Source organism: Paenibacillus sedimenti (genome assembly GCF_014534655.1).
Lineage (GTDB): Bacteria > Bacillota > Bacilli > Paenibacillales > NBRC-103111 > Paenibacillus_E > Paenibacillus_E sedimenti.
The window spans coordinates 865,072-980,414 of record NZ_JACVVD010000001.1 but is presented as its reverse complement, the minus strand read 5'-3'; the positions used below and the strand labels follow the sequence as shown (position 1 = coordinate 980,414).

Here is a 115,343-nt window from a genome sequence, read left to right as displayed (position 1 = left end):
AGTTGATCGCAAAAGATCTCACTCTATTTGGTTTTTTGGACTAATGGTGCTAATTATCTCTTCCTTTACGGACGATCTTGGTGCGGAAATTGGTATTTGGATATATCCTATTAAGCTAGTTCCCTACTCTCTTATTGCGTTCCCTTTTGATTTTTCTGTAATTCCGGTTGCGCAGATGTTGATATTTCAATACTTTACAACATGGAAAACTTTCTCCATTGCTTTATTTCTTCAGGCTCTTATTTTTTCATATATTGGCGAACCATTTTCAGTTTGGGCCGGAGCTGTTTCTTATTATGGCTGGACCTACTCCTATTCCTTCCTTTTTTATATTTTCACTGGTACTTTAACTAGAGCATTCGTTAATTTCTGGACCCCAAAACAATGATTTAATCATTTCCTTGAAACCTATCAAACATTTCGACGAATGCCACTGCAACCTTGGCCACTTGCACCGCTACTCCTTGCGGTCATTAAGCTCGTAGATGATTGGCAAAAATCGATCGTCTTTATATCCGTATGGATTATCGAAGCCGTTTAGGACCAAAGTGGTGATAGAATTGGCAAACTCAGATGATTTGGGAGCGTTTCGTTTTGATAACGTCCTTTCCAGTTTCCGTCTAAGAAATGTTTCAACCACAGATTCTGTGATACTAGTTTTGTTTTCACGAATTAACTTTCAAGGATCAATTCGCATATTTCGTGGAGCCCAAAACGTATCGGATTTAGGTAATTTCGATAATCTAACTTCTTTTTCATTTGAAGTAACCTGCCATGAATTTCAGTATTTTGCCGACTTTGATAGATTAACAGTTGAAGTAACGGTGATACTGGGTGGAGTTTCTCAAAATGAGGAGATGCCATTACCGCACATCCGTTTCCAAGTTATGCGCCATAGTCATGCGACGTATTTATTCGGACTTAATCTTCACCCAAAAAAGGTCGCGAAGCGCTTAGGACATGCTGATTCTCGCATGATGGGTCGTTACAGCCATGTTCGATCAACAGTTAATCGGCAGACAGCAGACGAGTTCGGACAAGCTTTTTATCGCAAGCAAACCGTGGGAGAAATCACGGGACGAATTTGGGATGGAGTTTGGGATGTAAATACCGATTGTTTGAGGATTTTAGGGGAAGAACTGATTTATTGGGCTTTTTTCCTCTTCTGTCCTCAAAAAAAATTTAGGAAGGAATATACATCCTATTCAATGCAGATTATAAGTTATGTATCAAATTAAAGGAGATGAATCAATGCCTAATAACAAAATTGAAAAAGAAACGGATGGAAATCCATTAACGATCTACGAAGATCTTTCCGTTCATGAGCGTCGTGGTTATAAAAGAGATGAATCTCAAAAAAGCGAAAACGATGAAAAATTAGAAACTGGAGGTTAATAATGGACAACGAAACAAGGGAAGGTATCGAAAATCTTGAAAGAACAGTTGAAGCGGCAGATTTATTACCTGCTCCTGAAGGGGCTAGAGGGTATGTTGATATAATTGGAGATGAAAAGCTTACTTCATTCGGAAATCAACCTTCAAAATCAGAAGAATAATCATGAATAACCACCTACGGAGGGTGGTTATTATTTTTTTTATACATAACGCTATCCTTAAAATCGAGCTAAAGATAATGCATTGTCATCTCACTTCTGACAAGAAATCTGGCATTAATACCTGTTTGTCCAATTCCCTTGGATATATAGTACGTACCATATTGATTTTTATGGAGACCTTTATATATCCCCATCCTAGGCAATTTGCCAGCGTCCTTAATTCTAAAGAAAAATGGAATATTAAATTGTTTACCATGTAGATGCCCAGCCATTAAGTAGTCATAGTGTTTATTCATATGTAAGACTATGTTAGGATCATGAGTAATAACGACTTTAGTTCTACTTGGATCAACCGTTTTAAATGATGCTTCAATGTTGCTCATGCCTGAATCAAAATCGTCAATTCCAATTAGCTCAAATGGATCTAAATAAACCGATTCATTTCTTAAGACATGTAAACCATACCTTCTAAGCATTTTGATTAAATCCATTACATTTTTTTGCTGATAATCATGATTGCCGAGAACACAATATATGGGAACGTTACATATAGTCAAAGCTCTTAGATACTTTTCTAATTTGTTAAGACTTTTACGGATTTTGGTAAAATCACCCGTAAGAAAGATATAATCGGGCTTTTCGTTATGAATAATCGTTGTAATTCTCGAAGGACTTATTCTTAACCGTTCTACATGCAAATCACTGATCTGTAGGATTTTCAAGCTTAGATTCAAAGGATGTTTGACCCGCTCAATTTTTAACCATTGTGTAGGTAAGATAAAACTTATATAAAATATGAGTATTAGAATCAAGATGGATAAATAAACCACTCCCACCATTCCCCTCTTAGAAGATCTATTTTATTGAAATAATATTTATTCGAGATTATTCCGGATTATCCCTTCAAAAACTGCCAACGAGCCAAAAAATAAAAACTCACTCCTCAGAAGGAATGAGCAAGTGAGATTTTTGATTTTCTTCAAGTTTATTACATATTCCGACACTATATAAATTCGAGTCTACGAAATGGAAGCCTGATTTTAAAACATTTTCTTCTACGGAGTAAATTCGCAAATGAAGCTTATGGCACTGAATGCAATAGTAGTTATTATTCATAATCGACCTCCCTTTATCGAGATTATCGACAAATGAGTATGAGATCGTTAGTATGATTTAGATTATTTAATCATTTTAATCAAAACTTAATGTTAACTTTACTTTGTAAACTTCGTGTCGATTACACTCACGAAATCTGAATAATTCAAGTAATAATGTTCCAACATAAGGCTTGAAATTCAAAAAAGGAGTGAACGTTTTGAAAGAGTCAAATTATCATGAGCCAACAATAGCCCCAGGTATGAACACGCACGATCCACTAGAAGATAAGGCAACCGAAGAGGATGTTGAGAAAGGCGACTCTACTTCAGTAACGCGTCTTTACTTGGATCGGACACCTGAAGATTAGGGTTATCCCTTTCAATATCTCACATCATCTCAGAGGAGGGAAACCTTTTCTTTTTTTTATAAGATCGCAACTCCTCCTCCATGTTCTACTGATAATGAAGATTTGAACTTTTTGTTAACACGAAATTTCGACTGCAAACTCCATATTGAATGTTTTAATATAATACAAAACGTATCATTCTTTCATATGGAGGCTAACTAATACTTATGCTTGAAGTCATTCCCCATCCAAATTGTGTCAATAAACTTTCTGGACTTTTGGGATTAGAGCCAACAAAGCTGGTTAAGCTTTGCAATTTTATTGAATCCAGAGGCTATTGTTTCAGAAAATCCTATGACGGAAATTATGATTTTAATGATACCGATGTTGCTGTCATTCTCTCTCTTTACTGAACTGCTCTATATTTTTTGAGCAAATTCTACAATTTTGTTTGTTTTCAGACAGAATTCCCCATCATTTCTTGATAAACTGAATGTATCATTGAAAAGGTGGGGATTTGGTGATCCAAGTGATTTGGTTGCTCATTATAGTTCTATTCTTGATCGGCGCTTCCATTCATGACGGACATAATGATCAACACGATAATTAATTCCTCTACTTTTAATGGAATACCTACTGAACTTAGTGTCCCTGTTGAAGCAAACTAAGCAACATTTCTAGGCGAGCTCTTACTTTATGAGCTTGCCTTTTTAGTGTTCATAATTTAGTGAAATTAAGCAAAAACTTGACTATAGAGTCCGATCCGCGGGCCCACCCATCCACTGCTGTGTTGATACCTTACAGGAGGAAGCCTACTTATGCATCGATTTCGAGCACGCAGCTTGCTCAAAAAGCTGATCTACTTAGTTATGCTGCCCGCGCTGCTTACCACTGGCTTATTATCAGACAGCACAATGGCGAATAGCTCCTCACAAGATGATGCTGTGAGTACTTTCCCTTTGCGACTTGTTGTCAAAGCGACCAGCCAATCTGTATATCAGACAGAAGTCATGTTTACCGACAAAAAAATGATAAGGGAACTCGAAGATGGAACCCCCGGTCGTCCATTTGAAGAGCCATTGTTCCCCGACACCACTCTTTCATATGAAAAGAACGGGCACATCCATAGCTTTGGGGTAACTACCAAGGGCGAGATTGTTGATCTTTCCAGGAAAATCTTCCTGAAGGTTCCAACACGTTTGCAGGAAAAATTGGCCTTACAGGTGCAGACTCTTCGATCTAAGCACTATGGGGAAATACTCCCTTGGGAACAGGCTGATGAAATCCTGCCCAAATATAGCAAGTTCACCATCACCGATATGGAGAGCGGTCTTAGCTTTGAGGGGCAGCGCCGCGCTGGCTCCAATCACGCGGATGTTCAGCCGCTGACCAAGACCGACTCTGCGACACTAAAAACGATCTATGGCGGCGCTTGGAGTTGGGACCGCAGAGCGGTCCTTGTGAAGCTGAATGGCCGCACCCTGGCCGGCTCCATGCACGGCATGCCGCATGGCGGTGACGGTATTCCCGGAAATGGCTTCAAAGGTCATTTCTGTATCCATTTCCTCGGGAGCGTAACGCATCGCTCCCGCTCCAGCGATCCGGCGCACCAGGTTATGGTGCACCGGGCTGCCGGCTTGCTGAACGAATATGTCAGCAAGCTCTCGCCCTGGGCGTTGATCGACGTATGGATCACCGCGGCGAATCAAGGTGACTTGCAGCTGCTGCAGGTCACGACGGGGCAAGATCACGCTGTGCATATGAGAACTATGCGCAGACTGTCCAACTTCCCGGAGCTGGACTCGTCCCAGCTCTTACAGCTAGACGTCGCGGTCGACGTTTCGGCTACGCCGGAAGGCTCGAACGCGACGCGAAAAAGGCGAGTCCTCTTTCACCTTGAAAGAGTCTCGCCTGAAGCGCGCTGGTATATCCGCAGCGCAGATATTCAATGATAAATGCCCCTCTCTCTTCATTGATTTTCATTCCTCTGGTTGGCTGGAAGCCTTACGCAGTTCATTAGCCAAACGGTGAAATTCAGCTCGAGCAGCGGGATAAGCAGTAGCGTTATACCCAGCTGCAAGAAACGGGATGATAAGGTTGGCATCCTTTGCAGATAGCGAGTTAGTCACTGGGCTCGCACCTATCTGCCACCAGCCTTCATTCCCGTAAGATTCGTCATAGTCCACGCTGATGCCATGAGCCGTCATATCATTCTGGTATTGATATAGATTCAAAAAGGCCGACTTACTGCCTCTGCTCCAAGCGTAAGTCTGCCAAAATCGAGAACAAGCCCCTGCCGCGCGCACCGCTTCGATTACCTTATAAGAACCGTATACACCGGTGTAAAAGCCGGGGGTCGCTTCACTCGCAGCACGGATGTATGCAATGACTGTCGGTAATTGCCCGTCAACAGCGTCAAAATCTACTGCGAAGTAGATGCAGCTGCCTACCGGTTGACCGACTGCAGCGGCTACTTGTAAAGCTGTGGCTCCGTCCGCCAGGCCAGCACTGCGTCCGCCTAGTGCGCGGCTCGCCGTCGTTTCATAAACCGATACGATTTGCAGACCAGCTGTCGAGATGATATTCGCTTCTGATTTCGTTAGTGCTTTATATCCGCTTGGTACGAGATATCTGGCCACGAACTCATAACCATCCTTGAAGAAAGCTGCTGCAGTTTGCGCCGTTAACGGCGTTGAGCAATCAAAACCTTTTGTCATCTCAATCACCCTTCCCTTCTGCTAATTTCTTACGGTTTGTTTTCCGACTTATCGGAAACTGCTAAAACTCTTATATGGTAAAATATGCTGGTATAGGGAACAACGCAACTGACGCCTATTTTGATCATGTAAGGATAAGCAACCCGTTTCAAGCATCTACTAAAAAAGTACACGCAAAATAAAAAAACCCTTGCATCTGCAAGAGTTTCATCGTATGGGCCCAGAGGGACTCGAACCCCCGACCAATCGGTTATGAGCCGACCGCTCTAACCAACTGAGCTATAGGCCCAAATACAAGTGATTTGGTTGCGGGGGCAGGATTTGAACCTGCGGCCTTCGGGTTATGAGCCCGACGAGCTACCGAGCTGCTCCACCCCGCGTCATTGGTTGCCGATTACAGCGACAAAATTAAATATACACCAACCGCGAGCGTAAAGTCAAGCATTATTTTTTTGGTACTGTTGGAAAAATCATGTGCTGAAACGGACGCCGAAGCGACCTTTTTTGGACTTATATACTTCGACTTCTTGCGGGCATTCATAACCGTAAATCCACCAATCTTCTTCCATTCGCTTTGCCAAACAACCAGCTTGGAATTTGGAATCGTAAAGTTTGGCCCAATAAATCCAATGCATGTTATTCACTCCGTTTATTTATGATCGATATCCCTATCATAACCAAAAAGGAGCCTGCTTATGAGGCACTTTAATTTCCGGCTGTTTTAGAAAAAGCAGGAAAGCGGTATAATAAGAGAACGAAAACTCTGTTTACGCTTACGAGCCAAGTTTTTCTAACGAAAAACTCTAAGGAGGAATACAAATGAACTGCGGAATCGCCATATTTCCATCCAAGCAAGTTCAAGACGCTGCCAATAGCTATAGAAAACGGTATGATCCTCACTATAATTTCATTCAACCCCATCTCACCATTAGGGAAAAAGAAGAGTGGGATGAGATGCGGCTTGGATCCGCGGTCGACCGGCTGGAGGTAGTAACGAGAGGGATCGCCCCTTTCGAGATTGAATTTAATCGATTTTCTTCCTTTTATCCGGTTAACAATGTGATTTATTTGGCTCTTTCGGATACAACAAATATGGAAAACTTACACAATGCCATATGCAAGGATGAATTAGCGGAAACAGGTAAAACATATTCGTATAACCCCCATCTGACGATCGGCCAGCAGATAGGCGACGATGAGCTGCATGATGTTTTATCGAGTCTAAAAAAAAACCCTGTTGATTTCAGGTCGCGCGTAGATCGGGTTCATCTATTGTATCAAACGGAAAATGGAGCATGGACCGTGTATCAAACATTCCTGCTTCGGGGATGAAAGAAAAGCCGCAAGAAAAGCTCATTGGGAGCATTTCCTTGCGGCTATTATTTATTATTGCTTGAAAGTCGTCAGTAACCGTTTCACGACTTCTCCATTTTCGCCGGCGAAGGCCTCAAACACTTTGACTGTCAGCGGGAAATCCAGCTGCGCCGAGTCCGCGTTCAATGAGATAGTGTTTGTTCCGCTGTACAAGCGGTTAACTCCCGATAATGCTTCAGTAGATCTTCCTACTGGATTGCCAACATTATCAAATAGCTCGATGAGCAATTTATTGTTATACGCATCGACCGTTACTTGCTTATCCTGTGAAATATCCAGTTCCAGCTTCAGTTTGTAATTATATGTCATGTTTCCTTGGAAGATGGCCGATATTGTCCAATCTTTGATCTTCACATCATAAGGGTAAACTTTAAGCATATTGCTGGTAAAATCGTTCTTCTGTACAGGTACTTTCGCCGTTGCAAGCAGCGATTTATAGGAAGTTTCCCCACTTGCCTGTTTGCTGTATAGGTTCATCTTCAGCCCTTCGGCTGTCTCGGAGGAAGGCAGCGCATAAGCGTAGCTAACCACATAGGAAGCCTTAGGAACAACGCTGATTGCAGTTTGCGCCTGTCTGCTGCCTGCGTAGGCATAACCGTCTTTGCTGACCAGTTCGGTTTGGATCGCAGGAATCGGAATCGGTCTGTCGCTGTTGTTGGTTAGCTTGAATTTAGCAACGGCTGTATTGAAGCCGTCATCTTCGTTCTCGGTAATGTGGAGTTCCTCCAATGAAACATCCACATTCGATGGTACAAATTTATTGGTCGAATCCAGCTTAACCGGCGTACCCAGCTTGTAATCTGGAGCAGGAATCACGCCTTGTGTCACAGCGCCGTTAGGCAGCAAAATATTTACTCGCCCTACCCGATACTTATCTTCACCTTCACCTGTAGCGAATTTCTCTGGCGTAACAACATTCAGACTGGAGAATTCTGTGTCCAGATCGCTTGGAATGACAACATGCACATATTTCTTTTCACCCGGTTCCAGCGTCACAGCAGCTTCCGCACGATCGCCAGAGTATACTTTGCTCTCCGTCTTCCCGTCGATGCCGAAACTAGGCACAGTTTGACGTTCGGTTGTCGGATTCACCGCTTGGATTTGTACGACGGTTGATACGCCCTTTGCCGTTATTTCCTTATGAATGTCTACTGGTACAAATAGCACAGGTGAATGCAGAGAAGGCAATGTGAAGGCTTCGCCCCACTTCAAAATAGCCGTTTGCTTCGTAATGGTGCTATCGCTTCCGTTCCAAACCATGCCGGCATCCGCTGCAACTGTCAGCAATGTCGTTTCTTTCTTTGGGTATACTTCCAAATCAACATCTACAAAGCTGATATCCGTCAGAGCAACATCATCACTCCGGTCAACTGTAGATAAATAACTTAGCTCTTGTTGGCTTTTCGGTTGGACGGATTTAGGATTTTTCGAACTTGGTTGGAGTGTGTATTCCACACCATCGGCCATTCGCACACGCAGTTCATAGTCAGGTACTCGGGTAACCTTGCTTCCTATATTTTTTAGTCGGACGACGACGCCAAGCTTCGTTGTGTCCGAATCATGCTCGTTGAGAATACTTTTAATTTCTACATCAATATTGTCCTTGAGATTATAGCTGACGATGGCGTTCGCAGCCGCAACCGCGGAGCTCACCGCACTTGACGATTCCGCGGCCCAAGCCGGATAACATGCTGATGTAAGAAGCGCTGCGGATAATGCGATGGTGGCCAGGGATTTTTTCATTGTCTTATTCACTGTTTATCCTCCTAAAATATGGAACTTTGTGTAATTGCCAGTTTAGTTCGCGACTTTCACTTTATCTTGATCTTTCAGCTGATGCTGACCGGAAACGACGAGTGTTTCGCCTTCTTTGACGCCTGAAATAATTTCCTGATTCGTCTCATTGAGGCGGCCCAGTTCAACTTTACGCTTTTGAACTGTGTCTCCATTTAAAATGTATACGAAAGAATCTCCGCCTTCACGAACGATGCTAAGGCTTGGTACGACAGGAACCACTTGCTCGTCTTCTTTGGTCAACTCGACCTGCGCCTTGGAGCCCGGCTTTAATTTGCCGTCTGGATTCGGAACTTCCAGCTCCAAATCGTAAGCCTTCGATTGCCCATTAATAACATCGGATAAGAATATGACTTTCGCGTTGGCTTTATCCGTTACCCCTGGTATGTAAAAAGTAAGTTCCGTTTTACCTCTAACTAAGTTGGCTGCTGTCTCCGTCAGTTGCGATTTAATTTTAACCGGATTGGTTTGTTGGACTTCTCCAACTCGGCCACCAGGCGTAATAGTCTGACCTACTTCAACATCAAGGTCTGTCAAAATACCGGAAGCAGGAGCTTTGACTTCCAAATTGCTGAGCGATCTTTCAATGCTGCGGCTGTTAACTTGAGCGGATTCATAAGCCGTTTCTGCTTGAGAGAGTGAGTTTGTCTCTTGCAGTGCTTTAAGTTTTCTACGTGCGCTGTCCAGATCCTTTTTCATGTTATTCAACGACGTTTCAGCTTGGTCCAGCTGAGTTTTAGTAACGAGGCCTTGATCATAATCATTGCGCGCCTTATTATAAACTTTCTCCAAATCGCTTACTGCTGTCTCTAACTTGGATACGCCATCCTTCGCATCTGCAATCCCATTAGCCACGGTTTGCTTAGCAGAAGCAAGCCCTTCCTGTGTACCCTTCAAATTCACAGCATTCAAATCTTTCTGTATAAGCGTATCCGTTGGATCTAAGCGGAAAAGCACCTCACCCTTCTCTACTTTCTCTCCTCGCTTCTTCAAAATTTCAATCACTTCACCATTTGCTTTTGCCACTACATCCAATTGGATCGAAGAAACGACATCTCCGACTTGCTCGATCGGTTCGCCAATTTTCTGCTTCTCGATTTTGGCCGTTTTCACCGTTTTATCTTGGCTAGCAGCAGCCGGCGCACTTGTCGGGCTCGCAGCGGGTGCTGCGGAGCAACCAACGGCGATCGCCGCGCTTAGCGCGACGATACCGATTAATTTGGCACTACGTTTAATGGTAAACAACTGACGTTTCATTTTCGATTTCCCCTTTTCCCCTGTTCAGCTTAGAGTTTTCATAGACTACGTGAATTTACCCTCATTGGGCAGTTGTCACTGCTTGCTCTACCTGATTAGCATCCGATTTGCCTTTTCTTTTGAACCAACGGCCTTTTCTCTTCCTAAATAAAATCTCATAAATAATCGGCACAATTACAAGCGTTAACAGTGTCGATGTCGTCAGACCGCCAATAACAACTACGGCCAAACCTTTTGAAATAATCGTTCCCTCGGATAATCCTAAGGCGAGTGGCATAAGCGCGAGAATCGTAGCCCCAGCAGTCATGATGATAGGTCTTATTCGCGTTATTCCCGCTTCAATAAGTGCGTCACGAATCGAATAATCTTGTTCTCTAAGCTGTTGTACACGGTCAACAAGTACGATTGCGTTGGTTACGACGATACCGATTAGCATCAAGAATCCGATCAATGAGGTAACATTCACTGATTCGCCTGTAATTAGTAATCCGATAAGTCCTCCGATTGCAGCTAGAGGCAGAGAAAACAGAATTGCGAGTGGTGCTCTGGCGTTTCCGAATGCGATCACCATCACCATATAGACGATAAAAATGGAAGCAATGATAGCCATGAACATTTCCATAAAGCTTTTTTGGATATCATCGGATACCCCTTTCACTTCGCGGGTAACACCTGACGGCAGCTCCAGCTTAGCAAGTTCATCAGTAACTTTTTTGCTGACGCCTCCTTTATCCTCACTTTCGATCTTTGCTCTAACGCTAATGATTTGCTCTTGATTTTCACGACTGATGCTATTTGGCGAATCAATTTGTCTTACTTTGGCTACCTCGTTTAACTGTACGGTTTGCCCAGTAGGAGTCTGGATCAGGAATGCAGCCATTTTATCCACTGAATTTTTATAAATCGGATTCAGCATCACTTTTGTCTCATAAGTTACGTTATTGAATTTCAGATCACCAAGCTTTTCTTCTGCAATCCAGCTATTGACCGTTTGCAAAATTTGCGCGGTAGAGAGACCAAAGCTTCTCGCTTTGTTTTGATCGACAGTGATTTCGACCTCGGTTTTGGAATCACTCAAGCTGTCTTTAATATCGTTAAGCTCAGGGAACTCTTTCATTTTTTCTTTAATCATCTCTGCTGCAACTTTGAGGTAAAGCTGATCGTCTCCTTTAAGTGAATATGAAAGATCTCCGCCAGTCGATGTTGGCGGCCCCCCTGTAAACAATTGCACATTGACATCTGAGCCTTTTGGCAAAAGTTTCAACATTTCTTCTTTATACGTCTTAGCAGCTGCGTCAGCATCTGTTCCTTGACTAAACTCAAAGAACATCATTGTTCTATAGGCGAATCTGTCGCTGCTTTGGTTATAGCCGACAAGCGATTCGATATACTTGAATGAAGTTTCACCGGTCTTATCTTTAAAAGATTTCAAATGCGCTTCAATTTCTTTCGACTTCTCATTCATCATGTCGATGGATGTTTCCCTCGGCATTTTGATTTCAATAGCCCCTTGTTTAACAGTTTCGCTGGCAGGCATAAAGGAGACCGCTAAATTAGGTACTGTACCGACGATCGATAAGACGAATATGCCCCCTGCAATCAGCAATGTTTTGATACGGTTATTCAGCGACCATATGATTGCTTTTCTATAACGCTGTCCCATTGGACCTACATGATTTTCATCATGGGCCGTAACCTTCTTGTTTTTAAGTACCATAAGTTTTGCAAGCATCGGTATGACGGTTAAAGCAACGATTAATGAAGACATTAAAGCGACAACAAGTGTAATTGCAAATGGACGGAACACTTCACCGACCACCCCGCTGACGAACCCTATCGGTCCAAAGACACCAACTGTTGTAATTGTCGAAGAAGTAATCGCATTAGAAACCTGTTGGGTCGCTAACCCGATTACGGATTCATTTCGTTCCTGCGCTTTTTGCAATTGACTGTAAATGTTCTCGATAACGACGATACTGTCGTCCACGACCCGACCGACTGCGATCGCCATGCCTCCAAGTGTCATGATGTTCAGGGAAATACCCAATGGGCCCATCACTAATAACGTGACAAGGATGGATAATGGAATAGAAACGAGAACAATGATCGTCATTCGAATATTACGCAGGAAAAGCAAGATCATTAATGAGGCGAGTACAGCGCCCAAACCGCCTTCTTGCACCATGCCGTGAATCGATTTTTTGATATCGTCCGCCGAATTGTAAATCTTATGGAATTTCACGCCAGGCAGCGTTTGCTCCCATTCTTGAATAAGTAAATTGGCACTATCCGCAAATTCGACGGCATTAGCTGCTTTGGTTTTATAGAGCAGTACACCAATAGCCGGTTTATCATCTAGTCTTGCAATAAACTTGGACTCGCTGATCGCTTCAACTTTGGCTAGCTGCTTGAGCAAGAGCGTATCGCCGGTTTTCGTCGTAACTTTCAAGTTATCCAAATTATAGATCGTATCGAATTCGCCTTTAACCCGAACCATCTGTGAGTTACCATTAAAATCAACCGTACCGGCAGGACTGGAAACAAGTGATGCTTTGATGAGATTCGCAACTTCCGAAGGCGTTAAACCATAGTTGTTAATGGCTAGCGCATCCAACTTTATGGTAAGTACAGCATCCTGGTTGCCGACGGAGTCAACGTGGTCAATCCCTTTTAATCCGTTAAAACCAGGAAGGATCGTATCCTTGTAATGTTTATCCAGTTCGGTTTGATTGATTCCTTTTTCACCGTATACAGCCAAGTAATACACAGGTTCTGAAGCAAACCCTGCTGTTAATACTTTAGGCTTTTCCGCGCCCTGGGGAAGCTTGACATTTGAGATTAAACTTTCAACGTCTTTCTTAACATCCTCAGGCTTCTTGCTTTGCTCCAGTTCCAGTACAATTTGAGAGTAATTATCTTGTGAGCTGGATGTTAAATTTTTCAAACCATCCAGACCGGCTACCGCCTTTTCCAGAGGCTTCGTAATTTCATCAAGCACATCCTTAGGCGGTGCCACGTATGTAGTGCTTACAATAACAACCGGAAACGTAATATCCGGCATGCTTTCTACCTTGAGTGTTGTAGTAGAAAAGGTTCCTCCTACTACCAATAGCAGCATGATAATGAAAACCGCTGCAATGTTTTTCATCGAAAAACTTGTTAACTTGTTCATTCCCACTTCTCCCCTATCACCAGCTTGTTTCCAATTATTCCCGTTCGTACTCATTCATCATAAACGACATTTCTTAACAGAACATAAACAGGTGTTGAAATTTTTATGTATTTTTCTCTTTTTCCCAGCAGTTCCTCTCTTTCCCTGTCCCCACACTCCTCACATTAATTTCCAAAGCTTGCATCATGGATTTATTATATATGCGACAACAGGCAAAAACAGGTGAATTAAGTCATATCTCTAGTCATATATTCAGTCATGCCTAATCCCTGATAGCTATGACTTCATGTGACTTGCAATCCCCCAAAATACATGCCAAGAAGCGAAGGCACAAGGCCTCCGCTTAGGTATGAATCGTATGAATTAGTCCGTTGTGATAAACCAGTCCGCTTTTTGCGAAGCGAGCAGCTTTCTTTGCCCTTGAAACTCGTCATAGACGCTGAGTGTATATTGTTTAAGGAATTTCGTTTTGAAAATGAGCCCCGGATCGGAGATCGAAATTTTGAAATTCTCCCGCTTCCCGAGACGAATCTTTGTATCTTCATCCGCAGTCGAATCCCCATTGATCACATCAAAGTCTTTGAAATCAAACTTCTTCTCGAAACGTTTTTCACCGCCACCGTCTTCAAAGACGAGCAGCAGGTTATGACCCTCCGTGTTTATTTCTGTCAGTTTTTCCTTCGTTAATTCATAATCGAATTTCAAAGTGAAATTGCTGCCATCGATTGAAGTTCCGATCTTATTGATATTGATCGTATAGGGGAACAACCCGATATTCGCCAGCGTCGTTTTGACATCTTTTTTCTCATCAGGCAGCCAGTAAGCTACAGGGTTCACATATGAGTCCGCTACCGCTTTGTCGCCTTCGGATAGCTTGCCATCCGTAACCGCATCGCCGAGCAGTAAGCTCATATTGGCCGTTGAGTATCCTTTCGGGACCGAAGCCCAGACGTTTAACAGTGCTTTACCGCTAGGGCTCACTTTATTTTTCACTTCGGCGACTGTCGCCGGAAATACAGTTCCATCCGACGAACGGAAATTGGCCACCAATTTGCTCATATTCGTGAACCGTTTCTCCAGATTTGTCGCTTCGACCATTGCTGAGTACATGATGTTCGTTTTATCCTCATAGGTAGATACATTTCGTATTACATATTTGGTTTTACGCCCTACATCAGTCGAAGTGTATGATTGCCCCATGCTGATATATGGAATCGCCTGGACCTCAGCTTGTGTAGAGAACTCAAGCACATCCGTAATACTCCCGCTGCCTGTATCGGTTCCTGTCCCAGTCGCAGGTGTTCCGCCCTCTTTCTCTTGCAGGACAAGCTTGATGTTAGAGAATTCGTAAGTATACGGAACCTTTCCTGCAAGCTGCAGGTTCACGTTGGCTCCGGCACCCAACCCAATCACTTTAGCAGTCTGAATCAGCTTCGCATCGATTTTCACAGCATCATCAAGCAGGAAGTACCCCGTTAAATTGGGAATCGGCAACGATTGGTCGCCTTTATTGCTTAAGGTCAAATCAGCAGTCAAGATGTCCTGATCATCCCATGGCAATCGGTGCAGCGCATTCAGCTGTGCAGTATATACACCCGATTTATTTGTAAATGAGTATTCTTTGCCTACCGATCCGCCATCACCCTGGGATACAGCCGGCAGTTGGAAAGCGGCAACGGATACGTTCAATTTAAGGTCCGCGATCGTTTCAGCTACCGTCAGCTGCCAATTATCAGCCGTCACAGCGACTGGAATGGAACCCGAAAGTTGAATCTCCTTGCTTTCCTTCGGGTTAATCTTCAAGTCTTTAATCCCTTTAGCCTCTAAAGGATACAGCAGCCCTTCCGAAGTACGAATGGAGAATAAGTACGAAGGAATGGTTACCGTGTGACTTCCAGCGTTCTCGAGTGTCAAATACACGGTTGGTACGTGGTATTTCTCATTTTTGTTGCTGACATATTTCTTAATTGAAGCTTTCACGTCCGTTCCGCCAATGGAAACTACCGCAGCCCCATCCGCTGGCGTTACATCCGTATAGGAATCCGGCACAGCCACTTCACCAAGCAATCGCTCAAAATTCGATTGACTGAAGTCCCATTTAATAAATTGAACAACGAGATCCTGCAAATTCGTATTGGCATTGACTGTCGCATAGAAAATCAGGTCTGTGCTGGAACCGGGAGCCACTCGATTCTTGTCTTTATACGCAGGCAGCAAACGCGCCGAGAATTGATTGCCCGACTTGCTCTTCAGCCTCACCCAATAATCTATAAACTGGAGTTCGCTGCTTCCTTCATTATGTATGGTGACGGTGAATGTCGCCAGTTTGCCGTTCTGATCAGGCAGCACATGAATCTGCTTCAGCTCAAAATAGCTGCTTCCCGTTATGGAGACCTTGCCTACAGATGAAGTAACCGCTGCCGCAGTGCCGTCCGCCCAAACGGGAGTGACCGCTCCTAGCGCAAGCGTTGCAGACAAAGCGATTGTAGCCAGACGTTTGTATCGAAACTTGGTGTTCATGTCTTTGATGACCTCCTAAGAGTTTTTCGTGCATGGGCTTAGATAAGCTTGCTTCCCAAATGGAAGCAAGCTTACAAGCTTACAATTTTAACCCGCCACACCCATCGTTGCTGGCTGTGGAACCGGCTGGTTCGGATTTTCTTTCATCTGCTTCAGCATGGCGTCCCCTTGCGTTTGCCACTCTTTCAACGCTTCGCGGGCCGTCTTCTTGCCTTTCAGCACGTTGTCGAATTGCTGGCGGCCGATATCTTGAACTTGATAAATGTAAGGTTTTTCTTGGAAGATCTTATTGTTGTTATTTTCCATCGGAGCCGGCGTCACATTATAGAAAGCTTCCATGTGGAAATCTTGACCGTCTTTCGGCTTCAAGTATTTGGAGCGCGCTACCAGATTATAACTACTGTGAGATTTTAATTTGGCCCAATCGTCGCCGTTAATAAATTGAATGAATTTCCAGGCGTCCGGCGAGTTTTGCGCTTTGGCGTTAATACCCATAATGCCGTTCATGTAGATAGCGCCGCCCACACCCTTGGCTTCCGGATGGGAAGGCATGGTCACGACATCCCATTCGATCGGCGTATAACCTTTAAAGCTTGCCGCATTTTTGTTTGCGTTCGTAAGCTGTTGAACTTGCCCATAATGGATAATACTCATGGCCAGACGTCCTGACATGAAATCGTCGTAAGCAAACGGGTTTTGCTGATCAAATTGTCGATTCATCGGCTTCTGAGGATCGAAGAGATCCGGGAATACGTTTTCTTTTTGCATTTGTGCCATTTTCGCCCAGACTTTTTCCCATTGATCGGTATCAACCGTCATTTTCTCGCCGGCATCATCAAACATTTTCAATTGCAGCGGAGCTGTGTATGTCTGCATGCCGTAGAACAAATCGCCTTGAGCTTGTGTGGAGAAAGAGAATCCGCTGACTTTGTTCTCGCCTTCTCCTTTCGCTACGCGCTTTGCCAGATCGAACACCTCATCCCAGGTCATCCCGTCTTTCGGGAAATCAGCGCCGGCATCCGTGAACATTTTCTTATTATAAATGAGTGCGGATGAGCTGAAAGAAGGTGCCAACGCGTAAAGTTTGCCGCCACCGGCGTTTTTGATGCCGTCAATGACAGCCGGAACGATACCTGCCGTATCGAATTTATCCTTTGTAATCAGAGGATCCAGCTGCGTCAGCAAATTGTTTTCGATCAAATCCGGAAGTTGTTCATACCCCATCATGACCAAATCCGGCGGATTGTCGCCTTGCATAACTTCCTTGAGCTTCTCTAGCGGATCCGGCATTTTCTCGCCTGGTTGCATGCCGCCATATCGGTATTTCTCATCCATGGTCGAAATAATTTCAATCTTGATATTCGGATTGGCAAATTCAAAAATCTCCGTGAACTGCTGGCGGAAGTATTCATCGTCACCACCGTAGCCTGTAGTCGCGATTTTAAGCACGCGCTCCTTTTGATCATCCGCTTTTTCGCCTTTGCTGCACGCTACAGCGAGCGGAGCGACCATAGCCAAAGTTAAGGATACAGCAAGAATTTTACGATTCAAGGTTTTCATTTCATTTTTCCTCCAACAATTTGTGTATTTGGTTCGATATCTTCCTTTTTGTCCAAGGAATTCGGGGCTTTGATCATAATCTTCTCGCCATCGAACTCCATGGTCGCTTTACCGTTAATTTGCAGAGCGGCCAAGTATTCTTTGGGTACCTGCAAGCGCCCGGCGCGATCCAGCACCACATATTCTTCGTGGGCCTGCGCTGTCAGTCCCGAACCAGAGGAACCGTCTCGAGAATGGATGGACGGATTACGGGCAATGAACTCCGAGCTGGTCATCCCGTCCCGGATGGCAACCACCCGCCCCACCTTGCCAGCCATGGACAAATCGTGCGTAACAATCACAATCGTTACGCCGAGCTCCTTGTTCAACCGCTGGAAAATGGAAAGAATCATATCCGCCGTCTTCGTATCGACGGATCCGGTCGGCTCATCCGCCAGCAGCAAACGCGGGCGATTCGCCAGTGATATGGCGATCGCGACCCGCTGCTGTTCACCCCCCGACAACTCCTGCAGCTTGTTATTCATCCGGTGGCCAAGCCCGACCCATTCGAGCAGTTGTTTGGCATAGGCGCGGTCATACTTGCCGCTTAGCATCATCGGCATTTCCACATTTTCCAGTGCGGTCAGGTACGAGACCAGATTCCGCGCGTTATTTTGCCAAATAAAACCTACCGTATTGCGCTTATATTCTACAAGCTGTTTGTCGGTGATCTTGAGCAAATCCCAATCGCCGACCTTCACTTGACCTGCAGACGGACGATCCAACCCCCCTAAAATATTGAGCAGTGTAGATTTGCCGCTTCCGCTGTTGCCGATAATCGCCATGAGCTCACCAGGCTCAATATGAATGTTGAGCCCTTGCAGAGCGACAACCTCGATGTCGTCGGTTTTGTATATTTTGACCAAGCCTTCACATGTAATCATGAATTATTTCTCCTCTCCGAGCTTCACGGCCTGATGAACGCGCAGCCTGCGAATGTGCAGGAACAACAGCATGGCGCCGGTCAGCATCATGAAAGCAACGACGAAGTAAAGCTGATACGTGTCCTTGGAATCAAAGACAACGCGAAACGGCGGCACTTGCGTTTTCACATTCTCTGACGTTTGCAGGAACGGAAGAAAGAAATAGCTCGTGAGTTTACCGATTCCGATGCCCAGAGCAATGGATAATCCCGCTGTAAAGCCCTGCTCGAGAAGCAGCATACCTGTCAATTGCTTGCGGGAAAGCCCCATCGCGCGGAGAACACCGAATTGCACAACCCTGCTGGAAAGATTAAAGAACCAATACAACATATATCCAATTAATGACACGATCACAGAAACCAGAAAACCTAGACTGAGAATTCCAAACACTCCGCCACGAGCGGGGTGCTTCTTCTGCGTAATCAGTTCATTGCGCACATCTTTGACCGATGCGATTTCAATGCCTTTGGCTTGCAAAGAAGTCACCATCGGCGTAACCCTGGCGTCCGGCTTCATCTTGAGCCAAACTTCATAAGGCGCAATAGGCGCCTGATCATACAAATATTCCAGATTCGTTATGAAAAATGGCGTCTGATCCGGATATTGACTCGGCCAGTAAGGCAGAATGCCGACAATGACGAATTCCACAGGCTGCTGCTGAATTGAAATGGAAAGCAAATCGCCTTCTTTCAGCGCATATTTGCTTGCATAATTCGAAGGAATAATGACAGCTTGCTCATAAGTGCCCAGCAAGTTCAAATACTGGTTCGGATGCGCCGGGAACAAGTCATTTCGGAACCAAGCGACTTTGGCGAAATCGACGTTATCGATGCCCATGACCAAACCATTGCCAGTCGACTTGCCTGAAACGACGACGTTTCCTTTCGTCTGCAGCACTCTGGCTGCTGCCTCAACGCCCTCCAGTTCGCGGAATAACTGGAACGGAGGTTCTACGTAGCGAATCTTAGACGGCGTCTCTTCTCCCGGTTTAGGACCACCGCCACCGCCACCGCCACCAGCGCCACCTTGACCGCCTCCTGCACCGGATCCTCCGTTACCGCCAGAACCGCCACCCTGGCCTTGGCCGCCTTGGCCCGAACCATTGCCTCCGCCGCCATTCCCCTGACCCGCATTCGGGTCCTTGGGCAGATCGTCGGAGAAGCCTTCCCACACCGTCTGCAGCACGACGTCGGTGCCGTATTGATAAAGCGTCCGCTCCGTTGAATTCAGATCGATCGTACGGGCGGCCGAGGAGTTGTAAACGCCAAGGCCGAGCGTGAGCACAAGCAGCAGCATGAGCGGATAGTACGCTTTGGCGGATCGGGATAGCTGCGCAAGCGTCAAGTAAAGCGGCACGGGCAGAAATCTGCGCCCCAGCCAGCCAAACAGACGCAGCAGCCACGGAAAGATCCGCAGGAAGAACAGCCCCAGCGCGAAGATCGAGAGCGCCGGCACGAAGAACAGCAGCGGATGCACCTGCAATTGATCCGTTGTCAGCCCGGTTTGCACAGACAGCAATTGCCTTTGGTCAAACAAGTAGTATCCGTACCCTACAACTCCAAGCAGGACAATGTCCAGGAACCACCGCTGCCACAAGGGAGATCGGTCGGACCGTGCTAGCTGCTGCTTGTAATTGACGATCGAAGATCTGGCAAAGATCACCGCTGGGATCACGCTAGCCATAATCGCGATGACAATTGCGAGTCCTCCGTACAGCATCGCTTCCGTCGTGAAACCGACAGGAATGGATTTGCGATCTACAAAGGTTAAGAAGCCGCTGGAGGAACCAATGCTTTTGGCCATAAACCATCCGATGAACGGACCTACGAGCAGTGCAATGATACCGAGCGCCAATCCTTCCAGAAAGTATATGCCTATTATCTGCTTCGTGCTTCCGCCTCGGCTTCGAAGAACGGCAATCACGCTTCGCTGACGATCGAGCGATTGTTTGGCGTTCATCACAATATAGTAGAACACCATCGCGATCATCGGCGCTGCAAGCGTGAATAGCAAAATCTGCATCTGCACGCTTTGCGCTTTGAATTCATTCAGAATCGGTTGGAAAGATACGTCCACTTTCGTATTTTTCAACTTCTGAAACAAGTTGATATCCAATCGTTCCAAACGATTCCCGAGGGCAGACAGCTGACTCGTCTGAATGTTACGAAGATCGAAAGCATAATACCAGTTCGCGAGTTGAAGCGGAATTTTTTTCTCGGTTAACAACGACTTCATGAATACATCATCGCTGACAATTAATGAATTCACCAGGCCTTCAAGACCTTGGAACCAATAAGGATCGTTCTCATTCTTCGGTTTGAATGAACCGGCGATCTTCACCTTGAGCAATTGACTCCCACTGGCACCGGACACCGAATAATTGAACACATCGCCAACATGCAGATCATTCCGATACATCGCTTCTTCCAATACAACGGCTTCGATAACCCCGTTATCAAGCTTATCGGAAGCCATCTGCCCGATCGACCATTCTACTTGCTCGTTCAGAGCGCTTAAAGAGGTCAACGTCATCTGCCGGCGTTTGCTCGGATCCACTTTCGTTGGATCTGCGGGAGTTAACTGGGCTCCTCTAATGGTATAACTTCTTGCATAAGCGTCTGTGGGGAAGCCGATATCTTTCGGAATCTGATCCTGGATATAGACATTGACGTCGTTCAGCTCTGTTAACCCTGCACGATCGGAACCTACTGCTTGATAACGAATGAGCAGTGAGCCCGCAGGCAATCCGCTGCTTTTCTCCTCCAACGATTTGGCGACGACCCGCTTCAGCGATCCGTCCGCGTACATCGGTATGCTTGTCGTGAAAGCAACCGCCATCACGAGTCCAAGAAGTGTGCTGAGCGTCAGCCAACGGGTATTCCACATTTTGCGAAACAAAAACCGCAGCATTGGCATGGACATTATCGACCCACTACTTTCTGTCCCGCTGTAAGGCCTTTGACAATCTCCACATCCGTCGAAGTCTGCTGGCCGATTTCCACGTCCACTTCCTTCTTGTTGCCTTGATTATCAATGACCTGCACATAGTTACGGCCTGAATAGGAGCGAAGTGCCGCAAGCGGAATGACGGTCGCATTTTCTTTTCTTTGCGTAATGATGGTGACGCTTAGCGGAGTTCCCCGGTTCAAGCCTTGCGGAAACTCATCCAATTGTACAACGAGGTAGTTATCAATGGAGTCCTGCTGCCCCCCCGAACCGTCTCCCGGAAAGAAGCCGCCGCCGCCTCCATTGTTGTTGTTTGTTTGCGGATTCGGCAGCTGCTTGACTTTCCCCTTATGCTGACCGGCGGAATTAATATCGACCTGGACTTCCATGCCGATCGCTACTTTTTTCGCATCGTCTGCCGTAATGCTTGCTGCCACAGTCAATTGGGTTAAATCGGCAATCGTTGCTACGGACTCATTGGATTTCACAGTGTCGCCTTTCTTCGCGGTCACGCTAACAATCGTTCCGCTGAACGGGGCGAGCAGCTTCGCTTTGCTCACTTGCGTATCCAGCTTGCTGAGCTCTTCCCGTTTAAGTTCAAAATCTATCTTCGCCTGCTCGACTTGCTCCGGCGTCATCTCATCGGCTTTACGCAGCGTTTCGATCATCGCCAGCTCATCTTTGCGGGTTTGCAGCCGTTTACGCTTAAGATCGCTCTCCAAGTCGGAGACGTCGAGCTCGGCAATCGGTTGGCCCTTTTCGACAGCATCGCCGTTTTTTACAAGAATCGCACTAATGCGCTTGCTGTTCATGTCTTCGGAGAAAAACAGCTTTTCCTCCTGCAAAGCCATTAAACGCCCGCTTCCTCGAACCTTCGTTTCCAGGGTATCGGTTTTCACCACATATTCCGGTTTTTTGGAAAGCTTGGGCGGGTTGATGGTCGGAAGTGCTTCCTCTTCCTGCTCCTTAGGCAGCAGCGAACAACCGGAAGCAAAAATAAGACTGGAACATAAAATAAGTGCAGCTAATGGTTTCAACGTCCGGTTACGAGACGAATCTTCCGTCCACCATTTCGTAAACATGATCGGCAACCTCCAAAATCGTAGGGTCATGAGTAGTCATACATATCGTTACTTGCTCACTTGTAATGATGTCGCGAAAAACTGACATAATCTGCGCACCCATTTGCGAGTCTAATTCTGCTGTCGGCTCATCCGCCAAAATCAGTGAAGGTCTGTGAGCAATCGCCTTGGCAATGGCAACCCGCTGCTGCTCACCTCCGGATAGTTCGAAAGGTCGATGGTGCATCCTCTTACCCAGGCCGACAAGCTCAAGACAGTGTGTCACGCGCGATTTCCATTGGGAACGAGGCGTACCTGCCATGCGCAGGGCGAGCTCGACATTTTCCCATGCGGAGAGCAGCGGCATTAAAGCGAAAGATTGGAATATAAAACCAATTTCCTTACGCCGGATATGCGTACGTTCATCATCGCTGCAGCGATGAAAGGGATGCCCTTGAAACATGATCTCCCCCTCATTCGGCTGATCCAAGCCGCCAATCAAGTTCAGCAGCGTAGTTTTCCCCGAACCCGAGCGGCCTTTCAACATGACTAATTGCATGGGCAGCAGCTCCATTTCAATGCCTTTGAGCACATCCAGCCTCTGACTGCCGACATGAAAGGACCGCTGTACGCCTGTAACGGTTAGAAGCGGACCATCAGTTACCATTTGCCGGGAGGGAGGAAGATCAAATTGCGGCTCATCCTCGATTGATTTTGCTTCTATCGCGCTCTTATTTTTCTTGCGAAGCCAGCCTGCCACGTAGTAACCTCCCTTTCATTTCCAATCTGTATGATAAAATAGACGGAGCAACCTGCAAAAAGGTTCCAACCAGCTGAAAATTTGCTGAAAACGACCGATTGGGGTCATGCCCATTCTTTTATACCATTATATGGTTAATCTATCAATCCCTCTCACTTCCTAATTTTGTCTATCTAAAAATCGTAGGATGTTGAGAAGCAACCCTCCATCTTACGCTTTCAATCATAAAGAACAAACCTTTAGAACCTTGAAAAAATATCTTAAGAAACCTAAAGAATTGATGTTTCCTTTAATGGGAGCACAAAAAAAGCCTTGAAGAATCAAGGCCTTGCGGATTTATGTTTACTTCGCATTGGGAGACTTATTTCAAATGCGGTTTCCCTTGCGTCGCTCCTCACCTTGATCAAGCCGTCATGCAGCTCGATGATGCTTTTGACGATGGCGAGCCCAAGCCCGGAACCGCCCGTTTCTTCTGAACGTGATTTCTCTACGCGATAGAAACGTTCGAATAGATAAGGCAAATCTTCCTTAGGGATGGGTGCTCTGTAATTAATCACCTGCAATACAGCGTTCCCCGATTCTTGCCGGATGACGACATCCACAGTTCTGCCGCGTTTGCCATACTTGATCGCATTTGAAATAAGGTTTTCCAAAGCTCGCATCAACATGCTTCCGTCAGCCCATACCATCATTTTCTGTTCCCCGCAAGCAACGTTGATTTCCATCTCAGCTTCACGCAGCTGGGGAGCGAAGTCGGCGCTAAGCTGACCTGCCAGCTCAACAAGATCAATATCAGAGCGGTTTAACGCGATCGGCCCCATGCTTAATTTCGTCATCTCAAATAAGTCATTCACCATCCGTTCTAATTTTCGCGATTTCGTATAGGCAACATTCGTGTAATATCTCAGCTCGACTTCATCCTTGTAACGGTCCTCCTCAATCAGTCTCAAATAACCGATGATAGATGTAAGCGGGGTTCGGAGGTCATGGGACACGTTCGTAATAAGCTCATTCCTAGTCTGAACGGCATGACGCTCCTCTTCGATCGACTTCTTCCATTGTTCCGCCATGCGGTTGATGTTCCCTGTTAATTCACCTAACTCATCTTCGGACCACACTGGAATTTCCCTTTCGAAATTTTCCTTAGACAGCCGTTTGACCCCTTCGATGATTTGCATTAATTGGCTAATGATCCCGCGACTGAGCAACCATAAGTAGAAAATGAACAACGTCGGCACCGCCAAGCTAGGAACTACCGGAAAACCAATATTCGCATTCAGCCTCTGCACAAGATACGAATAATAATAAAACCGTTGATCATAAAATACAGATACCAGTGATCTCATCAATTGCTGAAGAAAGAAGGCAGTAAGGATTGTCAATAAAATACTCAAGCAGCAAATAAACACAAGTTTCCAACGTATCCCTCTAAATGGCTTACGCATCGATTTTATATCCCACCCCCCACACGGTTTGAATCAGCTTATATCCGAGTTCTTTCTCCAGCTTATCAAGCAAATATAAGATATCAAATTCTCTGCCGGTAAGTACGATTTCCTTCGAATTCGCCGTTACTCTATGGTTTTGCTTATGAATCTCAATGGATTGGATTCTCAATACGGGATCCGTCTCCGCTTTAAACTCACTATTATATTGAAAAGAGCGCCGCAGAAGCGACTTCACCCTTGCGACCAATTCAAGCGGATTGAACGGTTTGATCATATAATCGTCTGCACCCGTCATGAGCCCAAGCACCTTATCCATATCCTGCGTTTTGGCACTCAGCATCAGGATCGGAACAGCCGATTTCTCCCTCACTTTTCTGCAAACCTCCAGCCCGTCCATTCCTGGCATCATAATGTCGAGTATGATCAGGTTCGGCGGAATCTGATCCATCTGCTCCAATGCTTCATTTCCGTCATGGGCTTGTCTCAGCTCAAATCCTTCATTATGCAAATAAATAGAAATGAGTTGGGCAATTTCTTTATCATCGTCTACAATCAAAATCTTTTTCATCGTCTCCCCCTAGCCACAAATTTTCATCATTTAGCAAAACCATAAGTAAAAAGCTTCTTCGTTTCTATGAATCTCGACTCCGAATCCCGCGCTCCCATGACGACTGATATCAGCCTTTTGCCATCACGTAAAGCCGTTCCGGTAAAACAGTATCCGGCCTCATCGGTAAACCCGGTCTTAAGTCCATCATTCCCGGAATAGGCGAATAAATTTCCAGGCAACATTAAATTGGTGGTTTGCAAGGTAATGCTTTTTCTGGAAAAATTGACCTTCGACATTTGACTGATATCGAGAATATCAGGGTGCTTGCCAATCAGGTAAGCGGCTAATTTCGCGATATCTCTAGCTGTCATGACAGTATCCCCTCCAGAGGCTGCCGACTTTATTCCTTGCAAATCTTCCGAAGAGAGTCCGGTAGCATTGGCAAATTTCGTTTTCGATGAGAGTCCGACTGTCTGAGCAGTACGATTCATCCTTGCAACGAATTTACTTTCCGTCCCGCTTACATGCTCTGCCAAAGCCACGGCCGCATCATTAGCGGAATGAACGACCATAGCTTCGAATAATTCCCGAATCGAGAGCTTTTCTTTTGCCTTCAATCCAACTTGGGCACCCGTTACATTTGCAGCATAAGAACTGATGGATACGGGATCATTCCATTTCGTTTTACCGTCGCGGATATCTTCCAGTATGATTAGCTCTGTCATCATTTTGGACATGCTGGCCGGCGGCAGCGCGTGGTCGGCGTTGTATTTATAATAGACGTCACCGGTTTGCGCATCCATTAGAAATGCTGCTTTCGCATCTACCTTAGGATTGTCTGCAAAGCTTTCATGATTGGTCAATCTCATCAACAAGAATCCAGCTATGACCATAAATAGGAAAAGCCACCCTAATTTTTTCATTCTTATCCCTCCATAAGTTTAAGCGGTATGGCCTAGTTATGAAGGTAACATGAGAAGTTGAATTATTTTTATAAAATTTCTTAAGAATTCTTAAAGGGATTCTCTGTCGTTACTCCAAAGCCGGGCAAATAATTAACCACTGGCAGGATTTTTCCTTCCTTTAGGGAACTTTAAAAGATAGAACCATTTATTGCTATTCAGAAGGAGATTCGACAGATGATCGAAACATTAAAATCGTATTATAAGCAGCAACGGGACAAACACATAGAGGAATTGATGCAATTTGTGCGGATTCCAAGCATTAGCGCCGTTGCGGAACACCAGCCGGATATCATCCGCTGCGCTGAATGGACGGCAGCTTCGCTAAAACAAGCCGGTCTTGAAAACATCGAAATTATGCCGACTGACGGACATCCTGTGGTCTATGCAGATTGGCTTCATGCGCCAGGTCAACCAACAGTTCTTGTGTATGGGCATTATGATGTACAGCCTGCAGAGCCGCTGGAACTCTGGTCTACACCTCCTTTTGAACCCGTAATTCGCGACGAAAAATTGTTCGGGCGAGGCAGCACCGATGATAAAGGCCAACTGCTGCTTTACGTCAAAGTAGTGGAAGCTTTCTTGCATACGAACGGGAGCTTGCCGGTCAATATCAAATTTTGCATCGAGGGCGAAGAAGAGATTGCCAGCAAGAATTTGCCGCCATTCGTCGAAAAACACAAGGACAAACTGAAAGCTGATGTAATTACGCTCTCGGATACTCAAATGCAGGGCCCCGGAAAACCTGCGCTCATGTATGGACTTCGCGGTCTGGCAGGGTTCGAAATTACCGTAGAAGGTGCGAATAGCGATCTGCACTCAGGTCTATTTGGCGGTGCTGTGCAGAACCCGATTCATGCGCTCTCCAAACTGCTTAGCTCATTCCATGATGACGACGGCCGTGTAGCGGTTAAAGGCTTCTATGACCGGGTCATCGAGCTATCGGAAAAAGAGCGCGAATCGTTTAAACAAGTCGAACCGGATTCGAACAAGATACGCAGCGATCTCCAAGTGGATACCTTGTATGGAGAAAAAGGATTCTCGTTCTACGAGCAAACGACTTCCAGACCTACCATAGAGATCACATCCGTAAGCGGCGGATTCCAAGGAGAAGGTATTAAGCCAATTATCCCGAGTCGGGCAATTGCCAAAGTGGCCTGCCGCCTCGTCGCCGCACAAATCCCGGATGAAATCATGGACACCATCGAAACGCACATTCATGCACATACGCCGCCGGGCGTAAAAATCAGTATAGATCGGCAGCTGCGCGGCAATCCGTTCCTTACACCGATCGACGAACCCGTTATGATAGCTGCCTCCGAAGCTTATGAAGAAAGTTATGGCACTTGGCCTGTCTATACGCGCAGCGGCGGTTCCATCCCGATTGTCGAAGTCTTGGGACGTTTAGTGGACGCCCCGGTTGTCCTGCTCGGCTTCGGTTTACCGGGCGAAAACCTGCATGCGCCTAATGAGCATTTCCACTTGGAAAACTGGGATAAAGGTTTAGAGACAATCAGTCGTTTTTGGTTGAAACTAGCTTCTAAAAGCGAGCAATGATTACCTGAGTATATGGGAGAGGGACGAGCAAACAATGAGCACACCGGATTTAACCATTCGCGATGCACAACTAGAGGATCTGTACGAGATCGTGCGCATCTATAATTCAACCGTGGCCGGACGGATGGTAACTGCAGACACCGAACCCGTAACCGTAGAGAGCCGCGAATATTGGTTCCATGAACATTCCGCGGACTTTCGCCCTTTATGGATCCTGGAAAGCCGCAGCGGCGTTTGCGGGTGGCTCAGCTTTCAGTCATTTTACGGCAGGCCTGCGTACAACGCCACCGCTGAAGTAAGCATCTACATCGATGAGGCCCACCGCGGGAAAGGCATCGGGCGTTACCTGCTGCAGCAAGCGATCGACGCTTGCCCTCGCCTGCGAATAAAAACGCTGCTCGGATTCATTTTCGGCCACAACGAGCCTAGTTTGAAGCTGTTTCGAAGCTTTGGTTTTGAGAATTGGGCGCACCTGCCAGGCATCGCCGAGTTAGACGGAATCGAGCGCGATCTGATCATTTTGGGCAAACGCGTAGGGTAAATATCTAGTCACACTTGTTAGCGCTGTAAACTGGCTTGTCTGTCGGTAACAACGATTGAAATGAAATAACGCTTATCCTTCTAGTCAGCGATCACTTGTATGGCTGACTAGAAGGATAAGCTTTTTTTCTTTCATCTATGGTCTTCTACAATAGCCTCAGCTTCGATCTCAACCAGCAGCAAAGGATCTATTAGCGCCTTCACCTCGACCATGGTTGCCGCGGGCTGCACTTCGCGGAAAAACTCGCCATGCGCCTTACCGATCTCCATCCATTTTGAAATATCCGTCACGAACATGCGCGTCCGAACCACATCCGACATTTGCGCGCCAAGCTCTTGCAGCGCTTTTTCAATGGTTTGCAGAATATAGCGGGTTTGTTCGTAAGGATTGTCAACGCCTACAACTGCTCCATCCTTCATTGCCGTTGTCCCTGCCACTTCAATCCGGTTCCCGACACGTATAGCGCGACAATACCCAACGAGCGGCTCCCAAGGCGAGCCCGTAAAGACTTTAGTTCTTTGCATCTTTGCTGTCCCCCTTAAAAAACATCATCATCATCCAAGATGGTTACAAATAAGCCGCCAACTTTTCCTGCAATCCTTCCGTTATGGGCAGAAGCGGAAGTCGAAGTGTATCCGATGCAATGACGCCTTGCTTCTCAAGCAGCCATTTCAGCGGCGCAGGATTCGGCTCTTGAAAGAGCAATCGAATTAGCGGAAGCAATTCGTCGAACTGCTCTTTGCTCTCTTCTCGCTGACCTGCCGCAAAGCTGCGGTAGAACTCAACAAAACGCTCCGTTTCCACATTGGCTGAAGCACTCATCACACCCTTTGCTCCTGCGTATAAGGCTGCATAGAGCAGTGAATCTTCCCCGCAAAGCACCGGCTTCGAGCCAAGACGAGTTAGCTCTGACACTAGTTGTACATTGGGTGTACTGTCTTTCATCCCGATAACGCCGTCAATGTCAAGAATCGTACGCAGGGTGTTCAGTTCTAACGTAACGCCGGTACGATGGGGAACTTCATACAATATGACTGGAACACCGGCACTCGCAACTTGTCTGAAGTGCTCAATGATCCCTTGCTGACTCGGTCTGTTATAGTAAGGAACAACAACCAGCACGGCATCTGCGCCTAATTTTCCGGCAGCCTCCGTTTTTCTCACAGTTGAACGCGTATCATTCGTGCCTGTACCTATGATTAACGGCACTTCAGTATGAGAAGCTTGCCTTGCCGCTTGAACGGTCGCAAACAAAATGTCCAGCTCTTCTGAAGTTATCGTCGGTGACTCCCCAGTCGTCCCGTTGATGACCAAACCATCCACTTCATCTTGAAACAAATTGTACGCCTGATTATAAAAAGAAGCCGCGTCCACCTCATATTCCTCATCAAAAGGAGTAATGATCGGCACGTAAACGCCCTGAAGGTCTTTCTCTCTTAACATCTCAACCATCTCCCTGCTTGCCAAAATTTGTCCTTACTCTCACTTTAGCATGGTAGAACATATCACAGTTAGCTATAATAAATGATAAGAGTCATCAAAAATTTTGATAATGCGAGGGAACTTGATGGATCTTACGTATTTTCGAACGTTTCGGGAGGTCGCCCGGCGAAAAAGCTTTACACGCGCAGCGGAAGAATTGGGCTATGCCCAGTCCAGCGTGACGATGCAAATTCAAAAGCTTGAACGCGAATACGGGGTCCCTCTTTTCGAAAGATTTGGCCGTCAGCTTCGGCTAACGCCGCCAGGTGAAAGCTTGCTGAGACTGGTTGTACAAATGCTTGAACTTTATGATCAATCCAGAGAAAGGATCGCCCACCAGGTCAGCGGAACGCTTACGATCGGAACGATTGATTCACTAGCCGCATATTATTTGCCGCCCTACTTGCAGCAGATCAGGCAGCTATTCCCTAACCTCAACATCCAGCTTCTCCCTGACAACGAATCATCCTTATTAACGAAGGTAAAAGAAGGCGATTACGACATCGGCCTATTGCTTGACCGTTATCCTGCAAATCCATTCCTTCATTGTATCCAAATCCGTGATGAACCGCTTGTTTTCATTGGTCCCACTGACCACCCTCTGGTGCATGCAGCGAATGTACAGCTGAGCGACTTTCAGCATACGGAATTTATCGTTACAGAAGGCAGCTGCATTTATCGGAATATGTTTGAGAAATTGCTCAAAGACAACGCCATCCCCTTCCGAATCGGCTTCGAGCTAGGGAATTTGGAAACGATCAAACATTGCGTCATGACAGGTCTTGGCATCGCACTTCTTCCACGTATCGCCGTCGAAACGGAGATAGGACTAGGCAAGCTCGCTATTATTCCTTTCAATCACCCCGCGCTGCGCTTTGACTTGCAACTGCTGCTGCATCCCAAAAAGTGGATATCACAGCCGTTACAGGCGTTCATGGGAATGCTGACAAATCAAGAGAGTTAAGCAATCAGGCAAAAAAAAGAAGAAGCTCTCCTTTGCAAAAAGGCGGAGCTTCTTCTTACTTGTTATATACGGAATTCACACGCCGAATTCGGAAGGATTCGCTCTCCAAGAGCGGAGCAGTTCGAGATCCTCTTCCTTGATTTTGCCTTTTTTCAAAGCAACTTCAAGTAACTTCGAGTAGTTGGAAAGTGTATGCAGAGGCATGTCCGCCGCTTCGAAAGCTTGCGTAGCCTTATCAAGCTGATAGGAGAAAATCGCAAGTACGCCAAGAGCGTCAGCGCCTGCTTCTTTCACGGCCAAAGCTGCTTTCAGCGAGCTGCCTCCTGTAGAAATCAGATCTTCGATGACGATAACCTTTTGTCCTGGCTTGACGGAACCTTCGATCAAGTTCTCTTTACCGTGACCTTTGGCTTTATCGCGGACATAGATCATGGGAAGTCCCAACTTTTGTGCAACCCAAGCCGCATGAGGAATGCCTGCAGTAGCCGTTCCCGCTACGACTTCCGTTTCCGGAAACTTCTCTTTGATCAAAGCTGCGAAACCTTCGGCAATAGCCTCGCGAATCACAGGGTGAGACATCGTCAGACGGTTATCGCAATAAATCGGCGATTTCAGGCCGGATGTCCACGTAAAAGGTTGATGCGGACGAAGCGATACCGCTTCAATATCCAGTAAAGATGCAGCAATGTGCTGCGCGATCGTTTCGAGCTGACTCATGATAAGTGACACCTTTCCTTTCTCTTTCCATATCCATGCGCATAAAAAGGGGGAAGGCCCAATTTAGAAGGAGGATTTCCCTCTAATTGTACATGGAAGCCTTCACCCATGAAGTCTTATATGATCGAATCGATAATCGACTCGATGGCTGCTCTTGGATCAGCCGCCCCCGTAATCGGACGGCCGATCACGACGTAGTCCGTGCCCTGCGCGAACGCTTCGGCCGGCGTCATGACGCGCGACTGATCGCCCACGTCGGCTCCCGCAGGGCGAATGCCCGGCGTAACGGTGACGAAGCCGTCACCGCACGCCGCTTTGATCTGCGTCACCTCAAGCGGTGACGCGACGACACCATCGAGCCCTGCGGCATGCGCCAGTTGGGCGTAGCGAATGACGGCCTGCTCGACCGAGCCGGTCAGGCCGATCTCGTCGTTCAGCACCTGCTGGCTGGTGCTGGTCAGCTGCGTGACGCCGATCACGATCGGGCGTCCGGCACCTGGGGCGAGCGCCTTGTCGACGCCCTCCAATGCCGCTTCCATCATCTGCTTGCCTCCGGCAGCATGGATGTTGAACAGATCCACCCCAAGGCGCGTCACGCTCTCCGAGCCGCCCTTGACCGTGTTCGGGATGTCATGCATTTTGACATCCAGGAAAACCTTGTAGCCGCGCTCCTTGAGGCTGGCTACAAAGCCGGGCCCTGCAGCATAGAACAGCTGCATGCCCACTTTCATATAGCAGGGAATGCCTTCGAGCTGCTTCAGCAGCTCTTCGGCTCCCCCTGCATTCGCATAATCCAGGGCGACCATAATGCGCCCTGCCACTTCCGTCCGTGTTAGCGTACTCACGTTCGTCACCATCCCTTACGCGTAAACCGGCATCGCGCGGGAGGAGAAGTTGATCGATTCGAGCATGTTTACGAGCGCTCTCACCGTATCAAGGGATGTCATACAAACAACGCCGTTCTCTACCGCTTCACGGCGAATTCGGAAACCGTCGCGCTCAGGCGTTTTGCCTTTCGTCAGCGTATTTACGACGAATTGCGCTTCACCGCCGCGAATGAGATCCAGAATGTTCGGAGAACCTTCGCTCAGCTTGTGTACATTCGTTACAGGCAGGCCGGCTTCTTCCAGCGCCTTTGCTGTACCGCCGGTTGCGATGATTTTGTAGCCGAGACGATAGAAGCCTTTCATAATCTCGATCGCTTCGTCTTTATCTTTGTCAGCCACCGTGATTACGACGGATCCCGCAGCAGGGATTTTCATGCCTGCGCCGATCAAGCCTTTGTACAGTGCTTTCGCAAAATTCGTATCTCGGCCCATAACTTCACCTGTCGATTTCATTTCAGGCCCGAGCGTCGTGTCTACACGGCGAAGCTTTGCAAAGGAGAATACAGGAACTTTAACCGATACATATTTGTCTTCAGGCCACAGACCGTTTTGATAGCCCATATCCACCAATTTTTGTCCCATGATTACTCGTGTTGCCACATTCGCCATCGGGATATTCGTCACTTTACTCAAGAATGGCACCGTTCTGGAGGATCGCGGGTTAACCTCGATCACATACACTTGATCGTTATGAATAACGAACTGGATGTTAACTAGGCCGACTACTTTCAGTTCAAGACCGATTTTCGTCGTAATCTCAATAATTTGTTGTTTGATCTCATCGGAGATCGTTTGCGGCGGGTAGACGGCAATCGAGTCACCGGAGTGAACCCCTGCGCGTTCCACGTGTTCCATGATACCTGGGATAAGAACCGTTTCTTTGTCGCAGATCGCGTCAACTTCAACCTCTTTACCGAGCATATAGCGGTCGATGAGTACCGGATGCTCAGGGTTGATTTTCACCGCGTATTCCATATAGCTCAGCAATTCTTCATCGGAGTAGACGATTTCCATTGCGCGTCCGCCAAGGACGTACGAAGGACGAACGATAACCGGATAGCCAAACTGTGCTGCAGTAGCCACAGCCTGATCCACGGACGTTACCGTGCCGCCCGGCGGTTGAGCAATCGCTAATTTGCGAAGCAGCGCTTCAAATTTCTTGCGGTCTTCCGCAGTATCGATGCTCTCGAGGTCGGAACCGAGAATGCGTACGCCGGCTTTGGACAGCGGAGCTGCCAAGTTAATTGCCGTTTGGCCACCGAATTGTACGATAACGCCGATTGGATTCTCCCGCTCGATGACGTTCATTACATCTTCGAAGAACAAAGGCTCGAAGTACAAACGGTCAGATGTATTGAAGTCCGTGGAAACCGTCTCTGGGTTATTGTTGATAATAACCGCTTCGTACCCGGCAGCTTGGATCGCCCATACTGCATGCACCGTGGAGTAGTCGAACTCGATCCCTTGACCGATGCGGATCGGACCGGAGCCCAGAACGACAACTTTCTCCTTGTTCGTCTCCGTCACTTCGTCTTCTTGCTCATATGTCGAGTAGTAGTAAGGCGTCGTAGCTTCAAACTCTGCTGCGCATGTATCTACCATTTTGTATACAGGTTTGATGTTTTGATTCAGGCGCAGTGTACGAACATCTACTTCTTTGGTGTAAGTAGCGCTGCCTGCAAGTGTGCGAATTTCAGCGATCGCACGGTCCGTGAAGCCTTTGCGCTTCGTTTCGAGCAGCAGTTCAGGCGTCAAATCGCTTGCAGCGATTTCTTTTTCGAATTTAATCAAGCCGTCAAGCTTGTTCAGGAACCACCAGTCAATCTTCGTGAGACTTTGAAGTTGGTCCACGGTATAGCCTCTGCGGTAAGCTTCTGCTAGTAAGAACAGGCGCTCGTCGTCCGGCTTTTGCAGACGGAATTCGAGTGTTTCTTGATCGAGCAGATCCGTTTCTTTCAAGAAAAGGCGGTGTACACCGATTTCCAGAGAGCGAATTGCTTTGTGAATCGACTCTTCGAATGTACGGCCGATCGCCATCACTTCGCCGGTTGCTTTCATTTGTGTGCCCAGCTTGCGGTTTGCCGCCGTAAATTTATCGAACGGCCAACGCGGAATTTTGGATACGATATAATCCAGTGTCGGCTCGAAGCAAGCGTACGTTTGTCCCGTAACCGGGTTGATCAGTTCATCAAGCGTGTAGCCAATCGCGATTTTCGCAGCCATTTTGGCAATCGGATAGCCCGTTGCTTTGGAAGCGAGCGCTGAAGAGCGGCTGACTCGCGGGTTTACTTCGATAACATAGTATTGAAAGCTGTGCGGATCCAGCGCGAACTGTACGTTACAGCCGCCCTCGATGTTCAGCGCACGGATAATTTTCAGCGATGCGGAACGCAGCATTTGATACTCGCGGTCAGACAGCGTTTGGCTTGGCGCCACAACGATACTGTCCCCGGTATGCACGCCTACAGGGTCGAAGTTTTCCATGTTACAAACGACGATACAGTTATCGTTCGCGTCGCGCATAACCTCGTACTCCACTTCTTTCATGCCCGCGATGCTACGCTCAACCAAACATTGCCCGATCGGGCTGTAACGAAGACCGGAAGCTACTATTTCCGTCAGCTCTTCCAGCGTGTTACAAATACCGCCGCCTGTTCCACCCAGGGTGTAAGCAGGACGTACGATAATCGGGAAGCCGATTTCAGTGGCGAATTCTACTGCTTGCGCTACTGTAGTCACGATCACGCTATCCGGTACCGGCTGCTCTAATTCTCTCATCAAGTCGCGGAACAAGTCGCGGTCTTCCGCTTTTTCAATCGCCGTCAGCTGCGTACCGAGCAGCTTGACGTTCTCGCTCTCAAGTACCCCGGCGCGCGCCAGCTCAACAGCCATATTCAGACCCGTCTGACCGCCGAGTGTAGGCAGCAAGCCGTCAGGACGCTCTTGGCGAATGATTTGCGTAACGAAGTCGAGCGTAATCGGCTCGATATATACTTTGTCGGCCATGTTCGTATCGGTCATGATCGTAGCCGGGTTGCTGTTGATTAGAATAACTTCCATGCCTTCTTCTTTTAAAGCTTGGCAAGCTTGCGTTCCTGCATAGTCAAACTCCGCCGCCTGACCGATAACGATCGGGCCGGAACCAATTACGAGAATCTTTTTGAGTGTATTATTTTTTGGCATACTGCAGTTCCTCCTTCACAGATGTCGACGCCGACGTTGCTTTCCACTGAGCAAGCATTTGTGCTTGGCGCGGCTGCTGCGGGTTGTCAAGCTTATGCTTTCGAATCATCGCAATGAAATCATCGAACAAGTAGCTGGAGTCAAAAGGACCCGGTGCCGCCTCCGGATGGTATTGAACCGAGAAAGCAGGAACGTTCTTATGCTTCAAGCCTTCGATGGTGCGATCGTTATTGTTAATGTGCGTCACTTCCAGGTCGGTTCCGGCAATGGAATCTTCCTTTACCGTGTAGCCATGGTTTTGCGAAGTGATGTAGCAGCGTCCGGAAATCAGGTCTTTCACCGGATGGTTGCCGCCGCGGTGTCCGAATTTCAGTTTCTCCGTATCCGCCCCGCAAGCGAGTGCGAACAGTTGATGCCCCAGGCAAATACCGAAGATCGGGAATTCGCCGAGCAGTTCTTGAATCGTTTTCACAGCGTGAGGCACGTCTTTCGGGTCCCCAGGGCCGTTGGACAGCAGAATACCGTCCGGAGCCAGTCTGCGGATTTGTTCGGCAGTCGCATCTTGAGGCACGACAACGACGTCACAGTCGCGTTTGCTCAAGTCGCGGATAATGCCGCTTTTCGCGCCGAAGTCAACCAGCACGACACGCTCTTTGTGTCCCGGTGCGCCGAATACGCTTTTCGTAGATACGCGAGCTACTTGGTCGGTCATCAGCTTGGAAGCTCCGAGCATTTCTGTCAGCTCTGCGATTGATTTATTTGAAGTCGTGAGCAGACCCTTCATGACGCCATGGTGACGAATTTTACGAGTCAACATGCGGGTATCGATGCCGCTGATGCCGATGATGCCGTATTCTTTAAGCAAGCTGCCGAGCGTGTATTGCGCTCTCCAGTTGCTTGGGATTTCTTCATGCTCCCGAACCACAAACCCGTGAATGAACGGGCGTACGGATTCAAAATCGTCACGAATCACGCCGTAGTTCCCGATCAGCGGATACGTCATTGTCACGATTTGCCCGCAATATGAAGGATCGGATAGCACCTCCTGATAACCCGTAATCCCCGTATTGAATACAACCTCGCCGACGGAGTCACCCTCACTGCCGAACGATTTCCCTGTAAAAAGAGTGCCGTCTTCCAGCAACAATCTTGCCTGCATGTTCTTTCAGCTCCTTCGCTATTGTCAAACGGTTCGCATTCGAACCGAGATGTCATACACCTGTCATGCATAAAAAATTATCATTCTGTATAAATATACACGAATTTTCATTCGCCGTATAGAGGTTATAGCTGTATCATGACCAAACAACTTTGCCGGATGCGATCGTCACGACCGGCCAGCCTTGCAGCTTCCAACCGATAAACGGTGTATTTTTGCTGCGCGATACGATCTCTTCTTTCAATACTTCATGCCCATTCTCCAGGTCGACGATTGTGATGTCAGCTATGCTGCCGACATTCAATGTTCCGTATGGAAGGCCGAATACGTCTGCCGGTTTGGCTGTCATGCGATCGATCAGGAAGCCGAGTGTCCACTTGCCGGTGAGTACGAATTTTGTATACAACAGAGGGAATGCCGTTTCAAATCCGAGGATGCCGAATGGCGCCAGCTGCATGCCCCGCTCTTTCTCCTCCTCGCTATGCGGTGCGTGGTCGGTAACGATCATGTCGATCGTTCCGTCCTCCAGACCTTCAATGACTGCCTGCACGTCGCGCGGCGAGCGCAAAGGCGGGTTCATTTTCCAGTTCGCGTCCAGCCCTGGAATATCTTCGTCGGAGAGCACGAGGTGATGCGGACATACCTCAGCAGTTACTTTAATTCCGAACTGCTTTGCATGCCGGATCAAGCGAACCGATTGCTCCGTGCTTACGTGGCACACGTGGTAGTGAACGCCAGTCGCTTCCGCCAGCAGCACGTCGCGGCCAACATGAATCGCTTCGGACTCGTTCGGAATCCCCTTCAGTCCGTGCTTCTTGGCGAACGCGCCTTCGCTTACCGGCGCGCCCTCAACGAGCGTGTTATCCTCGCAGTGCGCGATGATCGGCATGCCGAGCGATGCGGCTAACGCCATCGCATCTTTCATCATTTGGGCGCTTTGCACGCCGACGCCGTCATCCGTGTAGCCGATGACGCCAGCTTCCTTCAGCGCGGCAAAATCCGTCAACTCGCGGCCCAGCTCGTTCTTCGTGATGCAGCCGTACGGAATAACGCGAACGACACCCTCTGTCGCGGCTTTATCCTTTATGTAGTTCACGGTATCGACCGTGTCGATAACCGGTCTCGTGTTCGGCATGCATGCGATTGTAGTGAAGCCGCCTCTCGCTGCGGAACGCGTTCCTGTAGCGATATTCTCTTTATGCTCAAAGCCAGGTTCGCGCAGATGAACGTGCATGTCGATGAAGCCCGGCGCAACCAGTTTGCGAGCGACGTCAATCACTTCATGCCCGTCCGTGTTCGGTGCAGCGCCAGCGCCGGCTTCCACGACTTGCGCAATCTTGTCATTTTCGATGAAGATATGCTTTTTCGCTTGTACATTGTTTGCATCCACCGTTAGTCCGTTCAAAATCCAAATACCCATGATAACGTTGTGCCTCCCTATATTGATTTGGCGTCTATTTATGATAAAGCTCTCTCGATGACCGCCATGCGGATCGGTACCCCATGAGCGATTTGCGTGAATATTTTTGACTTCTCGTGTTCAACCAATTCGTCATCCAGCTCTACGTTGCGATTCACCGGAGCCGGGTGCATAATGATCGCGTGCGGCGCCATTCGGCTTGCCCGCTCCACGGTTAACCCGTACTGCTCGCGGTATTCCTCGGCTGAACGGATGATGCCTTTATCATGACGCTCGAGCTGCACGCGCAGCATCATAACTACATCAGCCTTCAGCGCTTCGTCGATGGAGACGTAAGGAGCAAACTCAGCCAGCTCAGGAGCTTGCATGTTAGCAGGTGCGCAGAATTGCACTTTCGCGCCCAGAGCCAGCAGCCCCCATAGATTCGAGCGAGCTACGCGGCTGTGCAGGATGTCTCCGACGATAGAGACGGATAGTCCTCTGATTTCACCGAACTGCTTGCGCATCGTGTAGAAATCGAGAAGCGCCTGGGTGGGATGCTCATTGTTGCCGTCTCCGGCGTTAATCAGCGGCACTTTGATTTTCTCAGCAAGCTCAGCCAATACACCAACTGGCTTCAAGCGGATCACTCCGGCGTCAATGCCCATCGACTCGAGCGTTCTCACTGTATCGTAGATCGACTCTCCTTTTTGCACGCTGGACTCCGCTGCTGAGAAATTGAGCACATCGGCTCCCAGCCGTTTTTGCGCCAGTTCAAAGGAGAATCGGGTTCTTGTACTATTTTCAAAAAAAAGGTTGGAAACGAATTTGCCTTGCAGGTGGTTCGTCACCTTCACCGGATATTGTTCCCAATAAGCGGCGCGATCCAGAATGCTTGTGATTTCCCCCCCGCTAAGTCCTTTCAATCCCAGAAAATGTTTGGTTGTTTGTACGTCCACCATGCTCACTCCAGTTTCCCCCTCTGTTGAAGTATGATCACTTGGTCTTTGTCGTCAATCTCGGTTAGCAGCACTTCAATGCTCTCACTCTTGGAGGTAGGTACGTTCTTGCCCACATAGTCGGGGCGGATCGGCAGTTCGCGATGCCCTCTGTCCACCAGCACCGCGAGTTGAATCATCTGCGGTCTGCCCAGATCGATCAAAGCGTCCATTGCTGCTCTTACGGTGCGCCCGGTAAAGAGCACGTCATCGAAAAGGATCACCTTACGGTCTTGAATTTGCAGCTTACCGCCTTCCTGCACGTCCTCCACCGATTTGACCTTAACCCGGTCGTCGCGATAAGAGGTGATGTCGATCTCGCCCACGGGAACTGGCACGCCTTCGATTTCAAGTATCCGCTCAGCAACCCGCTTGGCTAAATAAATGCCCCGGGTCCGAATCCCGATCAAGGTGCAGTTCTCTACGCCTTTATTCTTTTCCAGTATCTCATGCGCAATCCGCGTCAACGCTCTGCGAATGCCCATTTCATCCATAATGCTGTGTTCAGCTGTCTCGGTCATCATTTCATCACTCCTAAGAGTTTTCTGTAGGAAACTTGCATGTGCAAACAGCATCTACATGAAATTGCGGTATAAAAAAACTCCCTGCCATGTATTGGCAAGGAGTTGTGCGTGCACAAAGATACAGAGCGGGTCATTAGGATGCGCACATCCTTATGCTTGTTCATATACCGAATACTCGATCCGGCATATCCCGTCTTTTCTTAACGACTACCTTGCCAGCCTCTCTGGACTGTTTTTAAAGGTACATATTCGATTAAAAGAATTATCCCATTTTCGACACGATAAGTCAATATGTTATTCAGCCTTCCGTTGACTTCACGTTTTTATCGTCAAACAAGCACACTTGCTTATAGTCACCAATGCGGGAAAGAATATCAAGCAGTTGGGAGCGCATCTCCATAGACAAAGGCTCCATCATCTTCTCCGTAACTTGTCTGGACGCTTCACGCGCTTTTTCTAATAACGCCGGAGCCGTCTCCGTTAACTGTAAAAGCGTCGCGCGTCGATCTGTCGGATCCGGAAGGCGCACAAGCAGACCTTCTTTCTCAAGAGCATCGACAAACTGCGTTACGGTAATCGCTCTGATACCCATTTTTTGAGCCAAATCATTCATTCGAATAGGTCCGAACTCAGACACAGCCCCCAACACACGCAGTCTGGGTCCTGTTAAATAAGAAGGTATGCCTAATGCCGATGAGCCCGCTTCGAACTCATGGCGTATATGATGAGCCGTTCGGATGATGGCATGAACAACCTCAGAAGCTGTAGGACCAGCCTCACCAGGAGGCTTGTGCGATTCCATAGATCAGTTCCTCCTTGACGTTTGAAAATGGATTAAGTAAACTGAAGGTAATAACTAAGGTTACTTACTATAAGCATACTTTATAATTATGTTACCCTAATTTTCTTCTTTTTGCAAAGCGTCTTTACAAAGATCCCAAAGCTGAGAGACTTTGAGCTACACTCAAAGATCCCTGTAACACCCCACAAAGTGACGCTAAGCTCTGAAGTTTATTCCGATTACTTTGCGGGGACCCCAAATGAATATTAGGAGGTAATCATGTTTAAACTGTTCCGGTTTTTAAAACCGTACAAAGTCGGAGTCTCTGCGGTTATTATTTTCATGCTGCTGCAATCGCTTGCTCAACTGTACCTGCCTACTCTGCTCGCTGACATTGTCGATATCGGTGTTGTGAAAGGGGACGTTCCTTACATCCTCAAATTCGGAGCTTACATGCTAATCGTTGCCTTGAGCGCAGGGGTATGTGTCGTGATTGCCAGCTACTTGCTGGCGCGGGCTGCGACTGGCTTCGGCCGGGATTTGCGCAGATCGGTATTCGCTCATGTGGAAAGCTTCTCCTTGGGCGAGTTCGATAAACTGGGCACTTCCTCACTCATCACGAGGACGACGAATGACATCGCGCAGGTTCAACAAGTTATCGTTATGATGCGTATGTTCATCGGAGCTCCAACCATGCTTGTCGGCGGGGTTATTATGGCGGTCTATAAAGACTTCAATCTTGCACTCGTTTTGATCGCGATTATTCCCATTCTCGCAATTTCCATCATTGCTATTATGCGAAAAGGGATACCGCTGTTTAAAGCTCTTCAAGTTAAAATCGACCAAATCAACCTGGTGCTTAGGGAAAATTTGACCGGCATCCGGGTAATCCGGGCTTTCAACCGGTCGGAACATGAGCAGCATAAATTCGAAAAAGCGAATCGTGATTATACGCAAACGGCGATCAAAGTCAATAATATCATGGCAACCATGATGCCTCTAATGATGCTGGTGTTTAATCTCGGCGTCGTCGTGATCCTCTGGTACGGAGGTATCCGGATCGATAACAACCAAATGCAAATCGGCGATTTGATGGCTTTTATTCAATACGCCATGCAAATCATGTTCTCCATGTTTATGATGACGATGATATTCGTCATGATTCCTCGGGCCTCTGCCTCCGCTGTACGTATTAATGAAGTTTTGAATATGGAATCGATCGTTCGCAATCCGGAAAGTGCGAAAACCTTGCCCCGTGGTCGCGGTGCAGTCGAATTTCATCAAGTTTCCTTCAGTTACCCAGGTGCCGAGCAGCCTGCCATTCGGGATATTTCATTCCGCGCGGAACCGGGTGAAGTGACCGCGATCATCGGCGGAACCGGATCAGGTAAAACAACGCTGATTAATCTGCTGCTCCGCTTCTATGATGTAGATAGCGGCCGGATTGAGGTTGGCGGTGAACCTCTGAAGTCGCTGGATCTCGACAGTTTGCGGGAGGCGATCGGTTATGTGCCGCAAAAAGCCGTTCTTTTCTCCGGCACCTTCGCTGACAATATCCGCTATGGTCGTGAAGAAGCCAACGAGACTGAGATTTTGCATGCCGCCCAAATCGCGCAAGCTGCAGAATTCATCCAAGAGATGAAGGATAGCTTTCAGTCCGTGCTGGCGCAGGGCGGAACGAATTTATCGGGCGGACAAAAGCAGCGCCTCTCCATTGCCCGTGCGTTGGCCCGCAAACCAAGCATCTATGTGTTCGACGACAGCTTCTCTGCGCTTGATTTCAAAACGGATGCGAAATTGCGGGCTGCGCTAAAAGCCGAAACCAAGGACGCAACGATGATTATTGTTGCACAGCGCGTCAGCACCATTATGGACGCTGATCGGATTCTCGTGTTGGAAGACGGGCGGATCGCCGGTATGGGTACTCATGCTGAGCTGATGAAAAGCTGCAAAGTTTACCAAGAAATCGTCGCTTCCCAGCTGTCAGAGGAGGAAATCGCATGAGTGAAAAATCCAAAGATACGCGGCCTGCCGCTGGCGTGGGACCTGCACAATTTGGTCGCGGCGGTATGGGCGCAATGGGGATGCCTGTGCAAAAAGCCAAAAACTTCAAAGGCACATTAAAACGACTGCTTCGTTACATGATGCCTTTCCGAATCTCTTTGACGCTGGTATTTGTAACGGCAGTTCTAAGCACCGTGTTCAGTATCGTAGCTCCGAAGCTCATGGGGGACGCAACGACGATTCTATTTGAAGGATCCGTCGCAAAGCTGAAAGAAGTTGCCGGCGCTAGGATCGATTTCGATGCGATATTCCAAATCGCGATCATCCTGGCGGCGCTTTATATATTCAGCTCCGTTTTGATGTATATTCAGCAATGGATCATGGTGGGCGTCACGCAAAAGATCGTTTATAATCTGCGCGAGCAGATCAGTGATAAGCTTACGCGCGTCCCGCTTTCCTTCTTCGATTCACGCAGTCACGGCGATACCATGAGCCGGGCAACGAACGATGTGGAGACGATCAGCTCGACGATGCAGCAAAGCTTAACCCAGCTCATCACATCTCTAGTTACTGTGCTGGGCATCGTAATCATGATGCTGACGATCAGCCCGCTGCTCACGCTGGCGACCATTATTACACTGCCGCTCAGCATTCTGGGGACGAAGATGATTGCGTCACGCTCGCAAAAGTATTTTAAAGGACAACAACAAACGCTTGGAGCGCTTAATGGCCACGTTGAAGAAATGTATACCGGGCATACGATCGTTAAAGCATTCGGGCAAGAAAAGAAGTCAGTCGAACGTTTTAATGAGATTAACGACAAGCTGTACCAATCAGGCTGGAAAGCTCAATTCATCTCGGGATTGATCTTCCCGCTCATGTCGTTTATCGGCAACATCGGCTATGTTCTGGTCAGTGTTATCGGGGGTATTATGGTGACCGGGGGCTCCATCAAAATCGGAGATATTCAAGCGTTCATTCAATACTCCGGACAGTTCGGAATGCCGATTACCCAGGTGGCGAATATCGCCAACGTCATCCAATCGACTATCGCGGCTGCGGAACGCATTTTCGAACTGCTGGATGAACCGGAAGAAGTACAAGATTTGACAATTGCGAAGCCAAACAAACATGTCAAAGGTCATGTTAAATTTGATCATGTCGCGTTCTCTTACAAAGAAGAAGCTCCACTGATTCAAAACATGAATATCGATGTTCAGCCCGGTCAAACGGTTGCCATTGTTGGACCTACCGGCGCCGGCAAAACGACTATCGTAAATCTTCTTATGCGGTTCTATGAACTAAAAGGCGGAACCATTTCCATTGACGGTGTAGATACGCGTAACATGGTACGCAGCGATCTTCGTGCGCTGTTCGGCATGGTGCTCCAAGACACCTGGCTCTTCAACGGCACGATTCGCGATAATATCGCTTACGGTCGTGATGGCGCTACGGAAGCCGAGATCGTCAGCGCTGCCAAAGCGGCCTATGCCGACTACTTCATTCGAACGCTTCCTGATGGCTACGATACCATTCTCAATGAGGAGGCTTCGAACCTGTCCCACGGGCAAAAGCAGCTTTTAACGATTGCGCGCGCGATCTTGGCCGATCCTGCCATCCTCATCCTCGATGAAGCGACTAGCAGCGTAGATACGCGAACCGAAGTTTCGATCCAGCGCGCCATGAGCAATTTGATGGAAGGCCGAACAAGTTTCGTCATCGCTCACCGGCTTTCGACAATACGAGATGCAGACCTGATCCTTGTGATGAATCATGGTTCCGTCATTGAACAAGGCACTCATGAGCAGCTTCTTGAGCAAAATGGTTTCTACGCAGATCTGTACAACAGTCAATTCGCGACAGCATCCATTACGCAAGAGGCAGGTTGACAAGCAAGCGAGCGGTTCAACTCCAGAGTGAGTTGGACTGTTCTTTTTTTCATACGATAGTCTGCCTTAATCTACATCCGGAGACCTAAAAGCCCTTCTTTTCGACCAAAAAAGTCAACTTCCCTCTTAAACGGATTGGCTGAAATGCCGCCTTTCTGATAATATAGGAGAGTCAATCTAAATCAAGCGGATGCTTACGATGCAAGTTTTGCGCCGCAAAACTCAAAGGAGATGGAACCATGAGTGAAATGAATACGCTAGAAATTATCCAGTTTATCAAAGAAAGCAAAAAAAAGACTCCCGTTAAAGTATATGTAAAAGGAAATCTCGAATCGATCGACTTCGGCGAAGGAAGCCAATCCTTCATTTCCGGCGGCAGCGGCGTTGTTTTCGGCGAATGGAGCGTTATTCAGCCAATTCTCGAAGCTAACAAATCACTTGTTCAAGATTTCGTTGTCGAAGCAGACCGTCGCAATTCCGCGATCCCTATGCTCGACCTGAAGCCAATTAATGCCCGCATTGAGCCAGGCGCGGTTATTCGCGATAAAGTACATATCGGAGATAACGCAGTCATTATGATGGGCGCACTCATCAACATCGGCGCATCGGTTGGCGACGGAACGATGATCGATATGAACGCCGTTCTTGGCGGACGCGCACAAGTAGGCAAAATGTGTCATATCGGCGCAGGCGCAGTTGTTGCAGGCGTTATCGAACCGCCATCCGCACAACCTTGCGTGATTGAGGATGATGTGCTCGTTGGCGCTAACGCTGTTATTTTGGAAGGCGTACGCATCGGTAAAGGCTCTGTAGTTGCTGCAGGCGCCATCGTAACGCAAGACGTTGAAGAATATACCGTCGTTGCAGGAGCCCCTGCTCGCGTTATTAAAAAAGTGGACGATAAAACAAAGTCCAAAACGGAAATTTTACAAGATCTTCGTACCCTGTAAGATGTTTGGGAGGGATTCGACATGGCTAGCCCATTCGTAGAGCTGCGCCGCCAGCTTCACCAAATACCTGAGCCCGGCTTTCAGGAATTCAAGACACAGCAGCTGCTCTTGGATACGTTAGCCCGGCTGCCTCAGGACAGAATGATAATCCGCACTTGGCGGACAGGCATTCTGGTGTATATTGCCGGCACGAACCCCAAGAAGCGGTACGGCTACCGCGCAGATATGGACGGGCTCCCCATCACGGAAGAGACGACTCTTCCGTTCCCTTCCCAGCACCCTGGTTATATGCACGCTTGCGGGCATGACCTGCATATGTCGATCGGGATGGGTGTTATAGCTCACTTCGCTAACGAACCTATGCAGGATGACCTGGTTGTGTTTTTTCAACCGGCTGAAGAAGGGCCTGGCGGCGCGTTGCCAATGCTTGCGGCTGAAGAGCTGCAGGATTGGAAGCCTGATCAGATCGTGGCGCTGCACATCGCTCCGGAGTACCCTGTTGGCACCATTGCCACCAAGCCGGAGATTTTGTTTGCGAATACGTCCGAGCTGTTCATTGACCTTCTCGGTAAAGGCGGCCATGCGGCTTACCCGCATCAGGCGAATGATATGATCGTTGCTGGTGCGCAAATGGTCGGTCAGCTGCATACGATCGTCTCCCGCAATGTGAATCCGCTCGATTCGGCCGTTATAACGATCGGCAAGATGGAAGCCGGGACGAAGCAGAACATCATCGCGGAAAAAGCACGCTTGGAAGGTACGATCCGTACCCTGTCCGCCGATTCTATGGCAAAGATCAAAAAACGTATCGAAGCCGTAGCTTCCGGAATCGAAAGCTCCTACGATTGCAAAGTAACTATTGATTACGGTTCAAATTATCGCCAAGTCTATAATGATCCTGCATTGACTGAGGAATTCATGGACTGGCTCCGCGGTAATGACAACATTCATCTCATTGAATGTACGGAAGCAATGACCGGTGAAGATTTCGGCTACTTTTTGGAACAAATCCCCGGCTTTATGTTCTGGTTGGGTGTAGATACCCCACACGGGCTGCACCATGCCAAAATCGAGCCGGACGAGCGGGCGATTGATATCGCCATCGAGACCATCACCGCTTATCTGCGTCATCATTCGAGCAGGTAGAGCAAAAAACCTCCAATCCCGCTATTTTAGTGGATTAGGAGGTTTTTTTGCATGCTCTGATGTATCGATTAAGACAACTTATTGATAAACCGCTCGACACGGTCCAGTGATTGTTCAAGCACTTCCTGCGAGTAAGCGTAGGATATGCGAATATAGCCTTCCCCGTAAGAAGTGAACGCATCGCCGGGAACTACGGCTACATGCTCCTCTTGCAGCAGCCGCATGGCAAACTCTTGCGATTTCAGCCCGAAGCGGGCGATCGAGGGGAACAGATAAAACGCTCCGTTCGGCTTTTCCAGCTCGAAGCCCATAGACATCAGCCGGTCGTATACATAATCTCTGCGAGCTTCATATGCATTTCGCATAGGCAGTGCGTCATCTACTCCGTTCGTCAATGCTTCTAAGGCAGCATACTGGCTTACGGAGCTAGCACAAGTCACGTTATACTGATGAACTTTCACCATATGCTCCGTTAAGAATGCAGGTGCAAGCGTGAATCCAATGCGCCAGCCTGTCATTGCATGGGATTTGGAAAGACCGTTTATCACAATTGTTTTCTCGCGCAGTTTCCCTGTGGTAGCGATGGAGCGATGGTTCTCTCCATATACAAGCTCACTATAGATCTCGTCGGATAATATAAACAGGTCCCGATCTTCAAGCAGCTGAGCTAAATCCGACAATTCCCGTTCCGCCAACACTTGCCCTGTCGGGTTGGATGGGTAACATAGAATGACACAGCGGGTGTTAGCGGTTATATGAGGTTCTAATAAATCAGCTGTTAATTTAAGCCCATTCGCTCTCGTGTCAACATAAACCGGAACCCCTCCGGCCAATCGAATTAGCGGCTCATAGCCCGGGTAAATCGGTGCAGGAATGATCACCTCGGCGCCTGGTGTCAAGATGGTACGCAGCGTAATGTCTACCGCTTCGCTTGCGCCAACCGTTACAATAATTTCATCTGCTGCGCGGTAGTGCTGTCCATATTTATTCCGGACGAAGCCGGATGCCGCTTCACGCAGCTCTAACAAGCCAGGATTCGGCGTATAGACCGTTTTATTTTGCTCTAATGCCCGTTGACCCGCTTCAATAATATGCCGCGGCGTCGGAAAGTCGGGCTGGCCAATGGTTAAGGTCAAAGCACCTGGAATGGTGCTGACGAGGTTGGATATTTTGCGTATGCCTGAGATTTGAATATCTTTTACTTGTGGATTAATGAGATGCTCCATCTGTTTCATTCCTCTCCCCTAGAGGTTTCCTTTTGGAAAACTTGCTTCGTAAGCATCGGCTGGATGAATGCTACGATGTCCTCAAAATATGGAGAAGATGCTCCATATCAGCAGGAAGCGGCGCTTCAAATTGCATGGTTTCCCCTGTTCTCGGATGTACAAAGCCGAGTGCCGCGGCATGCAGGGCTTGACCGTTTGTTTCCATCGTGATGCCTTTGCTTCTTCCGTACATGGGATCGCCGACAAGCGGGTGGCCAATAAATTTCATATGGACCCTAATTTGATGCGTCCTGCCGGTTTCAAGCTTCAACTCAACCAATGTGCAATCGGCGAATCGCTCAAGAACAACAAAATGGGTAACTGCATGTTTGCTGTTGCGGTCGGTTACCGTATACATTTTCCGATCATGTGTATCTCTGCCGATTGGCGCATCTATCGTTCCATGCTCATGCTGAATCGTGCCATGAACGATAGCTACATATTTGCGATGTACCGTATGTGCTTTCAGCTGATCGGCCAGACTCGCGTGGGCTTTATCATTCTTTGCAGCCATGATTAAGCCGGATGTGTCTTTATCAATCCGGTGTACGATGCCTGGACGAAGCTCGCCGTTAATGCCGGATAAATCTTTGCAATGATACATCAGTGCATTGACCAAAGTACCCGAGTAATGGCCGGGAGCCGGGTGTACCACCAGTCCCCTTGGCTTGTTGACCACGATGACATCCGAATCCTCGAATACAACGTTCAAAGGAATGTCCTCTGCAATTAGCTCGACATCCGTAGGTTCCGGAATATGCAAAGCAATGAAGTCATTTTCAGACAGCTTGTAATTCGGCTTAATCGGTTTTTCGTTAACTTTAACGTGCCCCTCTTTTACCCATTGCTGCACTTGTGTCCGGGATACATCTTCTTCCAATGCTTCTGTGATGAATTTATCGATACGTTCACCGGCGTATTGCCGTTCAACCGTCCATTCAACAGCTTCGCTTGATGCTGATTCAGGAGAGGTCTGGTTTATGTTCATGAGCAGCTCCTTTTTTCTCTTTTCTCCATACAAGCAGTGACTCCAAGAAAATCAGGATAACCCCGATAACGATGGCCGAATCAGCTAAATTGAAAATCGGATAAATATAATAAATCGCTTTACCGAACAAGCTGAAATCGAACGTAAATTGCAAGAAATCAACAACTTCCCCGAACAGTGCCCGATCCAAAAAATTGCCAAGCGCTCCGCCTAAAAGCAGGCTTAGCGCGAAAGACAGCAATACTTTACCTTCACGAATCGTGCGGCGGATGTACCATATAATACCAACAACCACGATAAGCGTGATAATAATGAAAAACCATCTTTGATTCTGTAAAATGCCGAACGCCGCTCCGCGGTTGCGATGTGATGTAATGACGAAAAAATCACCGATAACGGAACGTTCCTCGCCAATGGGAATACGTTTCACAATCATCCACTTCGTTGCTTGATCGAGCAAAAATACAATTAAAGCATATAAGTAATACTTCACTTAAGTTCCTCCTAAGTCATCCTTATATTCAAGGAATTACCTCACTAAAAAAAGCTTCCACTCGGCACTATAACGGTATGGATTATTCCGCAAGAAGGGAGCTGTGCCGCCATGAACCATCTGACCGAGCAGCAAATAAGAGAATTAAACCTGCAGTTATTGGAGGAAAAGCTGGATCTCGAACGGCGCGTTGACGCCAATGATAATTTTGGCTTGTCCAACTCATTTGTAGACACTACCGGCGAACTTTCGATGTATGATAATCATCCTGGCGATATTGCTACAGAAATTTACGAGCGAGAAAAAGACATTTCTTTAAATGAGCATGCTGAATTTCATCTTCGCCAAGTCAATGAAGCGTTGACTTTTATGGAAAAGGGTGAATATGGTGTTTGCGTGTTTTGCAAAAGTCCGATACCTTTTGAACGTCTGCAAGCCATTCCTACCACTCTTTATTGTTTGGAGCATGTTCCCGATCCAAATGAGTCTGAACGAAGACCTAAAGAAGAATCGTTTCTCCACCCGCCATTTGGCCGAACCAGCATGGACGAGCATGATAACGAAACCGAGTTCGACGGTGAAGACGCCTGGCAAATTGTTGAAAGCTGGGGAACATCGAACAGTCCCGCATTTGCAGAAGATCCGAATGTCGGAGACTACAATGAGATGTACATTGAAGCAGACGAACATGAAGGCTTCGTCGAATCATTTGAAAGCTTCGTTGCAACCGACATGTATGGCGATCACGTGACGATTGTACGAAGCAAAGCATACCGTGATTACTTGCACAATGGCGAGGGTGATCCCCTGCTGGTGCCTGAAGATTCGTATGACCTCGAAGACGACTAATTTGCGGGGGCCCCGTTATGGACAAACGAGCTTCGCTCAGATGACGATAGCTCGTTTGTACTAATTAAACTACTCGTGATAGTGAGCCGTTACGACATCATTGCATCGGACGCATAGCGTTGGATGCTCTTTACTGTGCCCAACCTCTGGCGTCACTATCCAGCAGCGCTCGCACTTCTCGCCTTCGGCTACAGCAACTATAATCGCTGTCTCTTTCGACTGATAAGCCCCTTCCGGTACTGCCGTTCCCGGTCCATGCACTTGAACCGCCGAAACGATGAACAATTGATCCAATTGTTCAAATTGACTGAGTAAGTTATAAACCTGCTCATTGGGATAAAGGTGAACAGCAGCTCCTAGAGAGTTTCCGATGACCTTCTCTTTCCGCGCTTCTTCTAAAGCTTTCAGCACTTCATCTCTGACATCCAGGAAGCTATCCCATTTATTTTCCAGTTCCTCATCGTAAAGTTTCGTTTGTACTTCAGGCAATTCAGCAATCTGTACGCTGCTCAGCTCAACTCCCGGAATGTACTTCCACACTTCGTCAGCAGTGAATGCAAGAATTGGAGAAATTAATTTAGTGATTGCCGTAAGAGCTTCGTACAATACCGTTTGTGAAGCTTTACGCGCGGCATCGTCAGGCGCTCCAGCGTATAAACGATCCTTAATAACATCCAGATAGAACGAGCTCATTTCCACTGCACAGAAATGGTGAATCGTTTGGTAAACCACATGGAACTCATAATTTGCGTAAGCTTTGACAACTTTGTCAATCATGCGGTTCAGGCGGATCAACGCATAACGGTCAAGTTCTGACAAGCTCTCAGCAGCTACGCGGTCCGTCGCAGGATTGAAATGGCTCAGGTTTCCGAGCAGGAAGCGTAATGTGTTGCGGATTTTGCGATATACTTCAGTTGTTTGATTCAGAATGTTATCCGAAATCCGGTGATCGGATTGATAATCGACTGAAGACACCCATAGACGAAGGATATCTGCTCCGAGCTTGCCTGCAACTTGCGTTGGATCAATCGTATTACCGATCGATTTGGACATCTTGCGTCCCTCTCCATCCAACGTAAATCCGTGGCTTAGGATGCCTTTATACGGCGATTGGCCTCTCACTGCGACACCTGTAATTAAAGAAGAGTTAAACCACCCGCGATATTGGTCTGAGCCTTCCAAATACAGATCAGCCGGCCATTGCAACTCCGGACGGGATTCGAGAACAGCGACATGGCTTGAACCGGAATCGAACCATACGTCCATGATGTCCGTTTCTTTGCGAAAGTCTCCATGACCACATTTTGAGCACGTCGTACCATGCGGCAGAAGCTCCTTCTCATCCTTGATAAACCAAGCGTTCGAACCTTCTTTGGCGAAAAGCTGAGCTACATGCTCAATCGTTTGCTCATTAACTAGCGGCTCATTACAACTGCGGCAGTAGAAAATCGGAATCGGCACGCCCCAAGCGCGTTGTCTTGAGATACACCAGTCCCCACGTTCGGCGATCATATTATGCAATCGAACTTCGCCCCAATTCGGCGTCCAGTCGACTTTCTTGATCTCTTCGAGCATTTCGCTTCTGAATTTATCGATGGAAGCAAACCATTGCTCTGTAGCACGATAAATAACGGGTTTCTTTGTACGCCAGTCATGTGCGTACTGATGCTGGATTTCTCCAACTTTGAGCAGTAGTCCGGATTCCTGCAGCTTCTCGATCACGAGCTTGCCGCCTTTTTCGTAGAACATGCCTTCGAACCCTGGGGCTTCCGCTGTAAAATGACCTTGATCATCTACAGGACAAAGTACGCCGATGTTGTAGCGCTGACCGATCGCGAAGTCGTCTTCCCCGTGGCCCGGAGCCGTATGCACGCAGCCAGTACCCGCTTCGAGCGTTACATGCTCGCCGACCATTATGAGCGATTCCCGATCGTAAAAAGGATGCTGGCAAGTTACATATTCCAGCTCGCTGCCTTTGATTGTTGAAAGGATTTCTACGTCCGTCCAGCCGATTTCTTTAGCCGCTGTTTCTAACAAGCCTTGCGCCAGCACATATTTCTTACCTGCTACCTGCACAACAGCATAATCGAATTCAGGGTGCAAAGAGATCCCTAAGTTCGCAGGTAAAGTCCAAGGCGTTGTCGTCCAGATAACGATTGCAGCATCCTGCGGCAGCTTGCCTTTGCCGTCTTTGACAGGGAATGCCACATAGATGGAAGACGATGTCTTCTCTTTGTACTCGATTTCCGCTTCGGCTAGCGCGCTTTCGGAAGACGGAGACCAATAAACAGGCTTCAACCCTTTGTAAATGTATCCTTTTTGCACCATTTGACCAAAAACCCGAATTTGCTGAGCTTCATATTCAGGCTGCAGCGTGATGTAAGGGTTCTTCCAGTCGCCGCGGATACCCAGTCGTTGGAACTGACTCTTCTGTTTTTCCACCCATTGCAGTGCGTATTCTTCGCAATATTTGCGGAATTCATGGACAGACATTTTCTTGCGGTCCACTTTGCCGCCGTTGGTGATGGCTTGCTCAATTGGCAATCCGTGCGTGTCCCAGCCTGGCACATAAGGTGCATCATAGCCTTGCAGCGTTTTGAAACGCACAATAATGTCCTTCAATACCTTATTCAGCGCATGTCCGATATGAATGTCGCCATTCGCGTACGGAGGGCCGTCATGCAAAATGAACTTCTCGCGTCCTTTACGGCTCTCCTGTACTTTAGCGTAGATATCCTCATCATCCCAGCGTTCTTGAATTTTCGGTTCCGCTTGCGGCAAGTTGCCTCTCATCGGGAACTCCGTTTGCAATAAATTCAATGTTTTTCCATAATCCATACTCAACCACTCCATTCCTGCCATACTAAAATGCGTTAAAACCATAAAATAAGTGTTAAAAAAGTTCGCTTTCAGAACCGAGAAGGTTGGACGACATCTGGAGAAGGAGGAACGGAGCGAGATGTGAGTACCGGACTTCCCAGGTTCGTTCAAGATTCGATGTCGAGCAGCATTCCTGAATAGCTTCGTTATCAAAGTGGACTTTTTTAACAACCTATAAAACAAAAAAACCTCTCATCCCAAAAGGGACGAGAAGCTCATCTCGCGGTACCACCCTCGTTAAAAAGCCTAAAATGCAAGCCTTCAGGCATGCAGTTCTCATAAGCTCTTTCACTCGATCATGGATAACGGCATGACCCGATTCTCTCTACTTGATTCAAGAGACGCTCCTGGGGGATATTCGGCACGCTGCAGAGATTAGGCTCACACCAAAACCCTAATTCGCTGACACTGCGGTAACGTCCTACTCGTTCCAGTCATCGCTTTGCATTCAATACATTTAACAGGAGTATAACGAATTCATCAGGCAGAGTCAATATAGACGAACCCCCAATAGTGAAGAGATCATTAGAAGCTATTTCCTAAATGTCGCCTAGAGGCGCTGTACTTACTCTGCTTGTTGGTGGTCCATCTGCATGCTCTGCCAGCCTTCTGTGTTCAACAGCTCAAGCTGTGCTTCCAGCAAAGTCCGGAAACGCGTACGATAAATGGACGCCTGTTTCTTCAACTCTTCAATCTCAAGCGCCACTTTGCGGGAGCGTGCTAACGATTCGTTAATGATGCGGTCTGCGTTCTTCTCCGCTTCTTTCAAGATAAGCTGCGCTTCTTTCTTGGCGTTGTTTCTCACTTCATCCGCGGCCTCTTGAGCAACGATTATCGTTTTGCTGAGCGACTCCTCGATATTCGAAAAATGATCCAACCGTTCTTGCAGGGTTACCGTTTGATTCTGCAGGTCTTTATTTTCTCGAATCAGCGCTTCGTAATCTTTGATAACCTGATCCAAAAATTCATTCACTTGATCCTCGTCATAACCGCGGAAAGAGCGGGAAAATTCCTTGTTATGTATGTCAAGCGGTGTTAATGGCATTCGTGCCCCTCCTTAGAGTTTTCGTAGAAAACTTACTTCGTAAGCAATCCTTTACATGATCAGTTCGACAGAAACCAATAAATTCCTGCATTGTTCGTGAATAAATTCTCCACCATCATGCGTATTTGCCGATCTTCACACGTATTCGCCCTTTTTTGGTAACACCTTCCACCTCAATCACCTTGAAACGTCCGAATCCTTGCAATGACACTATATCGCCTTCTTTGAGCGGCTTGCTCGGGTCTTCTTCCAGTTTCCAATTAACGCGGCAGCGCCCGGCTTGAATCGGAATCAGCACTTTGGTCCGACTTAGCCGGAATACATCGCTTACAATACCATCCATTCGCATGGAAGCCACAGATAAGTTAAGCTCGTCCAACTGCACATTCGCAAGCTCCAGCTTATCCAACGGGAGCAGCTCAGTTTGAACATGTACCCTGTGTACTTGCGATAAATTCAAATGCAAATAATCGGCAGCATCCTTAGCTACGAGACAGTGACAGCCACCCTCTATAACATGAATATCGCCAACCTTGTCCCGCTTCATGCCGAGACCAAGAATGGCGCCCATGTAATCTCCATGTTCTAAGGTCAAGAACTTCCCGTCACCCGAAGAAACCGACAATACGGCGATGCCCATATCCTCATTGTCTAAAGCGCGGTAATCCGGTGCAATAATCGCCCTCTTGCGTTCAGCAGCCGGATAGCCGCCATCTATGCGGCAATGTACATCCGGATTACGGTTCACCAGCGTAGTCAAGATAAAGGCCTGTCTCGGATCCAAAAAGTCAGTCCGCTTCACAGCATGCTGCGAAGCGGCTCGTTCGACCCATTCCAATGCTTTATCGACAAAATGGTATTCATCCGGATGAAAATGACCATAAATTTCTTTTTGCAAGGCTAAAACACTCCAACTACAAACTTAATCACAGCCAGAATCCCCAATACAACAAAGCGAAGTGCAATGAGGGCTACGATTGGCGAGAGATCAATAAATCCAATGGTCGGAATAATTTTACGGAATGGACGTAAATACGGTTCAACCACCTTCCCGAGAAGCTCGCCGATGAAGCTATCACGCGCGTTGGGAAACCATGAGAGGATCAAATACCCGATAATCATGAAATAATAAATTTCCATCAAAATGCCAAGATAATACTCAACGTATGCCACGTATAAATCCACCTTTATGTCAGGATATGCGCCTATTCCTCGCCCATCATTTCGGAGATGTGACCATGAATATCAACCGAATCCGGCGTGCATAGAAAGATATTCGGTCCCAGCTTGGAGATAGACCCATTTAAAGCATATACCGTTCCGCTTAAGAAATCCACTATGCGGACGGCTTGGTCGCCACGCACTCGCTGCAGGTTCACCACGACCGCTCTTCGGGAGCGAAGATGATCGGCGATATCCTGTGTTTCTTCGTAAGTACGGGGTTCACTCAGCACAACGCGAGCATTTTTCTGCGAATGAATGCTGACGACGTTTGCTTTATTTTTACTACGTAAGTCATAAGGATTGGTTTCAGGTTCTTCAGTGGCTTCAACAATTCGTTCACGCTCTACAATCTCTTCTTCTTCCTGAAGACCAAGAAAATTCATAAATTTGTTCATGACACCCACTGCATTTCCCTCCTTGTCATATCGATTACACTAAAGCTCTTTACCTACTAGGATGGTTCCTAATCGTACCCACGTAGCCCCTTCTTCAATGGCCACTTCAAAATCCCCGGACATCCCCATCGATAGCTCGGTGATCTCGTAGGGGAAGATTTTCTGTTCATTCAGGCGGTCTCGAAGCTCTCTAAGGCCTCGGAATACAGGTCTGGTCGCCTCAGCCTCCATTTCATAGGGAGCCATGGTCATCATACCTGCAATATGTATGTTTTTCATTTTGCTAACTTCCAAGGCAAATTCGAGGAGATTTCCCGGTGCCAACCCGTATTTGGATTCCTCACCGGATACGTTGACTTGCAGCAGGCATTTCACTTGAATGCCTAGAGCTGCAGCCTGCTTGTCCAGTTCTTTGGCGAGCGACATGCGGTCAAGAGAATGGATGTAGGCGAACTTGCCAATAACATCCTTCACTTTGTTCGTTTGCAGATGCCCGATGAAATGCCAGGTTCCCCGTTCATGAAGTGCTTCCCATTTGGGCTTCACATCCTGCCAGCGGTTCTCACCGATGTGGAGAAGACCCTCGTCCAAGACGGAACTCGTTGTTTCCAGCGAGACATATTTCGTAACAGCGATTACTTTAACTTCTTCTTCCGGACGCCCGGACCGCTGGCATGCAGCTGCGATTCGGGTATGAACATCATGTATTCGTTCACGTAAACTCAATTTGATAGGCACCTCTATTCAACACATTGCCGGGAAATGGGGTACTTCAAGTGATTCCAATCCAAGCAACCATTCTACCTGTAGTTCCGCCTTCTTTCCGATGTGAAAAGAATCTGTTAGTGCTACAGCTCGTACATAACTGAGTTACTTCGATATGTAACGACAAAATTCCTGCTTGCTCGATTAAAATTCGGTTTAATACTTGTAAATTCAGCAAATACTTCCCGTTCTCTTTTGACTGAATGATTTGCTGAGTGAGATTGGCAGGAGCGCCAATGTCTGAAAGAACCTCTCGCACACGGGCAGCAACCGTATCATCTACCTCATAACAGCAAGCGCCGATCGACGGACCGATGGCTGCACGAATGTGTTCCGGCCGGCTACCAAAAGTATGTGTCATTGAGGATATTGTAGCCATGGAAATTTTTAGTACAGTACCCTTCCAACCGGCATGCGCAAGTCCAACAACCTGCTTTACAGGGTCATAAAAATAGAGTGGCACACAATCAGCAAATTGGGCGCATAGAATTATGCCTTTCTCATTCGTAATGAAACCGTCTTTAGCTTGGATAGCCTCTTCACGCGTCAGCCTGCCCAAGCCTTTCTCTTGTTTACTCACGACGATGACATCATTCCCATGCACTTGTTCCGCATAAGTGAATGATTCGAATGGCTGACCGATAGCTTCAGCCAGCAGCATCCGGTTCTTAACCACATGTTCTGGAATATCATTTACGTGCAGCCCGCAATTCAAAGACGTATAGGGCGGCCCGCTCACGCCGCCGTGGCGTGAGGTAAAGCCAGCTGTCATTCCAGGATACTGATTCATCCATCTTTCTATTGTAAAAAGGACTGGCTGATCATCCTTCTTTTGTTCCACGAACGGCTCCACGCATGTCTCTCCCTTGAATATCAATCTACACCATTACTTTATCATAAAATGGAAAGACACACGATAGTCGCTCAGCTTGCTGACCGCAGCTGGCTTTAGCACGTGTGCCCCGAATTAATTTCGGAATTGCCGGTTGTATTCATACACCTGCTCATTTTCTTCGGTTTGACGGTAAGGCCTTGCATCTTCAAGTTTGACGAGCACGACATCCGCACCTATTTTTACAATATGTTTCCACGGAATAATGACATCTGTTCCAGAGCCAAACAATCCGAAAAACCGGCTTTGGTTAGGAACCACAATCGATTCAATACGGCCTTGGCGCAAATCCAGCTCCAGATCGCTGATCTGGCCAAGCTTCTTGCCATCCACGATATTAATGACATCCTTTGTCTGGAAATCGGATATTTTCATGAAGCTATTCACCACCACGAATCTTCAAAGGATTTTGACCTGCTTTGTACTAGTATATGTAGGACGTGGGTAAAATGTCCTGCCAAACCAAAAAAAGACCTTCACGGCTCGCCTGCAGCCGATCCAGTCTTTATGTAAATGCTTTAGGTTTTCACATGTTTCTGCATTTGGGATATGGCCGATTTCTCCAGCCTGGACACTTGCGCTTGGGAAATGCCGATTTCGTCGGCAACTTCCATCTGAGTCTTGCCTTCAAAGAAACGCATGGATAGAATCATCTTCTCCCTCGCATTCAGCTTTCGCATCGCCTCACGCAGCGCAATACCCTCGATCCAGGACATATCCTTGTTGCGCTCATCACTGATCTGATCCATCACATAGATCGGATCACCGCCATCATGATAGATCGGCTCGAATAACGAAACCGGATCTTGGATCGCATCCAGTGCGAAGACGACATCTTCTTTGGGAACATTCAGCGCCTCCGATATCTCATAAATGGTCGGTTCGCGCGAATTTTGGTTCGTCAAACTATCTCTGACCTGCAGCGCTTTGTAAGCAATATCCCTTAAGGAACGAGACACCCGAATCGGGTTATTATCGCGTAAGTAGCGGCGAATCTCACCGATAATCATCGGTACTGCATAAGTGGAAAATTTGACATTTTGGCTTAAATCAAAGTTATCAATGGCTTTCATTAAGCCAATGCAGCCAACCTGGAAGAGATCGTCCACGTATTCTCCCCGGTTATTGAACCGCTGAATCACGCTGAGAACCAGCCTGAGGTTCCCGTTCACTAATTTCTCTCTTGCAGCTCGCTCCTGTTTAGTCTGCAGCTCAGCGAATAGCTCGCGCATCTCAGCATTGGTCAGAACAGGCAGTTTGGCGGTATCAACACCACATATCTCGACTTTATTTCGGGTCACCGTGATTACCTCCCAAGGAGAAACATTACTGTTAATTATCCCCGTGAGTGATTGATTTATTCGTGCCATAACCGGTCTGTCCCTACTTGACAAAAAGGGGCTGACCTGCTCCCTCCCGTGACTGCTGAACAATTTCGTCATTGGCACCGGAAAAAAATTTTTTGCATCGAAAAAGAGAGGTCTCCCTCTCTTCTCACACCATTTTATTAAACTCCTTACGGAGCCTTTTGATAATGCGCTTTTCTAATCTGGATATGTACGACTGAGAAATACCGAGCAAATCCGCTACATCCTTTTGTGTCTTCTCTTCGCCATCCTGCAATCCGAAGCGCAGTTCCATAATAATGCGTTCACGCTCAGTCAACTTGTCGAGCGCTTTATGCAGCAGCTTCCGATCTACCTGCTCCTCGATGTTGCGGTAGATTGTGTCATTTTCCGTCCCGAGAACGTCTGACAGAAGGAGTTCGTTGCCATCCCAATCAATATTGAGCGGCTCATCGAAGGAGACCTCGGTGCGAATCTTGCTGTTACGGCGCAAATACATGAGTATTTCATTTTCAATACAACGCGAAGCGTAGGTTGCGAGCTTGATTTTCTTTTCAGGATCAAATGTATTCACTGCTTTTATTAATCCAATCGCACCTATGGAAACCAAATCCTCGATATTGATGCCGGTATTCTCAAATTTTCTGGCTATATACACAACCAATCGCAGGTTGCGTTCGATCAGCATTGCGCGAATCGCCGCATCACCGGACGGTAATTTTTCCAATAAATATTCTTCTTCTTCCCTTGTTAATGGCGGCGGAAGCGCCTCACTGCCACCTATGTAATAGATTTCTTCGCCTTTGAGCCCTAAGAACATTAATATGCGATAATAAGTAAGTTGCAACAGCAGTTTCCACTTCAAGAGCATGTTAGTTTCCTCCTAAGAGTTTTCCGTAGGAAAACTTGCATCGTAAGCATTCGCCGAGCTTTCCGTTGGAAAGCTTGCGTCGTAAGCATAAGCTGAGCTTTTCGTTAGAAAAGCTTGCATCGTTAGCATTGTCTGTAAACCATGAGGATCTGTCATACAAGCATTATCCGGCTGCAACGAGTGCGGGATGGATGATCGCTTGATAAGTGCCGTCGCTGCAAAGCTTCCCGCCATCGAGTCCGACAAGTACTTTAGATATTTCGATTTGCTTGTTGTTATGGGTTATCACCACCTTATCCGGTTTGATCGCGAGCATGAACTGCGTATTTCGATTTACACCCCGGTAAGGCACGAGACGCAAGCGATCCTGCCAAACAAACTCTTCTGTACCTAACCCGCTAATAATCTGGTCCACATCCGCAGAACGAATTCTTTGCAACCATTCCCCGGGTAGTACGTCACCCCATTCCGACACTTCCATGACCATGACAGGTGTTCTCGTGAGAGGATCATAGAGTTGGTTACCAGTATCGATAAGCCCTTTACAAGTAGCCTTGAATTCTTCCACGTGAATCGTCACTTCTGCCAAAAAGGTCGTTAGCTCTTCTCGCTGTTTAGTGCTCAAGAATACCGTTCGAAACCACCAAATAAGCGGAAAAAGCAGAACAAGTACAAAAATAAGTCCAACCTGCAATTGGAACACAGGTGCTCCTGATTGCGTGAAGACGATGCCCTTCATAACCTCCGATGACGACGACCAAACATAATGAATGCCGAACATACCTCCGGCAACAGCAAAGTTAACGAGAAGAAACGCACCCAGGTTTCGCAAAAAATTTTGTAGGCTGCCGAAACGAAAAGCTGTCATAATCATCCCAATACAAAATATACATTTCACAGAAAATGTAAATAAAAAAGAAGGAACGGGTAAAAACATCATGACCACATAAGTTGCGCCTAAAAAAGCCGAACCGGCAATTCTCCACCATTTGAACGATAGTTTCCGCGTTTTTGCCGTCACGATCAGCATGACTGCATCCATCAGGAAGTTCAACAGGAAAATGAGATCTGCATAAACAACCACAAATTCCTCACCTCCCAAAAACCGATGCCAATAAAAATACCAGAGCGGAATAAAGCTAGTTTTCTGGCGAAAACTCTAAGGTTCTAGACCAGTATAAAATAATCATATTTCAAAGTCTGTCTAAACTTGCTAGTTATTTGCAACTTTTTTTGTCAGTTGACGCGGCACTTGAAAAATATGTGAAGCCTGGTGAGAAGCAAAAAACCGAAGCCTCTACGTGTGTAGGGCTTCGGTCTCTTCATAAACAAAGTGTATTTATTTGTCGTTATTCCGACCACGGTTGCGCAGGAACGTCGGAATGTCTAGTTGGTCATTCGAAGGTTGGCTGCCGAAAGGTCGTAAGTTGTTCAAACGATTGTCAGAACCTGTTTCTTGCTGACTCGATACGGGACGTTTCACCTGTTGCTGCGTTGGTGCCGCCTTATGTTCGAAGCCGGTTGCAATGACAGTAACAAGAATCTCATCTTTCAGTCTATCATCAATAACCGCACCGAAAATCATATTAACCTCAATATCAGATGCAGAAGCAACAATGTCTGCCGCTTCATTGACTTCGTACAAGCTCAAATTCATACCGCCTGTGATGTTCATCAGTACACCACGAGCTCCTTCAATCGATGTCTCAAGGAGCGGGCTCGAGATCGCCTTCTTAGCCGCTTCCGCAGCGCGATTCTCTCCTGTAGCAACACCGATTCCCATGAGGGCCGAACCGCGTTCAGTCATGATCGTCTTAACGTCTGCAAAGTCCAAGTTAATCAAGCCTGGAACCGCAATCAAGTCGGAAATCCCTTGAACGCCTTGACGGAGGACGTTATCCGCTTCACGGAACGCTTCCAGCATCGGCGTTTTCTTATCGACGATTTCTAAGAGACGATCATTCGGAATAATGATCAATGTGTCGACTTTTTCTTTCAAAGCCGCGATACCTTGCTCTGCTTGCAATGAACGCTTACGTCCTTCAAACGTGAATGGACGGGTAACGACGCCAACCGTCAGCGCCCCGACTTCTTTGGCGATCTCTGCAATAACCGGAGCAGCACCAGTACCTGTGCCGCCTCCCATACCTGCAGTAACAAAAACCATGTCAGCGCCGCGAAGCGTGTTGAGAATAAGCTCTCTCGACTCTTCTGCAGCTTTCTTTCCTACATCAGGATTCGCCCCGGCACCCAGACCGCGTGTCAGCTTGTCCCCAATTTGCAGCTTGTGCTCCGATTTTGCAAGGTGTAAAGCTTGTGCATCCGTATTTACCGTAATAAACTCAACGCCTTTTACACCGTTCTCGATCATACGGTTCACCGCGTTACTGCCGCCGCCGCCTACACCGATGACTTTTATTTGAGCCAATTGGTCCATATCCAGATCAAATTCAAACATGCGAGCCATATCCCCCTAACTGTAATTCACTTGCCACTATTTTTACATCATTACGTTATAAACCGGATCGGATGAAATCGGTTTATATGAATTCACTAAAGAAGTTTTTCACCCGTTCCATAAAGCCGGGCTTACTGCTGTCGGAGGATTTCTTACTTGTCGTCTTGACTACGTTTTTCTTCGTGAAGCCGGAGTTGCGATTTTTCATGTATTTGGATACGAATTGAATAATGCCAACACCGCTAGTGTAGGAAGGGTCCCGCACGCCGATAAAATCAGGAACGGCAATGCGAACAGACGTTGCGAGTTCAGCTTGTGCAACAGGAAGCATACCCGGCATACATACGGTTCCGCCGGTAAGTACATAACCACCGGTCAAATCGCCATAGCCAAGACGATGCACTTCCGCACGAATCAACTGGAAGATTTCTTGAACGCGAGGTTCGATGATATTCGCGAGGTCAACCTGAGAGAATTCTTTTTCAACGTTGCTGCCGATTCTTGTTACTTTGAACACTTGATCCGGTGCCGAATCATCAATCGAAGCACACCCGTATTTCAACTTGATTTTTTCCGCAATCTCGAGCTGTGTCCGTAAACCAATCGCGATATCATTACTGATATATTCGCCGCCGATTGGAATTGTAGAGGTTGCCACCAGGTTGCCTTGCTCGAATACAGCAATGGTCGTGGCACCGGCTCCGACATCTACCAGTACCGTGCCGATATACTTCTCATCCTTGGATAAAGCCAGTTGTCCGGATGCTAAAGACATTAGAATAAGTCCTGCAACCTTCAGTTCGGATTTTTCCACAACCCGGATTAAATTATGTATCGCTGTCTTGGCCCCGGTAATGATGGTCGCTTCCACTTCCAAGCGAACTCCGATCATCCCCCGAGGGTCGTTAATGCCTTCTTGTCCATCAACTAAATATTGCTTGGGTACAACTCCAATGATTTCACGCTCGGGAGGTAGTGCGATAACTCTAGCTGCCTGAATGACCCGATCAATATCCTCTTCTCCGATTTCTCGATCCTCATTGGAAACCGCAACGACACCGTGACTGGATTGAAGCGCGATATGATTGCCGGTAATCCCAACATAAACCTCGGAAATTTGTACGCCAACCATACGTTCGGCATGATCCACAGCACTGCGAATGGAATTCACAGTTTGATCAATGTCGACAATGGCGCCTTTGCGAATACCCTCTGACTCGGCAGATCCTACACCTATTATATTAATGGTTCCGTTAACGACTTCCCCAATAATAGCACGAACCTTGGATGTACCGATGTCCAAACTAACAATGATGTCATTGTTGCTCAAGCCCCTGGCACCTCCTGTAACTTGGTAAAAAAGTGAGTTGATCACAGATTCTTCTGTACTTATTCAACACAACTGCCATATTCCCTCTTTTTTCTACATTTTTTTTGCAACCTTGTAAAGTTCATGTTGAGAAGCTCGTTACCGCGATAAAAACCGCATTCCTATTCTAGCAATAAATTCCAATAGAGCAACCATTTTTAGTAGACTCATATTTAACCATAAAACTAATTTTAACATTATTTCAAGCGATTGAGTAGCCCATCAAACGTTTTTTTATCAGGAAGGAGGCGCTGTTTCCTTAGGCGTTGGTTTGGGGGTTGGTTTAGCCGTTTGCTTGTTACCCGCCTTACCATTTTCCTTATTCGGACTGGGTGACGGACTTGGACTGCTTGAAGACTTCTGATTGGTTAGACTGTTTGTTTCGCTCTTATGTTCATCGATAGGTTCAAAAGGCGCATGATTGTCCACTTCGAGCATTTTGATGATCCCATTGGTAATATGATCTTCTTGCAAGCTTGCTATATAAGCCGGCAAGTTTTCAATTTTATCCGGTAAATAGGCAATCGTCGTATAAACTTCGAATTGTGACCTTGTGTAGAGTTTGATTTTATCCGGATAGGAATCCGAAGGGTCCGGTTTAATCTCTGAAATGTCAGCCAGACTACTCGCCGGAATCTCCCCTAACACCTTGCACAACGCAGCTTTATAAGGATCATTGTCGGACCAGCCGGATAAAATCGGCATATCCAGCGGGAAACTCCCTGATGACAGCTTCACAACCGCTCCATCTGACAATACAGCCTCTTTCGTGCCATCTGCACCCATCTGAAAGGCGACTTTAGGATACTCTTGTACAGCGATATGAATGATGCCTGGAAAATGCTTCGTTACATTCGCCGACTTGACAATCGGTAAAGTTGCTACGCGCTTTTCGATTGCTTGTGAGCTTACCGCAAAAAAACGATCTCCTGCCACAATCTGTGCAGCTTGTCCGATTGCATCTGAAGCGAGCAGTTCGTTGCCTTCAATTTGGATAGCGCTAATGCGACTGAGCGATGACTGGAAAAAGAGAATGACCAGCACCGTGATAAAAAAAACAAATAAAAAACCTAGCAGCTTCCGATTGGTACGCGCACGCGGCTTGGGATTCGGCAGGGCGGGTACTTTGCGGTCTTCGGACAAGATGGGCACCACCTAAGAGTTTGTGAATGATTGCAAAGCGAGTAGCGCTTTGAATGAACAAACTTGCTTCGTAAGCATAAGCTAATTTTTCGGGAGAAAAATTGACTTCGTAAGCATTAGCTGAGTTTGTGAATGATTGCAAAGCGGGTAGCGCTTTGCATGAATAAATTTGCATCGATCAAAATAACATGTGCTGAATACATGCATTTCCTACATGTAGATTAAATATTTCGAGTTCAATGTAGCATTTACCTGCAAAAAACGCAGGTAAATTAACTCATACACGTTAAATTTGGCTAAAATGCATCATTTAGCTGATCATTTTGCATACAATTGTGGATATACTTCGATTATTGGCTTATTTAACTGTACATTTTACAGTTTGTTGTCAGCAATTGAATCTATCGAAAGAACTATTATTTACAAGCACTAAATAAACGAACGAAAACCGTGCATCCCCTCCTGTAAGCAGGAAGGGATCCGCGGAAGTCAAAAGTACGTTTACTCGCTTGGAACGGGCGATTGGCGATGTACAGAGGCCCCCAATCTTGAAAGCATATGCTCGATTCTATCATAGCCTCTATCAATATGATGAATCTGCTCAACGATCGTCGTGCCGTGCGCAGCCAAACCGGCGATAACGAGTGCGGCTCCGGCTCGTAAATCAGTCGCCTCTACGGTCGCTCCGTATAGTCTGGGAACGCCGCGTATAAAGGCTGAACTCATATCAACACGGATGTCTGCGCCCATACGGGACAGTTCATCTACGTGCTTGAATCTACCTTCGAATATCGTTTCTTTCATCACACTAAGCCCATCCGCCAGGGAGAGCAGGACCATGACCTGTGATTGAAGATCCGTGGGAAACGCCGGATGCGGCGAGGTTATGATGCGTTCGACTGCCTTCGGCCTTGTCGGGCTGTTCACCTGTATTATATCACCGCTCGCTGCGATTTGAACACCCGCACGCTTGAGGACGTGGATCACTGAGGTAAGGTGGGCAGGGTTCACCTGTTCCAAAGTAACATTTCCTCTTGTTGCTGCTGCAGCTACGAGAAAGGTTCCCGCAACAATGCGGTCCGGTATAATGCGATACGTACAAGGAGACAGCGTTTTGACTCCACGAATCGTGATCGTATCCGTGCCTGCCCCGATAATATCGGCGCCCATCGCATTCAGGAAATGCTGCAGATCCTGGATTTCAGGCTCGCGGGCTGCGTTGTAAATCGTTGTAATGCCTTCTGCTTTCACAGCAGCCATCATAATATTTTCCGTTGCTCCTACGCTTGGAAAGTCGAGAACGATCTCGCATCCCTGAAGCGATTCGGCGGTGCATACAATTTTGTTGGCGGATTCTTCAATGTGGGCTCCAAGAGCCTGTAGTCCTTTTAGGTGAAGATCGATTTTACGTTCGCCGATGGCGCAGCCGCCCGGTTGGTACACGGTCACACTGCCGAATCTGGCTAGTAGCGGTCCCATAAGAAAGATGGATGAACGCATCTGCCCCATCAATTCTTCAGGGATATGAGAGGAATGAGCTGTGGATGTTATGACGGATACACTGTCCCCTTGCTGTTCTGCCCGGCATCCGAGTGCGCGAAGTATCCGCAGCATTGTGTCGATATCGAGCAGATTAGGAACGTTGTTTAAGGTGTGTGTGCCGCTAGCCAAGATGCAGGCTGCTAAGATTGGTAATGCGGCGTTTTTCGCGCCGTGTATCTGGATGGCTCCCGAGAGAGGTCTTCCACCTTCGATAACGAGCTTCTCCAAAATTCCACCTCCGATTTACCTCTCACCCATCACCAAAACCTCAGGCACGAGTGCAACCCCGTACTGATCCAGCACGATTTGCTGCACCTCTTGGATTAGAGTGAGAACGTCCACGGCTGTAGCATTCCCGGTGTTGACAATGAAATTGGCGTGCAGCGGAGAGATTTCCGCTCCACCGACACGTTTGCCTTTCAGGCCGGCTTCTTCGATAAGCTTCGCTGCAAATCCGCCTACGGGGTTGCGAAATACACTGCCCGCGCAAGCTAATTGAAGCGGCTGTGTGCGGAGACGCCGATCGCGGTAAGCAGCCATGGCTCCGGCGATTTCTTTGCGGTCTCCAACCTGCAATTCAAAGACAGCTTCCGTTACAATGCCGGGCAGCGTATGCAAGATCGAATGCCGGTACGCATATTGCAAATCCTCCGCCTGCATAGTGACCAATTCCCCTGTGTCCAGGATGACTTCAGCCTGCTTGAGTATGCGTGACACATCGGACCCGTGAGCCCCTGCATTCATGTAGACGGCGCCCCCCACAGAACCGGGAATTCCAGAAGCAAACTCGAGTCCGGTTAATCCTTCTTTGGCTGCCAATACGGACAATTTAATGAACGAATAGGAACCGCCTGCGTACACGGTAGCGCCATCGAAGCGAAGCGTTTCTAGAGCGTTACCAAGCTTTATAACGACGCCTCTTATTCCTTTATCACTCACGAGCAGGTTCGATCCTCGACCGATAATCGTCCAGGGAACGCCTCGTTCATGAAGCATTTTAATGACGGCCACGACTTGATCTTTGCTGTTCGGAATGACCAGCACATCGGCAGGACCGCCGATTTTCCAAGTCGTATAAGGAGCCAGTCGCTCATTCGTTCGGATGTCGCCGATATGTGCTGCGTGTAAGTCGGATATTAACTGCTGCATGGGAAAACCTCCTTCACAGAACTTCGGGTGGAATGCACGGGCGTTAAGCCAAGCAAGCAGCTCTGTCATTCCATCTATACGAGCCGTGCCGAAATCGGCCGGTTTCCGGTATTTGGCATCGTATAAAACCTTAGGTGTCTGTCACGGTTATAGTGTAGTTTATGTAAAATCGGAAAGAGTGTGACAATTGCCCATCCGCTTTCGCGAAATCAGGTCGATAAGCTATGCGTTTCGATCAATTTGACGATCGAATCCACTGCATTCGTTTCACTCCGGGTTGCCATCGCTGTTTTATAAGCCTCACGATTCGCGTACATGGCTTCAACTCGCTCAGCAAGGGACTCCGAGGTCAGCTCTTCCTCAGGGAGTACATCGGCATAGCCGGCCTTTTGGAACGATTTTGCATTTAATATCTGGTCCCCCCTGCTCGCTTGCAGCGATAGAGGTATGAGCAGCATCGGCTTTTCCAAAATGAGAAATTCGTAGATGGAAGTAGCCCCCGCCCGGGAAATGACCAAATCCGACATCGCCATCATATCAGGCAGTTCGTCAGAAATGAATTCGAATTGTTTGTATCCTCTTTTACCGGAGAGTTCTTGAGAGATATTGCCTTTTCCGCAAATATGCACGATTTGGAACTGATCAAGCAACCGGTCCAGATTGTCCCTGACGGCATGATTGATGGCTTGAGAACCAAGACTGCCTCCCATGATCAATATCACAGGTTTTTGAGAGTGAAAATCGCAGAGTTGGTATCCCTTTGTCACCTTTCCGTTCAAAATACCCTCGCGGATCGGCAATCCGGTTAGAATCGCTTTTTGATCCTGTACATGCTGCATCGATTCCGGGAACGTCACACATACTTTGGTCGCAAATGGAATCGAGATTTTATTGGCAAGCCCCGGCGTCATATCGGACTCATGAATAATAACCGGAATCTTATTCAGCCGGCTGCCGAGAACGACCGGGACGGAAACGAACCCGCCTTTCGAAAAAACGATGGCGGGCTTCAAACGACGCAGCAATCTATAAGACTCGTAAACGCCTTTGATGACTTTGAATGGATCTTTGAAATTTTTCAGGTCAAAATATCTGCGTAATTTTCCGGAGGAAATCGGATAAAAAGGAACGCCCTCGCGTTCGATAATGTCTTTCTCTATGCCCGTAGCCGAGCCGATATAGCGGATTTCCCAGCCTAACTGACGGAGCTTGCTCATCAGTGCTATATTAGGCGTAACGTGTCCGGCGGATCCGCCTCCGGTAAACACGATAGTTTTCATGCTCTGTCACCTCGAATAACGGGATATATTGAGCAGGATGCCGATCGATGTGAGCATAAGCGTCAGTGACGATCCTCCTGCACTAATGAGCGGCAATGTAATGCCCGTTACCGGAAACATCCCGATAACTACGCCTATGTTGATGATAACCTGCACAGCAATCATTCCGATAATGCCGACAGCAATAAGGCTGGCAAACGTGTCTGGTGCCGTAATGGCCGCCCTCATGCCTCTCCAGACCAGTATGGTGAATAACAAAAGCACGAGCGTGCCGCCAATGAATCCAAGTTCCTCGGCGATAATGGAGAAAATAAAGTCGGTTTGCGGCTCCGGCAAGTAGCTGTACTTTTGCCGGCTCATGCCCAGCCCCAGTCCAACCAACCCTCCGGGTCCAATTGCATATAGCGACTGAATGGACTGATAGCCCGCTCCAAGCGGGTCCTGCCACGGATCCAAGAAGGCGGTAATCCGCTGCAACCGGTAAGGGGCAGCAATGACAAGCCCTACGAATCCCGCAATCCCAATCATACCTAGATACGAGAGGTGCAGCAACCTTGCACCGGAAGTATAAATAATGAGCAGCGAGGCCCCTACGAGAACAACGCCCGTACCAAGGTCCGGCTGCAGCATAATCAGTCCGAAAGCCAAGCCCATAATGCCGAGAGGCGGCATAAGCCCCTTTGTAAACAGCGTAATCTTCGCTTGCTGCTCGGACAACATTTTGGATAGAAAAAGAATCATGCCGATCTTCATAAACTCGGAAGGTTGAATACCGAATGCTCCGATCCCGAGCCAGCTTCTCGCACCGCCACGCACGACCCCAATGCCCGGAATCAATACGATTACGAGCATTCCGAAACAGACGAGGAGCGCGATGCGCGCATACTTTTTCCACACCAGATAATCCACATTCATTGTAAAAAACATAGCGATAACGCCTAAAACCGCAAAAAGCAGCTGACGTTTCAAGTAATATAACGAATCGCCAAAATCATGAAAAGCAAGAACCGCACTGGCACTATACACCATAATAACGCCGATTGTCAAAAGCAACAGAGTAGGAATAATGATCCAAATGTCCGGAGCGGACCGCGTTTTACCCATAACAGACACCTCTTAGCCGTGTGTTGTGGGCTTATCCGCAAAAGTGGATAGGCCCTACTTAGAGTGTATGCACGGACTCTTTGAACATGCGTCCCCTGTCTTCATAGGAAGGGAACATATCCCAACTCGCGCAAGCCGGCGATAGGAGAACGATATCTCCAGGCTCGCTCATGCGATAGGCTAGTTCAACAGCTTGAGATACCGCGTCCGCTGCATCCTTAGCAGTATCGACGGTTTCAACAAGGCTAATCCCTGCCATCGCAGCAATGCGATTGATTTTTTCCTTCGTTTGTCCCAGGGTGACAACCCCTTTGATCCGCTCACGGAATGTAGGCAGCAGTTCCATATAGTCTGAGCCGCGATCCAAACCGCCGGCAATGAGCACAATGCTTTGCTCGAACGCTTCAATCGACTTGATCGAAGCAGCCGGATTCGTCGCTTTTGAATTGTTATAGAACGTAACGCCATCAAGCTCTCTGACAAACTCCAGACGGTGCTCAACGCCTTGAAAGCTTCTAAGAACGCTCGCGATCGTTTCGAGCTTTACACCGGTTGTAATGGCTGCAGCAGCGGCAGCAAGCGCATTTTCAATGTTGAAACTGCCTGGTATGCCCATTTGCTTCGCAGGGAGAATAACATGAACGCTGCCTTGCCCATCCGCATAAACAAGCGTGTCCGTCGTTCTGTCCAAATAAACGCCATGCTGTAAAGCCTCATTCATGGAAAAAGGCAGCACTTTGGCGCGCACACTTGGCATGATCGACCGGCACACCGTATCGTCCCAGTTCAAAATGGCGGTATCTGCTTCCGTTTGATTCGCGAATAATTTCGCCTTGGAGGCAATATAATCATCCATCGTGCCGTGATAGTCCAGATGGGTTTCATATAGATTCAGCAAGCACGCGATACGCGGACGGAATGAAGTCGTTCCTTTCAGCTGAAAGCTGCTCAGTTCAACGACCATCCAATGATCCTCCGTCACTTCAGGAGCAGCTTCGGTCAAAGCACGGCCTATATTGCCCGCTACAACCGGTTGCAAGCCGCCTGCCTCAAGCATTTTACCAATCAAAGTTGTGGTCGTTGTTTTTCCATTCGAACCTGTAATCCCGATAATCGGCGCTTGACAGAATTGATAAGCAACCTCGACTTCCGTAACGACCTCGATGCCCAGCTCTAGTGCTTTGCGAATCGGTTCCACTGTGTAAGGGATACCGGGATTTTTCACTACAAGCGCTACACCTGCATGCACGATAGACTCCGGATGATAGCCGCAAACAACAGAAATACCCAGAGCCTCGAGTTCGTCGGCTTCAGGGCATGCATGTCGCTCTTTTTTGTCATTGACCGTGACTATGGCGCCTTTTTGATGAAAAAGCTTTGCCGCAGCGACTCCGCTGCGAGCCAAGCCCAAGATAACCACTTCAAGTCCACGATATTCACGCGGATGATTCATTCTCTATAACACCTCATTCATGTATAATCCGAGCACGGCAAGCACAAGACCTGTGGCCCAGAACGTGATGACGACACGCCACTCCGACCAGCCAACCAATTCGAAATGGTGATGGATCGGGCTCATTTTAAATACGCGTTTGCCCCTTGTCTTAAATGATACGACCTGGATGACAACCGATAGAATCTCCACCAAAAACACGCCGCCTACAATCGCAAGCAGCAGCTCTGCTTTGGTCAGTATTGCAACGGCTACAAGTCCGCCCCCGATGCCGAGCGAGCCTGTGTCGCCCATAAATACTTTGGCCGGATGGGCATTAAATACGAGAAAACCGAGCACGGCCCCGACCATGGCCGCTGAGAAGATCGCCGCTTCCGGCTGTGTATTGTTCATCGCAATCACGGTATATGCACCAAAAGCGATCGCGCTTGTTCCTGCAAGCAGGCCATCTAAGCCGTCTGTGAAATTCACCGCGTTCGAAGCGCCAAGCATAAGTATCGCCATGAGCGGGAAATACAACCAGCCTGGATTAAAATGTAATTCGACAAATGGGATGTATAAGTCCGTGCTGTGCCCTTCCTTAATGAGCAGGAAACAGACGACAGCGGAAATCAGAAGCTGACCGAACAGCTTTTGCTTGGCTGTCAGACCTAATGAACGTTTAAAGATGATTTTAATATAATCGTCCAGAAAGCCTACCAGTCCGTATCCGAGTGATGCTATCAACAAGATTAGGAGATCTGTAGTTTTATCGGCAAAACGAAGCGTCGCAAGCGCCAGCGCCAACAAAATGATCGTCCCGCCCATCGTGGGCGTCCCCTGCTTCTTCAAATGCCCTTGCGGACCGTCGGTACGGATTTGCTGACCGAATTTCATCCGCCGCAAAATCGGGATGAAGAGCGGCCCCATAATGAGAGCCAGCACAAAAGCCACGCCCATCGTTAATAATACTGCGTTTTCCACTGTGGTTCCTCCTGCTCGTTTTCCGGGTAGAAAACGATTTGCTATTCATGATTATGAGTTAGACCGTCTTAAAGCTGGTCTCAGAATCCAGCAACTAGCCGAGCAAGGCCTGCACGACCTGCTCCAGCCGCATGCCGCGCGAGCCCTTTACGAGTACGAGATCTTCAGCTTGTGCCAGCTCTCGGAGCTCGGCGGCAAGCTGCTCTTTGTCATCGTAGGCGCGCACATACGCCTGCTGGAACGACTTTGCCGCTTCATCGGCAATGAAGCTGCCGAGGCGGCCGAACGTGAAGACGTAGTCGACACGTTCAGGCGAGAGCATCGCGCCGATGTCGCGATGGAACTGCTCTTCGTGCTCGCCGAGCTCCAGCATGTCGCCGAGCACGACGAACTTGCGACCGAAGCCGCGCAGCTGCTCGGTCAAAGCTATGGCAGCCCGCATCGAGGCCGGGCTGGCGTTGTACGCATCGTTAAGCACGGTCAGCCCGGAGGCTGCCGTCAGCTTTTCGATGCGCATGCTCGTCATCTGCAGCGAGCGCAGCCCCGCTGCAATGTTCTGCGGCGATACGCCGAAGGCTTCGCCGATGGCGATGGCCGAGAGCGCATTGATGACGTTATGCGTGCCAAGCAAAGGAATATACAATTCCGGATAGTCCGGAGCATTGATGTCGAAGTAAGCCCCTTCCGCATCCATTCGAATGACGGTCGGGTACAGATCATTGCTTTTGCCGCTGCCGAAGCGTATGCGACGCAGCCCGTCCGGCAGGCTTCGCTCCGTGAGCGCCTGCTCGATCAGCGGCTCGTCGCCGTTATAGACGAACAGCCCGCCGCTCGGCATGCCGTTCAAGATCTCCGCCTTGGCTCGAGCGATCTCCTCGCGTGAGCCAAGCTGGAGCATGTGCGCTTCACCGATCATCGTGATGATCGCCGCGTCCGGCTCTGCCAGCCCGGATAAGAGCTCGATCTCGCCGCGTCCGCTCATCCCCATTTCAACGACTGCGTATTGTGTCGTCTCTTCCAGCTGTAAAAGCGTCAGGGGTAATCCGATATGATTATTCAGGTTTCCCTTTGTTTTATGAACTTCATATGTGCTGCCTAGCACAGCAGCAACCAGATCCTTCGTTGTCGTCTTGCCGTTGCTGCCGGTGATGCCGACGATTCGCACAGACAGCTGCTTGCGATAAGCTTTGGCCAACTGCTGCAGCGCTGTGAGTGTATCCTTCACTCGAATGATCGGCATGCCTTCGGGCGGGTTCGGACGGTCATCCTGCCATAAGGCGGCAGCTGCGCCTTTATCATACGCTTCTGCGGCATATGCGTGTCCATCATAATGTTCGCCGATTAGTGGCACGAACAGGCTCCCTGGCCGTATCGTGCGCGTATCGGTTGAAACGCCCGTTATTTGAATGTCAGCAGCTGAAGAGGACGCAGCCACGAGATCAGCCTCGCCGCCCAGCATGTCTATCATTTGCCCCAGTGTACGATTAATCATCTTTTTCTTCCCCTTATCGCAGTCTTAGCCACCAAACGATCATCAAAATCATGCTTAACCCCCATGATATCCTGATACGTTTCGTGGCCTTTTCCCGCTATCAATACTACATCGCCCGGGCCTGCCTCTTCAATAGCCTTTTGAATCGCAAGCTTGCGATCCGCAATCAACTCGAACCGCTCATGCGGAAAGCCGGCTTCTTCTATGCCTGGAACAATATCTTGCAAAATAGCATCAGGCTGCTCGGTACGCGGATTGTCGGAAGTAACAAACAGATAATCGCTATATTTCGCAGTTACTTTTCCCATGAGAGGACGCTTCTTCCGGTCCCGGTCCCCCCCACAGCCAAATACCGTGTAAACCTTGCCCTCAGCAAAATCACGAATCGTCGATAGTGCGTTCTCCAGACCATCAGGCGTATGGGCATAATCAACCAAGACCAGAAAATCCTGACCCTCGTTAACAACCTCCATACGCCCATCAACGACAGCTACACTTTCTAAACTATTCCGAATCTGTTCCAGTGCAACACCTTCCGCCAAAGTTGAGGCAATTGCCCCAAGCGTATTATACACATTAAACTTACCAACTAATTTCATGCGGAATTGAGCTTCCCCCGCAAAGGAAACGAGGTTAAATTCCGTACCTTGAGCGGTAATTCGAATATCCTTAGCCCTTACGTCGCATTCGTTATCTATCCCGTAGGTAATGACCTGCGCTGCGGTCATCTTGCCAAATACATCAGTCGCAGGGTCGTCTGCGTTCAATATGGCATACTGTCGCTCCTGGGGATTCTGTGAGAATCCATTACCCAGTCTAGAGAAAAGAAGACCTTTTGCCGCTTGATAAGCGTCCATCGTCTTATGATAATCCAAATGATCCTGCGACAAATTCGTAAAAATGCCCGAACGAAAGTGAATCCCTTTTACACGGCCCAGTTCCAGCGCATGACTGGATACCTCCATAATGCAGTAGTCGGTACCCACTTCGTTCATTTTCCTGAAGCTTCGCTGCAGATCAAGCGCTTCTTGCGTTGTGCGCTCCATCTCCGTGTACGTATCGCCGATTTTCATTTGAATCGTGCCCATGAGTCCGGTTGTGAATCCTTGGTCGCGCAAAATTTTCTCAATTAAATAAGTAGAAGTCGTTTTACCATTTGTGCCTGTAATGCCGATGATCTTCATTTGCTTACTCGGATAACCATAGAAGTGTGCGGAAAGCGCCGCCATCGCATATCTGGCATCTTTCACGAGGAGCTGAGGCACCGGCAAATCCAGCACACGTTCGACTACAAGGGCAGAAGCCCCCAAATCAACAGCTTTCGGGGCAAAATCATGACCATCCACAGTCAATCCGGGAATGCACAAAAACAAATCTCCAGGCTTCACCTTCCGGGAATCGGCCTCAATCCCTGTAATTTTCGTATCCGGTTCACCGTGTATATGTGTAATGAGCAGAGCAGAAGCAAGCTCTTTCAAATTCATGGGCACCCTACCCTCTCTTTAGCGTTCACGATCATATCTATTATGGACAATTTTATGCATATGGAAAAGCAAAACATGTCTTATCGGCAAATCTTTTTTTTGATCTTTTATTGCGGCGGTTCGCTGTTGGATAAAAAGATCCGGATCGTCGAACCTTGATCTACTCTCGTTCCGGCTTTTGGCGCCTGGCTAATGACATATTTACCATTGCCGGACTTCGCCAATCTAAAATTCATGTTCAGATCTTCTAATATATCATCTACCGAAGCTCCAACCAAGTTGGGCACCTCGACGACCGGTGTTTCGCCATAACGGTATTCTTTGTCCAGCTGCTGTTTGTTCGGTTCCACTTTCATATACCGCAAAGCGTCAGCCATAATATTCTTCACGAGCGGAGCTGCGATAAGCCCTCCAAATTGTAAGCCTTGCGGGTCATCTACAGCTGCGTATACGACAACTTTCGGATTATCAGCAGGAGCAAACCCGATAAAAGAAACAATGTGTTCATCGGGAGAGTAACGTCCATTTATAACTTTCTGCGCTGTTCCCGTTTTACCTCCAACGCGGTACCCATCAATGAACGCATTGCGTCCCGTTCCTTTGGCCACAACACTTTCCAGTGCTTCACGCACTTGTTTGGACGTATTCTCGGAAATCACATTACGTACGAGCTCCGGTTCAACAACGTCAACGATCTCCCCGGACTCCGGATTCGTGAACGACTTCGCCACGTGAGGCTTAAAAAGCTTGCCGCCGTTAATCGCAGCAGAAACGGCCGTAATTTGCTGAATTGGCGTAACGGATACCCCTTGACCGAATGCTGTTGTTGCTAGCTCAACCGGCCCGACCTGGGAAGGCTTGAACATAATGCCGTTCTCTTCTCCGCCAAGGTCGATGCCCGTCTTCTTCCCAAATCCGAATCTTGTAATGTAATCAAAGAGCTTCTCTTTACCAAGCCGCTGCCCCATAACGACGAAGCCGGGGTTGCAGGAATTTTCTACGACTTGCATCATTGTCTCGCTGCCGTGTCCGCCCCGTTTCCAGCATCGGAGCCTGGCTCCGCCCACTTCAATGTAACCAGGATCAAAAAATTGTTCATTCTTTAAATCTACCTTTTTCTCCTCTAATGCAGATGCCAATGTGATGATTTTAAATGTAGAACCTGGTTCATACGTTTTCCATATAGGCAAATTGCGGTTATATGTTTCTTGTGAATAGTTATTATAATTACCTGGCTCATAGGTCGGTCTGCTGCCCATTGCCAGTATTTCCCCGTTATTGGGGTCCATCATAATCGCGAGCACGTTTTGGGCTTGAGTCTCAAGCATGCTTTGATCCAAATTCCTCTCAAGCACTGATTGCAAATGGCTGTCGATGGTAAGTTGCAGGTTCAACCCGTCCTTCGGCTGCACATATTCATCTGTTGTGCCTTTCAACTGTCTGCCCGCCGCATCGGCCATGTAGGAAATGCTGCCCGGCACGCCGTTTAAGAACTTGTTGTATTTGGCTTCCACGCCCGTCAAGCCTTCGTTATAAGCATTCGTAAAGCCTAGCACATGCGCAGCAAGCGTTCCAAACGGATAGAATCGTTTATTATCCTCTGCAACAACGATTCCAGGGAGCTTTAGATTGCGTATTTCCTGGGCCTTCTCTACCGTAATTTTACGTCCGGTCGGTTTGATATAGTTGATTCTTGATTTTTTAGTCATTTGCTTAAAAATCTCATCTTCGTTTCCCTGCAGCACTTCAGCTAGCTTTGCAGCCGTTGCACGGGCATCTTGAAGCTGAACTGGAATGGCCATCACAGAAGGCGTGCTGACGTTATAAGTGAGCGCTACGCCGTTGCGGTCTTGAATCTCTCCCCGCTTGGGCGCAAATGGTATATCTCGACGCCAGCTATTTTCCGCTTTATCCGCCAAATCCTGGCCAATCCACAATTGGACATAAGCAAGACGCAGGATGAGCGCAGTAAAGATGATAGTTCCAATAATAAGCGCAGTAAATAATCTGCGACGAACGGTAACGTTGGATGCACGCATGAACGTTCGCTCCCCCTTCCAAACCAGTCAAGATCGTTCATATCATGACTATTCGGGACAACCAGGGGTTAGAACAAGCTCTTATCCTATGGGGACTTTTTGGCAGCCGTGCGCCCGGACGCTTCCTTGCCATTAGGTGTTGGCGCCGCCGATGGCGTTGCTGCCGTTTTCTCGCTCAGCGGTCGCAGCTGCAAAACAACCGTTCGACTCCCGGCATCACCAGAAGCGCTTTGATCGGCAACATACCCTTCACCTGAAGTTTGACAGTTTACTTTGAAAAAGGAACAAGCTTCCATCGCATCTCGCAGCGATCTGCCTTGTAAATTCGGAAGCGAGAGCTCATCAACAGACTGTAACGCTACATAGATTCGTTGCGTAGCTAAGATTTCAGTACCCGCTTTAGGAAACTGATCAACGACTTTCGTCCCTTTTCCATGCACTTCCAGTTTTAATCCGGTTTCTTTAGCTATTTCCTTCGCGATGTCTGCCGTATTATCAGCAAAGTTAGGCATCTTGAGCTTGTTCGCTTCCGGTGTAGTTACTTTCGGTTGTTTCGTTGAAGCAACACCCATATACTTCAATGATTCCGTGACGATGTCTTTGAATGCAGGGGCCAACACTTGCCCGCCCAAATGATAGTTGCCGCCGAGATCTGGCTGATCTGCGATTAACGTCACCAGGATGCGCGGATTCTCAACAGGCGCGTACCCGATAAAAGAAATCACCCAAGTATCGGTTGCATATGTTTTCTCGCCAGGAAGGACGAGGTTGGCAGTCCCTGTTTTACCGGCAACGCGATAACCGTCAATATAAGCCAGTTTACCTGTACCGATTTCCTGATCGGATACAACCTGTTCCAAGTAATTGCTAACTTGATTGGCCGTCTGTTCACTCACAACTTGACGTACCATTTGAGGAGCGAAAGTTTGAATGGTTTGCCCTGTTTTCGGATCGACGATATCTTTGACGATATGCGGCCACATCAGCTTCCCGCCGTTCGCCATCGCGGCATATGCAGCTGTTTGCTGAATGGCCGTTACGACGACCTTTCCTTGACCGTAAGTCGCCGTTGCAAATTCGGACGGATATTTCATATCAATGAGGCCCGATACTTCCCCAGGCATATCGATATTCGTCTTTTGATCGAAACCAAACTGACGTATGTAATTCTCCAGCTTAGAAGGACCCAGTTTTTCGTAACCAAGTTTCACGAACGCAACGTTACTGGACCGTTTGAGTCCATCCAGGAACGATATTTTGCCCCATCCTACCCGATTGTGGTCATGGAGTTCTCTATCCTGCACGCGGATCATACCGGATTGATAGGTTTCGCTTGGATTGAAGACCCCTTCTTGTAACGCACCGGCCAAGGTGACGAGTTTGAACGTTGAACCCGGCTCATAACGAGAAGCGACTGCGTTATTCTTGAAATCACTTTGATCCTTGATCATCCAATATTTATTGGGGTTAAACGTGGGCACGTTAGCCATTCCGAGAATCTCCATCGTATGCGGATCGACAGCAATTGCCGTCAAGCTCTTCGGATGCCACTTTTCGTTAACTTTCGCCAATGCGCTTTCGATATAGAATTGAATGTTTTTGTCGATAGTGAGCCTAACATTCTTCCCATCTTCGGCGGGCTTGAAGTTGATTTTGGAGTCCGGAAGCTCGACACCCTTGCCATCCGTCTCATAGTTCATCATACCCGGAACGCCCTTCAGCACGTCGTCTAGTTTGATCTCTAAGCCTAGCGATGGAACCCCTTCTTTATTGGTGTATCCGAGTATGTGTGACGCCAACGTTTCCCCTGGGTAGTACCGCTTCTTGTCCTCCAGAATATTGACGCCAATGTCCGTTTTTTCTTTCAGCTTCAGCTTCGTCCGCATACTCTTAATGAACTCCGTGACTTCGTCCGCTTTATCCTTCTCGATTTTCCAACCTTCATTGCGAATTTCTACATTCGCAGCAAAGTCGGAATCGTCCGCTTTTCTTTTCGTCGCGCGCTCACGAATTTTGTTGACTAAAGCTGGCTTCGCTTCATCCGAATCTTTTAAAATCTCCGCCAGCCCTTGTGCAACATCCTCTGAAATATGATAGCCATCTATCATTTTGGGGTTTAACGTTACCGTATAGGAGGTAGCGTCAACAGCCATCACTTTATCGTTTCTATCAAGTATCGAGCCACGGACAGGCGCAAGCACCTTATCGGTCTCCCAGACCTTCTCTGCTTTGTCTAGCAACCACGAGGCTTCTACAACTTGAATCCAATAGACTTTAGTAATGAGGACAATAAAAAGAAGGGTGAATACCCCTCCGATTAACAACGATCGAGCTTTAATTTTTTTAGTCATAGGGAACACCTGCCTGTTTATGGATTATAGGCTACTTTCGTGTTCTTGTCGACATTAGCAGCCGTTTTCCCTTTATTTGGAGGCGTCTGGTTTACTTGCTTCTCATCCTGCGGCTTCAACCCGAGACGTTTAGCTTCTTGACCTAGCCGCTCTGGACTTTGCAATTTCTCTACTTCTTGCTTGAGTGCGCTGTTCTCAGCCTGAATAACGCGAATTTCTTTTTGCATTTGTAAGATCTGCGTGTTCATCTGATAGATTGCCGCGTATCGCCATATGATAACGCCAGCAACGATTACGCAAAGCACAACAGTAAACAAATACAGCATTTTCTCTTGAACGGGCAATGATTTATTTCGATAAACAACCTTCGTTGTTTCTTTTATTTTCACCTTAGGCAGTTGCTTTTGAGAACGCTTTTGGTCAAGAGCCAAACTTCCTTGGATATAAGCGGGCATTTTTCATTCCTCCTTAGAGTTTTGCTTTAGCAAAACTTGCATCGTAACGCTTGCTTTCAAAGTTTTTCCGCGATTCGCAATTTGGCAGATCTTGCCCTCTGATTGACTTCCAGTTCTTGTTCTCCTGGGATAATCGGCTTACGCGTGACTAATTTCAGCGTACCTTCTCGTTTACATACGCATATTGGAAAGTCGGAAGGACACGTGCATTTCTCCACGTTGTTCACCATAATTTGCTTGCAAATTCGATCCTCTAGCGAGTGAAACGTGATAACGGCAACTCTTCCTTGTGGAGCAAGGCAGCGGATTGATTGCTCAAGCGCTTCTTCAAAAGCTCCTAACTCGTCATTCACGGCGATTCGCAAAGCCTGGAAACTACGCTTCGCCGGATGTCCGCCGGTTCTTCTTGCTGCAGCCGGAATGCCTTCCTTGATAAGCTCGACCAACTCACCTGTCGTTTCAATGGTTTTCTTGCTTCTCGCTTCTGCAATGACCGCTGCAATCCGGCGCGAAAACTTTTCTTCGCCATATTCATACAAAATTCGCGCAATTCGGTCAGGAGACCACTCATTGACGATCGTTTTGGCGGTTAATTCCGTCGTACGATCCATCCTCATGTCGAGCTCTGCATCATGATTGTAGCTAAACCCGCGTTCCGCTTCATCGAGCTGCGGAGAGGAAACCCCAAGGTCGAACAAAATGCCGTCTACTTGCGGTTTGCCGTCGCGAAGCGCTCTAGGCTCGTTCCGCAGTACATGTTCCAATTCGCGAAAATTGCTTTTCACAATTTTCACACGATCCAGGTATGGTGCAAGCACCTTTTGTGCATTCGCCAGTGCCGCATCATCCTGATCCAACGCGATGAGCAATCCCTCCGGTCCCAATTTGGAAGCGATCAGTGAGCTATGACCAGCTCCTCCCATGGTGCAATCGACGTAAACGCCATCCGGCTTTATATGTAAACCTTCAACAGATTCTTCCTTCAGTACAGTCACATGATGAAACACTTGGTGTCCTCCTAAAAAAGGTGAGACTTTGATCTCCGATCAAAGATCCCTATAACTCCCCATACTTTGCGGGGGCCCTTAATGTGTAACTACAGGTCAAAATTAAAGTCAACGAGCTTCTCTGCTATTTCATTGAATGATTGTTCGGATTCATTGGAATAGCTTTCCCAAATTTGCTTACTCCAAATCTCAACGCGGTTGGAAACTCCGATAACGACACAATCTTTTTCAAGCTTGGCGTGGTCAACCAGGTTACCGGGAATGTTCGCTCTCCCTTGCTTATCCAGATCGCATTCCGTAGCTCCGGAGAAAAAGAACCGGGTGAAGGCCCGCGCATCGGACTTCATCAGCGGCAGCGCTTTAAGCTTCTGCTCAAGTATCGTCCATTCCGATCTCGGATAAACGAACAAGCATTGGTCCAAGCCTCGAGTGATAACAAACGAGTCGCCAAGAGCTTCACGAAATTTGGCCGGAATAATCATTCGGCCCTTCTCGTCAATGCTATGTTGGTATTCCCCCATGAACATAGCATGGCGCCCCCTTTTCCTCCACTTTGTACCACTTTCCACCACTTTTTAATGTTTATTCGCCAAAAATGCAGCAAATCCTGCTACGAAGGCAGGATTTGCGAAATTATTTTTCAATTTTAGGTTTAATGTCCGTCTTTTGTCCCTTGACCCTCATCTTCAAGAGTGTTGAAAGTAGCATTTTGCGATTTGAGCTGATTTCTCATCTCTACGAGTTGTTTGTTTCTTTTCCTTCTATACATCCAGATCGGCAATCCGATAATGGCGGCAATGAAGATGACAGGCAGAGCAGCGGCCAAGAACACAAGAATACCTTGCAGAACCACAGCAAGTACATGTAAGCTGGAATTCCATGCTCTTTGAATACGTTCCTGCAGTGTTAGCTTATTCGGATCGGATAAAAGCGGCTTGTTGCCGGTTTGCTGATACATACGCAATTCAATGGTCGAGTACGCCACATTCTGATCCAGGTACCTCATCCGGCCTTTAATTTGTTCAATCTCACCCTGCACCTTAGATAATTCGTTTGAAAATGCGAGTAAATCGTCTGTTTTCGAAGCTTTTTCCATAAAACTAAGCAATCGTGTTTCTACCATTTGTTTGGCCTTCAAACGGGACTCCAGATCTACGTATTCCTCGGTTACATCCTGCCCTTGGACGTTACGCTGCAGCGAGGGGCTGATTTTCTCCAACCCGTCCAGCAAGGAGACAAACCCGTTTGCCGCCACTTTAATAGTGAACGTTCCACCCCTCTCCCCAGTGTTCGCATTCTCGGAGAATTGCAAAATGTAAGCTCCGCTCAGCGCCACCAGATCGCGCAACTGCGTCTGGGCTTTACTATAATCTTCAACCGGCATCACCAGGTTAGCGCGATAAATCAGCTTACGGTTAAAACCCGCCGCTTCATCGCTTCCTGTTGCCGGAATCACCGTTATCGGCGGTGTCTTAGCGGAAGCCTGAGCAGCAGCCGGTTGATTGACCGAGCCACTGGTTGTATTCGATCGTTCGGCTGGGGCAGCAGCATCAGAGCTGCTTTTTTGATCAGCTACAGCCATCGGTTTTTCTTGCAGATTGCCGCTCGATTGACTCGCCGCCTTGGCTTGGTCGGCCGTTCCGGCGGGTGAGTCGGACTTGGAGGCGCTGCAACCAGCGAACATCCAAGTTAACAGGATAACCAGGCTAACCATCAGCATCATCGATCGCCATGGCTTATTTCCTCGAATGCCTACCTTGATGAGTCCCTCTTGTTGTCTATCCGCTGCGCTGCTTCCTTCCTTTCGGTTGAACTTAAGCATGTTCCCTTTTCTTTGTTTGCCCCCCATTGCGCCATCTCCTCATTACCAGATATAGGTTATACACCCTATTAACGGTTGCGCGAGAAAGAAGGTTGCAGCGCCGCATCAGAAATTTTGATATCACGGCTTTACTCGATTAGGAATAAAAAAAAGCTTAAAGGAACCATATCGCTCCTTCAAGCCTTTTCCATAAATATTAATGCTCAGCCCAGCTGTCCAAATAAGCTTTTTGCTCATCCGTTAAAGAATCGATGCTGGTTCCAAGCGACTCCAGCTTGAATCTTGCCACTTTTTCATCCAGCTCGTAAGGCACATTAACGACCATTTTACCGATGCTTTGGTACTGTTCGTTGACATATTTCAGCGACATCGCTTGCAGCGCAAACGTCATATCCATGATCTCTGCCGGATGTCCGTCTCCCGCAGCAAGGTTCACGAGACGCCCTTCGGCTATGATGAAGAATTTGCGGCCATCAGCCAGTCGGTATTCCTCAATATTGCGGCGAACCGTACGTTTGGATACCGACATCGCCTCTAGTTCAGGCTTATTAACCTCAACGTCAAAGTGACCTGCATTGGAAAGAATGGCACCGTCTTTCATCACTTTGTAATGCTCGCTGCGGATTACGTCACGGTTACCCGTTACCGTCACGAAGAAATCGCCCAATTTAGCCGCTTCAATCATTGGCATGACCTTAAAGCCATCCATGTAAGCTTCGACAGCTTTAATCGCATCAATTTCAGTAACGATGACATTAGCGCCTAATCCTTTGGCACGCATCGCCACACCTTTGCCGCACCAGCCATACCCGACAACAACGACGGTTTTACCGGCCACTACAAGGTTCGTCGTACGGTTAATGCCATCCCAAACGGATTGTCCCGTTCCATAACGGTTATCAAACAAATATTTGCAGAAAGCGTCGTTCACGGCTACCATCGGGAATTGAAGCTGGCCTTCTTTCTCCATTGCCTTCAAACGCAAGATCCCCGTTGTCGTCTCTTCAGCTCCGCCTCTAATGTTTACGAGCAAATCTTTACGCTCGGAGTGTAAAATAGTTACCAAATCGCCGCCATCATCAATAATCAAATCAGGCTTCGATTCAAGTGATTTAATGAGCAGTTCCTTGTACTCTTGAGGACTAGGATTGTATTTGGCAAATACGGTAATACCATCCTCAACAAGGGCCGCGCACACGTCATCTTGCGTGGAAAGCGGGTTGCTTCCCGTAATTGTGACTTCTGCGCCGCCGGCTTTAACAACCTTAGCAAGGTAAGCGGTTTTTGCTTCCAAATGCAAGGAAATCGTCACTTTCAACCCTTTGAAAGGCTGCTCTTTTTCAAATTGCTCGCGGATACGGTTTAATACCGGCATATGCGCCTGTACCCAATCAATTTTCAAATGGCCGTCCGGGGCCAAGTTCATATCGGTCACAATACTTTTATCCATTGTGTTCATTTCATTTCCCTCCTATAAATAATAAACGCGATGCATGCCGTCTACCGGAATAGGCGTTGTAACCAACGCAGTCAGCCAATCATTCCCATATCGGTTCATATAAGCACACCCATTATACACTCTTTCTTGCGGCTTGGCTAACGGCACTACGGTAAGCCGAATGCGTTCAAGCTGTCTAAGCGCAGAATCAAACTGAGTCCTGTAGGCATCGGAAGCTTTATGCTCAAGAAACTCGATTTGTTCCACGATTTTTGCCAAGTTCGTCTCCCCGAGCTTTTTCAGACCAGGGTTAATTGTCGCCAGCGATTCAACGAGCGGTTCATAACTGGCGCAGAATTCCGCTTTTACAGCGTCGAATCGTTCACCAAGCTTCAAGGTGTCCTGTGCGTCCAACCACTCCTGCTTCTTCTGATCAAAACGTTCAAGCACATCCTCCAGGCTTAACCCATATTTGTTCATATGCTTATGTACAGTACCCTCAATCAGCGTGAATTCCATGCGCGGTGCAATAATGGGCATTTTCATCCCAAAATGTTCGAACGCTTTTCCTGTCTGCGCCCAGTAAGCAATCTCACCTGGACCTAGTACCGCGGCCAGTACCGGGAACAAAAACTCCTGCATCAAAGGTCGCGTCATCACGTTGTTGCTTAACATTTCCGGCGAGGTTACCGCAAGGTCATGCAATTGCGCCCGCGTATACGTATAGTCTTTCTTTTTATCGGTAAAATGATCACCTTCACGATGCAGCAGCAACCGCTGTCCTCCTGCAAATACAAACAGATTTGCACTATCCTCGGAAATATCAGCTTGCGCCATATAACCTGCAGCTTCGACTTGGTCGCGTCCCCGCACAAGTGCAGCGTTAAGGATCTCATTGTGCAAAACAAGCTGTTCAAACATGGAAGACTCCAGCTGCCTGAGCGCAAGTTCATCCGAGTCGATCAACACGAGACCATGCTCACCAAATAAAGCTGCCATCCACCTGGCGAATGAGTCGGACAACGTGCTTGCCCCTTCCGTTGTTTGCTGGAGCTTAGCGATCAGTGAAGCTTTGAACTCTGTATCCATCAGCGATTGATCCAGATTGTTAAGCGCTTCTTTCCATGCTTCCGGACTTAGCGGAAGCTTGCTGACTGAAGTACGCTGCCCGGTTGGATGGTCGACTTTTAATTTCTCAACCTGCTGCGTGCCCGATAAAGCGTAAATGTGATTCACTTCGTCAAAATCATGATCCTCGCCTGCGATCCAGAAGACTGGTATGACCGGCTGACGCAATCTCTCGCTCCACTGGCGCGCGAGTTGAATAATGGTAATCGCTTTGTAGAGAACAAGCAATGGACCTCCAAAAAGCCCTGCCTGCTGCCCCCCAACAATCGTCAAAGCGTTCTTGTTGTTAAGAGAATTGATATTCTCCAATGCAGCAGAGAAGTTGCCAATACTTTCGTTATATGCGGTTAAAACTTGAACTAATCGATCGCGATCCGCTCGCGGAGCTTTTGCCTCTTCAGTTAACCAAGCTGCACGCTCCTCCCAATCTTTGGTGTTGCGATAATGATAAGGGAACAAATCCTTGGCCAGGTCATTATCCATGATGTAATCTTCGGCAAGAATCTGACTTTTCTTCCAATGAAAAGTTTCCATTTGCATAAGCGACGCTGTCTCCTCTTTATCCCAAATAAAAAGACGTTCTTCATTTTGATTGTACACGTATGACCGGCAATCGTCAAAACTGTATTTATTTCAATTACATTTCAAGTCCTAATCACGACGAAAAGCCGCCCCTTTCGGGACGGCTCTAGATGGTTTAATACAAATGACATGCTACGAAGTGGCCAGGCTCTACTTCCTTGGTTGCCGGCATCGAAGCTGCACATTCCGGCATTGCTTTCGGGCAACGCGTGCGGAACGGACATCCGCTTGGCGGATTCAATGGGCTTGGTACATCTCCCTGAAGAATGATGCGCTCGCGTGTACGCTCCACTTCCGGATCCGGAATCGGGATCGCGGAGAGCAGGGATTGCGTATACGGATGCAGCGGTTTTGCATATAGATCGTCGGATGTAGTGACCTCTACGAGGTTACCCAAGTACATAACGCCGATACGATCAGAAATATGCTTCACCATTGCTAGGTCATGCGCGATGAACAAGTAAGTCAAGCCGCGCTCTTTTTGCAGGCGTTTGAACAAGTTCACGACTTGCGCTTGTACGGATACGTCCAGTGCGGAAATCGGCTCATCCGCAATAATAAATTGCGGCTCGATCGCAAGTGCGCGGGCAATCCCGATACGCTGACGTTGACCGCCTGAAAACTCATGCGGGAAACGGTTAGCGTGCTCATCATTCAAGCCGACAGCGCGAAGCAATTCCATAACTTTTTCTTTACGCTGTGCGCCTTTATAAAGACCGTGAATGTCGATGCCTTCAGCAATAATATTTCCAACTGTCATACGCGGGTTCAAGGATGCGTAAGGATCTTGGAATACCATCTGCATATTGCGGTTAAAATCTTTCAACTTCTTGCCTTTCATTTGGTGAACATTCTCACCGTTGAAAAGCACTTCGCCAGCCGTTGCGTCATAAAGCTTGATGATCGTTCTTCCTGCTGTCGATTTACCGCAACCGGACTCTCCAACGAGACCGAAAGTCTCGCCGCGGTTAATCTCTATTGAAAAATTGTCAACGGCTTTCAATATTTTGCCGCCGCCAAGATTAAAATGCTTCTTCATGTTGCGAATTTCCAAAATGGATTGATTAGGCATGTTGATTACCTCCTACTCCTACAGGACGTTCAACGTTTGGAGCATCAGGGTGCAGCAGCCAGCAAGCGGCGCTGTGCGTTTCAGATAACTTCGTATGCTCAGGATCCTCTTCCAGGCAATGGTTCATCGCATATGGACATCTCGCTGCGAACGCACATCCCTTAGGAGGTGCAAACAGATCCGGCGGAGTTCCTGGAATCGGAATCAGTTCTTCATCACTGTTCGTATCAAGGCGCGGAACCGAGCGAAGCAATCCCCAGGTATATGGGTGCTCCGGTTTATAGAAAATTTCATCAACAGTTCCTTGCTCGACGATTTTCCCCGCATACATAACTACTACACGTTGAGCCATATCAGCCACAACACCAAGGTCATGGGTAATTAAGATAATGGATGAGTCCGTTTTTTCCGAGATAGTTCTCATCAAATCAATGATTTGAGCTTGAATCGTTACGTCGAGAGCGGTTGTTGGCTCATCGGCAATAAGAAGCTTCGGCGAACAAGCAAGCGCGATCGCAATCATCACACGCTGTCGCATACCGCCGGAAAGCTCATGCGGATATTGATGAATACGACCCTCAGGGTTGTTAATGCCAACAAGTTTCAGAATCTCAATTGCGCGCTCTGTTGCAGCCTTTTTAGTTAAGCCCTCGTGCTTAACCAAACCTTCAGTGATTTGGTCGCCGATTTTCATCGTTGGATTGAGCGATGTCATCGGATCTTGGAAAATCATACCCATTTCGGAGCCGCGGATTTTCTCCATCTCTTTATTAGACAGTTTCGTAATATCTGTTTTGCCGTCAAACAGGATCGAACCGCTTTTTATATAGCTAGGCGGAGTAGGAATTAAACGCATGAGCGTTTGCGCGGTAACGGATTTCCCGCAACCGGATTCTCCTACAATCGCCAATACTTCACCTTTTTTCAAAGAAAAAGATACGCCGCGAACAGCTTGAACTTCCCCCGCATACGTACGGAAAGAAACTTTCAGATCTTTTACTTCCAGCAAATTATTGTTGGTGCTCATCTATCATTCACCCCTTCTTACTTGCGCATTTTAGGATCAAGCGCATCGCGAAGCCCATCGCCTAACAAGTTAAAGCTTAATAGAATTAAGCTGAAAACGATAGTAGGAAATATAAGGCGATGCGGATATAAACGGATATAGTTCGCGCCGTCGGACAGCAAGTTACCCAGCGATGCTAGCGGCGGTTTAATACCAAGACCGATGAAGCTCAAGAACGCTTCAGTAAAAATCGCTGTTGGCACTACAAACGTGATTTGTACGATGATAATGCCGAGCGCGTTAGGAATCAAGCTGCGCATAATAATTCTTATTGGAGAAGCGCCCAAAGTACGCGATGCAAGTACAAACTCTTGTTCTTTTAAGGTAAGCATTTGACCGCGAACCAACCGCGCCATTGGAACCCAACCCGTTATGGCCATAGCCAATATAATTGTCGGAATACCTGGTCCGATAACCATAATGAGAAGAATAGCGATTAACAGATAAGGAATAGAATAAACAATCTCGATAGCACGCTGCATAACTTCATCGACACGACCACCGTAATAAGCGGAGATTCCGCCATAAATGACACCGATGACTAAATCAATGAAAGCAGCAACAATCCCGATAAACAACGAAATTCTTGTTCCCCACCAAACCCGCGTCCATAGGTCGCGTCCGAAGTCATCGGTCCCAAACCAGTGTGCGCCTGAAGGAGTTTGGTTTTTAATTTTCAAGTTTTGCGTCTGATAATCGTAGCTAGAAACAAAAGGTACAACAATCGATAATACCATCAAAGTAACTAGTATAATTAAGCCAGCCATAGCCAGTCTATTTTTCTTAAGTCGTCTCCATGCGTCCTGCCAATAGTTGAGCGAAGGTCTTACGATTCTTTCGCTACTCAAAGATGTGCTTGAAACGGGAGCAAACTTGTTGTTGTTCTCGGTTGTTTGCGATGTAGTTTGCATCATTTACTTCCCGCCTTTCCCAAGACGAATTCTAGGGTCAATAAAGCCGTACAGTACGTCTGTAATGAAGATTACTAGTATAAGAATGCTTGAATAGAAGATAGTCAAACCTGAGATCATCGTATAATCATTCGAATAAACGGAAGATACAAAGTGCTTGCCCAAACCTGGTACAGAGAAGATTTGTTCAACAACGAGCGTACCCGTGATGACGTTTACAAATATTGGTCCAATGATTGTAATAACCGGCAATATGGCATTACGGATCGTATGCTTAACAACTACAGTGAGATTGGTAAGACCTTTTGCCTTAGCTGTCTTAATATAATCCTGATTTAAAACGTCCAACATGGAAGTCCGCATCAAGCGTGCCAGGATCGCAATCGTACCAAATGAAAGTGCAATCGCCGGTAAGATCTTGTAACTTGGTCCCTTCCACAAACCTGCAGGCAGAATTCCCCATTTAACGCCAACGTAGTAGGACAGTAACGGTCCAAGTACGAAGGATGGAACTGAAACCCCTAATACCGCAATGAACATAGCTGTATAATCGCCGAATTTATTATGTTTTAACGCGGCTGTTATACCTAAAAACAAACCTACAATTATTGCAATTGCGATCGCAATCAACCCAAGTTCAAGGGAAGAAGGAAATGCTTGTTTAATAATATCCGTTACTGTACGAGCAGGGAATTGAAAGGAAGCTCCTAGATTACCATGAAGGATATTATTCAAGAATGTAAGATACTGCTCCCATAACGGCTTATCCAGTCCGTATTGCTTCAATAACATCGCTTTCGTTTCTTTCGGAATCCGTTCAGAGCCTTCTCCCAGCGGATCCCCAGGCAAGTTTTTCATCAAAACGAATGTAAACGTTGAAATAAGCCATAACGTAATAAGCGCATATAAGAAACGGCGAAGAATGAACTTAACCATAGTGCTCCTCCTTATATTAGTTTTATGATCCAAGAAATTTAAAAGAGGCCGCTCCCACGAGGTGCGAACGGCCTCTTCTCATGATGCAATCGTACTTTTCCGACTATTACTTAACGGAAGTCCACTTCAGTTCCCATTCCTTACCGAAGGAAGGAAGCAGCAATCCTTCAATGTTAGGCTTTTTCACGTAAGCACGTGTACGGAAGTAGAGTGGCGTAATACCTTGATCGTCCATCAAGATTTTCTCAGCTTCGATCATAGCTTTCGCACGCTTGGAAGCATCAGTTTCCGTTTGAGCTTGTTTAACTAAAGCATCGTATTGCGGGTTGCTGTAGTCGCCTTCGTCAAACTCGCCGCCGGTTACCCACATATCAATAAATGTCATTGGATCGTTGTAGTCAGCGCCCCAGAGGGAAAGTACCATTTCGAAATCTTTCTTGGAGGAAAGTTCGATACGCAGAGCATGCGGAAGCGGATTAGCTACCGCTTCGAATCCAAGGTTTTGTTTCCATTGAGCCAAGATGAATTCAAGCGACTTTTTAGCTGTCTCTGTATCGTCAGCATTGATTTTCAGCTTAGGAAGAGCTGTCACGCCTAGCTCTTTCAAACCTTCATCGAACAGTTGTTTAGCTTTAGCCGCATCAAACTTAGGTTGTGTCTCGCCTGCAGATTTACGGAAGTCGCCGCCAGCGCCATCTGCAGTACCAGCAGGTACAAGACCTGTAGATGCTACGGAACCGTTAGCAAGAACTGTATCTACGAATGCTTGACGGTCGATTGCCATACCAAGCGCTTGACGGATCTTTTTGTTAGCAAGAGCAGGCACTTTTTTCGTTTGGTACATAACGTAAGCGTTAGTTAACTCTCTTTTTGGCGTGCTGTCCGGCTTTCCTGCGTATAGTTTCAACTGATCGCCTTTAATTTCAGTCAAATCAGCTGCATCTGTTTCGTAAAGGTTCAAACCAGTGTTTGTATCTTTCACGATGTTGACAGTTGCTTTAGTCAACTTCACGTTAGCTGCATCCCAGTACTTGTCGTTTTTAACAAGCTCAAGGGTTTGTTCATGTTCCCATTTAGTCAATTTGAACGGACCAGCACCGATAACTTTATCAGCGTCAGCGCCGTATTTGTCGCCATATTTAGTAACGATGTCTTCACGTTGCGGGAAGAATACAGGGAATGCAAGCAATCCTGTAAAGAAAGCAACCGGTTTTTCAAGTTTGATTTCCAGTTGTTTGTCGCTAATCGCTTTTACGCCAAGAGCATCTTGTGCTTTTTTAACGTCTTCAGGAGTTTTAGCTTTAGTTACCGCTTCTCCGCCTTTAATCCAAGCAACGATAAAGCTGTATTGAGCTTTTGTTGCCGGATCAAGCGTACGCTTGAAGGAGTATACGAAATCTTGCGCTTTCACCGGTTGACCATCGGACCATGTAGCATTGTCGCGAATGTCGATCGTGTAAGTCAAACCGTCAGCAGAAATTTTAGGGAAGTCTTTTGCAAGACCTGGAGTCGGCTTACCATCTTTGTCTTCACGGTACAAACCTTCGTTAAATGCGTTAATCATCGTGAACGCTGCGTTAGCTGTGGATTTGGAGTTATCCAATACTGGCGGCTCTGCACTGAAGTTGATTTTGATTTCTTGCGGTTTGTTGGAAGCCGCTGGCGCAGCAGTTCCTTTTGCATCCCCAGCCGGTGAAGCAGTTGGTGTTTCACCACTTTTAGCACAACCAATTGCAACGCTACCCATAAGAGTAAGAGCTACTGCTGTTGAAACCCACTTTGTCGCTTTCATTAAAACTCCTCCTTTAAAATTATGTATATCTAGTTTATGGTCAGGTGTTGTGATAGTTTTACTAACATAAACTTAACACCGAGAACCCGAAGGTGAATTTTGTAGCCGTGAACTCTCATTATCATGTCACATTATCTAACAAAATTCTCTGGTAAAAAAAATTACTAGAGTATACGCAAGGAATTATAACATATTGCAAAATAATGTCCAGCGTTAATTTACCTTTGTTAAAATAATATTGAGAAATGGTTCTCACGGTTTCTAATTATACAACCAACGGTCAATAAAATCTATATGAATTTCTTTGTTATTTTCTACAATTCTCAAAAAAATATTACAATTGAACTAATTTCACGAAGATATGTAAGCACTTTCTTGAATGATTATGTCGAAAAAATAAAATTTTTTCCGATATTCAGTAGGAACAAAACGATATAGAGCGCCGAAAGTCCCAGAAAGCTTAATCTCCATACGACGCGGCTCACTTTTAATAGTTCGGTCTTCCCTTTCAAATGGGTTTGGTAGCCGCCAATTATCCCAAATGAGATCAATAGAACCAACATAATCAGCCAGAAACCAAACGTAGACTGAAACAATTGATTCCACATTAAAGAGACGGAACCAATGAGAAATACAGTCGTGATATCCATCGTCAGTCTTGTCGTTATTTTCTTGTCTTTTAAAAAGAAGTAAACAATAAACCATAGAATTACAAAAGTGATAAATGGAGCAACTGCAAAAATAGCATAAATCGTCGAAAAGAAGTTCATTATGAAGCTCATTAACAAATCACCTACTTATTCAAGGGCTTTCACGACACAATAGACGGTTTGGTGGACAGCAAGCTCCAGCTTCAACTCTTTAGCGATACGCAGCAAGCTGCCATTCATGCTGTCAATTTCCGTGCCCTTGGCTTGCATTAGATCCTGAAGCATCGAGGAATGATTCTGAGCGGTTGCTTTACAAACATGCAGCAGCGTTTTCCATAGGTTATCAGGCAGTTCAATACCTTTTGCACCTGCAACGAGCATCGCTTCATCGTAAAGCTCGCGCATAAGCGACATGGCCCACGGCGACTCCAACAATTCTCCATTTCTCACACGCAAAATAGCGGTAAGCGGATTGATCACTGCATTCATGATCAACTTGCTCCAAATCCGTACTTCCATCTCATTCGACACTTCGGCTTCAATTCCTGCCGTCTTTAATAAATCCTGCAACAAAATTTGCGATGCTTGGGGCGGCCCGCCTTTTCTAGTCAATGAACCTAGATATGTAATACCATGGCCAGTATGATCAACCTTGGTTAAACCTTCTTTTCTCGCTGCTTCTGTTGTTACAGCAAGAAGAAGCTTGTCTGATCCAACTGCGCTTATCAGCTTTTCTTCATGCCCAATTCCATTCTGGAAACAGACTACGATTGTCCCGGCAGACATACTATCTTTCAAATAAGAGATAAATTCATCCCGAATAGCCGGTTGCTTGACCATAACAAAAAGGAAATCCGGATGTTTGTCTTCTTTTACACTTTCATCATAGCTTTGGAAACGTATGTTGTGCTCATTCGAATTCGTTGAGATCACTTTATCGCCGTCCAAGCTAATACCTTGCATTCGGAGCGCCTCTGCTTGTTCCCTTGTTTTTGTCACAACGGTTATATGATCACATACCGTAAAAAGCTTGGCTCCAAATAACAAGCCTAGTGAGCCTGCACCTACTATCATAATGCGCATTTAAACGAAATCCTCTCCACGATCGTTGTTTCTTTGTTACATTATACCATTATGTCTACCTAAAGGTTAAAGCTTGTTCAATTATTAAAAAAAGCCCCGGCTTAAGGGGATCACCCTTTTACCGAAGCTTCGTTGAGGCTCTACATGTTTATTTGTTAGTCTACTCTTTCTAAATTCCCGTTTGCATCCATCTTGAAGCGCGGCTTCCCATCTTCTTCCTCTTCAACAAGGAAGGCCAATTTTCTCGCACGATCCATGATTTGGATTAATGCTTTATAATCATCATTGACGACACGGTAGTCTGTTTCCACTTCATTCACTTGCTTGTTCAGCTTGTCATTCTCCCGGCCTAGCCTATCTAGTTCGTCTTCTTTGTCCTGCAATTCTTTCTCCAAATTTTTGATATGCCTGTTCATATCTTGATACGTATTTCTCCATTGACGAAGGAATCTGATTACCGCATCAATCGAAAGCGTTTCTTCCGTAAAAGAATCTGGTTTGCCCGAAGTCAAATCCGAGGCGTCGAGCATTGCGATTGAAGAACTGGAAATGCTGACAGCAGCGTGTTTTTTGAGTTGCGTTCGCTTTTGACGTTGTGCTTTCGCTATTTGAATGGCTGCTTCATACTTCTTTCTAACAAAACTGTTCCAACGGAATCCACATGCGGCCGCTGTGCGGCCAATTCGCTCGCCCACTTCTTCAAATGCGGATAATTGCGTGCTTCCTTCTCGTATGTGACGCAGTGTCACCTCCGCCAAAATCAAATCGTCTTCATCGCTCCAAGCATCTTGTCTAATTGCCGACATAAGGTCAATCCTCCTATGCATCTAATAAAGAGAATCAATTCGTAGGGAGTAGGGATAAATTGATTCGTGCCATTATTACTATTTCTATGCCCATACTAGAGTTCATAGAATCTATTTGATACTAAATGGTATTGCCAATTTTTTTGACACTCATACATGGAGTTCGGATAAAATGGAATACTACGCTTATATGATGAAATGTTTTTAATTTCGTCACCTTTTGACGGTTTACACTGTTCGGATCAAAAGGTATAATGTGATGTAGTAAAAGTGCAACGTGGTATGAGAGGGGGATATAACGAGAATGGATCGCATGTTTCGGGTTCTAGGTTTTTGGACACTTGTAATCGCTTTGATGAGCTTAGCTGGAAATATGATTCCGATGGCTCTGATTTTCTTTTTCCAAACAGCCGTATTCGTCATTCTGGGCTATATGCGCTTATCAGAACGCACTTACATATTGTTGTTCTGGGGATATATGATTATTTCCTTCGGCGGATTTACGTACTGGTCATTTTTCAAAATGTCCGTTTAATCCTGCCGCCACAAAAGACAAACAACAAAAAGGTGATCCGACTCATTGGCAGTCGGATCACCTTTTTTTCTTGGCGATAAACACCTTAAACAACTCACTCATCTGATCGCTAAGCAGCAGCTGACGAATAGCCCGGTTTCTTTTGGAGACCTCACTGAACGGATTCGGGTCAAAATGGTCTTGTAGTTTTTGCAAAATCCCCTGCTCCACTAAAAATTCACGCTGCGTTTGAAGCGTGCAGGTTGTGAAGCCGCTCCGATGTGCGGAATCGATGCAGGATGTGAAGTTCACATGCGATGTAATATCCTGTTCACCAAGCGCAATAAACGGATTGTCATGAGCTTGATGTTTGCGGTAGCACAACAACGTTCCCTGGTGACGGTGTGCGGCATAAAGCTCCTCTTCACGGTCACCGTAATCAATGATCATACAGCTTCCACTGATCATATGTGCAGCTACTGAGCCTACCCATGCTTCAGCGGCTAGATTCAGCTCTGCAACTTGCCCTTCAGCCCATTGAACTTCTAGCCGATCGATATAGTCTAATAAAGGCTTAGCGTCAAGTGGCAGCCAATTTTCTTCAAAGATTTGTTCCTGAGCGTTCCATGAAACGTAAGATTCTTGGAACTTCCTGTCCTGAAACCGAATCCGGTGAACAGGGAATGCATCCAACAATTCATTCGCCAGAACATAGACGTTATCACGAGATCCCTCGGTAAACCATTCATTTTCACTCATGAATTGAATAAGATCAATGTGCTGCTCGAGCGTCTGCCTTTGCAGCCCGCGATGAAAACCGCTTGATTCGATGATCGTATAGGACAAACGAGAAAAAATAGATGGTGCAATGAGCTTAATTTCATTAAGCAAGTGCAGAGCCAATCGCCCATTGCCTCCACCCCATTCAACCAGATGAATGGGGTCATCCGAGGAAGTCTCCGTGCTTATCTGCGAACAGATATACGCTGCTACCATCTCCCCCATGACGGATCCGATAGAGGAGCTGGTGTAGAAATCACCGTCTTTGCCGATTTTTGAATTCGGATTTCGATAATAGCCTCCTGGCTCGCTATATAAACAAATATTCATAAAATCCCGAAATGATATCATTTGCTTCTCGCTTTGCCGAATTGCGGCTAGCAAGGCGTTTACAACATCAGGATGTCCGAGCTGTGTGTTCAAACGCTTTCCCCCATTTCTTTACTTGAAGACAAACGAAAAAGAAACCTTTATAATGAAAAAGGATTACGGAAGGAGAGACATAAAAGCATGTCCAAAAAATGGTTGACCTTAACGGTGGCAGCTGCGATCAGCGTCACATCGTTAACAGCATGTACCGATAACACGAAGATTAAAGAAACAGCCCTGCTAGCGCTAGACAAACAAAAAGAGATGAAATCGTACACGTTCGAAGGCAGCACAACATTATCGATTAGCGATGCCTTAATGAAGTCCGCAAACCCGCTAACGAATGGGTTACTGTCTCTAGTCAGAGAAAGTACGATTGAATGGAAGGGGATCAGCAATGTCGACCCGCTTCAATACCAGGCTGATTTGAAAATAACGCCAAAGGGATCGTCATCGCCAATTGAGATTCCAGTTCTCATTAAAGATAGCAAAATGTATTTTAATATGCCAGCTTTAAATAAAACGACTGAAGAGTACTACGCGATCGATTTGCAGCAAATGAGTCAAAACAGTAAATCGCCGCTTACCCTCGACAGTTTAAAAAATACGTCCCATCTGACGACATCGGTTGCCGGATTGATTTTTAGCGGCACGGATGCCAAATGGTATAAACAAGAGAAGAATCCGGTTAAGCTGGCGGATGGAACAACCGCTTCATCCATCAATCTGGAAGTAACGAGTAAAAATGAAAAGGAACTTAACGCCATACTTCAAACTAAAATGCCTGAACTCATAAGTTTACTTCAAAATAATGGGTTGCTCACAGCAGACAAAGCAGAACAATTGAAGAAGTCACCGGCAAGCGCGGTACAAATCCACGCTCCTAGCAAACTGATTCTGGCTATTGATGGTCAAGGCTTTATCCGCGACGAATCATTGGATATCAACTTCTCCATTACCACGGCGGAAGGCAAAACAGCTGCAAATCACATTTCCTTGCATCAAACTTATGATGCGATCAATCAAGCAACAGCATTAACGAAAGAAGTTCCGAAAAACATTAAAAATTTCGATGAGATCCTCAAATTAATCACTCCTGAAAAAAAATAGATCCATTTCAAAATACTTGCCTCTTCCCCGAGGCAAGTATTTTTTTGTGCTTCATTTAATAGAAATATGATAATCTGTTCATAGGGGGAGAGTTCGTTAGATGAAATATAAAATTGCAGCCATTATTATGTCGGTATTATTGATTCAATCCATAACATTCGGGGCCTATTCGGTCCTTGCGGAAGAAGTCTCGAACGCGCCCGACGAAACGAAACAACTCGTGCAAAAGGGGCTTACCATTTTTGAAATCGATAAAGAGGTCGCCCGTTTAAATGAACAAGATGCCAAAATCGTCGAAGAGATAAAGCAAAACGAACGCGATATAGACAAGCAAAACAAAGAAGTTGAGAACACAAGACAGCACGCCGGCAAGGTGCTGCGAGCATATTATACCGGTGATCGAGACTCTATCTGGATGCTGATGTTCTCCGTCACCTCTTTTGCCGATGCGCTCAAAATGTTCGAATATTTACAAATGATTATCAATAATGATCACAGGGCATTAGCCAATTTCACCGTATCTTTCGAAAAACTGAAAGCTTTGCGCGGTGAACTGGAAACTGCGCGCATAGAGCTGCAGAAGACGAAGGATAACTATCTATTACAGCGTGATCGACTCGTGAAACTTCAAGAGGAGCTGGATAAACAGCTAGCTGTTAGCGCGCAAGCGGCCGCCATCCAGGAGCAAATCAAGAGCTTAAACAATGAATGGAAAGAACAAGGCGTACCGCTTTTCCGGGAATATTTGAACAACCTGTCCGCTGCTTTCAAAGAGCTGCCGCAACATGTCACTGAAGGAAGCAATAAATATCTGGACTTATCCAATTTCAAAAATCCCGTCATCACCATAACGGACACCGACTTTAATACATACATTCATAGTAAAAATGAACTTCTTCAAAATTTGAATTTTGAATTTGCGGACGATAATATTATGGCCAAGGGGAGAAAGGGTGAGGTCAGTATTGAGCTGCAAGGAACATTTGTCCTCAAGGAAAATCCCGATATGAATGAAGTCCAATTTATCGTGAAACAGCTCGAATTCAATGGATTTCAGCTACCGGATACAACGATTGATGATTTCATGAAGGAATTTAGATTAGGCTTCGTACCCAGGAAGATTGTCAATTATCTGGATGTCGTAAGCGTCGAGACGAAAAAAGGCGTTGCTATTGTAAAGCTCAAACTCAATCTGTGATCAAAAGCGAGGAAATGCATAATGGAATCGAAAATAGGATTGTTGATGGATTTGCCGGATGATAAAGTCCCCGGCTTTTACGCACAAATCGTTAAGGCTCTTGCCGGCAAGGTTCAGTTATTCGACAGGGACAAGGAAATGCTCATTGTCAGCGATGAGGATCAGCGGCAAGCTGCACTGGAGATCATGGCTCACTACAAGATTGAAACAGAAATCATGCCTCTCCGCCTTTTGCCGGAAGAAGCGGAATTAACTGACTTATTTAGCGATTACGGCTTCATAAGCCGTGCTGATCATCCTTTTTTCTATGAAAAGCTGATCCGCACATTTCGCATTGTGAAAACAAGCGATCAGGCGGAAGTAGAACAAGCACTTCTTCAGATGGAAGAACACCTGCTTGCTCGATATACAGAAAAGGGACAGAACATTTTTGTCGTGGACCGGCAGTTGGAAGAGCTCATGCACGGTATAGCGAAAGCCTATAAATGTCAAATAGAAGTTCTAGTCTAATTCGATAAAAACCTGGAAAGCCCCCATCCCAATCGGGACGAGGGCTTCTATCATTTAGAGCAGATCCGCAGCTAACTGCGCCAAATGGGAACGTTCACCCCGTTCAAGCGTAATATGACCGCTAATACTTTCCTGTTTGAAACGCTCCACCACATAGGTGAGTCCATTGCTGGACGCATCGAGATACGGATGATCGATTTGATCCGGATCGCCTAGCAGTACGATCTTACTGCCTTCCCCGACGCGAGAGACGATCGTTTTCACTTCATGCTTCGAAAGATTCTGAGCCTCGTCGATAATGATGAATTGACCCGGAATCGAGCGCCCGCGAATGTAGGTTAGGGCTTCAACTTGAATGCTGCCGAGTCCGGCAAGCACTTTATCGATGTCGCCCGGTTTTTTCGTATCGAATAAAAACTCCAAATTATCATAGATCGGCTGCATCCACGGACGCAGCTTTTCGTCTTTTTCCCCTGGCAAATAACCGATGTCTTTTCCCATTGGAACTACCGGACGAGCGATCAGCAACTTCTTATATTTGCGTTCATCTTCAATTTTCATAAGGCCCGCCGCCAGCGTTAACAGCGTTTTGCCGGTTCCCGCTTTCCCTGTCAGGGTGACGAGCGGGATATCGTCGTTGAGCAGAAGCTCGAGCGCCATGCGCTGCTGGGCATTACGAGCCGCAATGCCCCAGATCGGCTCATTGCTCATAAAGAGCGGCTCCAGTTTTTTGCCTTCGGCATTCACTTTCAGTAGAGCCGATTTGGATGTACCAAGCTCATCACGCAAAATAACGAATTCGTGCGGATGCAGCATATAGCCTATATTAAGCGAATTCACGCTCAAGTAACGATAGGAGTAAAATTCATCAATAATGGAAGGATGAACATGCAGCGTTAAATATCCCGTATACATGTCGTTTTGAGCAACGATTCTGTCTGTTAAATAATCCTGAGCAGTTAACCCGAGCACATCCGCTTTAATGCGCACCAGTGTGTCTTTGCTGACGATGACGACGGGTCTTGGAAGGTCATTCGATTGTTCTTCAATATGATAATTCAGCGCTACAGCGAGAATCCGATTATCATTCGTGAGTTCGGCAAAGGTTTCTTGCAGCTTTGTAAAGCTGCGATGGTTCAACTCTACCTTAATACTGCCGCCTTGCTCGAGTGTGATACCGTCGGACAAAGTCCCCTTAGCCCGCAGGCCATCAAGCAACCTCGATACATATCTTGCATTTCGACCAATCTCATCGGCATTTCGTTTTTTCGAATCGATTTCCTCCAACACCACGGCGGGTATGACCACTTCATTATCTTCGAATGCAAATAATGCATTAGGGTCCTGAAGCAGCACATTGGTATCTAACACGTAAATTTTTTTCATTATATGTCCCCTCCCGGATTTGGCGTTAGATCTTGATTCATACATACATCCTAGTTATATAGGACAAACTAAACGCGAGATTCAAGGAAAAGAAAGGAACGATTCTAGTGAGACAAATCTGCCTGATGTTGCTGGTGCTGTCTCTCACAGCCGGCTGTAGTCAAGCGCCTAATAATGGTGCTGCCCCCCCTCAAGATCCAACTAATAATCAAGTCAAAGTACAACAAATCGCGCCGCAAAAGTTAGAAATCAAAGATTCTCAAGCAGTTGCGGATCGTTTGGAGCAGCTGGCCACCAGCATACCTGAGGTCGAAAACGCACATTGCGTCGTCTTCGGCAATACTGCCGTCGTTGGTATCAACATCAAAAAGGACTTAGATCGAGCGAAAGTCGGAACAGTCAAGTATTCTGTAGCGGAAGCACTCAAGAAAGATCCCTATGGTGTCAATGCCGTCGTTACAGCAGATATGGATTTAGACCAACGCTTACGCGACATTAGAGATAATGTAAGGGCAGGTAGACCTATGACCGGATTTGCCGAGCAAATGGCGGATATCGTAGGCCGCATTATGCCTCAGTTGCCGCGGGATATTCGCAATCCGCCAGTCAATCAGGCGCCTAACGACGCGAACCAAGTTGGCAATCCAAACCTATAATTCGCGGAAATACAACAAAAAGCCTGACTGCGTACGCAGGTCTAGGCTTTTTTCATCGCATCAAAAACTTGTCCGGCGGGCTTCTCAGCAGCACGGATGTCGTAAGTTTTTTCAAATTCAGGCTCGGTCACAAAACGGGCGCCATAAAACATAACGTCTTGGGTGTTTAGAAGCAAAAACTTCTCTCTTTGCAGGACTGAGTACAACTGCTCCGGTAAAGCTGTGATGAGTTCAGCCATGTCGTTCGCGCCTCCTATAAGGTGGTGAAAAACGATTCTTACGCTTTAAGTATAGCATAGCCGGTGGCGAGCCTACCACCATTATGCATCTATTTTTTGTACCATGCGAACACTCCTTTTACACCCAGTTATACCTTATTGTACGCCCAATTGAGAAAGATATGTCGCGAAACGTAAGCGGCTATTGATTATTATATTTCGGATTCGAGTTAATATCCTCCAGCAGCTTTTCGGCTGATTCACGATCAAACTGCTGTTTCTTGCCGATCCCTTCTTGTTCATAAGCAATGAAAATAGCCGGAGAATCCTCTTGTATGATATAAAAGTTACTGACCGAATGATCCTCTTCAAGGATTAAAGCAAAAAAATCACGGGTCTCGCGGGCAGCCTCATCATCCGGCCTCGCTTCCGTAACAATTTCCATTTGAAGCCAGTTGAACAATGCATCTTGCAGCTTCACGTCAGACCCCGTCCTCTCTTAGCAAAATAACGTCCCATCCGCTTTTCAGCCAATCCAGCCAAAGCTGTTTCCATAATAGTTGCTTGTCAGAAGAAAGTTCCGAATTGTTATCGTCCATAGTTGAAACCAATTGCAAGACTTCTTGCGGGTTCAAAATACGATCCAGAAACGCTTCAGCGCAATGAGACAAATGATACGGACGGCCATCGAACACAATCTCGTAAACGTCTGACAAATCCAGCTCAATAAGCTCAGAACCGCATAACTCTTCGTCATCACTCAAAAGAAGACTCGCTTTAAACATGGGAAGCAATCTGGGATGCAGCTTATGAGCGGCCTCCCGAAACGAGTCGAGTTCATGCAACGGTTCGCAGCAGACCCGATCCGCCCCAAACTGTAATGGAAACTTATGAATAATTGGAGTCAGCCAGTATTTCGTCATTTGCCCCTCCTACAGAAATCTTATCGGGATGGCTTGTTTCCGCTTCTTTTCTCGACAAAGTAGCGTATACGAACGAGCAGCATCAGAAATACGGCTATCGCTAAGCTGGGCACGATTGGCAAGCCTGCCACCTGGAAAAAGAGCAGCATGACGGAGCCGATTGCAAGCAGTATATAAATGATTAGCGCCTTCAAAACGGGCAGCTTGCGGGTCCTGAATACTTTGTTGTACACATAGGTCATAAGGACAAAAATAAGTATGTAGGTAATAAAAATATGGTTACCAAACCATTCCGTCATGGATGACTCACCTCATATATTCAATTAGCTGATTATCATGCATATGTAAATACAGGGAAAGGGAAATGAGGCATTATGCCCACATTTCCCTTTTCTCCTATACAAACCCTGATTAAACGCCAGCTTCGGACATTTTACGGTGCTTCTCAGCACGCTCGCGCTCGCTTTTGTTCAAAATCTTTTTGCGCAGACGAACGGATTTCGGAGTAATCTCGCAATACTCGTCGTCGTTCAAATATTCAAGCGCTTGTTCCAAAGAGTAAAGGCGTGGAGTCTTCATCTTCACAGTCTCTTCTTTGTTCGCAGAACGGATATTATTTACTGCTTTTTCTTTACAAATGTTAACGATGATGTCATTGTCGCGCGTGTGCTCGCCTACGATCATACCTTCGTAAACTTCCGTTTGCGGATGTACGAACAAGATACCGCGGTCCTCAACGGACAAGATACCGTACAACGTGGATACGCCCGTTTCACTGGACACAAGCACACCTTCATGACGTCCGCCAACGCCTGCGCCTTGGTAAGGACCGTAGCTATCGAAAGCGTGGTTCATAATTCCGTAGCCGCGAGTCAACGTTAAGAAGTTCGTTCTGTAACCGATCAGACCGCGAGCAGGGATCAGGAACTCCAAGCGAACGTTGCCGCTGCCATTGTTGATCATGTTGACCATTTCAGCTTTGCGGGAACCCAAGCTTTCCATAACGGAACCCATGCTGTCTTCCGGAACGTCGATAATCAAACGCTCGATAGGCTCCATTTTCTGGCCGTCTACCACCCGAATGATAACTTCCGGCTTGGATACTTGCATCTCGAAGCCTTCGCGGCGCATGTTCTCGATCAGGATACCGAGGTGAAGCTCACCACGACCGGATACGATAAATGCATCCGGACTGTCTGTGTCTTCTACACGCAAGCTCACGTCAGTTTCCAATTCTTTGTAGAGACGCTCACGAAGTTTACGGGAAGTCACCCATTTGCCTTCGCGTCCAGCGAATGGACTATTGTTCACCAGGAACGTCATTTGCAGCGTCGGCTCATCGATTTTCAGAACCGGAAGCGCCTCAGGATGCGCCGGATCCGCTACAGTTTCACCAATATTGATATCTTTGATACCGGAGATGGCAATGATATCGCCAGCAGCAGCTTCTTCAATCTCAATTCGTTTCAAGCCTGTGAAACCGAATAATTTCTCGATTCTAGCTTGTTTTGTAGCACCTTCGCGAGTCATTACAGCTACGGTTTGACCTGCGCGAATTTTACCGCGGTTGACACGACCTACACCGATACGGCCAAGGTATTCGTTGTAATCCATCAACGTTACAAGGAATTGAAGCGGCTGTTCTACATCCTCAGTCGGAGATGGGATATGATTCACGATCGTCTCATAAATCGCGTGCATGTTCTCATCTTGTTTCTCAGGATCCAAGCTGGATGTCCCTTGAAGGGCAGATGCATAAACAACGTGAAAATCAAGCTGCTCGTCAGTTGCGCCAAGCTCAATGAACAGGTCCAGAACTTCGTCCACAACTTCAGCAGGGCGAGCGTTCGGACGGTCAATCTTGTTAACGACAACTACCGGAGACAGGTTTTGCTCCAACGCTTTACGAAGCACGAACTTCGTTTGCGGCATTGTACCTTCAAAAGCGTCGACAACGAGCAGAACGCCGTCAACCATTTTCATAATCCGCTCAACTTCACCGCCAAAATCGGCATGGCCTGGTGTATCTACGATATTAATCAAATAATCTTTATAAGAAATGGCTGTATTTTTCGCCAAAATGGTAATCCCGCGTTCTCTCTCGAGATCGTTGGAGTCCATTGCTCTCTCTTGTATAGCTTCGTTCTCCCGGAATGTGCCGGATTGTTGAAGCAGCTTATCTACGAGCGTTGTTTTCCCGTGGTCAACGTGCGCGATGATCGCGATATTGCGAATCTTGTCTCTTGCGTGCATGAATGTCAAACCCTCTCTACCCTATAATTTTCGTCTCTGTTCATAAAAGAAGCGTCGGACAAAAGCGCCGACGCTTGACATTTATATTTATTATACGCAAAATCTCGACATTATGCAAGGTAAAAGCCAATAAACACAAAACATTTACAAGGTCGGCTGAAGTTTTACCACGATCTTGGCCGGCGCAAAATCAAGGCGGCGCCAGCTAGAACAAGCAGCAGTGCAATAACATAAATGCCTAGCTTGAATAAAAGTGTCATTCCGAAAAATACAGCCGCAATAATGCCCAAAACCATTGCAGCAATCAGAACGCCGCGATCGCTGCTGCGATCGAATAAATGAAGCTCGTATAACCCGACAGCCACACCCAAAATAAATCCTGGCCATAAATAGCTCATAGAACCCCAGCCAAAGAGGTTGCAATAGAAAAACATCAGCGCATACGTTGTTAATATGCCTCCTGGTACAAGCACACCAGCGGGCAGCGTGCGATTAAAGAATAGCAAATGGAACAGAAGTCCAGGAATAAGCAGAGCAAGCGGCCAAAAGAAGGAAGCGATAAAATGAAAAACACCCAGCTTGCCAAGCAGTAAAACTACGGCCACACCGATTAACAGAATTCCAATGGAGTAGCTATTTCTAGCCATACGAATCCCTCCCGATTCACTAGTCGACGGGATGTCCAGTTCGACACCCTTCAACAATTAGTGTATCGCACCTTGGATAAAATTGCTAGGGTGCGAACACTTATTTGCGGCCGCGCCGCTTAGCTTCCAGCAAGCGGCTGAGCGCGTCCGGCGGCGCTTCGCCCGCCGCCGGAGGGGCCGGAGCAGCCGCGCGCGGCGCCGGCTGCTCGACCTGCGCCTGCTGCTGCGCAGCAGCAGGCGATTGTACTGGAGCGCCGCCTCCGGCTGGGCGCTCCACAACGCGCTGCAGCTTGTGCGCAGCAAGCTGCTTGCGCTCGCGGAGACGCGCCAGCGGCGTCTCCGTCTGCGGTGGCGGGCCGGCCGGCGCGGCCCGCCGCAGCGATGCCGCCGCCCGGGCCAGCAGGCCGGGCGGCACGGATATGCGCCGCGCTGCGATGTCGAGCAGCAGCAGCAAGAGCGCAGCCATCAGCAAGTAATCGCTGATGGGCGACAGCCGCTTCTGCGCCGCGGAAGCGAAGGCGTAGGCCTCTTCCGGATGTTCCAGCGAGAGCATCCGGCCGCCGGTCAGTTCAGCCAGCTGCTTCAGCTTGCTGAGACCTTGCCCGTCCGTAATCCGGTATTCCGGAGAATACGGGATCACAAATCCCGATGTCGCGCTCCCGACGATACGCTTCTCCGTACCTTCGCCGCTGCCCTCAGCCAGCAGTTCGGTCTTGGCAAGATATACGCCTGACTTATCCACAGGCAGCTTTACTAAATATTCGCCTGGCGCTGTCGGTGTAAAAGCCACTTCTTGCGAACCGAGGGACTCATCCGTCACTACAGCCCGCAGCTCGCCATGTGCCTCGCCGCTCCCGGCGGCGCTTCTTGCTTCAAGCGTCACCTCGTTGCCGGACAAATGACTGCTAAGCTCCAGCGGTGAAGATTGAAACTGCGGGAATGTCCATTTGATGATTTGCGTCAACATTGGAGCGAATCCCGGCCACGTCACCCAGTTCCCGGACCATGCCCCTGTAACATCGCTCGTCCAAGCGACGGATCTCCCGGCTCCATACTGCCATCTCGCCAGAATCGGATCAGGTTCGGGGCTTGTAAGGACGACCTCTGCCGCTTCTTTAGCCGTTGTCGCAATGTAGCCATTCAGGGCAGGTAATCCTTGCCCTAAAATGTTCCTCCAATCAGCCCCAGCCGCATAGGCCGGAACGAAAGGCTGATTCACCACATACGTCCTTGAAATCAGCACAGCTTCCCTGCTGAAAATCGCGGGAATCGTCGTTTGATCTACCGCCGCGTAATACCTTCCCTTCGCCTGCTCGGCGAGCTGCCCCAGCAGCACTTGATCCGCATCCGTGCCGATGGCCACGGTGGACATCGTGATATTGTCCTTTTGCATGCGTGCTGTCAAAGCTTCATAACTTTGATTCGTTGACGATTGCCCATCGGTTAACAAGATGATATGTCTTCGCTGCGCGTCCACCTTTGACAATTTTTCATAGGCTTGCTCTACAGCCGTATAAATTTCAGTGCCTCCATCGGCTGGAATGGAGTTGATTTTGTTAACAATTCCCTCTTTATCGCTTAGCTTTTGCGGTTCCACATACCAATGCGGAGAGCTGTCAAAGCCAAGAACGCCGACCGTATCTTTGTCACGCAATAAATCGACGGTTCGAGATGCGGCTTCCTGGGCGAGTTTGATTTTATCCCCAGACATGCTGCCCGACTTATCCATAACGAGAACGATGCCGAGCGACGGGATTTCCCGTTTGCCTCTTAAGTCCATATAAACCGGAAGAGCGCGTTCAATCGGAGTTTTGAAATAGCCGCCAAGACCGTAGCTGTCTTCCCCGCCCAACATAACGAATCCAACACTGTAATCCCGAACCGCCTGCTCGATCATCTCCATCTTGGCTTGCGGAATTTGCGTAGCGGCTACGTTATTCAGGACGATGCTTTCATAGCTCATATAGGTCGCAAAATCGTTTGATAGCAACTCAGGAGCTATTGTCTCAAATGGGATCAAAGCGGCTTCGAGGGCAGCTTCCACATTTTTGGATATACCCGGTTTGCCTTCTACGATAAGCACTTTTGGCGGACCTTGTACCTTGCTGAACGCATAGTGCGTATTATTCGCTGACTGTTCGTCACCATCCAAATAAATTTCCGCCCGGTACCGGTGAAATCCCGGTTCTTTGGCAAGCGATTGGACAGCATAACGATTTTCGCCCTTGTTTAAAACGACCCCTTGGGCTGTTATCTCCCTGTCATCCTCGAATACGCGAAGCTGCGCCGAACCTGCTGACGACGAACGAATCATTACTTCTAGCGTATAAGCTTCCGCCTGGAACAACTTATCGGGTACGCGCAGCGACTCGACTGCCGCATCTTTGCGTTCTTTTGCAGGAAGCGGCACCACATCCACTTTAATACCACGATCTTTAAGCAGTGTCCCCTGACGGAGAAGGTCGCCAACGTTCTCCTCGCCGTCTGACATCAGAATGACACGGCCAATCTTCGCTTCGGTCAATAACCCGGATGCAAGCTGCAATCCTGCAACTACATTGGAAAACTGGCCGTTCGTCTGCGAGCTGAACTGAAAAGCATCCATCTGATTAGCGTCAAGTGACTTCTCAATGGCTGCTTGTAAGCCTATTGAAACAACGCCCGCTTCATCTTGCTCGGAGCGTAGTTTCACTGCATCTCGAATCCACGCGGCTTGTCTGGCTTCCGCCTTCACGCTATCCGATTTGTCTACAGCGAATACAACACTTTTGCGATGATCCAGTGTAAACCACTGCATGCCTGCCAAAGTAAAAACGAGAAGCACAAGCACTGCCGTACGCAGGATCACTACCAGCTTCTTCCTCCCGCCCCGGAGGCGGTATAGACCTTGCCATAACCACCAAATGTAAAGAGGGATAGGCAGTAACAGCAAAAGTGCCCAGATCCTGTCAAACTGAAAGCCCACGACGGTACACCTCCCATTCAAACAGCATCATGATGAGTAGGATCACCACGATCCAAGGAGCAATCGGATGATTCAGAGACTCTACTCTTTCCTGTCCGATTGATTGCGAGTCGTCTTTCTTGCTTAGCTTGATCTCTGTTTGATCATTAATATTGGATTCCCGGGGATCCATCGTGACCTCCAGAGGCCGGGTTTGAATCAAATGACCCTCCTGATTGTATTCCGCGAATTGATACAGTCCAGGTGAAGCAGGTACGATTTGCCTTGACTGCAGGGTTATGCCGTTCTGTGCTGCAGAAATTTCATCTTTTACTGCCCCCTCAGAATCATGCTTCCAAGATGCTTTAACCGTCTCGGGATGAAGCGCGATCTCTTTGGTTTCTCCCGCAACTACGCGCCCTAGATTGCCGCCGCGAAACTGGGTAAGCCATGCCGCTGCATTTTGTACGAGGACCGGAAATTCTGGACGCAGTACAAGATCCGTATGCTGAAGCGAAAAGGCAAATGTCAATCTGGGAATGCCCGTTTCCATACCCGCAAGCATTAAGGGCGATGCAGCGGATTGAACGATCGGCTTTTCCCACGGTCTTGCAGCCCGTTTCTGTATACCTGCCACATTTACGTCTTGTAAATGAATGTAACGGGTAATGGGATGATCTGCGATTGTATATGGAAGTACCGCTGCTTCTTCTATGGCGGCTGCAGAGCCGGGGGCAATCGACCAAGCAGGCGTTGAAGCCAATAGTCGTTTCCATCCTTCACCATTTATTGCCGCTTCATCCACACCATCCAATAGAATCAAATCAGGTTTGCGTCCAAGCGGAAGCGGATAGGCCCCGCTGGCGTTTTTTTGAACGTTTAGCAAATCCACCTTCGCCAGCGCAAGTGCTTTTTCCAGAAAAAGATTCCCTTCTCCAACATAAGCGGCCTGGATACGTCCGCTCCCTTCGGGAAATGCATAAGCCGTATTATCAGCTTCCATCGCATCTTTCGTATCGATTTGCAGCTTATAGACATCTCCGCGTGCCAGTTGATCTATGAAGATCGACTTCTGTTCGCCGGGTTTAAGCTCAATGGAATCGGTATGTACGGCTTGCGAATCGATGAAAGCGGTCGCTTTCATCGATATTGGTGAGGAACTCCAATTTTTTAAAGCTGCAACCGCTTGGTAAGCCGAACCGTCCGCGATGCTTTTAACACCAAATTGGGAGATACTCACATTAGCCGGCGCGGTTGTTCCGGATAGCTTCTGAACCGTAACAGGAACTGAGAAAACAACGCCGGAAGCTTGTTCGGTCCACTGTCCGTCCGTATAAACACGAACTTCGGCATTCCGATCATCTCGAGATAATGCGGAAGCTAAGGATAAAGCTTCCTGATAATTGGTTTTTCCATAAAAAGGACCCGCTTGTTTAAGAGCTTCTTGTAACGATGAGACGCCGTTTTGCCGTGAGATGAGCACTTCCGGCTGATCTTTCATAACAAGGAGTGTGTACGCGCTATTTGGCGCATGTTCGCGGGCATACTCAAGCATCTCTGTCTTGACTTCATCAAGCCTTGTACGATGATCATCGGAAGCTTGCATACTAGCAGAATCGTCCAGTACGAAAATAACATGGGTTTTAGCGGAATGTTGCCTCTGAACATAAGGCTGCATCAGTGCAATTACGAACAAAGCTGCGGCAAGTAATTGTAGCCATAATAAAAGCTGGCGACGAAGTTTCTGCCAAGGGCGGTTCGCTTCCTGTTCCCGCAGAACCCGCTGCCATAGCAGGTGACTGGATACTTCCGTATCCGTATAACGGCGCTTTAGCATGTATAGGAGGACGATGAAGGGCAATGAAAGCGCGAACCAAAGCCCGCCTAATGACGCGAATTGCATAAAAGCTCACCTTTTTCTGAATGAGGGTCGTTCGCTCACGAATTGCGTTCGATTTCCAAAACTGGGGCATACTAGCGTAAGTCTTTATGCGTACTAACAGGGAGGTATCATGAAACAGCCAAATGCCGCAAAGCAGCATAAGCCGCTTTGGACAAAAGCATTCCTGCTTACTTCATTATCAAACTTATTGTTGTTTTTTAGCTTTCAAATGCTGATCCCAACGATCCCAACCCATATCTCGCAATTAGGCGGAGACGACGCTCAAGTTGGACTTGTCATTGGATTGTTTACGATCTCATCGCTGTTAACCCGGCCCTTTGCCGGTAAGGCGCTTGATTCACTTGGCCGTAAACATGTGCTGCTTGTCGGATTGTCCATCTGCGCTTTAACGATTGCCGGATATTCGTATATGGCTGCAATCACCCTCATACTCGCTGCCCGTTTCGTTCACGGAATCGGTTGGGGTATGTCCACCACATCCTTAGGCACTGTTATTGCCGACATCATTCCTGCTGAACGGCGCGGAGAGGGGATGGGATATTACGGGTTATCCAATACGTTTGCATTGGCTCTCGCCCCTCTAACCGGCTTATGGCTGATGAATGCATACGGTTTCCTACGCGTACTGCAGCTTTCCACATGTCTTGCACTCTTATCATTGTTAAGCTCATTGTTTATCACCTATCCGAAACCGCCAATGCCTTTCGAAAAACCGGCTCAACGGCCAACGCTCGCGGATCGTCTATTTGAACGATCTGCATTGCTCCCATCCATATTATTGCTTTGTACAGCTGTATGTTACGGAGGCATCGTCACGTTTATCACACTGTTCGGCCGTGAAGCCGGCATTTCGAATGTCGGTTGGTTTTTCCTGTGCAATGCTTCCATGGTGCTTATCGTGCGCCCTATAACAGGTCTGCTTTTTGATCGCAAAGGACCTGAATGGGTGCTTTTGCCGGGCGCTTTTTTTACAATCGCGGGTCTGTTGCTGCTCTCTTATGCACATTCCGAAGCCAATCTGGCTGCGGCTGCATTATGCTATGGCGTAGGCTTCGGCTCCTTGCAGCCTGCTCTTCAAGCATGGACAATCGCTAGAGCGGCTCCAAATCGCCGGGGCGCTGCAAGCGGAACCTTCTTTTCAGCCAACGATCTCGGCATAGGTTTAGGTGCTATGGCCTTGGGCGCTTTAGCAACCTATTGCGGCAGTTATGCGGTCATGTACCGGTATTCGGTACTTCTCATGGTCGTATTCTTGCTCATTTATGGATGGTGCCTCTGGCAAGCCAAGCGTGTTGTGCGCCTTTTCGGGCGGACTTCGAACTAGCTTAGGTTACTGAGCGGAAACAGCAAGCCTCTGGGGCGATAGTTGCATCGATTTATATCTATCGCATCAAACCTTTGCGCCGAAGCTCGCCTAACAAAAATTCGTCGATCGGCACGCTTGTCACCGCAAGCACATAAGTAATACCCCGCTCATAACAAAATGCCTTAAGCCCGGATGTATACTGCTCTACTGCCTTCCGGTAGGCTTGCAATATTTTGCTGCTCATTGCCACTTCTTTGGCAGCTCCGGTTTCGCTATCAATGAGCCGCAGCTCGCCGGCAAGTTCGGGTGCCAGCTCTTCGGGCGCAAGAATTTGGATCGCTGCAACTTCTTGTTTGGCCGCAAGCAAATAAGTCAATGCCTCCTCCACGCCCTGTTCGTACAAAAAATCGGAGAATAACCAGGTCATTCCCGACTGCCTGGGAAGTATGGAAGGATTGCGGAATACAGCACCCATATCGCCCAATCCTTCAGCTTGGCTTCCTGATAGAAAATTAAAAAAACGCAATGAACTTCCCTTACCGCGAAACAGCTTCAGCTGTTTCGTAATTTGCGATGTAAAAACGGCTGCGCTGACGCGATCGTAACGGCTTAAGGAGATATAACCAATTGCCGCTGCAAGCTGTTTGGCATATTCCCATTTGGAGCTGAAATTCATGGACTGCGACGCATCCAGCCAAAGGTTCACCTGCAGCTCCTGTTCATCCATAAAAAGCTTAATGAACGGCTTGCCTGTCCTTCCATAGGCATGCCAATCCAATTGCCTTGTATCATCGCCTGGCGTATACAGTCTATAATCGGCAAATTCCAATGACGAACCGAAATCCGTTGATCGGCGTTTGCCTTGCATCGTGCCGCGAATGCGGCTCTTCGCTGCTATATTCATTTGTTCCAAACGCTGCAGGAGAGCAGGATCGAGCAAGTCCCATCCATTGCCGCTCATCGTCCGGACTCCAAAGAATGGACGACAGCTTCAATGATCGAATCCGGCGAAATCCCTATGGCCTGTCCTTCAAAGTTCAAGAATAACCTATGGCGCAAAGCCGGATACGCTACTGCGGCAAGATCTTGTTTAGAAACGTGGTAGCGTCCTGCTAGAAAAGCCCGTACTTTGGACACTGCAATCATCGACTGTACACCGCGTGGCCCTGAACCAAAACGCACATATTTCTTGACAGCTTCAGGCGCGGACGTCTCTTCAGGATGTGTGTTCATGAGCAGTTGTACGGCATAATCCAGAACATCCTCAGCAACTAAAATATGTTTCAGCCCCTGCTGGATATGACGTAAAAGCCCGCCATCGGCTACTTTCTCAGCCCGCTGTTCGATCGCCGAAGTCGTACGCAGCACAATTTCTTTCAGCTCGCTTTTCGTCGGGTAGGTAACATGGATTTTGAGCAAAAAGCGGTCAAGCTGAGCTTCAGGCAGCGGATATGTCCCTTCCTGCTCCAGCGGATTCTGAGTTGCTAATACAAAGAAAGGCGAAGGCAGCTTATAGGTTTCGGAGCCTACCGTTACAGTTTTCTCCTGCATGGCCTCCAGCAGCGCACTCTGTGTTTTGGGTGTGGCCCGATTAATTTCATCCGCCAAAACAAAATGCCCGAATATAGGTCCTTTCTGGAAACGATATGTCGTTTCACCCTGTGCGCCAAATTGAATGACGTTCGTTCCCGTTATGTCAGCCGGCATCAAATCCGGCGTAAATTGAATGCGGGAAAAGCTGAGGTCGACCGTATCGGCAATCGTTTTGACGAGCATCGTTTTGCCAAGTCCCGGAATCCCTTCCAAGAGCGCATGACCGCCGGCCAACATGCACCAGAGCAGTTGCTCGACAACCTCTTGCTGTCCGACAATGACGCGCCCGATCTGTTCCCTTATTTGATTGACCGCTATACTCCAGGCATCTAATTGCTCTTTCGATTCCACCATCGCTTCTTCTCTCTCCTTAAAGTTTTGCGGAGCAAAACTGACTACGTAAGCATCCGTTTAAAATTTTGCGTAGCAAAACTGACTTGTTGGTCGATTTCCCCCTGTGCAGATTAACGTTGAGGTTGAATTTCCAAGAAGTAGTCCCGCACCAAATTCTGCATATTCTGGGGCAGATCGGAGCGATTCAAGGCGCTCGAGGCCTCTGCTGCGTAATCGGCGTAGACATCTTCATACGGGCGCGACGCTCCGTCCAAGGCCGGCGCTGAGCCTCCTTGGCTCACTTCGCCGCCGCGGCCGTTGGTCGGCCCGCCGTCGGCGTAGGTGCCTCCCGTGCCGGAGCGCTCTCGCGGCGTCGCTACCAGCCCGCGCGAGCCAGCGCCTGTGCCGCCCTGCGTGCCGCCGACGCCGCTGCCTTGGCCCGGGCTGCCTCCGCTGCCTGGCGCTCCGCCTGCGGCGCCTGCTCCTGCACCGGCACCCGCGCCAGCGCCGCCGGACGTGCCGCCCGGCGCGGGGCTCGTGCCTGCGGTACCCGCAGCCGTGCCCGCCGCTGGCGGAGAGCCGGCGCTTGCGCCCGGCTGCGGTGCCGTGCCGGCCGCGGCGAGCTGCTCCGCGAGGCCGCCGGCCGCCCACGCCTGGCCGGGCTGCGCGCCGATCGCGGCAAGCTCGCGGGCCTGCGGCAGCACAGCTGCGGCAAGGCTCGCCGCTGCTTGCGCAGCCTGCGCCTGCTGCTGCGCGAGAGCTTGCTGCTCCGCGCTGGCCGCCGCTAGGCCTTCCTGCAGCCGGGCGAGCGCCTCATGCGCGTCGCCTTCGCTGCGCAGCGCTGACGCGGCCTGCTGGAGCTGCTCGCGAAGCTGCTGCTCGGCCGCAGGCGACGCGGCAGCAGCCGAGGCCGCGAGGCGCTCGAGCTCGTTCGCGAGCTGCTGCTTCTGCTGCGGCGTCATCTTCTGTACTTGCTCGCCGAGCTTTGCCATTTCGCGCGCGACGCGCTCCGCCGCCTTCTGCTGCAGCGCTTGCCCTAGCTGGCGCAGCGCCTCGGTTCGCTGCATCGATTCAGCCCATTGCTCAGCGCGCTTCTGCTGCTTTTCAAGATCGCTTAAGCCCGTTGCAAGTTTCTTCAATGCTTTTTCCAATTCTTCCAAAGCTTTGGCTGAAGTTGGCGTCTGTCCCAGTTTGTGCTCCAGCTCTTTTAGCGCATCTAACGTCGATTTCGTTATTGGACGCGGGGATGGGATCGCTTCAGCTTTTTTCACCCATTCATCCACATGCTCCTTCTGCTCCTGCACCCAGGCTCGTTCCTTCTCAGCATTCAAAAGAACTTGATCCTTGGCATTCGGTAAAAGAAGCAACACAACGAAGATAACCGCAAAGCCTAATGCAAAAAGCCATGGATGATAAGTCAATCGTAAGGGAATAACACGACGAAGCTCCGTATCCACAAAGCTTGAAACTCGCTCTAGCGTATCCTGCCTTTGAAGATTGGCAAATACGGAAGTCTGATCGCTGTAGGCCAGAGCTGTAGACACCCGATCCTCCAATCCATGTTCATCCAGCAGCTTGGCGGCAGCTTTTATATCAGGTCTTCTAAAAAAAAGCCAGACGAATCCAATAACCAGCATGAACAACATGCTGAGGATAGCGCCATATCGATAGCCAGGAATGAGAAAAAAACGTCCCAACATCATCCACGAGCAAGCTGCCGCGATTCCTGCAAGTACACTCCAGCTTAATACTCTTAAACCCCAAGCCTGCCGCAATCGGCTTCGTACAGGTTGAAGAGATGCTTCCAGCAAGGTTTGCTCCACGATCAGACCTCTCCTTTCTTTTTGGCTTTGTTATTCTTCATTGTTGAATTCTAACCATGAGATAAACCTCTATCGAGGTCTTTCGAAGATGTGCGACCGCGTTCAGCAGAAGGTTTATTCGCCAATAAGAATTTCGTTTTCCGACTCATCGGAAACTTATAAATTCTTATATGGTAAGAAAAACCACCTAAACAATTAGCGATCAATTCGAAACTATCGTTTCCCCATATATATACTCGAAAAATCATACAGATTTATCCTTCAAACGGTAATTTCCATGGTTATACACGAAAAATCATACACAAAAGCTCTAATTGAAGCGAAGAGCCCGATTTTATATGAAATTTCACACAGAATCGTTGTTTCTGTGATTTATGAACCTTCGCAGTTCCGCTCTTTTTTAAATAAAGAAAATCAACAACAAAGTTTAACAGAGCCTTCTTTTTAAGAGGTAGCTAAAATAGCCCTCTTTGTCCACATCAGACGATAGACTGATTGGCGAATAAACTACTTCTAAACGCGGTCGCTCAACTCCGAATTGCCTCGATATAGGTTTATTCATAACGAAGTAACTCTAGATGCTTATTCGACATCGAATCTTGAACGAAACCGGGAAGTCCTGTACTCACATCTCGCTCCGTTCCTCCTTCTCCGGATTTCGTCCAACCTTCTCGGTTCTGAAAGCGGACTTTTTTAACATTTATATCTAATTCTTACGCTTCATGATCGGACGTAAATAACGGATGCTTAGCCAAAGCAGCACAAAAGAAATCACTGTATAGGCAGCACAAAACAGATGCCACATTTGCAGCCAGGTATGCCCTTTGAATAGCTGTTTGGCGAAGTCTGGGATCATGAGACTTACCAAAACCGCCATTGGATTGAAGCTGAGGAAATACCCGAGCACATCCTCATCCATACCCCTGCCGCCGATTTGTCCGAAGAACAGACCGGCTAGTGCCGTGAAACCAAAAATAAAGAGGACAAACCCGTACGTTGCAATAACGGAAAGGACCGTCTTTTTC

The 115,343-nt window shown here is 47.6% G+C and carries 101 protein-coding genes, 2 tRNA genes and 1 other annotated feature (2 of these 104 only partly in view); of the genes, 21 read left to right on the top strand and 82 right to left on the bottom strand.

Features of this window, described 5'->3' with window-relative positions; translation table 11 throughout:
• The 4 genes from ICC18_RS03735 to ICC18_RS03720 form a co-directional block, all read left to right on the top strand.
• Nucleotides 1–388: the 3' portion of a CBO0543 family protein gene (locus tag ICC18_RS03735; protein ID WP_188173012.1), read on the top strand. Its footprint begins 140 nt before the window's first position; 388 of the gene's 528 nt are visible here — the last part of the coding sequence; its start codon lies beyond the left edge, outside the window; it ends in the stop codon at nt 386–388.
• A 172-nt stretch (nt 389–560) separates the two neighbouring features.
• Complete coding sequence (locus ICC18_RS03730; RefSeq protein ID WP_188173232.1) at nt 561–1,238, top strand: site-specific integrase; 678 nt, start codon at nt 561–563, stop codon at nt 1,236–1,238.
• Nucleotides 1,239–1,251: 13 nt separating this feature from the next.
• On the top strand, nt 1,252–1,395 hold the full coding sequence (locus tag ICC18_RS03725) for a hypothetical protein (protein WP_188173011.1): 144 nt from the start codon (nt 1,252–1,254) through the stop codon (nt 1,393–1,395).
• Nucleotides 1,396–1,397: 2 nt separating this feature from the next.
• Nucleotides 1,398–1,556: a hypothetical protein gene (locus tag ICC18_RS03720; RefSeq protein ID WP_188173010.1), complete on the top strand. Its 159-nt coding sequence runs from the start codon at nt 1,398–1,400 to the stop codon at nt 1,554–1,556.
• A gap of 68 nt (nt 1,557–1,624) precedes the next feature.
• On the opposite strand, the gene ICC18_RS03715 is transcribed toward ICC18_RS03720, so the two are convergent.
• Nucleotides 1,625–2,395 (bottom strand): metallophosphoesterase, encoded by a 771-nt coding sequence (locus ICC18_RS03715; protein WP_188173009.1) that lies wholly within the window; start codon nt 2,393–2,395, stop codon nt 1,625–1,627.
• Between the two features lie 832 nt (nt 2,396–3,227).
• On the opposite strand from ICC18_RS03715, the gene ICC18_RS03705 reads away from it, so the two are divergent.
• Entirely contained in the window at nt 3,228–3,413 is a 186-nt protein-coding gene (locus ICC18_RS03705; RefSeq protein ID WP_188173007.1) for a hypothetical protein, read from the top strand.
• A gap of 405 nt (nt 3,414–3,818) precedes the next feature.
• Entirely contained in the window at nt 3,819–4,952 is a 1,134-nt protein-coding gene (locus ICC18_RS03700; RefSeq protein ID WP_188173006.1) for a hypothetical protein, read from the top strand.
• Between the two features lie 27 nt (nt 4,953–4,979).
• On the opposite strand, the gene ICC18_RS03695 is transcribed toward ICC18_RS03700, so the two are convergent.
• The 4 genes from ICC18_RS03695 to ICC18_RS03680 form a co-directional block, all read right to left on the bottom strand.
• Entirely contained in the window at nt 4,980–5,717 is a 738-nt protein-coding gene (locus ICC18_RS03695; protein WP_188173005.1) for a DUF1906 domain-containing protein, read from the bottom strand.
• A gap of 215 nt (nt 5,718–5,932) precedes the next feature.
• Nucleotides 5,933–6,006: transfer RNA gene (locus ICC18_RS03690), tRNA-Ile, on the bottom strand.
• A gap of 14 nt (nt 6,007–6,020) precedes the next feature.
• Nucleotides 6,021–6,097, bottom strand: a tRNA-Met gene (locus ICC18_RS03685).
• A gap of 90 nt (nt 6,098–6,187) precedes the next feature.
• Nucleotides 6,188–6,352 carry a hypothetical protein gene (locus ICC18_RS03680; RefSeq protein WP_188173004.1) on the bottom strand — a complete coding sequence of 55 codons (165 nt, stop codon included), beginning with the start codon at nt 6,350–6,352 and terminating at the stop codon, nt 6,188–6,190.
• Between the two features lie 184 nt (nt 6,353–6,536).
• Here ICC18_RS03680 and ICC18_RS03675 point away from each other — a divergent pair, with 184 nt between their 5' ends.
• Complete coding sequence (locus ICC18_RS03675) at nt 6,537–7,049, top strand: 2'-5' RNA ligase family protein (protein WP_188173003.1); 513 nt, start codon at nt 6,537–6,539, stop codon at nt 7,047–7,049.
• 54 nt (nt 7,050–7,103) lie between these two features.
• Here the strand turns inward: ICC18_RS03675 and ICC18_RS03670 are convergent, their stop codons facing one another.
• The 12 genes from ICC18_RS03670 to ICC18_RS03615 all read right to left on the bottom strand — a co-directional run bounded on the left by ICC18_RS03670 (nt 7,104) and on the right by ICC18_RS03615 (nt 26,044).
• A complete protein-coding gene (locus ICC18_RS03670; RefSeq protein ID WP_188173002.1) occupies nt 7,104–8,846 on the bottom strand; it encodes a hypothetical protein in 1,743 nt (580 codons plus the stop codon).
• 42 nt (nt 8,847–8,888) lie between these two features.
• Nucleotides 8,889–10,142 carry an efflux RND transporter periplasmic adaptor subunit gene (locus tag ICC18_RS03665; RefSeq protein WP_188173001.1) on the bottom strand — a complete coding sequence of 418 codons (1,254 nt, stop codon included), beginning with the start codon at nt 10,140–10,142 and terminating at the stop codon, nt 8,889–8,891.
• 61 nt (nt 10,143–10,203) lie between these two features.
• A complete protein-coding gene (locus ICC18_RS03660; protein ID WP_188173000.1) occupies nt 10,204–13,314 on the bottom strand; it encodes an efflux RND transporter permease subunit in 3,111 nt (1,036 codons plus the stop codon).
• Nucleotides 13,315–13,677: 363 nt separating this feature from the next.
• Entirely contained in the window at nt 13,678–15,834 is a 2,157-nt protein-coding gene (locus ICC18_RS03655) for a hypothetical protein (protein WP_188172999.1), read from the bottom strand.
• An 87-nt stretch (nt 15,835–15,921) separates the two neighbouring features.
• Nucleotides 15,922–17,394 carry an ABC transporter substrate-binding protein gene (locus ICC18_RS03650; RefSeq protein WP_188172998.1) on the bottom strand — a complete coding sequence of 491 codons (1,473 nt, stop codon included), beginning with the start codon at nt 17,392–17,394 and terminating at the stop codon, nt 15,922–15,924.
• Nucleotides 17,391–18,317: an ABC transporter ATP-binding protein gene (locus ICC18_RS03645; protein ID WP_188172997.1), complete on the bottom strand. Its 927-nt coding sequence runs from the start codon at nt 18,315–18,317 to the stop codon at nt 17,391–17,393. The genes ICC18_RS03650 and ICC18_RS03645 overlap by 4 nt, the downstream gene beginning before the upstream one ends.
• 3 nt (nt 18,318–18,320) lie before the next feature.
• Nucleotides 18,321–21,272, bottom strand: coding sequence for an ABC transporter permease (locus ICC18_RS03640; RefSeq protein ID WP_188173221.1), 2,952 nt, complete (start codon nt 21,270–21,272; stop codon nt 18,321–18,323).
• Between the two features lie 5 nt (nt 21,273–21,277).
• Nucleotides 21,278–22,384: an efflux RND transporter periplasmic adaptor subunit gene (locus tag ICC18_RS03635; protein ID WP_188172996.1), complete on the bottom strand. Its 1,107-nt coding sequence runs from the start codon at nt 22,382–22,384 to the stop codon at nt 21,278–21,280.
• The gene (locus tag ICC18_RS03630; protein ID WP_312029484.1) at nt 22,347–23,072 is read right to left on the bottom strand and encodes an ABC transporter ATP-binding protein; all 726 of its coding nucleotides are present in this window, start codon (nt 23,070–23,072) and stop codon (nt 22,347–22,349) included. Before ICC18_RS03630 ends, ICC18_RS03635 begins: the two co-directional genes overlap by 38 nt.
• Before the next feature lie 371 nt (nt 23,073–23,443).
• On the bottom strand, nt 23,444–24,568 hold the full coding sequence (locus tag ICC18_RS03625) for a sensor histidine kinase (RefSeq protein ID WP_188172995.1): 1,125 nt from the start codon (nt 24,566–24,568) through the stop codon (nt 23,444–23,446).
• Nucleotides 24,561–25,139 carry a response regulator transcription factor gene (locus ICC18_RS03620; RefSeq protein ID WP_188172994.1) on the bottom strand — a complete coding sequence of 193 codons (579 nt, stop codon included), beginning with the start codon at nt 25,137–25,139 and terminating at the stop codon, nt 24,561–24,563. The genes ICC18_RS03625 and ICC18_RS03620 overlap by 8 nt, the downstream gene beginning before the upstream one ends.
• Before the next feature lie 26 nt (nt 25,140–25,165).
• Nucleotides 25,166–26,044, bottom strand: coding sequence for a D-alanyl-D-alanine carboxypeptidase family protein (locus tag ICC18_RS03615; RefSeq protein ID WP_188172993.1), 879 nt, complete (start codon nt 26,042–26,044; stop codon nt 25,166–25,168).
• A 216-nt stretch (nt 26,045–26,260) separates the two neighbouring features.
• Here ICC18_RS03615 and ICC18_RS03610 point away from each other — a divergent pair, with 216 nt between their 5' ends.
• The gene (locus ICC18_RS03610; RefSeq protein ID WP_188172992.1) at nt 26,261–27,640 is read left to right on the top strand and encodes a dipeptidase; all 1,380 of its coding nucleotides are present in this window, start codon (nt 26,261–26,263) and stop codon (nt 27,638–27,640) included.
• A 34-nt stretch (nt 27,641–27,674) separates the two neighbouring features.
• On the top strand, nt 27,675–28,181 hold the full coding sequence (locus ICC18_RS03605) for a GNAT family N-acetyltransferase (RefSeq protein ID WP_188172991.1): 507 nt from the start codon (nt 27,675–27,677) through the stop codon (nt 28,179–28,181).
• A gap of 131 nt (nt 28,182–28,312) precedes the next feature.
• Here ICC18_RS03605 and ICC18_RS03600 read toward each other — a convergent pair whose 3' ends face one another.
• Together ICC18_RS03600 and dapA are read right to left on the bottom strand one after the other, a co-directional pair.
• The gene (locus ICC18_RS03600; protein ID WP_188172990.1) at nt 28,313–28,705 is read right to left on the bottom strand and encodes a RidA family protein; all 393 of its coding nucleotides are present in this window, start codon (nt 28,703–28,705) and stop codon (nt 28,313–28,315) included.
• Between the two features lie 43 nt (nt 28,706–28,748).
• Entirely contained in the window at nt 28,749–29,624 is an 876-nt protein-coding gene (gene dapA / locus ICC18_RS03595; RefSeq protein WP_188172989.1) for a 4-hydroxy-tetrahydrodipicolinate synthase, read from the bottom strand.
• A gap of 124 nt (nt 29,625–29,748) precedes the next feature.
• On the opposite strand from dapA, the gene ICC18_RS03590 reads away from it, so the two are divergent.
• On the top strand, nt 29,749–30,627 hold the full coding sequence (locus ICC18_RS03590) for a LysR family transcriptional regulator (RefSeq protein ID WP_188172988.1): 879 nt from the start codon (nt 29,749–29,751) through the stop codon (nt 30,625–30,627).
• 75 nt (nt 30,628–30,702) lie between these two features.
• Here the strand turns inward: ICC18_RS03590 and pyrE are convergent, their stop codons facing one another.
• The 8 genes from pyrE to ICC18_RS03550 all read right to left on the bottom strand — a co-directional run bounded on the left by pyrE (nt 30,703) and on the right by ICC18_RS03550 (nt 40,296).
• Nucleotides 30,703–31,344, bottom strand: coding sequence for an orotate phosphoribosyltransferase (gene pyrE / locus ICC18_RS03585; RefSeq protein ID WP_188172987.1), 642 nt, complete (start codon nt 31,342–31,344; stop codon nt 30,703–30,705).
• A 116-nt stretch (nt 31,345–31,460) separates the two neighbouring features.
• Complete coding sequence (pyrF, locus tag ICC18_RS03580) at nt 31,461–32,150, bottom strand: orotidine-5'-phosphate decarboxylase (protein ID WP_262495830.1); 690 nt, start codon at nt 32,148–32,150, stop codon at nt 31,461–31,463.
• Between the two features lie 54 nt (nt 32,151–32,204).
• Nucleotides 32,205–35,414, bottom strand: coding sequence for a carbamoyl-phosphate synthase large subunit (gene carB / locus ICC18_RS03575; protein ID WP_188172985.1), 3,210 nt, complete (start codon nt 35,412–35,414; stop codon nt 32,205–32,207).
• The gene (locus ICC18_RS03570; RefSeq protein WP_188172984.1) at nt 35,401–36,573 is read right to left on the bottom strand and encodes a carbamoyl phosphate synthase small subunit; all 1,173 of its coding nucleotides are present in this window, start codon (nt 36,571–36,573) and stop codon (nt 35,401–35,403) included. The genes carB and ICC18_RS03570 overlap by 14 nt, the downstream gene beginning before the upstream one ends.
• Before the next feature lie 136 nt (nt 36,574–36,709).
• Nucleotides 36,710–37,993, bottom strand: a complete 1,284-nt coding sequence (pyrC, locus tag ICC18_RS03565) for a dihydroorotase (RefSeq protein ID WP_188172983.1) — start codon at nt 37,991–37,993, stop codon at nt 36,710–36,712.
• A gap of 38 nt (nt 37,994–38,031) precedes the next feature.
• Complete coding sequence (locus ICC18_RS03560; RefSeq protein WP_188173219.1) at nt 38,032–38,934, bottom strand: aspartate carbamoyltransferase catalytic subunit; 903 nt, start codon at nt 38,932–38,934, stop codon at nt 38,032–38,034.
• A gap of 2 nt (nt 38,935–38,936) precedes the next feature.
• On the bottom strand, nt 38,937–39,494 hold the full coding sequence (gene pyrR, locus ICC18_RS03555) for a bifunctional pyr operon transcriptional regulator/uracil phosphoribosyltransferase PyrR (RefSeq protein ID WP_376745598.1): 558 nt from the start codon (nt 39,492–39,494) through the stop codon (nt 38,937–38,939).
• 298 nt (nt 39,495–39,792) lie between these two features.
• On the bottom strand, nt 39,793–40,296 hold the full coding sequence (locus tag ICC18_RS03550) for a MarR family winged helix-turn-helix transcriptional regulator (protein ID WP_188172982.1): 504 nt from the start codon (nt 40,294–40,296) through the stop codon (nt 39,793–39,795).
• Between the two features lie 258 nt (nt 40,297–40,554).
• On the opposite strand from ICC18_RS03550, the gene ICC18_RS03545 reads away from it, so the two are divergent.
• The 4 genes from ICC18_RS03545 to ICC18_RS03530 all read left to right on the top strand — a co-directional run bounded on the left by ICC18_RS03545 (nt 40,555) and on the right by ICC18_RS03530 (nt 46,264).
• Nucleotides 40,555–42,279 carry an ABC transporter ATP-binding protein gene (locus ICC18_RS03545; RefSeq protein WP_188172981.1) on the top strand — a complete coding sequence of 575 codons (1,725 nt, stop codon included), beginning with the start codon at nt 40,555–40,557 and terminating at the stop codon, nt 42,277–42,279.
• Nucleotides 42,276–44,168, top strand: coding sequence for an ABC transporter ATP-binding protein (locus ICC18_RS03540; RefSeq protein WP_188172980.1), 1,893 nt, complete (start codon nt 42,276–42,278; stop codon nt 44,166–44,168). Before ICC18_RS03545 ends, ICC18_RS03540 begins: the two co-directional genes overlap by 4 nt.
• 239 nt (nt 44,169–44,407) lie before the next feature.
• The gene (gene dapD, locus ICC18_RS03535; RefSeq protein ID WP_188172979.1) at nt 44,408–45,118 is read left to right on the top strand and encodes a 2,3,4,5-tetrahydropyridine-2,6-dicarboxylate N-acetyltransferase; all 711 of its coding nucleotides are present in this window, start codon (nt 44,408–44,410) and stop codon (nt 45,116–45,118) included.
• A gap of 21 nt (nt 45,119–45,139) precedes the next feature.
• Nucleotides 45,140–46,264 carry an N-acetyldiaminopimelate deacetylase gene (locus ICC18_RS03530; protein WP_188172978.1) on the top strand — a complete coding sequence of 375 codons (1,125 nt, stop codon included), beginning with the start codon at nt 45,140–45,142 and terminating at the stop codon, nt 46,262–46,264.
• Nucleotides 46,265–46,332: 68 nt separating this feature from the next.
• On the opposite strand, the gene ICC18_RS03525 is transcribed toward ICC18_RS03530, so the two are convergent.
• The 3 genes from ICC18_RS03525 to lspA form a co-directional block, all read right to left on the bottom strand.
• Nucleotides 46,333–47,490: an aminotransferase A gene (locus tag ICC18_RS03525; protein WP_188173217.1), complete on the bottom strand. Its 1,158-nt coding sequence runs from the start codon at nt 47,488–47,490 to the stop codon at nt 46,333–46,335.
• A gap of 70 nt (nt 47,491–47,560) precedes the next feature.
• The gene (locus ICC18_RS03520; protein ID WP_188172977.1) at nt 47,561–48,517 is read right to left on the bottom strand and encodes an RluA family pseudouridine synthase; all 957 of its coding nucleotides are present in this window, start codon (nt 48,515–48,517) and stop codon (nt 47,561–47,563) included.
• Nucleotides 48,492–49,010, bottom strand: a complete 519-nt coding sequence (gene lspA / locus ICC18_RS03515) for a signal peptidase II (protein WP_188172976.1) — start codon at nt 49,008–49,010, stop codon at nt 48,492–48,494. The genes ICC18_RS03520 and lspA overlap by 26 nt, the downstream gene beginning before the upstream one ends.
• Before the next feature lie 111 nt (nt 49,011–49,121).
• Here lspA and ICC18_RS03510 point away from each other — a divergent pair, with 111 nt between their 5' ends.
• The gene (locus ICC18_RS03510) at nt 49,122–49,859 is read left to right on the top strand and encodes a TraR/DksA C4-type zinc finger protein (RefSeq protein WP_188172975.1); all 738 of its coding nucleotides are present in this window, start codon (nt 49,122–49,124) and stop codon (nt 49,857–49,859) included.
• Nucleotides 49,860–49,928: 69 nt separating this feature from the next.
• Here the strand turns inward: ICC18_RS03510 and ileS are convergent, their stop codons facing one another.
• From ileS to ICC18_RS03320, 38 genes are all read right to left on the bottom strand, one after another.
• Entirely contained in the window at nt 49,929–52,697 is a 2,769-nt protein-coding gene (gene ileS / locus ICC18_RS03505; protein WP_188172974.1) for an isoleucine--tRNA ligase, read from the bottom strand.
• A gap of 241 nt (nt 52,698–52,938) precedes the next feature.
• Nucleotides 52,939–53,186 (bottom strand) — a binding site (T-box leader).
• Nucleotides 53,187–53,304: 118 nt separating this feature from the next.
• Complete coding sequence (locus ICC18_RS03500; protein WP_188172973.1) at nt 53,305–53,784, bottom strand: DivIVA domain-containing protein; 480 nt, start codon at nt 53,782–53,784, stop codon at nt 53,305–53,307.
• A 115-nt stretch (nt 53,785–53,899) separates the two neighbouring features.
• Nucleotides 53,900–54,682, bottom strand: coding sequence for a YlmH family RNA-binding protein (locus tag ICC18_RS03495; RefSeq protein WP_188172972.1), 783 nt, complete (start codon nt 54,680–54,682; stop codon nt 53,900–53,902).
• A gap of 2 nt (nt 54,683–54,684) precedes the next feature.
• Nucleotides 54,685–54,957: a YggT family protein gene (locus ICC18_RS03490; protein WP_312029472.1), complete on the bottom strand. Its 273-nt coding sequence runs from the start codon at nt 54,955–54,957 to the stop codon at nt 54,685–54,687.
• A gap of 32 nt (nt 54,958–54,989) precedes the next feature.
• Nucleotides 54,990–55,412, bottom strand: a complete 423-nt coding sequence (locus tag ICC18_RS03485) for a cell division protein SepF (RefSeq protein ID WP_188172971.1) — start codon at nt 55,410–55,412, stop codon at nt 54,990–54,992.
• A gap of 30 nt (nt 55,413–55,442) precedes the next feature.
• Nucleotides 55,443–56,129 carry a YggS family pyridoxal phosphate-dependent enzyme gene (locus ICC18_RS03480; protein WP_188172970.1) on the bottom strand — a complete coding sequence of 229 codons (687 nt, stop codon included), beginning with the start codon at nt 56,127–56,129 and terminating at the stop codon, nt 55,443–55,445.
• Nucleotides 56,130–56,175: 46 nt separating this feature from the next.
• Nucleotides 56,176–57,021: a peptidoglycan editing factor PgeF gene (gene pgeF, locus ICC18_RS03475; RefSeq protein ID WP_188172969.1), complete on the bottom strand. Its 846-nt coding sequence runs from the start codon at nt 57,019–57,021 to the stop codon at nt 56,176–56,178.
• A 114-nt stretch (nt 57,022–57,135) separates the two neighbouring features.
• Nucleotides 57,136–57,435: a YlmC/YmxH family sporulation protein gene (locus tag ICC18_RS03470; protein ID WP_188172968.1), complete on the bottom strand. Its 300-nt coding sequence runs from the start codon at nt 57,433–57,435 to the stop codon at nt 57,136–57,138.
• Between the two features lie 143 nt (nt 57,436–57,578).
• Nucleotides 57,579–58,361 carry an RNA polymerase sporulation sigma factor SigG gene (gene sigG / locus ICC18_RS03465; protein WP_134756195.1) on the bottom strand — a complete coding sequence of 261 codons (783 nt, stop codon included), beginning with the start codon at nt 58,359–58,361 and terminating at the stop codon, nt 57,579–57,581.
• Nucleotides 58,362–58,554: 193 nt separating this feature from the next.
• The gene (sigE, locus tag ICC18_RS03460) at nt 58,555–59,277 is read right to left on the bottom strand and encodes an RNA polymerase sporulation sigma factor SigE (protein ID WP_188172967.1); all 723 of its coding nucleotides are present in this window, start codon (nt 59,275–59,277) and stop codon (nt 58,555–58,557) included.
• A gap of 163 nt (nt 59,278–59,440) precedes the next feature.
• Nucleotides 59,441–60,361, bottom strand: coding sequence for a sigma-E processing peptidase SpoIIGA (gene spoIIGA, locus ICC18_RS03455; protein WP_188172966.1), 921 nt, complete (start codon nt 60,359–60,361; stop codon nt 59,441–59,443).
• A 255-nt stretch (nt 60,362–60,616) separates the two neighbouring features.
• Complete coding sequence (gene ftsZ / locus ICC18_RS03450) at nt 60,617–61,735, bottom strand: cell division protein FtsZ (RefSeq protein WP_188172965.1); 1,119 nt, start codon at nt 61,733–61,735, stop codon at nt 60,617–60,619.
• An 82-nt stretch (nt 61,736–61,817) separates the two neighbouring features.
• Nucleotides 61,818–63,065: a cell division protein FtsA gene (gene ftsA, locus ICC18_RS03445; RefSeq protein ID WP_188172964.1), complete on the bottom strand. Its 1,248-nt coding sequence runs from the start codon at nt 63,063–63,065 to the stop codon at nt 61,818–61,820.
• Nucleotides 63,066–63,341: 276 nt separating this feature from the next.
• On the bottom strand, nt 63,342–64,247 hold the full coding sequence (locus ICC18_RS03440) for a cell division protein FtsQ/DivIB (protein WP_188172963.1): 906 nt from the start codon (nt 64,245–64,247) through the stop codon (nt 63,342–63,344).
• 501 nt (nt 64,248–64,748) lie between these two features.
• Entirely contained in the window at nt 64,749–66,017 is a 1,269-nt protein-coding gene (murA, locus tag ICC18_RS03435) for a UDP-N-acetylglucosamine 1-carboxyvinyltransferase (RefSeq protein ID WP_188172962.1), read from the bottom strand.
• Nucleotides 66,018–66,032: 15 nt separating this feature from the next.
• Nucleotides 66,033–66,938: a UDP-N-acetylmuramate dehydrogenase gene (murB, locus tag ICC18_RS03430; protein WP_188172961.1), complete on the bottom strand. Its 906-nt coding sequence runs from the start codon at nt 66,936–66,938 to the stop codon at nt 66,033–66,035.
• A 209-nt stretch (nt 66,939–67,147) separates the two neighbouring features.
• A complete protein-coding gene (murG, locus tag ICC18_RS03425) occupies nt 67,148–68,218 on the bottom strand; it encodes an undecaprenyldiphospho-muramoylpentapeptide beta-N-acetylglucosaminyltransferase (protein ID WP_188172960.1) in 1,071 nt (356 codons plus the stop codon).
• Nucleotides 68,219–68,224: 6 nt separating this feature from the next.
• Nucleotides 68,225–69,322: a stage V sporulation protein E gene (gene spoVE / locus ICC18_RS03420; RefSeq protein WP_188172959.1), complete on the bottom strand. Its 1,098-nt coding sequence runs from the start codon at nt 69,320–69,322 to the stop codon at nt 68,225–68,227.
• Between the two features lie 58 nt (nt 69,323–69,380).
• Complete coding sequence (gene murD, locus ICC18_RS03415) at nt 69,381–70,775, bottom strand: UDP-N-acetylmuramoyl-L-alanine--D-glutamate ligase (protein ID WP_188172958.1); 1,395 nt, start codon at nt 70,773–70,775, stop codon at nt 69,381–69,383.
• A gap of 3 nt (nt 70,776–70,778) precedes the next feature.
• On the bottom strand, nt 70,779–71,714 hold the full coding sequence (gene mraY, locus ICC18_RS03410; RefSeq protein WP_223192331.1) for a phospho-N-acetylmuramoyl-pentapeptide-transferase: 936 nt from the start codon (nt 71,712–71,714) through the stop codon (nt 70,779–70,781).
• A 118-nt stretch (nt 71,715–71,832) separates the two neighbouring features.
• Complete coding sequence (locus ICC18_RS03405; protein ID WP_188172956.1) at nt 71,833–73,230, bottom strand: UDP-N-acetylmuramoyl-tripeptide--D-alanyl-D-alanine ligase; 1,398 nt, start codon at nt 73,228–73,230, stop codon at nt 71,833–71,835.
• Entirely contained in the window at nt 73,227–74,714 is a 1,488-nt protein-coding gene (locus ICC18_RS03400) for a UDP-N-acetylmuramoyl-L-alanyl-D-glutamate--2,6-diaminopimelate ligase (protein WP_188172955.1), read from the bottom strand. The genes ICC18_RS03405 and ICC18_RS03400 overlap by 4 nt, the downstream gene beginning before the upstream one ends.
• 107 nt (nt 74,715–74,821) lie before the next feature.
• On the bottom strand, nt 74,822–76,753 hold the full coding sequence (locus ICC18_RS03395; protein ID WP_188172954.1) for a stage V sporulation protein D: 1,932 nt from the start codon (nt 76,751–76,753) through the stop codon (nt 74,822–74,824).
• Nucleotides 76,754–76,839: 86 nt separating this feature from the next.
• The gene (locus ICC18_RS03390; protein WP_188172953.1) at nt 76,840–79,104 is read right to left on the bottom strand and encodes a penicillin-binding transpeptidase domain-containing protein; all 2,265 of its coding nucleotides are present in this window, start codon (nt 79,102–79,104) and stop codon (nt 76,840–76,842) included.
• A 17-nt stretch (nt 79,105–79,121) separates the two neighbouring features.
• The gene (ftsL, locus tag ICC18_RS03385; protein WP_188172952.1) at nt 79,122–79,559 is read right to left on the bottom strand and encodes a cell division protein FtsL; all 438 of its coding nucleotides are present in this window, start codon (nt 79,557–79,559) and stop codon (nt 79,122–79,124) included.
• Nucleotides 79,560–79,615: 56 nt separating this feature from the next.
• Nucleotides 79,616–80,566, bottom strand: coding sequence for a 16S rRNA (cytosine(1402)-N(4))-methyltransferase RsmH (gene rsmH / locus ICC18_RS03380; RefSeq protein ID WP_188172951.1), 951 nt, complete (start codon nt 80,564–80,566; stop codon nt 79,616–79,618).
• Between the two features lie 89 nt (nt 80,567–80,655).
• Entirely contained in the window at nt 80,656–81,093 is a 438-nt protein-coding gene (gene mraZ, locus ICC18_RS03375) for a division/cell wall cluster transcriptional repressor MraZ (protein ID WP_188172950.1), read from the bottom strand.
• 125 nt (nt 81,094–81,218) lie between these two features.
• Complete coding sequence (locus ICC18_RS03370) at nt 81,219–82,415, bottom strand: DUF4349 domain-containing protein (RefSeq protein ID WP_188172949.1); 1,197 nt, start codon at nt 82,413–82,415, stop codon at nt 81,219–81,221.
• A gap of 169 nt (nt 82,416–82,584) precedes the next feature.
• Nucleotides 82,585–83,847: an adenosylhomocysteinase gene (locus ICC18_RS03365; protein ID WP_188172948.1), complete on the bottom strand. Its 1,263-nt coding sequence runs from the start codon at nt 83,845–83,847 to the stop codon at nt 82,585–82,587.
• Between the two features lie 12 nt (nt 83,848–83,859).
• Nucleotides 83,860–85,494 (bottom strand): bacillithiol biosynthesis cysteine-adding enzyme BshC, encoded by a 1,635-nt coding sequence (gene bshC / locus ICC18_RS03360; RefSeq protein ID WP_188172947.1) that lies wholly within the window; start codon nt 85,492–85,494, stop codon nt 83,860–83,862.
• A gap of 157 nt (nt 85,495–85,651) precedes the next feature.
• Nucleotides 85,652–86,608 (bottom strand): ABC transporter ATP-binding protein, encoded by a 957-nt coding sequence (locus tag ICC18_RS03355; RefSeq protein WP_188172946.1) that lies wholly within the window; start codon nt 86,606–86,608, stop codon nt 85,652–85,654.
• Entirely contained in the window at nt 86,601–87,635 is a 1,035-nt protein-coding gene (locus tag ICC18_RS03350; protein ID WP_188172945.1) for an ABC transporter ATP-binding protein, read from the bottom strand. Before ICC18_RS03350 ends, ICC18_RS03355 begins: the two co-directional genes overlap by 8 nt.
• A 17-nt stretch (nt 87,636–87,652) precedes the next feature.
• A complete protein-coding gene (locus tag ICC18_RS03345) occupies nt 87,653–88,585 on the bottom strand; it encodes an ABC transporter permease (RefSeq protein ID WP_188173215.1) in 933 nt (310 codons plus the stop codon).
• Between the two features lie 3 nt (nt 88,586–88,588).
• Nucleotides 88,589–89,521, bottom strand: a complete 933-nt coding sequence (locus ICC18_RS03340; RefSeq protein WP_188172944.1) for an ABC transporter permease — start codon at nt 89,519–89,521, stop codon at nt 88,589–88,591.
• A gap of 106 nt (nt 89,522–89,627) precedes the next feature.
• A complete protein-coding gene (locus tag ICC18_RS03335) occupies nt 89,628–91,313 on the bottom strand; it encodes a peptide ABC transporter substrate-binding protein (protein ID WP_188172943.1) in 1,686 nt (561 codons plus the stop codon).
• A 383-nt stretch (nt 91,314–91,696) separates the two neighbouring features.
• On the bottom strand, nt 91,697–92,095 hold the full coding sequence (locus ICC18_RS03330; protein WP_188172942.1) for a DUF3397 domain-containing protein: 399 nt from the start codon (nt 92,093–92,095) through the stop codon (nt 91,697–91,699).
• A gap of 15 nt (nt 92,096–92,110) precedes the next feature.
• Entirely contained in the window at nt 92,111–93,046 is a 936-nt protein-coding gene (locus tag ICC18_RS03325; protein ID WP_188172941.1) for a ketopantoate reductase family protein, read from the bottom strand.
• Between the two features lie 155 nt (nt 93,047–93,201).
• Entirely contained in the window at nt 93,202–93,852 is a 651-nt protein-coding gene (locus ICC18_RS03320) for an RsfA family transcriptional regulator (RefSeq protein WP_188172940.1), read from the bottom strand.
• A gap of 304 nt (nt 93,853–94,156) precedes the next feature.
• Between ICC18_RS03320 and ICC18_RS03315 the strand changes: the two genes are divergently transcribed.
• Nucleotides 94,157–94,387: a DUF2626 domain-containing protein gene (locus tag ICC18_RS03315; RefSeq protein ID WP_188172939.1), complete on the top strand. Its 231-nt coding sequence runs from the start codon at nt 94,157–94,159 to the stop codon at nt 94,385–94,387.
• Nucleotides 94,388–94,444: 57 nt separating this feature from the next.
• Here ICC18_RS03315 and ICC18_RS03310 read toward each other — a convergent pair whose 3' ends face one another.
• The gene (locus ICC18_RS03310; RefSeq protein ID WP_188172938.1) at nt 94,445–95,569 is read right to left on the bottom strand and encodes a class I SAM-dependent methyltransferase; all 1,125 of its coding nucleotides are present in this window, start codon (nt 95,567–95,569) and stop codon (nt 94,445–94,447) included.
• Nucleotides 95,570–95,656: 87 nt separating this feature from the next.
• On the opposite strand from ICC18_RS03310, the gene ICC18_RS03305 reads away from it, so the two are divergent.
• The 3 genes from ICC18_RS03305 (at nt 95,657) to ICC18_RS03295 (ending at nt 98,333) form a co-directional block, all read left to right on the top strand.
• Complete coding sequence (locus tag ICC18_RS03305; protein ID WP_188172937.1) at nt 95,657–96,625, top strand: hypothetical protein; 969 nt, start codon at nt 95,657–95,659, stop codon at nt 96,623–96,625.
• Nucleotides 96,626–96,725: 100 nt separating this feature from the next.
• Nucleotides 96,726–97,823 (top strand): coiled-coil domain-containing protein, encoded by a 1,098-nt coding sequence (locus ICC18_RS03300; RefSeq protein WP_188172936.1) that lies wholly within the window; start codon nt 96,726–96,728, stop codon nt 97,821–97,823.
• Between the two features lie 21 nt (nt 97,824–97,844).
• Nucleotides 97,845–98,333: a hypothetical protein gene (locus ICC18_RS03295; RefSeq protein ID WP_188172935.1), complete on the top strand. Its 489-nt coding sequence runs from the start codon at nt 97,845–97,847 to the stop codon at nt 98,331–98,333.
• 54 nt (nt 98,334–98,387) lie between these two features.
• Here ICC18_RS03295 and ICC18_RS03290 read toward each other — a convergent pair whose 3' ends face one another.
• Nucleotides 98,388–99,719: a PhoH family protein gene (locus tag ICC18_RS03290; RefSeq protein WP_188172934.1), complete on the bottom strand. Its 1,332-nt coding sequence runs from the start codon at nt 99,717–99,719 to the stop codon at nt 98,388–98,390.
• A 125-nt stretch (nt 99,720–99,844) separates the two neighbouring features.
• Here ICC18_RS03290 and ICC18_RS03285 point away from each other — a divergent pair, with 125 nt between their 5' ends.
• The gene (locus tag ICC18_RS03285; RefSeq protein ID WP_223192329.1) at nt 99,845–100,375 is read left to right on the top strand and encodes a YhcN/YlaJ family sporulation lipoprotein; all 531 of its coding nucleotides are present in this window, start codon (nt 99,845–99,847) and stop codon (nt 100,373–100,375) included.
• Nucleotides 100,376–100,416: 41 nt separating this feature from the next.
• Here ICC18_RS03285 and ICC18_RS03280 read toward each other — a convergent pair whose 3' ends face one another.
• The 8 genes from ICC18_RS03280 to ICC18_RS03245 all read right to left on the bottom strand — a co-directional run bounded on the left by ICC18_RS03280 (nt 100,417) and on the right by ICC18_RS03245 (nt 109,263).
• A complete protein-coding gene (locus ICC18_RS03280; protein WP_188172932.1) occupies nt 100,417–100,614 on the bottom strand; it encodes a PNPOx family protein in 198 nt (65 codons plus the stop codon).
• A 181-nt stretch (nt 100,615–100,795) separates the two neighbouring features.
• Nucleotides 100,796–101,074, bottom strand: a complete 279-nt coding sequence (locus ICC18_RS03275) for a hypothetical protein (RefSeq protein WP_188172931.1) — start codon at nt 101,072–101,074, stop codon at nt 100,796–100,798.
• A gap of 1 nt (nt 101,075) precedes the next feature.
• Nucleotides 101,076–101,516, bottom strand: a complete 441-nt coding sequence (locus tag ICC18_RS03270) for a hypothetical protein (protein ID WP_188172930.1) — start codon at nt 101,514–101,516, stop codon at nt 101,076–101,078.
• Nucleotides 101,517–101,536: 20 nt separating this feature from the next.
• Complete coding sequence (locus ICC18_RS03265; RefSeq protein ID WP_188172929.1) at nt 101,537–101,815, bottom strand: YlaH-like family protein; 279 nt, start codon at nt 101,813–101,815, stop codon at nt 101,537–101,539.
• Between the two features lie 112 nt (nt 101,816–101,927).
• A complete protein-coding gene (gene typA, locus ICC18_RS03260) occupies nt 101,928–103,769 on the bottom strand; it encodes a translational GTPase TypA (protein ID WP_188172928.1) in 1,842 nt (613 codons plus the stop codon).
• A gap of 164 nt (nt 103,770–103,933) precedes the next feature.
• Complete coding sequence (locus ICC18_RS03255) at nt 103,934–104,416, bottom strand: hypothetical protein (RefSeq protein WP_188172927.1); 483 nt, start codon at nt 104,414–104,416, stop codon at nt 103,934–103,936.
• A gap of 100 nt (nt 104,417–104,516) precedes the next feature.
• Nucleotides 104,517–107,381 carry a VWA domain-containing protein gene (locus ICC18_RS03250; protein WP_188172926.1) on the bottom strand — a complete coding sequence of 955 codons (2,865 nt, stop codon included), beginning with the start codon at nt 107,379–107,381 and terminating at the stop codon, nt 104,517–104,519.
• On the bottom strand, nt 107,365–109,263 hold the full coding sequence (locus tag ICC18_RS03245; RefSeq protein ID WP_188172925.1) for a vWA domain-containing protein: 1,899 nt from the start codon (nt 109,261–109,263) through the stop codon (nt 107,365–107,367). The genes ICC18_RS03250 and ICC18_RS03245 overlap by 17 nt, the downstream gene beginning before the upstream one ends.
• Before the next feature lie 109 nt (nt 109,264–109,372).
• Between ICC18_RS03245 and ICC18_RS03240 the strand changes: the two genes are divergently transcribed.
• Nucleotides 109,373–110,587, top strand: a complete 1,215-nt coding sequence (locus tag ICC18_RS03240) for an MFS transporter (RefSeq protein ID WP_188172924.1) — start codon at nt 109,373–109,375, stop codon at nt 110,585–110,587.
• Nucleotides 110,588–110,645: 58 nt separating this feature from the next.
• Here ICC18_RS03240 and ICC18_RS03235 read toward each other — a convergent pair whose 3' ends face one another.
• From ICC18_RS03235 to ICC18_RS03220, 4 genes are all read right to left on the bottom strand, one after another.
• Complete coding sequence (locus tag ICC18_RS03235) at nt 110,646–111,530, bottom strand: DUF58 domain-containing protein (RefSeq protein ID WP_188172923.1); 885 nt, start codon at nt 111,528–111,530, stop codon at nt 110,646–110,648.
• A complete protein-coding gene (locus tag ICC18_RS03230) occupies nt 111,527–112,516 on the bottom strand; it encodes an AAA family ATPase (protein WP_188172922.1) in 990 nt (329 codons plus the stop codon). The genes ICC18_RS03235 and ICC18_RS03230 overlap by 4 nt, the downstream gene beginning before the upstream one ends.
• 110 nt (nt 112,517–112,626) lie before the next feature.
• Nucleotides 112,627–114,318 (bottom strand): DUF8809 domain-containing protein, encoded by a 1,692-nt coding sequence (locus ICC18_RS03225; protein ID WP_188172921.1) that lies wholly within the window; start codon nt 114,316–114,318, stop codon nt 112,627–112,629.
• 706 nt (nt 114,319–115,024) lie between these two features.
• Nucleotides 115,025–115,343: the final stretch of an ABC transporter permease gene (locus ICC18_RS03220; protein ID WP_188172920.1), read on the bottom strand. The gene runs 515 nt beyond the window's last position; 319 of the gene's 834 nt are visible here — the last part of the coding sequence; the start codon falls outside the window, past its right edge — the gene reads right to left on this strand; it ends in the stop codon at nt 115,025–115,027.

Coding starts and splice junctions, on each gene's coding strand:
- ICC18_RS03725 (WP_188173011.1), top strand. CDS start 1,252: ATGCCTAATAACAAAATTGAAAAAGAAACGGATGGAAATCCATTAACG.
- ICC18_RS03720 (WP_188173010.1), top strand. CDS start 1,398: ATGGACAACGAAACAAGGGAAGGTATCGAAAATCTTGAAAGAACAGTT.
- ICC18_RS03715 (WP_188173009.1), bottom strand. CDS start 2,395: ATGGTGGGAGTGGTTTATTTATCCATCTTGATTCTAATACTCATATTT.
- ICC18_RS03705 (WP_188173007.1), top strand. CDS start 3,228: ATGCTTGAAGTCATTCCCCATCCAAATTGTGTCAATAAACTTTCTGGA.
- ICC18_RS03700 (WP_188173006.1), top strand. CDS start 3,819: ATGCATCGATTTCGAGCACGCAGCTTGCTCAAAAAGCTGATCTACTTA.
- ICC18_RS03695 (WP_188173005.1), bottom strand. CDS start 5,717: ATGACAAAAGGTTTTGATTGCTCAACGCCGTTAACGGCGCAAACTGCA.
- ICC18_RS03680 (WP_188173004.1), bottom strand. CDS start 6,352: ATGCATTGGATTTATTGGGCCAAACTTTACGATTCCAAATTCCAAGCT.
- ICC18_RS03675 (WP_188173003.1), top strand. CDS start 6,537: ATGAACTGCGGAATCGCCATATTTCCATCCAAGCAAGTTCAAGACGCT.
- ICC18_RS03665 (WP_188173001.1), bottom strand. CDS start 10,142: ATGAAACGTCAGTTGTTTACCATTAAACGTAGTGCCAAATTAATCGGT.
- ICC18_RS03660 (WP_188173000.1), bottom strand. CDS start 13,314: ATGAACAAGTTAACAAGTTTTTCGATGAAAAACATTGCAGCGGTTTTC.
- ICC18_RS03655 (WP_188172999.1), bottom strand. CDS start 15,834: ATGAACACCAAGTTTCGATACAAACGTCTGGCTACAATCGCTTTGTCT.
- ICC18_RS03650 (WP_188172998.1), bottom strand. CDS start 17,394: ATGAAAACCTTGAATCGTAAAATTCTTGCTGTATCCTTAACTTTGGCT.
- ICC18_RS03645 (WP_188172997.1), bottom strand. CDS start 18,317: ATGATTACATGTGAAGGCTTGGTCAAAATATACAAAACCGACGACATC.
- ICC18_RS03640 (WP_188173221.1), bottom strand. CDS start 21,272: ATGCCAATGCTGCGGTTTTTGTTTCGCAAAATGTGGAATACCCGTTGG.
- ICC18_RS03635 (WP_188172996.1), bottom strand. CDS start 22,384: ATGTTTACGAAATGGTGGACGGAAGATTCGTCTCGTAACCGGACGTTG.
- ICC18_RS03625 (WP_188172995.1), bottom strand. CDS start 24,568: ATGCGTAAGCCATTTAGAGGGATACGTTGGAAACTTGTGTTTATTTGC.
- ICC18_RS03620 (WP_188172994.1), bottom strand. CDS start 25,139: ATGAAAAAGATTTTGATTGTAGACGATGATAAAGAAATTGCCCAACTC.
- ICC18_RS03615 (WP_188172993.1), bottom strand. CDS start 26,044: ATGAAAAAATTAGGGTGGCTTTTCCTATTTATGGTCATAGCTGGATTC.
- ICC18_RS03610 (WP_188172992.1), top strand. CDS start 26,261: ATGATCGAAACATTAAAATCGTATTATAAGCAGCAACGGGACAAACAC.
- ICC18_RS03605 (WP_188172991.1), top strand. CDS start 27,675: ATGAGCACACCGGATTTAACCATTCGCGATGCACAACTAGAGGATCTG.
- ICC18_RS03600 (WP_188172990.1), bottom strand. CDS start 28,705: ATGCAAAGAACTAAAGTCTTTACGGGCTCGCCTTGGGAGCCGCTCGTT.
- dapA (WP_188172989.1), bottom strand. CDS start 29,624: ATGTTAAGAGAGAAAGACCTTCAGGGCGTTTACGTGCCGATCATTACT.
- ICC18_RS03590 (WP_188172988.1), top strand. CDS start 29,749: ATGGATCTTACGTATTTTCGAACGTTTCGGGAGGTCGCCCGGCGAAAA.
- pyrE (WP_188172987.1), bottom strand. CDS start 31,344: ATGAGTCAGCTCGAAACGATCGCGCAGCACATTGCTGCATCTTTACTG.
- pyrF (WP_262495830.1), bottom strand. CDS start 32,150: ATGGTCGCCCTGGATTATGCGAATGCAGGGGGAGCCGAAGAGCTGCTG.
- carB (WP_188172985.1), bottom strand. CDS start 35,414: ATGCCAAAAAATAATACACTCAAAAAGATTCTCGTAATTGGTTCCGGC.
- ICC18_RS03570 (WP_188172984.1), bottom strand. CDS start 36,573: ATGCAGGCAAGATTGTTGCTGGAAGACGGCACTCTTTTTACAGGGAAA.
- pyrC (WP_188172983.1), bottom strand. CDS start 37,993: ATGGGTATTTGGATTTTGAACGGACTAACGGTGGATGCAAACAATGTA.
- ICC18_RS03560 (WP_188173219.1), bottom strand. CDS start 38,934: ATGGTGGACGTACAAACAACCAAACATTTTCTGGGATTGAAAGGACTT.
- pyrR (WP_376745598.1), bottom strand. CDS start 39,494: ATGATGACCGAGACAGCTGAACACAGCATTATGGATGAAATGGGCATT.
- ICC18_RS03550 (WP_188172982.1), bottom strand. CDS start 40,296: ATGGAATCGCACAAGCCTCCTGGTGAGGCTGGTCCTACAGCTTCTGAG.
- ICC18_RS03545 (WP_188172981.1), top strand. CDS start 40,555: ATGTTTAAACTGTTCCGGTTTTTAAAACCGTACAAAGTCGGAGTCTCT.
- ICC18_RS03540 (WP_188172980.1), top strand. CDS start 42,276: ATGAGTGAAAAATCCAAAGATACGCGGCCTGCCGCTGGCGTGGGACCT.
- dapD (WP_188172979.1), top strand. CDS start 44,408: ATGAGTGAAATGAATACGCTAGAAATTATCCAGTTTATCAAAGAAAGC.
- ICC18_RS03530 (WP_188172978.1), top strand. CDS start 45,140: ATGGCTAGCCCATTCGTAGAGCTGCGCCGCCAGCTTCACCAAATACCT.
- ICC18_RS03525 (WP_188173217.1), bottom strand. CDS start 47,490: ATGGAGCATCTCATTAATCCACAAGTAAAAGATATTCAAATCTCAGGC.
- ICC18_RS03520 (WP_188172977.1), bottom strand. CDS start 48,517: ATGAACATAAACCAGACCTCTCCTGAATCAGCATCAAGCGAAGCTGTT.
- ICC18_RS03510 (WP_188172975.1), top strand. CDS start 49,122: ATGAACCATCTGACCGAGCAGCAAATAAGAGAATTAAACCTGCAGTTA.
- ileS (WP_188172974.1), bottom strand. CDS start 52,697: ATGGATTATGGAAAAACATTGAATTTATTGCAAACGGAGTTCCCGATG.
- ICC18_RS03500 (WP_188172973.1), bottom strand. CDS start 53,784: ATGCCATTAACACCGCTTGACATACATAACAAGGAATTTTCCCGCTCT.
- ICC18_RS03470 (WP_188172968.1), bottom strand. CDS start 57,435: ATGAAAATATCCGATTTCCAGACAAAGGATGTCATTAATATCGTGGAT.
- sigE (WP_188172967.1), bottom strand. CDS start 59,277: ATGCTCTTGAAGTGGAAACTGCTGTTGCAACTTACTTATTATCGCATA.
- ftsZ (WP_188172965.1), bottom strand. CDS start 61,735: ATGTTTGAATTTGATCTGGATATGGACCAATTGGCTCAAATAAAAGTC.
- murB (WP_188172961.1), bottom strand. CDS start 66,938: ATGCAGCAGTTAATATCCGACTTACACGCAGCACATATCGGCGACATC.
- murG (WP_188172960.1), bottom strand. CDS start 68,218: ATGAAAACTATCGTGTTTACCGGAGGCGGATCCGCCGGACACGTTACG.
- spoVE (WP_188172959.1), bottom strand. CDS start 69,322: ATGGGTAAAACGCGGTCCGCTCCGGACATTTGGATCATTATTCCTACT.
- murD (WP_188172958.1), bottom strand. CDS start 70,775: ATGAATCATCCGCGTGAATATCGTGGACTTGAAGTGGTTATCTTGGGC.
- mraY (WP_223192331.1), bottom strand. CDS start 71,714: ATGGGCGTGGCTTTTGTGCTGGCTCTCATTATGGGGCCGCTCTTCATC.
- ICC18_RS03405 (WP_188172956.1), bottom strand. CDS start 73,230: ATGATTAATCGTACACTGGGGCAAATGATAGACATGCTGGGCGGCGAG.
- ICC18_RS03400 (WP_188172955.1), bottom strand. CDS start 74,714: ATGAATTTGAAAGAGCTTGCTTCTGCTCTGCTCATTACACATATACAC.
- ICC18_RS03395 (WP_188172954.1), bottom strand. CDS start 76,753: ATGCGTGCATCCAACGTTACCGTTCGTCGCAGATTATTTACTGCGCTT.
- ICC18_RS03390 (WP_188172953.1), bottom strand. CDS start 79,104: ATGACTAAAAAAATTAAAGCTCGATCGTTGTTAATCGGAGGGGTATTC.
- ftsL (WP_188172952.1), bottom strand. CDS start 79,559: ATGCCCGCTTATATCCAAGGAAGTTTGGCTCTTGACCAAAAGCGTTCT.
- mraZ (WP_188172950.1), bottom strand. CDS start 81,093: ATGTTCATGGGGGAATACCAACATAGCATTGACGAGAAGGGCCGAATG.
- ICC18_RS03370 (WP_188172949.1), bottom strand. CDS start 82,415: ATGGGGGGCAAACAAAGAAAAGGGAACATGCTTAAGTTCAACCGAAAG.
- ICC18_RS03365 (WP_188172948.1), bottom strand. CDS start 83,847: ATGAACACAATGGATAAAAGTATTGTGACCGATATGAACTTGGCCCCG.
- bshC (WP_188172947.1), bottom strand. CDS start 85,494: ATGCAAATGGAAACTTTTCATTGGAAGAAAAGTCAGATTCTTGCCGAA.
- ICC18_RS03355 (WP_188172946.1), bottom strand. CDS start 86,608: ATGCCTAATCAATCCATTTTGGAAATTCGCAACATGAAGAAGCATTTT.
- ICC18_RS03350 (WP_188172945.1), bottom strand. CDS start 87,635: ATGAGCACCAACAATAATTTGCTGGAAGTAAAAGATCTGAAAGTTTCT.
- ICC18_RS03345 (WP_188173215.1), bottom strand. CDS start 88,585: ATGCAAACTACATCGCAAACAACCGAGAACAACAACAAGTTTGCTCCC.
- ICC18_RS03340 (WP_188172944.1), bottom strand. CDS start 89,521: ATGGTTAAGTTCATTCTTCGCCGTTTCTTATATGCGCTTATTACGTTA.
- ICC18_RS03335 (WP_188172943.1), bottom strand. CDS start 91,313: ATGAAAGCGACAAAGTGGGTTTCAACAGCAGTAGCTCTTACTCTTATG.
- ICC18_RS03330 (WP_188172942.1), bottom strand. CDS start 92,095: ATGAGCTTCATAATGAACTTCTTTTCGACGATTTATGCTATTTTTGCA.
- ICC18_RS03325 (WP_188172941.1), bottom strand. CDS start 93,046: ATGCGCATTATGATAGTAGGTGCAGGCTCACTAGGCTTGTTATTTGGA.
- ICC18_RS03320 (WP_188172940.1), bottom strand. CDS start 93,852: ATGTCGGCAATTAGACAAGATGCTTGGAGCGATGAAGACGATTTGATT.
- ICC18_RS03315 (WP_188172939.1), top strand. CDS start 94,157: ATGGATCGCATGTTTCGGGTTCTAGGTTTTTGGACACTTGTAATCGCT.
- ICC18_RS03305 (WP_188172937.1), top strand. CDS start 95,657: ATGTCCAAAAAATGGTTGACCTTAACGGTGGCAGCTGCGATCAGCGTC.
- ICC18_RS03300 (WP_188172936.1), top strand. CDS start 96,726: ATGAAATATAAAATTGCAGCCATTATTATGTCGGTATTATTGATTCAA.
- ICC18_RS03295 (WP_188172935.1), top strand. CDS start 97,845: ATGGAATCGAAAATAGGATTGTTGATGGATTTGCCGGATGATAAAGTC.
- ICC18_RS03290 (WP_188172934.1), bottom strand. CDS start 99,719: ATGAAAAAAATTTACGTGTTAGATACCAATGTGCTGCTTCAGGACCCT.
- ICC18_RS03285 (WP_223192329.1), top strand. CDS start 99,845: ATGTTGCTGGTGCTGTCTCTCACAGCCGGCTGTAGTCAAGCGCCTAAT.
- ICC18_RS03280 (WP_188172932.1), bottom strand. CDS start 100,614: ATGGCTGAACTCATCACAGCTTTACCGGAGCAGTTGTACTCAGTCCTG.
- ICC18_RS03270 (WP_188172930.1), bottom strand. CDS start 101,516: ATGACGAAATACTGGCTGACTCCAATTATTCATAAGTTTCCATTACAG.
- ICC18_RS03265 (WP_188172929.1), bottom strand. CDS start 101,815: ATGACGGAATGGTTTGGTAACCATATTTTTATTACCTACATACTTATT.
- typA (WP_188172928.1), bottom strand. CDS start 103,769: ATGCACGCAAGAGACAAGATTCGCAATATCGCGATCATCGCGCACGTT.
- ICC18_RS03255 (WP_188172927.1), bottom strand. CDS start 104,416: ATGGCTAGAAATAGCTACTCCATTGGAATTCTGTTAATCGGTGTGGCC.
- ICC18_RS03245 (WP_188172925.1), bottom strand. CDS start 109,263: ATGCAATTCGCGTCATTAGGCGGGCTTTGGTTCGCGCTTTCATTGCCC.
- ICC18_RS03240 (WP_188172924.1), top strand. CDS start 109,373: ATGAAACAGCCAAATGCCGCAAAGCAGCATAAGCCGCTTTGGACAAAA.
- ICC18_RS03235 (WP_188172923.1), bottom strand. CDS start 111,530: ATGAGCGGCAATGGATGGGACTTGCTCGATCCTGCTCTCCTGCAGCGT.
- ICC18_RS03230 (WP_188172922.1), bottom strand. CDS start 112,516: ATGGTGGAATCGAAAGAGCAATTAGATGCCTGGAGTATAGCGGTCAAT.